The organism is Mesorhizobium sp. WSM4904 (genome assembly GCF_029674545.1).
Taxonomy (GTDB): domain Bacteria; phylum Pseudomonadota; class Alphaproteobacteria; order Rhizobiales; family Rhizobiaceae; genus Mesorhizobium.
On the sequence record NZ_CP121354.1, the window covers coordinates 6,539,695 to 6,651,861 of the forward strand.

97 protein-coding genes, 1 tRNA gene and 1 riboswitch (1 of these 99 only partly in view) are annotated in these 112,167 nt (G+C 64.3%); of the genes, 46 read left to right on the top strand and 52 right to left on the bottom strand.

Annotated features, from left to right (window positions below):
- From QAZ47_RS31580 to QAZ47_RS31590, 3 genes are all read left to right on the top strand, one after another.
- Window positions 1-339, top strand: partial view of an ATP-binding protein gene (locus QAZ47_RS31580; RefSeq protein ID WP_278231997.1) — the 3' portion only. The gene continues 1,527 nt to the left of window position 1, outside the view; only the last 339 of its 1,866 coding nucleotides appear in the window; the start codon falls outside the window, past its left edge; the stop codon is at window positions 337-339.
- Entirely contained in the window at window positions 336-1,685 is a 1,350-nt protein-coding gene (locus QAZ47_RS31585) for a sigma-54 dependent transcriptional regulator (protein WP_278231998.1), read from the top strand. Before QAZ47_RS31580 ends, QAZ47_RS31585 begins: the two co-directional genes overlap by 4 nt.
- 158 nt (window positions 1,686-1,843) lie before the next feature.
- Window positions 1,844-2,191 carry a hypothetical protein gene (locus tag QAZ47_RS31590; RefSeq protein ID WP_278075571.1) on the top strand — a complete coding sequence of 116 codons (348 nt, stop codon included), beginning with the start codon at window positions 1,844-1,846 and terminating at the stop codon, window positions 2,189-2,191.
- Window positions 2,192-2,294: 103 nt separating this feature from the next.
- On the opposite strand, the gene ggt is transcribed toward QAZ47_RS31590, so the two are convergent.
- From ggt to QAZ47_RS31605, 3 genes are all read right to left on the bottom strand, one after another.
- On the bottom strand, window positions 2,295-4,034 hold the full coding sequence (gene ggt, locus QAZ47_RS31595) for a gamma-glutamyltransferase (RefSeq protein ID WP_278231999.1): 1,740 nt from the start codon (window positions 4,032-4,034) through the stop codon (window positions 2,295-2,297).
- 369 nt (window positions 4,035-4,403) lie between these two features.
- Complete coding sequence (gene rhaI / locus QAZ47_RS31600; RefSeq protein ID WP_278232000.1) at window positions 4,404-5,696, bottom strand: L-rhamnose catabolism isomerase; 1,293 nt, start codon at window positions 5,694-5,696, stop codon at window positions 4,404-4,406.
- Window positions 5,697-5,857: 161 nt separating this feature from the next.
- Window positions 5,858-7,960: a bifunctional rhamnulose-1-phosphate aldolase/short-chain dehydrogenase gene (locus QAZ47_RS31605; protein WP_278232001.1), complete on the bottom strand. Its 2,103-nt coding sequence runs from the start codon at window positions 7,958-7,960 to the stop codon at window positions 5,858-5,860.
- Between the two features lie 187 nt (window positions 7,961-8,147).
- On the opposite strand from QAZ47_RS31605, the gene QAZ47_RS31610 reads away from it, so the two are divergent.
- The 7 genes from QAZ47_RS31610 (at window position 8,148) to QAZ47_RS31640 (ending at window position 15,305) form a co-directional block, all read left to right on the top strand.
- Window positions 8,148-8,957: a DeoR/GlpR family DNA-binding transcription regulator gene (locus QAZ47_RS31610; protein ID WP_278075575.1), complete on the top strand. Its 810-nt coding sequence runs from the start codon at window positions 8,148-8,150 to the stop codon at window positions 8,955-8,957.
- 55 nt (window positions 8,958-9,012) lie between these two features.
- On the top strand, window positions 9,013-10,008 hold the full coding sequence (rhaS, locus tag QAZ47_RS31615; RefSeq protein ID WP_278232002.1) for a rhamnose ABC transporter substrate-binding protein: 996 nt from the start codon (window positions 9,013-9,015) through the stop codon (window positions 10,006-10,008).
- A gap of 84 nt (window positions 10,009-10,092) precedes the next feature.
- Entirely contained in the window at window positions 10,093-11,652 is a 1,560-nt protein-coding gene (locus QAZ47_RS31620) for a sugar ABC transporter ATP-binding protein (protein ID WP_278232003.1), read from the top strand.
- On the top strand, window positions 11,649-12,626 hold the full coding sequence (locus QAZ47_RS31625) for an ABC transporter permease (protein ID WP_278232004.1): 978 nt from the start codon (window positions 11,649-11,651) through the stop codon (window positions 12,624-12,626). Before QAZ47_RS31620 ends, QAZ47_RS31625 begins: the two co-directional genes overlap by 4 nt.
- On the top strand, window positions 12,623-13,624 hold the full coding sequence (locus tag QAZ47_RS31630) for an ABC transporter permease (RefSeq protein ID WP_278232005.1): 1,002 nt from the start codon (window positions 12,623-12,625) through the stop codon (window positions 13,622-13,624). Before QAZ47_RS31625 ends, QAZ47_RS31630 begins: the two co-directional genes overlap by 4 nt.
- Window positions 13,624-13,938, top strand: a complete 315-nt coding sequence (gene rhaM / locus QAZ47_RS31635) for an L-rhamnose mutarotase (protein WP_278232006.1) — start codon at window positions 13,624-13,626, stop codon at window positions 13,936-13,938. The genes QAZ47_RS31630 and rhaM overlap by 1 nt, the downstream gene beginning before the upstream one ends.
- The gene (locus tag QAZ47_RS31640; protein WP_278232007.1) at window positions 13,935-15,305 is read left to right on the top strand and encodes an FGGY-family carbohydrate kinase; all 1,371 of its coding nucleotides are present in this window, start codon (window positions 13,935-13,937) and stop codon (window positions 15,303-15,305) included. Before rhaM ends, QAZ47_RS31640 begins: the two co-directional genes overlap by 4 nt.
- A gap of 235 nt (window positions 15,306-15,540) precedes the next feature.
- Here the strand turns inward: QAZ47_RS31640 and QAZ47_RS31645 are convergent, their stop codons facing one another.
- The gene (locus QAZ47_RS31645; RefSeq protein ID WP_278232008.1) at window positions 15,541-16,797 is read right to left on the bottom strand and encodes a D-amino acid dehydrogenase; all 1,257 of its coding nucleotides are present in this window, start codon (window positions 16,795-16,797) and stop codon (window positions 15,541-15,543) included.
- A gap of 209 nt (window positions 16,798-17,006) precedes the next feature.
- Window positions 17,007-18,002 carry a UDP-glucose 4-epimerase GalE gene (galE, locus tag QAZ47_RS31650; RefSeq protein ID WP_278204842.1) on the bottom strand — a complete coding sequence of 332 codons (996 nt, stop codon included), beginning with the start codon at window positions 18,000-18,002 and terminating at the stop codon, window positions 17,007-17,009.
- Window positions 18,003-18,378: 376 nt separating this feature from the next.
- Between galE and hemA the strand changes: the two genes are divergently transcribed.
- Entirely contained in the window at window positions 18,379-19,656 is a 1,278-nt protein-coding gene (hemA, locus tag QAZ47_RS31655) for a 5-aminolevulinate synthase (protein WP_278232009.1), read from the top strand.
- Between the two features lie 332 nt (window positions 19,657-19,988).
- Here hemA and QAZ47_RS31660 read toward each other — a convergent pair whose 3' ends face one another.
- Together QAZ47_RS31660 and mscL are read right to left on the bottom strand one after the other, a co-directional pair.
- The gene (locus tag QAZ47_RS31660; RefSeq protein ID WP_278232010.1) at window positions 19,989-21,155 is read right to left on the bottom strand and encodes a pyridoxal phosphate-dependent aminotransferase; all 1,167 of its coding nucleotides are present in this window, start codon (window positions 21,153-21,155) and stop codon (window positions 19,989-19,991) included.
- 113 nt (window positions 21,156-21,268) lie between these two features.
- Entirely contained in the window at window positions 21,269-21,688 is a 420-nt protein-coding gene (gene mscL / locus QAZ47_RS31665) for a large conductance mechanosensitive channel protein MscL (protein ID WP_278232011.1), read from the bottom strand.
- 248 nt (window positions 21,689-21,936) lie between these two features.
- On the opposite strand from mscL, the gene QAZ47_RS31670 reads away from it, so the two are divergent.
- Entirely contained in the window at window positions 21,937-25,422 is a 3,486-nt protein-coding gene (locus QAZ47_RS31670) for a PAS domain-containing hybrid sensor histidine kinase/response regulator (protein ID WP_278232012.1), read from the top strand.
- A gap of 20 nt (window positions 25,423-25,442) precedes the next feature.
- On the opposite strand, the gene QAZ47_RS31675 is transcribed toward QAZ47_RS31670, so the two are convergent.
- Window positions 25,443-26,078, bottom strand: coding sequence for a TetR family transcriptional regulator (locus QAZ47_RS31675; protein ID WP_278208008.1), 636 nt, complete (start codon window positions 26,076-26,078; stop codon window positions 25,443-25,445).
- 88 nt (window positions 26,079-26,166) lie between these two features.
- Between QAZ47_RS31675 and QAZ47_RS31680 the strand changes: the two genes are divergently transcribed.
- Both QAZ47_RS31680 and QAZ47_RS31685 read left to right on the top strand, forming a co-directional pair.
- Window positions 26,167-26,823, top strand: coding sequence for an O-methyltransferase (locus tag QAZ47_RS31680; RefSeq protein ID WP_278204847.1), 657 nt, complete (start codon window positions 26,167-26,169; stop codon window positions 26,821-26,823).
- A gap of 130 nt (window positions 26,824-26,953) precedes the next feature.
- Window positions 26,954-28,255, top strand: a complete 1,302-nt coding sequence (locus QAZ47_RS31685) for an MFS transporter (protein ID WP_278204848.1) — start codon at window positions 26,954-26,956, stop codon at window positions 28,253-28,255.
- 16 nt (window positions 28,256-28,271) lie between these two features.
- Here QAZ47_RS31685 and QAZ47_RS31690 read toward each other — a convergent pair whose 3' ends face one another.
- Entirely contained in the window at window positions 28,272-28,931 is a 660-nt protein-coding gene (locus QAZ47_RS31690; RefSeq protein WP_278204849.1) for a response regulator transcription factor, read from the bottom strand.
- A gap of 119 nt (window positions 28,932-29,050) precedes the next feature.
- The gene (locus QAZ47_RS31695) at window positions 29,051-29,488 is read right to left on the bottom strand and encodes a hypothetical protein (RefSeq protein ID WP_278204850.1); all 438 of its coding nucleotides are present in this window, start codon (window positions 29,486-29,488) and stop codon (window positions 29,051-29,053) included.
- Between the two features lie 126 nt (window positions 29,489-29,614).
- Between QAZ47_RS31695 and QAZ47_RS31700 the strand changes: the two genes are divergently transcribed.
- From QAZ47_RS31700 to QAZ47_RS31710, 3 genes are read left to right on the top strand one after another with little or no spacing between them, the layout of a single operon-like run.
- A complete protein-coding gene (locus tag QAZ47_RS31700; RefSeq protein WP_278204851.1) occupies window positions 29,615-29,965 on the top strand; it encodes a DUF952 domain-containing protein in 351 nt (116 codons plus the stop codon).
- Window positions 29,962-31,035, top strand: a complete 1,074-nt coding sequence (locus QAZ47_RS31705) for a quinone-dependent dihydroorotate dehydrogenase (protein ID WP_278204852.1) — start codon at window positions 29,962-29,964, stop codon at window positions 31,033-31,035. Before QAZ47_RS31700 ends, QAZ47_RS31705 begins: the two co-directional genes overlap by 4 nt.
- 28 nt (window positions 31,036-31,063) lie before the next feature.
- The gene (locus tag QAZ47_RS31710) at window positions 31,064-32,026 is read left to right on the top strand and encodes a cysteine synthase family protein (RefSeq protein ID WP_278232013.1); all 963 of its coding nucleotides are present in this window, start codon (window positions 31,064-31,066) and stop codon (window positions 32,024-32,026) included.
- Between the two features lie 60 nt (window positions 32,027-32,086).
- Here the strand turns inward: QAZ47_RS31710 and QAZ47_RS31715 are convergent, their stop codons facing one another.
- On the bottom strand, window positions 32,087-33,424 hold the full coding sequence (locus QAZ47_RS31715; protein WP_278232014.1) for an MATE family efflux transporter: 1,338 nt from the start codon (window positions 33,422-33,424) through the stop codon (window positions 32,087-32,089).
- A 122-nt stretch (window positions 33,425-33,546) separates the two neighbouring features.
- Between QAZ47_RS31715 and QAZ47_RS31720 the strand changes: the two genes are divergently transcribed.
- Complete coding sequence (locus QAZ47_RS31720; RefSeq protein ID WP_278232015.1) at window positions 33,547-34,449, top strand: histone deacetylase; 903 nt, start codon at window positions 33,547-33,549, stop codon at window positions 34,447-34,449.
- A gap of 1 nt (window position 34,450) precedes the next feature.
- Here the strand turns inward: QAZ47_RS31720 and QAZ47_RS31725 are convergent, their stop codons facing one another.
- A complete protein-coding gene (locus tag QAZ47_RS31725) occupies window positions 34,451-34,714 on the bottom strand; it encodes a DUF6460 domain-containing protein (RefSeq protein WP_127857647.1) in 264 nt (87 codons plus the stop codon).
- A 194-nt stretch (window positions 34,715-34,908) separates the two neighbouring features.
- Between QAZ47_RS31725 and QAZ47_RS31730 the strand changes: the two genes are divergently transcribed.
- Window positions 34,909-34,982: transfer RNA gene (locus QAZ47_RS31730), tRNA-Gly, on the top strand.
- A gap of 259 nt (window positions 34,983-35,241) precedes the next feature.
- On the opposite strand, the gene QAZ47_RS31735 is transcribed toward QAZ47_RS31730, so the two are convergent.
- Together QAZ47_RS31735 and QAZ47_RS31740 are read right to left on the bottom strand one after the other, a co-directional pair.
- On the bottom strand, window positions 35,242-35,580 hold the full coding sequence (locus QAZ47_RS31735) for a protamine-2 (modular protein) (protein ID WP_278232016.1): 339 nt from the start codon (window positions 35,578-35,580) through the stop codon (window positions 35,242-35,244).
- A 102-nt stretch (window positions 35,581-35,682) separates the two neighbouring features.
- Window positions 35,683-36,672, bottom strand: a complete 990-nt coding sequence (locus tag QAZ47_RS31740) for a LysR family transcriptional regulator (RefSeq protein WP_278232018.1) — start codon at window positions 36,670-36,672, stop codon at window positions 35,683-35,685.
- 291 nt (window positions 36,673-36,963) lie between these two features.
- Here QAZ47_RS31740 and chvE point away from each other — a divergent pair, with 291 nt between their 5' ends.
- From chvE to QAZ47_RS31765, 5 genes are all read left to right on the top strand, one after another.
- Window positions 36,964-38,034 carry a multiple monosaccharide ABC transporter substrate-binding protein gene (gene chvE, locus QAZ47_RS31745; RefSeq protein WP_278076177.1) on the top strand — a complete coding sequence of 357 codons (1,071 nt, stop codon included), beginning with the start codon at window positions 36,964-36,966 and terminating at the stop codon, window positions 38,032-38,034.
- A 187-nt stretch (window positions 38,035-38,221) separates the two neighbouring features.
- Window positions 38,222-39,754: a multiple monosaccharide ABC transporter ATP-binding protein gene (mmsA, locus tag QAZ47_RS31750; protein ID WP_278233922.1), complete on the top strand. Its 1,533-nt coding sequence runs from the start codon at window positions 38,222-38,224 to the stop codon at window positions 39,752-39,754.
- Window positions 39,751-41,043: a multiple monosaccharide ABC transporter permease gene (gene mmsB, locus QAZ47_RS31755; RefSeq protein ID WP_278232019.1), complete on the top strand. Its 1,293-nt coding sequence runs from the start codon at window positions 39,751-39,753 to the stop codon at window positions 41,041-41,043. The genes mmsA and mmsB overlap by 4 nt, the downstream gene beginning before the upstream one ends.
- A gap of 294 nt (window positions 41,044-41,337) precedes the next feature.
- Window positions 41,338-42,327 (top strand): AraD1 family protein, encoded by a 990-nt coding sequence (araD1, locus tag QAZ47_RS31760; protein ID WP_278232020.1) that lies wholly within the window; start codon window positions 41,338-41,340, stop codon window positions 42,325-42,327.
- 27 nt (window positions 42,328-42,354) lie between these two features.
- The gene (locus QAZ47_RS31765) at window positions 42,355-42,801 is read left to right on the top strand and encodes a hypothetical protein (RefSeq protein WP_278232021.1); all 447 of its coding nucleotides are present in this window, start codon (window positions 42,355-42,357) and stop codon (window positions 42,799-42,801) included.
- Between the two features lie 18 nt (window positions 42,802-42,819).
- On the opposite strand, the gene QAZ47_RS31770 is transcribed toward QAZ47_RS31765, so the two are convergent.
- Window positions 42,820-43,545, bottom strand: coding sequence for an ABC transporter substrate-binding protein (locus QAZ47_RS31770; RefSeq protein WP_347567212.1), 726 nt, complete (start codon window positions 43,543-43,545; stop codon window positions 42,820-42,822).
- A 133-nt stretch (window positions 43,546-43,678) separates the two neighbouring features.
- Complete coding sequence (locus tag QAZ47_RS31775) at window positions 43,679-44,773, bottom strand: 2'-deoxycytidine 5'-triphosphate deaminase (RefSeq protein ID WP_278232023.1); 1,095 nt, start codon at window positions 44,771-44,773, stop codon at window positions 43,679-43,681.
- A 146-nt stretch (window positions 44,774-44,919) separates the two neighbouring features.
- Window positions 44,920-44,997, top strand: a riboswitch (SAM riboswitch).
- A gap of 73 nt (window positions 44,998-45,070) precedes the next feature.
- Here QAZ47_RS31775 and QAZ47_RS31780 point away from each other — a divergent pair.
- Window positions 45,071-46,258, top strand: a complete 1,188-nt coding sequence (locus QAZ47_RS31780) for an O-succinylhomoserine sulfhydrylase (RefSeq protein ID WP_278204865.1) — start codon at window positions 45,071-45,073, stop codon at window positions 46,256-46,258.
- A gap of 37 nt (window positions 46,259-46,295) precedes the next feature.
- On the opposite strand, the gene QAZ47_RS31785 is transcribed toward QAZ47_RS31780, so the two are convergent.
- Window positions 46,296-47,441, bottom strand: a complete 1,146-nt coding sequence (locus tag QAZ47_RS31785) for a ceramide glucosyltransferase (protein WP_278232024.1) — start codon at window positions 47,439-47,441, stop codon at window positions 46,296-46,298.
- A gap of 218 nt (window positions 47,442-47,659) precedes the next feature.
- On the opposite strand from QAZ47_RS31785, the gene apaG reads away from it, so the two are divergent.
- Window positions 47,660-48,052, top strand: coding sequence for a Co2+/Mg2+ efflux protein ApaG (gene apaG / locus QAZ47_RS31790; protein ID WP_278076170.1), 393 nt, complete (start codon window positions 47,660-47,662; stop codon window positions 48,050-48,052).
- 539 nt (window positions 48,053-48,591) lie between these two features.
- Here the strand turns inward: apaG and QAZ47_RS31795 are convergent.
- The 3 genes from QAZ47_RS31795 to QAZ47_RS31805 all read right to left on the bottom strand — a co-directional run bounded on the left by QAZ47_RS31795 (window position 48,592) and on the right by QAZ47_RS31805 (window position 51,873).
- Window positions 48,592-49,623, bottom strand: a complete 1,032-nt coding sequence (locus QAZ47_RS31795; RefSeq protein WP_278232025.1) for an Hsp33 family molecular chaperone — start codon at window positions 49,621-49,623, stop codon at window positions 48,592-48,594.
- Between the two features lie 123 nt (window positions 49,624-49,746).
- Complete coding sequence (gene argF / locus QAZ47_RS31800; protein ID WP_278204869.1) at window positions 49,747-50,658, bottom strand: ornithine carbamoyltransferase; 912 nt, start codon at window positions 50,656-50,658, stop codon at window positions 49,747-49,749.
- A gap of 15 nt (window positions 50,659-50,673) precedes the next feature.
- Window positions 50,674-51,873, bottom strand: coding sequence for an aspartate aminotransferase family protein (locus QAZ47_RS31805; protein ID WP_278232026.1), 1,200 nt, complete (start codon window positions 51,871-51,873; stop codon window positions 50,674-50,676).
- 356 nt (window positions 51,874-52,229) lie between these two features.
- On the opposite strand from QAZ47_RS31805, the gene QAZ47_RS31810 reads away from it, so the two are divergent.
- Window positions 52,230-52,748, top strand: coding sequence for a GcrA family cell cycle regulator (locus QAZ47_RS31810; RefSeq protein WP_278232027.1), 519 nt, complete (start codon window positions 52,230-52,232; stop codon window positions 52,746-52,748).
- 104 nt (window positions 52,749-52,852) lie between these two features.
- On the opposite strand, the gene QAZ47_RS31815 is transcribed toward QAZ47_RS31810, so the two are convergent.
- The 3 genes from QAZ47_RS31815 to QAZ47_RS31825 all read right to left on the bottom strand — a co-directional run bounded on the left by QAZ47_RS31815 (window position 52,853) and on the right by QAZ47_RS31825 (window position 56,047).
- Window positions 52,853-53,863 carry a magnesium and cobalt transport protein CorA gene (locus tag QAZ47_RS31815; RefSeq protein ID WP_278204872.1) on the bottom strand — a complete coding sequence of 337 codons (1,011 nt, stop codon included), beginning with the start codon at window positions 53,861-53,863 and terminating at the stop codon, window positions 52,853-52,855.
- 87 nt (window positions 53,864-53,950) lie between these two features.
- Window positions 53,951-54,676, bottom strand: a complete 726-nt coding sequence (gene phoU, locus QAZ47_RS31820; protein ID WP_278204873.1) for a phosphate signaling complex protein PhoU — start codon at window positions 54,674-54,676, stop codon at window positions 53,951-53,953.
- A 105-nt stretch (window positions 54,677-54,781) separates the two neighbouring features.
- A complete protein-coding gene (locus QAZ47_RS31825; protein WP_278204874.1) occupies window positions 54,782-56,047 on the bottom strand; it encodes an ATP-binding protein in 1,266 nt (421 codons plus the stop codon).
- Window positions 56,048-56,234: 187 nt separating this feature from the next.
- Between QAZ47_RS31825 and ppk2 the strand changes: the two genes are divergently transcribed.
- Window positions 56,235-57,140 carry a polyphosphate kinase 2 gene (gene ppk2 / locus QAZ47_RS31830; RefSeq protein WP_278204875.1) on the top strand — a complete coding sequence of 302 codons (906 nt, stop codon included), beginning with the start codon at window positions 56,235-56,237 and terminating at the stop codon, window positions 57,138-57,140.
- A 100-nt stretch (window positions 57,141-57,240) separates the two neighbouring features.
- On the opposite strand, the gene QAZ47_RS31835 is transcribed toward ppk2, so the two are convergent.
- The 3 genes from QAZ47_RS31835 to QAZ47_RS31845 all read right to left on the bottom strand — a co-directional run bounded on the left by QAZ47_RS31835 (window position 57,241) and on the right by QAZ47_RS31845 (window position 59,646).
- Window positions 57,241-57,987, bottom strand: coding sequence for an enoyl-CoA hydratase-related protein (locus QAZ47_RS31835; protein ID WP_278076161.1), 747 nt, complete (start codon window positions 57,985-57,987; stop codon window positions 57,241-57,243).
- A gap of 11 nt (window positions 57,988-57,998) precedes the next feature.
- On the bottom strand, window positions 57,999-58,637 hold the full coding sequence (locus QAZ47_RS31840; protein ID WP_278204876.1) for an acyl-homoserine-lactone synthase: 639 nt from the start codon (window positions 58,635-58,637) through the stop codon (window positions 57,999-58,001).
- A 277-nt stretch (window positions 58,638-58,914) separates the two neighbouring features.
- Window positions 58,915-59,646 (bottom strand): LuxR family transcriptional regulator, encoded by a 732-nt coding sequence (locus tag QAZ47_RS31845; RefSeq protein ID WP_278204877.1) that lies wholly within the window; start codon window positions 59,644-59,646, stop codon window positions 58,915-58,917.
- Between the two features lie 248 nt (window positions 59,647-59,894).
- Between QAZ47_RS31845 and QAZ47_RS31850 the strand changes: the two genes are divergently transcribed.
- The gene (locus QAZ47_RS31850) at window positions 59,895-60,746 is read left to right on the top strand and encodes a transporter substrate-binding domain-containing protein (RefSeq protein WP_278232028.1); all 852 of its coding nucleotides are present in this window, start codon (window positions 59,895-59,897) and stop codon (window positions 60,744-60,746) included.
- A 13-nt stretch (window positions 60,747-60,759) separates the two neighbouring features.
- On the opposite strand, the gene QAZ47_RS31855 is transcribed toward QAZ47_RS31850, so the two are convergent.
- Window positions 60,760-61,173, bottom strand: coding sequence for a tellurite resistance TerB family protein (locus QAZ47_RS31855; RefSeq protein ID WP_278232029.1), 414 nt, complete (start codon window positions 61,171-61,173; stop codon window positions 60,760-60,762).
- Window positions 61,174-61,402: 229 nt separating this feature from the next.
- On the opposite strand from QAZ47_RS31855, the gene QAZ47_RS31860 reads away from it, so the two are divergent.
- Window positions 61,403-63,052: a lysine--tRNA ligase gene (locus QAZ47_RS31860; protein ID WP_278204880.1), complete on the top strand. Its 1,650-nt coding sequence runs from the start codon at window positions 61,403-61,405 to the stop codon at window positions 63,050-63,052.
- Here the strand turns inward: QAZ47_RS31860 and QAZ47_RS31865 are convergent.
- From QAZ47_RS31865 to QAZ47_RS31905, 9 genes are all read right to left on the bottom strand, one after another.
- On the bottom strand, window positions 63,015-63,872 hold the full coding sequence (locus QAZ47_RS31865; protein ID WP_278232030.1) for a thermonuclease family protein: 858 nt from the start codon (window positions 63,870-63,872) through the stop codon (window positions 63,015-63,017). The genes QAZ47_RS31860 and QAZ47_RS31865 overlap by 38 nt on opposite strands.
- Window positions 63,873-63,897: 25 nt before the next feature.
- Entirely contained in the window at window positions 63,898-64,536 is a 639-nt protein-coding gene (locus tag QAZ47_RS31870; RefSeq protein ID WP_278204882.1) for a helix-turn-helix transcriptional regulator, read from the bottom strand.
- A 95-nt stretch (window positions 64,537-64,631) separates the two neighbouring features.
- Window positions 64,632-65,174 carry a thioesterase family protein gene (locus QAZ47_RS31875; protein ID WP_278232031.1) on the bottom strand — a complete coding sequence of 181 codons (543 nt, stop codon included), beginning with the start codon at window positions 65,172-65,174 and terminating at the stop codon, window positions 64,632-64,634.
- A gap of 9 nt (window positions 65,175-65,183) precedes the next feature.
- Complete coding sequence (locus QAZ47_RS31880) at window positions 65,184-67,403, bottom strand: 3-hydroxyacyl-CoA dehydrogenase NAD-binding domain-containing protein (RefSeq protein WP_278232032.1); 2,220 nt, start codon at window positions 67,401-67,403, stop codon at window positions 65,184-65,186.
- Between the two features lie 14 nt (window positions 67,404-67,417).
- On the bottom strand, window positions 67,418-68,626 hold the full coding sequence (locus QAZ47_RS31885) for an acetyl-CoA C-acetyltransferase (protein ID WP_278204885.1): 1,209 nt from the start codon (window positions 68,624-68,626) through the stop codon (window positions 67,418-67,420).
- Between the two features lie 33 nt (window positions 68,627-68,659).
- Window positions 68,660-69,829 carry an acyl-CoA dehydrogenase family protein gene (locus tag QAZ47_RS31890; protein WP_278232033.1) on the bottom strand — a complete coding sequence of 390 codons (1,170 nt, stop codon included), beginning with the start codon at window positions 69,827-69,829 and terminating at the stop codon, window positions 68,660-68,662.
- Window positions 69,830-69,924: 95 nt separating this feature from the next.
- Window positions 69,925-71,721: an acyl-CoA dehydrogenase gene (locus tag QAZ47_RS31895; protein WP_278232034.1), complete on the bottom strand. Its 1,797-nt coding sequence runs from the start codon at window positions 71,719-71,721 to the stop codon at window positions 69,925-69,927.
- Window positions 71,718-71,927, bottom strand: coding sequence for a hypothetical protein (locus tag QAZ47_RS31900; RefSeq protein ID WP_278232035.1), 210 nt, complete (start codon window positions 71,925-71,927; stop codon window positions 71,718-71,720). The genes QAZ47_RS31895 and QAZ47_RS31900 overlap by 4 nt, the downstream gene beginning before the upstream one ends.
- 29 nt (window positions 71,928-71,956) lie before the next feature.
- Window positions 71,957-72,418, bottom strand: a complete 462-nt coding sequence (locus QAZ47_RS31905) for a MerR family DNA-binding transcriptional regulator (RefSeq protein WP_278233923.1) — start codon at window positions 72,416-72,418, stop codon at window positions 71,957-71,959.
- Window positions 72,419-72,881: 463 nt separating this feature from the next.
- Between QAZ47_RS31905 and QAZ47_RS31910 the strand changes: the two genes are divergently transcribed.
- From QAZ47_RS31910 to QAZ47_RS31930, 5 genes are all read left to right on the top strand, one after another.
- The gene (locus tag QAZ47_RS31910) at window positions 72,882-77,003 is read left to right on the top strand and encodes a peptidoglycan-binding protein (RefSeq protein WP_278232036.1); all 4,122 of its coding nucleotides are present in this window, start codon (window positions 72,882-72,884) and stop codon (window positions 77,001-77,003) included.
- 192 nt (window positions 77,004-77,195) lie between these two features.
- A complete protein-coding gene (locus QAZ47_RS31915; RefSeq protein WP_278232037.1) occupies window positions 77,196-78,119 on the top strand; it encodes a sulfite exporter TauE/SafE family protein in 924 nt (307 codons plus the stop codon).
- Window positions 78,119-78,913, top strand: coding sequence for a TIGR02186 family protein (locus QAZ47_RS31920; RefSeq protein ID WP_278204890.1), 795 nt, complete (start codon window positions 78,119-78,121; stop codon window positions 78,911-78,913). The genes QAZ47_RS31915 and QAZ47_RS31920 overlap by 1 nt, the downstream gene beginning before the upstream one ends.
- Before the next feature lie 216 nt (window positions 78,914-79,129).
- Window positions 79,130-80,326: an IS256 family transposase gene (locus tag QAZ47_RS31925; protein ID WP_278203348.1), complete on the top strand. Its 1,197-nt coding sequence runs from the start codon at window positions 79,130-79,132 to the stop codon at window positions 80,324-80,326.
- A 128-nt stretch (window positions 80,327-80,454) separates the two neighbouring features.
- Complete coding sequence (locus QAZ47_RS31930; RefSeq protein ID WP_278232038.1) at window positions 80,455-81,711, top strand: Hsp70 family protein; 1,257 nt, start codon at window positions 80,455-80,457, stop codon at window positions 81,709-81,711.
- 334 nt (window positions 81,712-82,045) lie between these two features.
- On the opposite strand, the gene QAZ47_RS31935 is transcribed toward QAZ47_RS31930, so the two are convergent.
- Complete coding sequence (locus tag QAZ47_RS31935; protein WP_278204892.1) at window positions 82,046-82,933, bottom strand: LysR family transcriptional regulator; 888 nt, start codon at window positions 82,931-82,933, stop codon at window positions 82,046-82,048.
- Between the two features lie 279 nt (window positions 82,934-83,212).
- Between QAZ47_RS31935 and QAZ47_RS31940 the strand changes: the two genes are divergently transcribed.
- From QAZ47_RS31940 to QAZ47_RS31950, 3 genes are read left to right on the top strand one after another with little or no spacing between them, the layout of a single operon-like run.
- Window positions 83,213-86,143, top strand: a complete 2,931-nt coding sequence (locus QAZ47_RS31940; RefSeq protein WP_278204893.1) for a molybdopterin oxidoreductase family protein — start codon at window positions 83,213-83,215, stop codon at window positions 86,141-86,143.
- Window positions 86,140-86,874 carry a 4Fe-4S dicluster domain-containing protein gene (locus QAZ47_RS31945; RefSeq protein ID WP_278204894.1) on the top strand — a complete coding sequence of 245 codons (735 nt, stop codon included), beginning with the start codon at window positions 86,140-86,142 and terminating at the stop codon, window positions 86,872-86,874. Before QAZ47_RS31940 ends, QAZ47_RS31945 begins: the two co-directional genes overlap by 4 nt.
- A 12-nt stretch (window positions 86,875-86,886) precedes the next feature.
- Complete coding sequence (locus QAZ47_RS31950; RefSeq protein ID WP_278232039.1) at window positions 86,887-87,822, top strand: DmsC/YnfH family molybdoenzyme membrane anchor subunit; 936 nt, start codon at window positions 86,887-86,889, stop codon at window positions 87,820-87,822.
- Between the two features lie 9 nt (window positions 87,823-87,831).
- Here the strand turns inward: QAZ47_RS31950 and pdeM are convergent, their stop codons facing one another.
- From pdeM to QAZ47_RS31975, 5 genes are all read right to left on the bottom strand, one after another.
- Window positions 87,832-88,548 carry a ligase-associated DNA damage response endonuclease PdeM gene (pdeM, locus tag QAZ47_RS31955; RefSeq protein WP_278232040.1) on the bottom strand — a complete coding sequence of 239 codons (717 nt, stop codon included), beginning with the start codon at window positions 88,546-88,548 and terminating at the stop codon, window positions 87,832-87,834.
- Window positions 88,549-88,573: 25 nt separating this feature from the next.
- A complete protein-coding gene (locus QAZ47_RS31960) occupies window positions 88,574-91,096 on the bottom strand; it encodes a ligase-associated DNA damage response DEXH box helicase (protein ID WP_278232041.1) in 2,523 nt (840 codons plus the stop codon).
- 229 nt (window positions 91,097-91,325) lie between these two features.
- Window positions 91,326-92,186, bottom strand: coding sequence for an NlpC/P60 family protein (locus QAZ47_RS31965; protein ID WP_278232042.1), 861 nt, complete (start codon window positions 92,184-92,186; stop codon window positions 91,326-91,328).
- A gap of 30 nt (window positions 92,187-92,216) precedes the next feature.
- Window positions 92,217-92,567: a MarR family winged helix-turn-helix transcriptional regulator gene (locus tag QAZ47_RS31970; protein WP_278232043.1), complete on the bottom strand. Its 351-nt coding sequence runs from the start codon at window positions 92,565-92,567 to the stop codon at window positions 92,217-92,219.
- Between the two features lie 73 nt (window positions 92,568-92,640).
- Window positions 92,641-94,005 (bottom strand): leucyl aminopeptidase family protein, encoded by a 1,365-nt coding sequence (locus QAZ47_RS31975; protein WP_278232044.1) that lies wholly within the window; start codon window positions 94,003-94,005, stop codon window positions 92,641-92,643.
- A gap of 226 nt (window positions 94,006-94,231) precedes the next feature.
- Here QAZ47_RS31975 and QAZ47_RS31980 point away from each other — a divergent pair, with 226 nt between their 5' ends.
- The gene (locus QAZ47_RS31980; protein ID WP_278204901.1) at window positions 94,232-95,059 is read left to right on the top strand and encodes a tetratricopeptide repeat protein; all 828 of its coding nucleotides are present in this window, start codon (window positions 94,232-94,234) and stop codon (window positions 95,057-95,059) included.
- Window positions 95,060-95,255: 196 nt separating this feature from the next.
- Here the strand turns inward: QAZ47_RS31980 and QAZ47_RS31985 are convergent, their stop codons facing one another.
- From QAZ47_RS31985 to QAZ47_RS32025, 9 genes are all read right to left on the bottom strand, one after another.
- Entirely contained in the window at window positions 95,256-96,272 is a 1,017-nt protein-coding gene (locus QAZ47_RS31985; protein ID WP_278204902.1) for a type II secretion system F family protein, read from the bottom strand.
- A gap of 13 nt (window positions 96,273-96,285) precedes the next feature.
- Window positions 96,286-97,299 carry a type II secretion system F family protein gene (locus QAZ47_RS31990; RefSeq protein WP_278232045.1) on the bottom strand — a complete coding sequence of 338 codons (1,014 nt, stop codon included), beginning with the start codon at window positions 97,297-97,299 and terminating at the stop codon, window positions 96,286-96,288.
- Between the two features lie 130 nt (window positions 97,300-97,429).
- A complete protein-coding gene (locus QAZ47_RS31995; protein ID WP_278232046.1) occupies window positions 97,430-98,929 on the bottom strand; it encodes a CpaF family protein in 1,500 nt (499 codons plus the stop codon).
- A gap of 30 nt (window positions 98,930-98,959) precedes the next feature.
- A complete protein-coding gene (locus tag QAZ47_RS32000) occupies window positions 98,960-100,243 on the bottom strand; it encodes a CpaE family protein (protein ID WP_278233924.1) in 1,284 nt (427 codons plus the stop codon).
- A 30-nt stretch (window positions 100,244-100,273) separates the two neighbouring features.
- A complete protein-coding gene (locus QAZ47_RS32005; protein ID WP_278232047.1) occupies window positions 100,274-101,011 on the bottom strand; it encodes a CpaD family pilus assembly protein in 738 nt (245 codons plus the stop codon).
- 14 nt (window positions 101,012-101,025) lie between these two features.
- Complete coding sequence (locus tag QAZ47_RS32010) at window positions 101,026-102,555, bottom strand: type II and III secretion system protein family protein (protein ID WP_278232048.1); 1,530 nt, start codon at window positions 102,553-102,555, stop codon at window positions 101,026-101,028.
- On the bottom strand, window positions 102,552-103,364 hold the full coding sequence (cpaB, locus tag QAZ47_RS32015; protein WP_278076129.1) for a Flp pilus assembly protein CpaB: 813 nt from the start codon (window positions 103,362-103,364) through the stop codon (window positions 102,552-102,554). The genes QAZ47_RS32010 and cpaB overlap by 4 nt, the downstream gene beginning before the upstream one ends.
- A gap of 293 nt (window positions 103,365-103,657) precedes the next feature.
- The gene (locus QAZ47_RS32020; protein ID WP_278204909.1) at window positions 103,658-104,176 is read right to left on the bottom strand and encodes a prepilin peptidase; all 519 of its coding nucleotides are present in this window, start codon (window positions 104,174-104,176) and stop codon (window positions 103,658-103,660) included.
- 167 nt (window positions 104,177-104,343) lie between these two features.
- On the bottom strand, window positions 104,344-104,520 hold the full coding sequence (locus QAZ47_RS32025) for a Flp family type IVb pilin (RefSeq protein ID WP_278076127.1): 177 nt from the start codon (window positions 104,518-104,520) through the stop codon (window positions 104,344-104,346).
- A gap of 356 nt (window positions 104,521-104,876) precedes the next feature.
- Here QAZ47_RS32025 and QAZ47_RS32030 point away from each other — a divergent pair, with 356 nt between their 5' ends.
- The 3 genes from QAZ47_RS32030 to QAZ47_RS32040 all read left to right on the top strand — a co-directional run bounded on the left by QAZ47_RS32030 (window position 104,877) and on the right by QAZ47_RS32040 (window position 106,680).
- Window positions 104,877-105,299, top strand: coding sequence for a pilus assembly protein N-terminal domain-containing protein (locus QAZ47_RS32030; protein WP_278204911.1), 423 nt, complete (start codon window positions 104,877-104,879; stop codon window positions 105,297-105,299).
- 169 nt (window positions 105,300-105,468) lie between these two features.
- Window positions 105,469-106,029: a TadE/TadG family type IV pilus assembly protein gene (locus QAZ47_RS32035; protein WP_278233925.1), complete on the top strand. Its 561-nt coding sequence runs from the start codon at window positions 105,469-105,471 to the stop codon at window positions 106,027-106,029.
- A 39-nt stretch (window positions 106,030-106,068) separates the two neighbouring features.
- A complete protein-coding gene (locus QAZ47_RS32040; RefSeq protein WP_278232049.1) occupies window positions 106,069-106,680 on the top strand; it encodes a TadE/TadG family type IV pilus assembly protein in 612 nt (203 codons plus the stop codon).
- 4 nt (window positions 106,681-106,684) lie between these two features.
- Here the strand turns inward: QAZ47_RS32040 and QAZ47_RS32045 are convergent, their stop codons facing one another.
- Window positions 106,685-107,620: a PhnD/SsuA/transferrin family substrate-binding protein gene (locus tag QAZ47_RS32045; RefSeq protein ID WP_278232050.1), complete on the bottom strand. Its 936-nt coding sequence runs from the start codon at window positions 107,618-107,620 to the stop codon at window positions 106,685-106,687.
- 195 nt (window positions 107,621-107,815) lie between these two features.
- Between QAZ47_RS32045 and QAZ47_RS32050 the strand changes: the two genes are divergently transcribed.
- The 4 genes from QAZ47_RS32050 (at window position 107,816) to rpsT (ending at window position 111,259) form a co-directional block, all read left to right on the top strand.
- Entirely contained in the window at window positions 107,816-109,063 is a 1,248-nt protein-coding gene (locus QAZ47_RS32050) for a phosphopentomutase (protein WP_278232051.1), read from the top strand.
- Complete coding sequence (mutM, locus tag QAZ47_RS32055) at window positions 109,047-109,937, top strand: bifunctional DNA-formamidopyrimidine glycosylase/DNA-(apurinic or apyrimidinic site) lyase (protein ID WP_278232052.1); 891 nt, start codon at window positions 109,047-109,049, stop codon at window positions 109,935-109,937. The genes QAZ47_RS32050 and mutM overlap by 17 nt, the downstream gene beginning before the upstream one ends.
- A gap of 40 nt (window positions 109,938-109,977) precedes the next feature.
- On the top strand, window positions 109,978-110,751 hold the full coding sequence (locus QAZ47_RS32060; RefSeq protein ID WP_278232053.1) for an enoyl-CoA hydratase: 774 nt from the start codon (window positions 109,978-109,980) through the stop codon (window positions 110,749-110,751).
- Between the two features lie 241 nt (window positions 110,752-110,992).
- On the top strand, window positions 110,993-111,259 hold the full coding sequence (gene rpsT / locus QAZ47_RS32065) for a 30S ribosomal protein S20 (RefSeq protein WP_124996039.1): 267 nt from the start codon (window positions 110,993-110,995) through the stop codon (window positions 111,257-111,259).
- The last annotated feature ends 908 nt before the right edge of the window (window positions 111,260-112,167 follow it).

Sequence of the window (112,167 nt, forward strand, 5' to 3'; positions counted from 1 at the left end):
GTAATGGGCAATCGGCTGCGGCTGGAGCAAGTGTTGATCAACCTGTTCCAGAACGCTCTGGAAGCGCTCGAAGGCCGCGACGACGCGCGGGTTGAAGTGTCCGCTTCGGAAACGTCCGGCGAGGTGGCGCTGGTGGTGTCGGACAACGGGCCGGGCATCCCGACGGCGATCCTGAAGTCGCTGTTCACGCCCTTCAACACCTCGAAGGAAAAGGGGATTGGCCTCGGCCTTGTCATCTCCAAGGATATCGTCGCCGACTATGGCGGACGCATCGAGGTGGCGAGCAGCGGCAGCGGCACCCGCTTCACAATCCATCTCTCGAAGGCTGGCCCGACATGACAGACGGCAATCCGGTCATCCTGATCGATGACGACGGCGATCTCCTGAAGGCGACGAAGCAGACGCTGGAACTCGCCGGTTTTGCCGTCTCGGCCTTCTCCTCGGCAAGCGAGGCACTTGCCGGCCTCGATACCGGCTTTGCCGGCGTCGTGGTGTCCGACATCCGCATGCCCGAAATGGATGGCCTGCAGCTCTTCGACCGTGTGGTCGACCTCGATCCGGATATCCCCGTCATCCTCGTCACCGGCCATGGCGACATCGCCATGGCGGTCAAGGCGATCAAGGATGGCGCCTATGATTTCATCACCAAGCCCTTCGCCGCCGACCGGCTGGCGCAAAGTGTATGGCGCGCGGCGGAGAAGCGCCGCCTGGTGATGGAAAACCGCGCCTTGCGCGAGGCGGCCGAGCAGGCGCAGGACGGATTGCCGCTGATCGGCCAGACGCCGGCGATGGAGCGGCTGCGCCGCACTCTGAGGCAGATCGCCGACACCGATGTCGACGTGCTGGTGACCGGCGAGACCGGCTCCGGCAAGGAGGTGGTGGCGAACCTGCTGCATCGCTGGAGCCGCCGCGCCAAGGGCAATTTCGTCGCGCTCAATTGCGGCACGCTGCCGGAGACCGTGATCGAAAGCGAATTGTTCGGCCATGAGGCCGGCGCCTTTACCGGCGCGCAGAAGAAGCGTGTCGGCCGCATCGAGCATTCGAGCGGCGGCACGCTGTTTCTCGACGAGATCGAGAGCATGCCGCCTTCGACGCAGGTGCAGATGCTGCGCGTGCTGGAAATGCGCGAGGTGACGCCGCTCGGCACCAACGAGGTCCGGCCGGTCGACCTGCGCGTCGTTGCCGCTGCCAAGGTCGATCTCGGCGATCCAGGCCAGCGCAGCGCCTTCCGCGAGGACCTCTACTATCGGCTCAATGTCGTGACGCTCTCGATCCCGCCACTGCGCGAGCGCCGGGACGACGTGCCGCTTTTGTTCGGCTATTTCGCGGAGCGCGCCGCGGCCCGCTTTCACCGCCCGGTGCCCGCGGCGCCGGCTGCCGTCCAGCATCATCTTAGGGAACATGATTGGCCGGGCAATGTCCGTGAGCTCGCCCATTTCGCCGAGCGCTTCGTGCTCGGATTGGAGGAGATCGACGGCAGCCCTTCCCCTCAGCCGAGCGATTCGGACGCCGCCATGCCCTTGCCGGAACGGCTCGAACGCTACGAGGCCGAGATCATCCGCGAGACACTTGGTCGCAACGACGGCGACGTCCGGCGCACGATCGAGGCACTCGGCATCCCGCGCAAGACCTTCTACGACAAGCTGCAGCGGCACGGCATCGTGCGCAGCGATTTTTCCAGATAGATCAAGCTTGTGGAACCCGATCGAACCCCAGACCGTTGAGCCTGTCCAGGAAACCGTGGCACGTTGGCACCAGCCGTACGGCGAACGCATGACCGCGATGGCGTTGCCGGTTGCCATTGGCAAGCGTTGATGGTTTGTTGCCGCTCAGCGGAGAACGAATGATGCGCGAATCCCTCGGTCAAGACGAATACGGCTCGGCCAGCCCCTTCGATCCGGACGATCTGCCGAATCTCAACGCCATGGGGCCGGCGATGGGCAGCGGCAACGATTTCGAGAAATACGCCGTTGCCGTCATCATCGTGTTCGGCGCGCTGATCATCGGCGGGCTGATGGCCGCCTCCATGACCTTCGGCCACCGCAACGGCTTCCTGTTCGCGCTCGGCGGCGCCACTTCGGCCTGGATTTCGGGCAATGCGCTGCTGCTCGACCGGCCGCGCATCTATGCGCTGTTCGTCGGCATCGCCGCCGTGCTGCTGATCGCCTCGACCATCACGCTCGTGGCTTAAGACATCAGCCTAGTGCGTTTCACGGAAACGGCGAACCGCTCTATCTCTTTGTTCTGACGCAATTCCGAACGGAAAACCGTTACGCACTTTTCCTGGAATTGCTCTAATAGCCCAGCGCCTCGCCGGAAGCGGCGCGGCTGTCGATGGCGCCGTTGTAGCGGGCGCCGCCGCCCTTCTCGATTTCGCCCAAGCTCTTGCCGCCAACCAATATGCCGGCCGCCTGCCCCCATGTCTGGTCGCTGAGATCGAGATGGTAACCCATGCCGGCAAGCAGCCTTTCGGTGTCGGGCGAAAGCCCGAAAGGCTCGACATAGACGGTGTCGGGCAGCCATTGATGGTGGATGCGCGGCGCGTCGATCGCCTCCTGGATGTTCATGCCGTGATCGATGACGTTGACGATCGCCTCCAGCGTGATGGTGATGATGCGCGAGCCGCCCGGGCTGCCGATGACCATGAACGGCTTGCCGTCCTTGGTCACGATCGTCGGGCTCATCGAGGATAAAGGCGTCTTCTTCGGCTGGATGGCGTTGGCCTCGCCCTGGACCAGGCCGTAGAGGTTGGGTACGCCGGGCTTCTGGGTGAAATCGTCCATCTCGTTGTTGAGCAGGATGCCGGTGCCGTCGGCGACGACGCCGGCGCCGAAGGAGCCGTTGAGCGTATAGGTGACCGCGACCGCGTTGCCGTCCTTGTCGATGATCGAATAATGCGTCGTTTCCTTGCTCTCGCCGAATCCCTTCGGCATCAGGTCCTTCGACACGCCGGCGCGGAAGGGATCGATCTTGCCGCGGATCTCCTTGGCGTAGCCCTTGTCGAGCAGCTTCGAGACCGGATTGTCGACGAAATCCGGATCGCCCAGCGCCGAGTTGCGGTCGACATAGGCATGGCGCATGGCCTCCACCATGACATGGACGGTCTCGGCCGACCCTGCCCCAAGATAGGAGAGCGGGTAACCTTCCAGGATGTTGAGTATCTCGCAGATGATGAGACCGCCGGAGCTCGGCGGCGGCGAGGAAATGATCTCGTAGCCGCGGTAGGAACAGGTCACGGGTTTCAGCTCGCGCACCGCATATTGCTCGAAATCGCCCTTGGCGAGGACGCCGCCCTTGGCGCCGCTCGCCTTGACGATCGCATCGGCAATGGCGCCCTTGTAGAAGGCGTCTGGCCCTTTTTCCGAGATCGCCGAAAGCGAGGCGGCGAGGTCCGGCTGGGTGAGCCGCTCGCCGATCCCGTAGGGCTTGCCGTCGGGCTTGAGGAAGATTGCGGCCGCCGCCGGATCCTTGGCCAGCCGGGCGGCGCTGCCGGCGAAGGAAGCCGCGTCGCCCTGGTCGAGGACGAAGCCGTCCTTGGCGTAGGCAATCGCCGGCGCCATCAGATCCTGCCTGGGCAAGGTTCCGTATTTCCCGCGCGCCATCTCGAAGCCGGCGACCGAGCCCGGCACGCCGACAGCCAGATAGCCGTCGAGGCTGGCGCCTTTTATCGGCTTGCCGTCCTTGTCGAGATACATGGTCCTGGTTGCGGCAAGCGGGGCGCGCTCGCGGAAGTCGATGAAGGTCGAGCGGCCGTCCTTCAACCGGATGGTCATGAAACCGCCGCCGCCGATATTGCCGGCGCTGGGATAGACGACGGCCAAAGCATAGCCGACCGCGACAGCGGCATCGACGGCGTTGCCGCCCTTCTTCAGCACCTCGACACCGACTTCGGTGGCGAGGTGCTGGGCGGTCACCACCATGCCGTGCTCGCCCTTGGCCGGGGCGGGCGAGGCAGCGAAGAGGGTCGTTGTCGCGGTTAAGGTGAGAGTGAACGAGAGGCTGACGGCGATCAGCGTCCGGCGGGTGAGATGCATGGCGGGGCTCCGGAGGCGTGGGGACGTCTAGGAAAGACTTTCGGAGCGCGTTAGTCCAATAACAATTGAAGTAGTCTGAGAGGGACCCTCATTCGGCCCCTGCTTCGGTCGCTGTCCGAAGGATCGGAAAGTATCCGAGGTCGGCGCCGCCCCTCATCGCCCTGCCGGGCACTTCTCCCCGTATAGTGACGGGGAGAAGGGGCGCTCTCATCGGTGATTTCGCTAATCGTCGGCGCAGCAGAACAGGCGCCGAGGTCGCGGGCAGCCCCCTTCTCCCCGTGCACGGGGAGAAGGTGCCGGCAGGCGGATGAGGGGCAGCGCCGACGCCGACAGTTATCGAGGTCTAGTGAAGCGATCCTCGATTCGGTTTCACACAATCCCGCCGCCACCACTGGCAACCGCCGGTCGCTCCGCCGCCACCTTGGCCCGGTAGCCGGCCTCGCGATAGGCCGCGACCGGATCGACGGCGCCGCCGGTTCTGAGCCGCGCCATGGCAAGGATCGGCTCGACATCGGTGCGGTAGGCGGCTTTCAGAGTCTGTGTCGCCATCAGCGCGTCGTTCGCCTCCTGGAAGCCTTCGAGCGCGTTGCGGTCGACCAGCAGCGCCTGCGCATAGGCACGCTGCACCTCGACCGCAGACAGCATCAGGCTTTCGATCGGGTCGGTGACGTTGTGGCTCTGGTCGAGCATATGCGCGGGGTTGAACCCTTTGGCGCCGGACAGCTCGGCATCGACCAGCTCGTTGAAGACCAGGAACAGCCGGTAGGGATCGATCGAGCCGGCATCGAGATCGTCATCGCCATATTTGGAATCGTTGAAGTGGAAGCCGCCCAGTTTGCCGAACTGGATCAGCCGCGACACGATCATCTCGATGTTGACGTTGGGCGCGTGGTGGCCGAGGTCGACCAAGCAGAAGGCCTTGTCGCCGAGCTCCTTGGCGATGATGTAGTTGGTGCCCCAGTCCTGCACGACCGTCGAATAGAAGGCCGGCTCGTACATCTTGTGCTCGGTGAACAGCCGCCAGTCGTCCGGCAGACCGGCATAGATCTCGCGCATGGCGTCGAGATAACGCTCGAAGGCTTTCGCGAAATTGACCTGACCGGGGAAGTTCGAGCCGTCGCCGATCCACACCGTCAGCGCCTTCGAGCCAAGCGTCCTGCCGATCTCGATGCATTCAAAATTGTGTTCCACCGCCTGGCGGCGCGTGCCGGCATCGGCATGGGAGAGCGAGCCGAACTTGTAGGAGAGCTTCTGGTCCTTGGCGTCGGAGAAGGTGTTGGAGTTCATGGCGTCGAAGCCGAGGCCGAAGCGGGAGGCGGCCTGCTTCAGCCGGTTCGGATCGGCCTTGTCCCACGGAATGTGCAGCGAGACCGTCGGCGTCGCCTGCGTAAGCTGGCGGATGACGGCGCAGTCCTCGATCTTGTCGAAGATATCGCGCGGCTCGCCGGCGCCGGGAAAGCGGGCAAAGCGCGTGCCGCCGGTGCCGACGCCCCAGGACGGGATCGCGACGCCGAATTTCTCGACCTTGTCGCGGATGGCGTCGATGGCGATGCCGCGACGGTCCAGGCGCTCGCCGAGCGAGGCGTAGTCGCGCTCGAGGTCGGATTTGCGGGCGGCGTTGTGCTTGGCGACAAGGTCGGCGGAAATGATCTGTTCGGGCATTTTATCCTCCCAATATTCGTCCGCGCCGCCCCTCATCCGCCTGCCGGCACCTTCTCCCCGTATAGTGACGGGGAGAAGGGACGCGCTCCAACGCCGGCGCCCCCTCTCCCCGTCCTTACGGGGAGAGGGTAAGGGTGAGGGGCGGCGCCAGCTTTGACAAGTTAGCGCGTAAAGCTCTGCGCGTTGCCGGCGTCGACATTGATGATGTTGCCGGTCGATTTGGCCGACATGTCGGAGGCGAAGAAATAGATCGCTTCGGCAATGTCTTCCGGGAACACCGAGCGCTTCAGCATCGAGCGCGAGCGGTAATGCTCCTCGAGGTCGTCGGTCGACATCTTGTAGGCGGCGGCACGCTGCTCCTTCCACTCGCCGCTCCAGATCTTTGAGCCGCGCAGCACGGCGTCCGGATTGACGACGTTGACCCTGATCTGCGCTTCCGCCCCTTCCAGCGCCAGGCAGCGCGCGAGATGAATCTCGGCCGCCTTGGCGGTGCAATAAGCGGCGGCGTTGGGCGACGCGGCCAAGCCGTTCTTGGATGCGACGAAGACGACATTGCCGCCGATCTTCTGGGCGCGGAACAGCCGGAAAGCCTCGCGGGAAACCAGGAAATAGCCGGTCGACAGGATGTCCATATTCCTGTTCCACAGCGCCAGCGTCGTCTCCTCGATCGGCGCCGACGAGGCGAGACCCGCATTGGAGACCAGGATGTCGACGCCGCCGAATTCGACCGCGGTCTCGGCGAAGCCGGATGCAACCTGTTCCTCGGAGGTCACGTCGATCCGCACCGGACGGACGAAGTCTTTTCCGTAGGCCTTCGACAGCTCTTCGTGGGCGCCGGCGAGCGCGGCCTCATCGATATCGGCCAGCACCACGCAGGCGCCTTCGCGCAGCAGCCGGTTGGCGGTGGCGCGGCCGATGCCGCCGGCGCCGCCGGTGACCAGCGCGATCTGTCCCGCCAGCGCCTTCGACTTCGGCAGGCGCTGCAACTTGGCTTCCTCCAGCTGCCAGTATTCGATGTCGAAGGCTTCCTGCGCCGGCAGGCCGACATAGGACGAGACTGTCGAAGCGCCGCGCATGACGTTGATGGCGTTGACGTAGAACTCGCCCGAGATGCGGGCCGTCGCCTTGTCGCCGGCGAAGGTGAACATGCCGACGCCGGGCATGAGGTAGACGACGGCATTGGGATCGCGAATGGCGGGCGAGTCCGCATGCTTGCAGCTGTCATAGTAAGCCTGGTAGCCGATGCGATATTCGGCAATGTCGTCGGCAAGGCGCGCTATGACGGCATCGACATCCGGCTTTGCCGGATCGAACTCGATCACCAGCGGGCGGATCTTGGTGCGCAGGAAATGGTCCGGGCAGGAGGTGCCGAGGGCCGCCAGCGGCCGCAGGTCCTTCGAATTGACGAATTCGAGCACCGCCGGCTGGTCGTCGAAATGACCGAGCTTGTGGCTCTTTTCCGAGATCAGGCCGCGGATCCGCGGCATCAGCTTCGCGGCGATGGCCCTGCGCGCCGGTGCGTCGAGCGACTTCACCGCCTCGCCGCCGAAGACGGCCACCCCTTCCGACCGACGCTCGAACCACTCGATCGCCTGGTTGATCACCGAGATCGTCGTCTCGTAGCACTCCTTCGGAGTGTCACCCCAGGTGAACAGTCCGTGGCTTTCCAGAACCACGCCTTTGGCATCCGGGTTTTCAAGGCAAAATTTCTCCAGCCAGAGGCCGAGCTCGAAGCCCGGCCGCTTCCACGGCAGCCAGCCGATGACATCGCCGAAGATTTCTTGCGTGATCGCCTTGGAATCCTTCGCCGCGGCAATGGCGATGATGGCGTCGGGATGCATGTGGTCGACATGAGGCTTTGGCACGAAGGCGTGCAGCGGCGTGTCGATCGAGGCCGCGCGCGGATTGAGGTTGAAGGTGCAGTGGGGCAGATAGCCCACCATCTCGTCCTCGTGCTCGACGCCGCGGTAGAGCCCCTTAATGGCGCGCAGCTTGTCCATGTAGAGCGTGGCGAAACCGTCCAGCTTGATCGAGGCGCTGTCGCCGCCCGAGCCCTTGACCCACAGAACCTCGACGTCCTCGCCAGTGAGCGGATCCTTCTGCCAGACCTTGGACGAGGTGTTGCCGCCGCCGTAATTGGTGACGCGCTTGTCCGAGCCCAGCGTGTTCGAGCGATAGACCAGAAGCTCGGGACCGCTCATCCCTTCGGCTTTTGCATCGTCCCACAGATTGGCGAGGCGCGAGCCGGAGCGCTTGTCGAGCATAGGTAACCTCCCTTTGGAGCACGAACGGCGCGCTCCTCTTTTCGTCGGGAATGTCTACGCAAGCGGGCTGCTTGTCAATCATAAACGATCAATATCGATCATATTGCACTGCACAATGAAAATACATGATCGGAAATGATTGACACTGCGCGTTTTGAGTGCCTAGATGCACATGCAGGGAGGAACCATGCACGAAAAAGAACGCCACAGGATCATTCTGTCCGCCGTCCAGGAAAAGCCCGTGGTGACGGTGCAGGAAATGGTCGAGCTGACGGACTCCTCCGAGGCGACGATCCGCCGCGACATCGCGGCCCTGCATGTGCAAAAGCGGCTGCGCCGGGTGCGCGGCGGCGCCGAGGCGATCTCGCCGCCGCAGTTCATCGGCCTGGCCGGCCGACCCTTCTCGGTCAACGAGACGCTGAACGCCGCGCAGAAGCGGGCGATCGCGCGGGAAGCGGTGAACCTGTGCAAGGACGGCGAGCCGATCATCATCAATGGCGGCACCACCACCTTCCAGATGGTGCATTTCCTGACCGGGCGCCGCATGCCGATCTTCACCAACTCCTTCCCGATCGCCGAGCACCTGCTTAAGCACTCGAAGAACACGGTGATGCTGTCGGGCGGTACGATCTACCGCGAGCAGAACATCATCCTGTCGCCCTTCGACAACGACGTGACGCGCAATTTCTACGCGCGCCGCATGTTCATGGGCGCTCAAGGCTTAGGACCGCTCGGGCTGATGGAAGGCGACCCGCTGCTGATCCAAGCCGAGCAGAAGCTGATCGACCAGGCCGACGAGCTGGTGGTGCTGGTCGACTCCTCGAAGTTCCGCAAGCGCTCCAGCCTGATCCTGTGCGGGCTGTCGCGCATCGCGACCGTAATCACCGACGACGGCATCGAGGACCGCGAAGCCAAGATGCTGGAGACAGCAGGCGTGGCGCTGATCGTCGCCAGCAAACAGTCAAGCGACAAGGAAGAATCTTCACTGCAGGCCTGAGGGAAACTTGCGCCCGCAGCGGCGATGGAATGCAACGCTCAAGGGAGGATATTCGATGAGCTTTTTGAAGAAACTGCTGGTAACGGCGGCCTTTTCCGCCGCCATGTTCGTGAATGCCGCCTATGCCGAGAACGTCAAGATCGCGCTGGTGGTGAAGTCGCTCGGCAACGGCTTTTTCGACGCCGCCAACAAGGGCGCCGAGGAAGCGGCCAAGGAACTGGGCGACGTTACCGTCATCTACACCGGCCCGACCAAGGCGACGGCGGAAGCGCAGATCGAGGTGATCAACTCGCTGATCGCGCAGAAGGTCAACGCGATCGCGGTTTCGGCCAATGACGCCGACGCGCTGGTGCCGGTGCTGAAGAAGGCGATGGACCGCGGCATCACCGTGATCTCGTGGGACTCCGGCGTCGCCAAGGAAGGCCGCCAGCTTCACCTCAACCCGTCCGACACCAACCTGATCGGCGAGACCATCATCAAGCTCGCCGCCGACTACCTGCCGGAAGGCGGCGACGTCGCCATCCTGTCGGCCTCCTCGACCGCGACCAACCAGAACTCCTGGATCGAAGCGGCCAAGAAGGTGCTGCCGGAGAAGTTCCCGAAGATCAAGCTGGTCGCCACCGTCTACGGCGATGACGACTCGGCCAAGAGCACCGACGAGGCCAAGGGCCTGCTCAAGTCCTATCCGAACCTCAAGGCGATCATCGCGCCGACCACCGTCGGTGTCGTTGCCGCCGCGCAGGTCGTCACCGACGAGAACCTGATCGGCAAGGTCAATGTCACCGGTCTCGCCCTGCCGTCGGAGTTCAAGAAGTTCATCGACAACGGCGCATCCCAGGCGGTCGCGCTGTGGAACCCGATCGATCTCGGCTACTCGGCGATCTATCTCGCGCATGACCTGGCGGTGAAGAAGGAAGAGGCCAAGCCCGGCGCCACGCTGTCGATCGGCCGCGTCGGCAAGGTGACGCTCGACGACACCAACTCGGCTGCGATGGCTCCGCCCTTCCAGTTCGACAAGACCAACATCGAGAAGTTCTCCAAGATCTATTGATCCTGGTCGACTTCAGGGCCATGCGGCGGGACAATTGTCCCGCCGCAACGTCAAACGGACCTTTTCTCAGGGCCTGATACGGATATGGACACGACCGCCCAGCGCAAAGTGGAGACGCAGCAGCCTCAGGCTTCAGGTCCGTCCCAAACCGCCTCTCCCCGCCTGACGCTCTCCGGCATCTCAAAGAGCTTCCCGGGCGTGCGGGCGCTGCACAATGTCAGCCTGTCGCTCTATCCGGGCCAAGTGACCGCGCTGATCGGCGAGAACGGCGCCGGCAAGTCGACGCTGGTCAAGATCATGACCGGCATCTACCAGCCCGATTCAGGCGAAATCAGCATAGACGGCCAAGCCACGACGCTGCCCAGCGCACATGCCGCCTTCGGTCACGGCATCACCGCCATCCATCAGGAGACGGTGCTGTTCGACGACCTGTCGGTCGCCGAGAACATCTTTCTCGGCCACGCGCCGCGCACCCGCTTCGGCACCATCGACTGGCGCACCATGCGCAAAGATGCGCGCGAGGTGCTGGAGACAATGCGCGCCGGCCATATCGACGCCGACGCGCGCCTGAAGGACCTCGGCATCGCCAACAAGCACCTCGTAGCCGTTGCTCGCGCGATGTCGATCGACGCGCGCATCGTCATCATGGACGAGCCGACCGCGGCGCTCTCGATGAAGGAAATCGAGGAGCTTTTTCTCTTGATCGAATTCCTGAAGAGCGAAGGCAAGGCCGTGCTCTTCATCAGTCACAAGTTCGACGAGATCTACCGCATCGCCGACCGCTACACCGTCTTCCGCGACGGCGAGATGGTCGGCGAAGGCCTGCTCAAGGACACCGGCCAGAACGCGATCGTGCGCATGATGGTCGGCCGCAACGTCGACCATATTTTCCCGCAGCGCGAACCGAAGATCAGCGGGCCGGTGCTTGCCGTCTCCGGTCTGTCGCACCCGACCGAGTTCGACGACATCGGCTTCGAATTGCGCAAAGGCGAGATTCTCGGCTTCTACGGCCTGGTCGGCGCCGGGCGCAGCGAGGTGATGCAGGCGATTGCCGGCATTACCCGCACCAGCAAAGGCACCATTTCGCTCGACGGCCAGACGATCGCGCCGAAATCGGCGGCGGATTCGATCGAGGCCGGCATCGTCTATGTGCCCGAAGAACGCGGCAAGCAGGGCGTGGTGATCGGCCTGCCGATCTTCCAAAACGTTTCGCTGCCTTCGCTTGCGCGCACCTCGAAATCCGGCGTGCTCAGGCTCGCGGAAGAGTTTTCGCTCGCCCGCTCCTACACCGAGCGGCTGGACCTTCGCGCCTCCTCGCTCAGCCAGGATGTCGGCACGCTTTCCGGCGGCAACCAGCAGAAAGTCGTCATCGCCAAGTGGCTGGCGACGACGCCGAAGGTCATCATCCTCGACGAGCCGACCAAGGGCATCGACATCGGCTCGAAGGCCGCCGTGCACGGCTTCATGGCCGAGCTCGTCGCGCAGGGACTATCGGTGATCATGGTGTCGTCCGAACTGCCGGAAATTCTCGGCATGTCGGACCGGGTGGTGGTGATGCGCGAGGGCCGCATCGCGGCGACCTACGACAATAAGGGGCTCGACGCCGAAACGCTGGTTCGGACGGCGGCGGGGATCGGGGCATGAAGAATTTCCTCAAATATCGCGAGATCTGGCTGCTCGCCGGCATCGTCCTGCTGATCGGACTGATCTCGACCCGCTTCCCGAGCTTCGCCGATCCGGCCAATCTGCGCCAGGTGTTCAACGACACCTCAATCCTGATGATCCTGGCGCTCGGCCAGATGGTGGTGATCCTGACGCGCTCGATCGATCTGTCGATGGCGTCCAACCTCTGCTTCACCGGCATGGTGGTGGCGATGCTGAACGCCGCCCATCCGGCGATCCCGATCCCGGCACTGATCGTCATTGCACTTCTGGTCGGGCTGGCGCTCGGCGCCATCAACGGCTTCCTGGTGTGGCGGCTGAACATTCCCTCGATCGTGGTGACGCTCGGCACGCTCACCATCTATCGGGGCGCCACCTTCGTCGTTTCCGGGGGCGCCTGGGTGAATGCGGACCAGATGAGCCCCGACTTCATCAATTTCCAGCGCGCCGCCTTCCTCGGCCTGCCGGCGCTGTCCTGGATCGCGCTTCTGGTCATCGCGCTGTTCTTCCTGGTGATGACGCGTACGGCGCTCGGCCGCTCGATCCATGCCGTCGGCGTCAACCCGACCGCGTCGGTCTATGCCGGCATCGATGTCGGCCGCACCAAATTCATCGTGTTCTGCATTTCCGGCATGATCGGCGGGCTCGCCGGCTATCTCTGGATCTCGCGCTACGTGATCGCCTCGGTCGAGGTCGCCAACGGCTATGAGCTCAACATCATCGCCGCCTGCGTCATCGGCGGCATCTCGATCGCCGGCGGCATCGGCTCGGTCGGCGGCGCGGTGCTCGGCGCACTGTTCCTCGGCATCATCTCCAACGCGCTGCCGGTCATCAACATCTCGCCCTTCTGGCAGATGGCGATCTCGGGCAGCGCCATCATCCTGGCCGTGGTGCTCAACGCGCGCGGCGAGCGCCGGCAGGGCCGCATAATCCTCAGAAAGGCGGAAGCGGCATGACCGACACCCCTGCCCCGCGCCATATTCCCGACCGGCTCGACAAGCCGCTCTCTTCCGCGATCTTTTCCTGGGAGGCGCTGCTTGTCGTCATCGCGGTTCTCATCTTCGCGGTGAACAGCTTTGCCTCGCCCTATTTCCTCGATCCGTGGTCGCTGTCGGACCTCACCTTCAACTTCACCGAAAAGGGCCTGATCGCGCTCGCCATGGCGCTGCTGATCATCTCGGGCGAGATCGACCTGTCGGTCGCGGCGATCGTGGCGCTCGCCTCGACGATGATGGGCATGGCCGTGCAGGCCGGCGCCGGCACGCCGGTACTGGTCGTGATCGGCATCGCCGTCGGGCTCGGCTGCGGCGCCTTCAACGGGCTGCTCGTCACCCGGCTCGGCCTGCCCTCGATCGTCGTCACCATCGGCACGATGAGCCTGTTTCGCGGCATCGCCTTCATCATCCTCGGCGACCAGGCCTACAAGGGCTATCCTGCAAGCTTCGCCTTCTTCGGCCAGGGCTATGTCTGGTGGGTCTTCTCGTTCGAGCTGGCGCTGTTCCTCTTGGCGGCGCTGATCTATTGGTTCGTGCTGCATCGCACGAGTTTTGGGCGGAAGGTCTTCGCCGTCGGCAACAATCCGGTCGCCTGCCAGTTCTCAGGCGTGCGCGTCGGCCGCATCAAGTTCATCCTGTTCTGCTTGACCGGGCTGATGTCGGGCATCGCCGCGGTGCTGATCACCTCGCGGCTGGGCTCGACGCGGCCGTCGATCGCGCAGGGCTATGAGCTGGAAGCGATCACCATGGTGGTGCTGGGCGGCGTGTCGATCCTCGGCGGCGCCGGCAGCATCCTCGGCGTCGTGCTCGCCGCCTTCATCATGGGGCTGGTGACCTTCGGCCTCGGCCTGCTCAACGTGCCTGGCATCGTCATGTCGATCTTCATCGGCCTGCTGCTGATTATCGTCATCGCGCTGCCGATCGTCTGGCGCCGGCTGCGCGAAGGACGCTTCGCCTGATGGAAAAATATGCCTTCAAGATGAAGCTCAATCCCGGCATGAAGGCAGAGTACAAGCGCCGCCATGACGAGATCTGGCCGTCGCTGGTGGCGCTGCTGAAAGACGCCGGCATTTCCGACTATTCGATCCATCTCGACGAGGAGACCAACATCCTGTTCGGAGTGCTGTGGCGGCGGGATGACCACGGCATGGCCGAGCTGCCCAAGCATCCGGTGATGCAGCGCTGGTGGGAGCATATGGCCGACGTCATGGAGACAAAGGCCGACAACGAGCCGGTGGCGGTGCCGCTGGAAACGTTGTTCCATATGGCATGAGCGCGCCTCGTACCATTGCCGTCATCGATATCGGCAAGACCAACGCCAAGGTGGCGCTGGTCGACCTTGAAAGCATGACCGAGACGGCGCTGCGCCGCACGGCCAATGCCGTCATCGCGGACGGCCTATACCCGCATTACGACGTCGAGCGCCTCTGGACTTTCATCCTGGACAGCCTGGCGGACATCAGCCGCGAGCAGCGCATCGATGCCGTCTCGATCACCACCCATGGCGCGACGGCGGTGCTGGTCGATGCCGAAGGCGGGCTTGCGCTGCCGGTGATCGACTATGAATTTGCCGACATCGACGAACTGGCGCAGGACTATGACGCGATCCGCCCGCTCTTCGCCGAGACGGGTACGCCGCGCCTGCCGGCCGGACTGAACATCGGCGCCCAGCTATTCTTTCAGCAGAAGCGCTTTCCGGCCGAATTCGCCAAGGTCACCGCTATCCTGATGTACCCGCAATATTGGGCGCTGCGACTGACCGGCGTCTCGGCCAATGAAGTGACCTCGCTCGGCTGCCATACCGACCTGTGGAACCCGTGGCGAGCCGACTACTCGTCGATGGTCGACAGAATGGACTGGCGCCGGCTGATGGCGCCGGTGCGGCCGGCGAAGGATCGATTGGGGCCGATCCTGCCGCTGATGGCGCAACGGACCGGGCTCGACCCGCAAACGCCGGTGTTCTGCGGCGTGCATGATTCCAACGCATCGCTGCTGCCGCATCTGTTATCCGATCGGCCGCCCTTCTCCGTCGTCTCGACCGGAACCTGGGTGGTGTCGATGGCGGTCAGCGGCCGCAAGGTCGAGCTCGACCCGGTGCGCGACACGCTGGTCAACGTCAACGCGCTCGGCGACCCCGTGCCGTCGGCGCGGTTCATGGGCGGGCGCGAATTCTCGCTGCTCACCGATGGCCAGCCGGTCGACTGGACAGAGGACGACGTCGGCGCCGTGCTGACGCGACAGGTCTTGCTGCTGCCTTCCACCCAGCAGGGTTCCGGACCGTTCCCGCATCGGATCGCGCAGTGGCGCAATGGAGAGAATTCGAGCTCCGGCCAGCGCTTCGCCGCCATCTCGTTCTATCTGGCGCTGATGACCGCGACCTGCCTCGAGCTGATCGGCGGCGACGGGCCGACGACGGTCGAAGGACCGTTCGCGCAGAACCGGCTTTTCATCCGCATGCTGGCGGCGGCGACAGGCAGGCCGGTCACTGCGTCGGAAACATCGACCGGGACCAGCATCGGCGCGGCGCTGCTGGCGTCGGATGACGCTATCGTGATGAGCAACGGCGAACGCACCGAACCGCCGGCCGAGGGCGCCTGGGGCGACTACGCGCGGACGTGGCGGCAGGCCATCGGGACTTGATAGGAGCCGTGATGCTCGCGACTGCCTGAGAGGGCGGCGCTGCCCCTCACCTGCCTGCCGGCATCCTCTCCCCGTAGAACGGGGAGAGGGACGCTGTCGCCGTCGATTTCGACAATCGCCGGCGTTGCAAGAAATGCGCCGAGGGTTGCGGTCAGCCACCTTCTCCCCGTTCTACGGGGAGAAGGTGCCGGCAGGCGGATGAGGGGCAGCGCCGGCATAAGCGACTAGACGCATTTCAGCCCGCCGTCCCGTAAAGCAGTCCGCTCGGGTCGATCTCCGGCTTGCGGCCGGCGACAAGGTCGGACAGGAATTTTCCCGAGCCGCAGGCCATGGTCCAGCCGAGATGGCCGTGGCCGGTATCGAGATAGAGGTTGCGGTATTTCGCCTGGCCGAAGATAGGAACCGAATTCGGCATCATCGGCCTTAAGCCGGCCCACAACAAAGCCTTCTTCTCGTCGAAGGCGCCCGGGAACAGGTCCTTGCCGGTGTCCAGGATGGTTCTGAAATCGCGCGGCTTGAACGAACGGTCGAAGCCGGTGAATTCCGCCGTCGAGGACATCCGCAAGCGATTGCCCAGCCTCGAATAGCCGATCAGCCGGTCCTCGTCCGCGCCGCCCATGGTCGGCCCTTTGCTCGCATCGTCCAGCGGAATGGTCGCGGTATAGCCTTTCACCGGATAGACCGGCAGGTCGATACCGTAGCGGCGGCCGATGAGGCCGCTTTCCGGCCCCATGGAGATGACTATGGCGTCGCCCGTGACCGGACCGGCGGAGGTCATGACAGCGCGCACCCGGTCGCCCTCGATATCGAGACCTTCGACCGTCGTGCCGAACATGAATTTGACGCCGAGTTTCTCGGCCGCATAGGCGGCGAGCTTGTCAACGAACTGCTTGGAATCGCCGGTCTGGTCGATCGGGGAATAGACCCCGCCGGCGATCTTGTCCTTCACGCCGGCGAGGCCAGGCTCCAGCTCGACCAGCCGGTCGCGGCCGACAATCTCGATCGGCAGGCCATGCTCGCCGAGGTATCGGTAGTTGTCGGTGCCGGTGTCCAGGCTTTTCTGCGAACGAAAGAAGTAGAGGATGCCTTTCTTGCGCTCGTCGTAACGGATGCCGGTCGCGTCCGAGAGGGCATTGATGCACTGGCGCGAATAGAGCGCGAGCCGGAGCTTGACGTTGGTATTGGCGCGCAGCCGCTCAACCGTGCATTCGCGCAGGAAGCGCAGGCTCCAGGCATAGAAATAAGGATCGAGGCGCAGCCTGACCTTGATGCCGAGATCGTGGTTCCACAGCCCGCGCAGAAAGGTCTTCAGCGCCGCCGGCGAGGCCCAGGCGGTGGCGTCGCCCGGCGAGACAAGGCCGGCGTTCGACTGGCTGGTGCCGCGCGCCGCCGCTTCATGGCGCTCGATGACCGTCACCTCATGACCGTCTTCAGCCAGATAATAGGCAGCCGCCGTGCCCACGACGCCGGCTCCGAGCACCAGGACCTTCATACCGCCCCTCGAGGATCATGCCAGCGGTGCATATCGGCCCACCGCCCTGAACGAGCCTCAATACCGCGTATGAAGGCGCTCTGCGAGCCCTTGGCCCAACAGCTTGCCGTGGCTAGAGCATTTCACCGTTTCACGGAAACGGCGAACCGCTCTATCTCTTTGTTTTGACGCAATTCCGGAAACCGCTACGCATTTTTCCTGGAATTGCTCTAGCTCCGCGCCGAGTTCTTGCCGGTCAAAATACGCTCCCAGGCCAGCGCATCCCTGACGATCTGGTCGAGATCGTCGCGCTGCGGCGTCCAGCCGAATTCCTTGCGGGCAAGGTCGGAATTGGCGACCACCGCGGCGGCGTCACCCGGGCGTCGATCACCCATGCGGACATCGAAATCATGGCCGAAGGCGCGGCGCACGCTGTCGATCACCTCCAGCACCGAATAGCCATGGCTGTAGCCGCAATTGGCGACGAGGCTCTCTCCGCCCTCGCGCAGCCGCTGCAGCGCCAGCCGGTGCGCCGCCGCCAGATCGCTGACATGGATGTAGTCGCGGATGCAGGTGCCGTCCGGCGTCGGGTAGTCCTTGCCGAAGACCTGCATGAAGGGCCGCTTGCCGAGCGCGGTTTCGCAGGCAACCTTGATCAGATGCGTGGCGCCGGGCGTCGACTGTCCAGTGCGGCCCTTGGGATCGGCGCCGGCGACATTGAAATAGCGCAGCGCCGTGTAGCGGATGTCATGCGCGAGCCCCGCGTCGCGCAGCATCCATTCGCTCATCAGCTTGGAGAGGCCGTAGGGCGATTCCGGCGCCAGCCGCGCATCCTCGCGCACCGGCTCCAGCCCGGCGCCGCCATAGACGGCGGCGGTGGAGGAAAAGATGAAATGCGGCACGCCCTCATGCACTGCGGTTTCGATCAGGGTGCGGGTCTTGCAGGTGTTGTTCTCGTAATAGCCGAGCGGATCGGCGACCGATTCCGGCACCACGATCGAGCCGGCGAAGTGGATGATGGCGTCGACCTTGTTTTCGCGGATGATCTGCCCGACCAGTTCGCGATCGGCGACGTCGCCGACGACGAGCTTCGCCTCGGGCGCCACCGCCCATTCGAAGCCGGTGGAAAGCCGGTCGAGCACGACGACGCTTTCGCCGGCGTCGAGAAGCTCCCAGACCATGTGGCTGCCGATATAGCCGGCACCGCCCGTCACCAAAACCGTCATCTTATACCTCGCTGATCAAGATTTATCGGAAACTGTCTCAACAGCCACCGTGCTGGAAACCCCGCCGCAAGCCCATTAAAGCGCGTCGAAATGGATACAGTCGACGCGCTTTACGTTTTGTTTCGATGCATGTCGTTCCCCAAAGCCGCTGTGCACTTTTGGGCGATATGCATTAGCCTCCCTGAATGTTAAGTCCGTAACAGTTCCTCCCGTCCGAGGCATCGTACTGAAACAAAACTGCATCAAACAGTCGGGAATAGGCCACTATCCGACATCGTTAGGAACAGGCCCGGGGCGTGGCATTTTGACCGGTTGGGGTCCGGTGGACGCGGCATGGGGCAGTGACTATGATCCGCCGCAAAATTGGGAAGCCGACATGAATTACCAGCGGTTCTTCGAAGATGCGATCGAGCAGCTCCATGCGGAGCGGCGCTACCGCGTCTTCGCCGACCTCGAGCGCATGGTGGGCAAGTTTCCGCGCGCCATCTGGCGTTCCAACGGCCGCGCCCAGGAAATCACCGTCTGGTGCTCCAACGACTATCTCGGCATGGGCCAGAACCCGGATGTGATCGCCGCCTTCCAGACCGCGGCGGGCAAGATGGGCTCGGGCGCCGGCGGCACCCGCAACATTTCCGGCACCTCCAACCCGCTGGTCGAGCTCGAGCATGAGCTGGCCGACCTGCACGACAAGGAGGCGGCGCTGGTCTTCACCTCCGGCTTCGTCTCCAACGAGGCCTCAATCTCGACCATTGCCAGGCTCTTGCCCAACTGCCTGATCATCTCCGACGAATTGAACCACGCCTCGATGATCGAGGGCGTGCGACGCTCCGGCGCCGAAAAGAAGATCTTCCGCCACAACGACGTCGCGCATCTGGAAAGCCTGCTGCAGGCGGCAGGGCGCGAGCGCGCCAAGCTGATCGTGTTCGAAAGCGTCTATTCGATGGACGGCGACATCGCTCCGATCCGGCAGATCGTCGAGCTCGCCGAGCGCTACAACGCCATGACCTATATCGACGAGGTGCATGCGGTGGGCATGTACGGGCCGCGCGGCGGCGGCATCACCGAGCGCGAGGGGCTTGCCGACCGCATCGACATCATCGAGGGCACCTTGGCCAAGGCCTTCGGCACGCTCGGCGGCTACATCACCGGCGCGAGCGCGGTGATCGACGCGGTGCGCTCCTATGCGCCGGGCTTCATCTTCACCACCGCGCTGCCGCCGGCGATCGCGGCGGCGGCCACCACCTCGATCAGGCATCTGAAGCGCTCGCAGGCCGAGCGCGACGCGCAGCAGCGCCAGGCGGCCAGAACCAAGCAGGTGCTTGCCGCGGCCGGGCTGCCGGTGATGGAATCGGCCACCCACATCGTGCCGGTGCTGGTCGGCGATCCCGAGCTGTGCAAGATGGCGAGCGACCGCCTGCTCGGCGTCCACGGCATCTACATCCAGCCGATCAACTACCCGACGGTGCCGCGCGGCACCGAGCGGCTGCGCATCACGCCCACACCCTTCCATTCGGACGCGCTGATCGCCGAATTGCAGGACGCGCTGGTCGAGACCTGGGACGCGCTCGGCATCCCCTACGGCGCCGCCGGCCGCCCCGCCGTCGCCGAGAGCGACCGCATCATTCCGCTCCTGGTGCCGAAGTCAGGCGGCTGACTTGCAGCTGTCGGGGCGCTGGCCGCCCTCCGCTTTTCGCTGTTCCTCGTTCTCCAACGTTGCGACGCTCCTAAGTCACGGCATGGATCCTAGGGTCTCCGCGACGTCGCTTCGCTCCTTGCTCCGCCCTAGGATGACGACGTCCATTTCGTCAGCCGATAATCGCAAACGTTGGAGATTGTCCGAGGCCGTCCTTCGGTCGTCATTCTAGGGCGTAGCAAGGAGCGAAGCGACGCGCGCAGACCCTAGAATCCATGCCGTTACGTCTGCCTAGGAACGAAGCGGTGCAGAAAATGGGTCCGCAAACAAACACTTCCCGCCCGATTGCGACCTCACATCGTCTTCATCCATTTCGCCAGGCGATGCGCCGCTTCCTCGAGCTGATCGAGGCGGCGGTGGAAGCATAGCCTGAGGAAGGCCTCGCCGCCCGGGCCGAAGGCAGTTCCGGGCGCCAGACCGACATTGGCGTTGTCGACGATGTCGAAGGCGGCGGTACGGGAATCGGTGATGCCGTCGACGGTGAAGAACAGGTAGAACGCACCTTCCGGCACGGTGAAGCGCGCCTTGCCGGTGGCACCCAATATATCGCAGACGAGGTCGCGCGCGGCGCGTGCACGCTCGACCTGCTCGACGATAAATGCGTCGCCCTCGTCGAGGGCCGCCACCGCGCCGCGTTGCATGAACTGCGCGACGCCCGAGGTCGAATACTGGATCAGGTTCTCGAACACCTGTTGCAGCGCCGGATGGGTCTTGATCCAGCCGACGCGCCAGCCGGTCATCGCCCAGTTCTTGGAGAAGCTGTTGACGAACAGGATACGGTCTTCGCTCGTGGCGACGTCGAGGAAGGACGGCGCGCGGCCGTGCCCATAGTGAAACAGCGAATAGATCTCGTCGGCGATGATCCAAAGGCCCTTTTGACGGGCGAGATCGAGGATCGCCTTCAGCGTTTCCTTGTCTGCGGTCCAGCCGGTCGGGTTCGATGGCGTGTTGATGAACAGAGCCTTCGTCCGCGGCGTGACGGCGGACGCGATCCGGTCGACGTCGCAGGACCAGCCATTGCCGGACTGGTCGAGCGTGACCGCAACCGGGACGGCGCCGGCAACGCCGGCGGCGGCGGCGAAATTCGGCCAGGCCGGCGACAGGTAGACGACCTCGTCGCCGCTGCCCGCAATCGCGTCGATGGCGAGTTGAATGGCATGCATGCCGGAAGCGGTGACAATGAACTCTTCCTCGGCGAAGCGCTTGCCGAAATGCCTGGCGTAATAGCGGGCGAGCGCCTGCCTGAGCTCGGGAATGCCCTTCTGCCAGGTGTAGAAGGTCTCGCCATTGGCCAGCCCGCGGGCGGCGGCATCGCTGATGAAGGAAGGCGTCGGCAGGTCGCCCTCGCCGGCCCACAGCGGGATCAGGCCTTCACGCAAACGGCCGTGGTTGACGACGGCGACAATGCCGCTTTCGGGCGCGGCGCGGGCCTCGGTGCGCAAGGTCTGGATCAGGGTCATGCAAGAATCCGTCCGGTTTTCCACGACTGCTAACGTCTTTTACGACAGCCGCAAACAGAAAACCCCGGCCGCGAGCGGCCGGGGTTTTGGTCCAGCGTGTTCTGTCTTCGAGACTACTTCTTGGCGAGCAGGTCGCGGATTTCGGTCAGAAGCTGGACATCCGCCGGCGGGGCCGCGGCAGCCGCGGGTTTTTGGCCTTCAAGGCGCTTGCGCAGATTGTTCACCATCTTGACCATCAGGAAGATGATGAAGGCAAGTATCAGGAAGTTCAGCACCACGGTGATGAAACTGCCATAGGCAAAGACCGCACCCTCTTTCTTGGCGTCGGCCAGCGCGGTCGAGTGGACGTTCGAGGACAGTCCAAAGAAATAGTTGTTGAAGTCCAACCCGCCGAAGATCGCGCCGACGATCGGCATGATGATGTCGTTGACCAGCGAATCGACGATCTTGGAGAAGGCCGCGCCGATGATGACGCCGACGGCCAGGTCCATCACATTTCCCCTGGAGATGAATTCCTGGAATTCTTTCAGCATTCGACCCTCCTTGCCATGACCGGCCGTGCTGCCGCCCCGGCTCTCCGGCGCCGACCCAAATCACAATAACAAAAACTCCCAGTTGCAAAACCGGAAAAAGGGCGAAGCCACCGGTTTGTATTTATCCGGTTCGTGTTTCTGCAGACGTCACCAACCACATATGCGTCGAAAGCCGCGATGGACTTGGGCTCCAAGCTGTGGTTGCGTCTAGAACGGGCGAGGAGCCCGTCAGGGAGGAAGTTCGAACCATGCAAGGCTGGTTCGTCGTCATCATCGCTATCGCCTATGTGACGTTGCTCTTTGCGATCGCCAGCGTCGGCGACAGGCGCTCGGTGGCAGCCGGGCTCGGCCGTGCGCGACCCTTCATCTATGCGCTCAGCCTCGCCATCTACTGCACCTCCTGGACCTTCTTCGGCTCGGTCGGCCTCTCCTCCGAGCGCGGCCTCGAATTCCTCGGCATCTATACCGGCCCGGTGCTGGTCTTCGTATTCGGCTTCCCGCTGCTGAACCGCATCGTCCGGCTGGCTAAAAGCGAGAAGATCACCTCGATCGCCGACTTCCTCGGCGCCCGCTACGGCAAGAGTTTTGCCGTCGCGGCGATCGCGACGCTGATCGCCACGATCGGAGCGGTGCCCTATATCGCGCTGCAGCTGAAGGCGATCTCGGGCTCGGTCAGCCTGATGATCGAGCACTATACGGGATCGCCGCCTTCCTTCGATCCATTCGTCAGCGACATCTCGCTGGTGGTCGCGATGCTGCTCGCGCTGTTTGCGGTGCTGTTCGGCACGCGCCACGCCGATGCCACCGAGCACCAGGACGGGCTGGTGCTGGCGGTGGCGGTCGAAACCGTGGTCAAGCTCGCCGCTTTCCTCGCCATCGGCCTGATGGTGACTTTCCTGATCTTCGGCGGCCCCGGCGACATGCTGGCGACGCTCGCCACGAATGCCGCGGTGCGCCAGGCCATGGGCTACAACACCTCCCTGGCCACCTGGCTGGTGCTGACGACCTTGAGCGGCTTCGCCATCCTGATGCTGCCGCGCCAGTTCTACGTCACCATCGTCGAGAATCGCAGCGAGGCCGAGCTGCGCACCGCGACCTGGGTGTTCCCGCTCTATCTCGTGGCGATCAACCTGTTCGTGTTGCCGATCGCCTTTGCCGGCCTGTCGCTGGTCGGCACCAGGACCAGCAGCGACCTCTATGTGCTGTCATTGCCGCTGTTCAGCGGCCATGACGTGCTCGCCATGGCCGCCTTCATCGGCGGTCTGTCGGCGGCGACCGCCATGGTCATCGTCGAGAGCGTGGCGCTGTCGATCATGATCTCCAACGACCTCGTCATCCCGCTGTTCGTGCGCCGGCTGCTCAAGACCGCATCTTCGCAGAACGAGGACTGGTCGACACTGATCCTGAACGTCAGGCGGGCGTCGATCTTCATCATGCTGTTCATCGCCTTCCTCTACTACCGCGAGAGCACCAACAGCGCGCGGCTGTCTTCGATCGGGCTGATGTCGTTTGCCGCGATCGCCCAATTCGCGCCGGCGCTGATCGGCGGGCTGATCTGGCGCCGCGCCAACGGCCGGGGCGCCGCGCTCGGCATGGTCGCCGGCATTCTGGCGTGGAGCTACACGCTGCTGCTCCCTTCGCTCGTCGGTCCCGGCTCCGAGATCGTCGTCCATGGTCTGTTCGGCTTCGAGGCGCTGAGGCCCCAGGCGCTGTTCGGCACCGTTGGCGAGCCGCTGAACCACGGCGTTCTGTGGAGCCTGTCGATCAACACGCTGTTCTTCGTGCTCGGATCGCTATCTCGAGCATCCGTGCCGCTGGAGCGCATCCAGGCGGCGATCTTCGTGCCGCGCGAGGCGGGCCCGATGCCAAGCCTGCGCCGCTTCCGCACCGCCGTCACCGTCAACGACCTCAAAGACACGATTTCCCGCTATCTCGGCGTCGAGCGCACCGAGCGTTCCTTCCAGTCCTTCGAGAAGAACGCCAACGTCTCCCTGCACGGCAAGGAACAGGCCAGCATGGATGTCATTCGCTTCTCGGAGCAATTGCTGGCGAGCGCGGTCGGTTCGTCCTCGGCGCGGCTGATCCTGTCGCTGCTCTTTCGCCGCAACGACCGCGATTCCAAGGATGCCTTCCGGCTGCTCGACGACGCCACCGAGGCGCTGCAGCACAATCGCGACCTGCTGCAGATCGCGCTCGACCAGATGGAGCAAGGCATCACCGTCTTCGACCGCGATTTCCGGCTAATCTGCTGGAACCGGCAATACCGGGCGTTGTTCGACCTGCCGGACGAGATGGGCCAGGTCGGCGTGTCGCTCGACCAGATCCTGCGCCACCTCGCCGAGCGCGGCGACATCCCCGCCGACCTGCGGGTGACGATGCTCAACCGGCTGACCAGCTTCGTCAGCCCCTGGCAGATGGAGCTCAGGACCAGCGGCCGTATCCTGGAGCTGCGCTCCAACCCGATGCCGGACGGCGGCATCGTCGCCACCTATGCCGACATTTCCGGCCGCGTCGAACAGGACCTGGCGCTGAAGCGGGCAAACGAGTCGCTCGAGCAGCGGGTCCGGAGCCGCACCGCCGAGCTCACCCGCGTCAACGAGGAGCTGGCGCAGGCGCAGATGCTGGCCGAGGAAGCCAACCTCAGCAAGACGCGCTTCCTCGCCGCCGCCGGCCACGACATCCTGCAGCCGCTCAACGCCGCCAGGCTCTATTGCTCTTCACTGATCGAGAAGGCCGGCAAGGGTCCGGCCGGCAAGGCCGCCATCAACATCGAATCCTCGCTGGAGTCGGTCGAGACCATTCTCGGCGCGGTGCTCGACATCTCGCGGCTCGATGCGGGGGCCTTGAAGCCCGAAGACACTGCCTTCAGCCTCGGCGGGCTGCTTGGCCAGATCGGCAATGATTTTCGCCCGCTCGCCGCCGAAAAGAAGCTCGGCCTGAAAATCATGCCGTCTTCCCTCGGTGTCATGACCGACCGCAACCTGCTTCGCCGGCTGATCCAGAACCTGGTCTCCAACGCCATCAAATACACGCGAGACGGCCGCATCCTCGTCGGTGTCAGACGGCGTGGGGAACTGGCCGAGATCCAAGTGATCGACACCGGCATCGGCATCGCCGGCGACAAGCTCAACACCGTCTTCCACGAATTCACCCGGCTGGACGAAGGCGCGCGCGAGGCCGAAGGCCTCGGCCTCGGCCTTTCCATCGTCGACCGCATCGCCAGGGTGCTGAGGCTCGAAATCCGTATCTTCTCCAATCCGGGCAAGGGCACGCGCTTCTCCGTCATCCTGCCGGTGGCAGCGGTCGTGACGCCGCCGCGCGAGATATCCAAGACGCCCGCGCGCGCGGCATCCTCGCTTGCCGGGCTCAACGTGCTGTGCATCGACAATGACGCGCGCATCCTCGATGGCATGCGGCTGCTGCTCGAAGGCTGGGGCTGCAGCGTCGATACGGCTTCGGGATCGGGAGACCTCGTACGGCCGGGCGCGCGAAGGCCCGATATCGTGCTTGCCGACTACCATCTCGACGGCAGCACCGGACTCGACGCCATCCACAGGCTGCGCGCCGCTTACGGCCAGGACCTGCCTTGCGTATTGGTCACCGCCGACCGTTCCAGCGAGGTGCGCACCGCCGCAGGCAAGCTCGACATTGCAGTGGTCAACAAGCCGCTGAAGCCGGCCGTGCTGCGCTCGATGATGGCGCGTGTCAGGGCGCTGGCGCCAGCGGCGGAGTGACGTCGCTGGTGGGACTTATCTCAGTCTTGATGTCCGAGGCTTTTGAGATAGGCGCAGAACATGTCGGCGAGTGCGTCCGAATACGCTTCGATCTCAGCTGACGTTCGCCGGCTTGCCGAGAAATCCGGTCCTACTGCCGCCAGTGTCGTGATGATGAGCTCGCCAGCCCTGGTGCGAACAGCGTCCGAGGCGGCGGGCAATGCCGCGCGCATGAAGTCCTCGACCGTGCGATCCGCCGAAGCTTTTGCCTCCTGCACTTCCGGCGCGTCCCGATAGAGCGGCGCGGCGTCGTTCAGCGCCACGCGCAGCGGAGCCTCCTCGCATTCCGAGCGGATGAAGGCGTGCACCAGAACGCGTATCCGTTCGAGCGGCGGCTTTTCGACATCCTCGAGAATGCCGCACAGAAGGTCGGTCGTCTGCCGCCATTCGTCGCTCTGCAGGCGGAACAGCAGCGCGGCCTTGTTGGGGAAGTACTGGTAGAGCGAGCCGACGCTGACGCCGGCTTTCTCGGCGACGCGCGTGGTGGTGAAACGCTGCGCGCCCTCGCTCGCCAAAACCTGAGCGGCTGCCTGCAAAATCGCCGCGACGAGCTCCGTCGCCCGGGCCTGTTTGGGCTGTTTTCGAGTGGAAATTGAAGGATTTGGGCGTTGGACCACGGCAGCGCTCGGGAATGCGAATTGGAAACCTGAAGGATTATTCGTATTTTCCAGGCAACACAAGAACGCATTCGACTGGAGCCCGACCATGACCACCCTGACCGCAACCCCGCTCGCGCCGTTGCTCGCCCGCCTGTTCAAGGAAGCCGCCTCGGCGACCAGCCCCGCCATGGCCCGGTACTCGCAGGAGGAACGGGCGCGCCTGCTCGGCAGCAAGACCGAATATCTCGATTTCTACGGCAGCCTGAAGGACCTTTGGCTCGCGGTTTCGCCGGAGACCGGCACGCTGCTCTACATGCTGGCGCGCAGCACCGGCGCGCGCATCATCGTCGAGTTCGGCACCTCGTTCGGCATCTCGACGCTCTACCTTGCCGCGGCGCTGCGCGACAATGGCGGCGGCCGCCTGATCACGACGGAGTTCGAGCCGTCCAAGGTGACGCGCGCCAAGGCCAATCTGGCGGAAGGCGGCCTTCTCGACCTGGTCGAGATCCGCGAAGGCGACGCGCTGGAGACGCTGAGCAGGGACTTGCCGGACCGAATAGACCTTCTGCTGCTCGACGGCGCCAAGGCGCTCTATCCGGAGATCCTCAGCCTTGTCGAGAGCCGGCTCAGGCCCGGCGCGCTGGTCATCGCCGACAATGCCGACTTCTTGCCCGAATATCTGCAGCGGGTGCGCTCGCCGGCAGGCGGGTACATGTCGACCCCGTTCGGTGACGACGTCGAACTGTCGATGCGGCTCGGCTGAACCAGCTCCGCCACAAGCAGACCAACCAACTCACGCTGCTCGTTGAGTGGCCGTAGGCGTTCACGTCAGCCAACGCGCCATCCCGGCCTTCGGGCCCCGTGCCCCGGGTCCTTGACGCATAGGTGACATCATGACCACATTTTCGTCCTCCTGGCGCGGGCTGCCGCGCCCGGCGCTGCTCGGCTTGTTCCTGTTCTTCTGCGCCGGCTTCGCCGACGGCGCGCTGGTGCCCTTCTTTCCGCTTTGGGCCAGCAGCGAAGCTGACATCCCTCTCGGCGCGATCGGCCTGCTGTTCGGCTGCTATGCCGGCGGAGAGCTCATCGCAGCGCCGCTGATTGGTGGCGTTGCCGATCGGATTGGCCGGCGGCCGGTTCTGATCCTCTCGTCGTTCGGCGTGGGGTGCGGCTTCGTCGCCCTGTTCCTCGTCCACGGCGCTGCGGCCACCGCGGTCGTGCTCATTTTGACCGGCATGTGCGAGTCGGTGCTGCATCCGACCATCCTCGCCGCGATCGCCGATGTCACCGAGCCGTCGGCGCATCCGCGCTGGTTCGGCATGGCGCGTGTCAGCTCGAGCGCAGGGCAGATCCTCGGACCGGCCTGCGGCGCCCTGCTGGCGCTCATGTCGCTCAGCACCGTGTTCCTCGCGGCCGGCGGCATGCTCGTTCTGGGCGGGGTCGTGATGCTGGCGGCGCTTGGCGAGACGGTCGGCAGCGGATCTTGCACAGCCGGCGATCAGGACGACGAAGAGGAAGGCCTGTCGGCGCTGCTGCCGGCCTTCCGCGACGGCCGCCTGGCAAAGCTGCTCCTCTGGGTCGTGCTGTTCGAGATCTCCGGCAACTGGATCGAGGCCGTCATCCCACTCTATGCGCAGGACGCCGGCACGCTTTCCCCATCCGGCGTCGGTGCGCTGTTTGCCTATGCGGCCGCGCTGACGGTCGGCTTGCAGATGCTGGTGAGCCGCTTTGCCGAGGCGCGATCCGCGCTCTGGCTGACCATCGGCGCGGGGCTCTCGACGATCGCCGCCTTTATCCTGCTCATTGCCTCGCCGGCGATGCTCTCGCTGCTTGCCGCGGTGAGCCTCTGCTCGGTGGCGCAGATGCTGGTCGGGCCGCTCGTCCCGACTGCAGTCAACGCGCTTGCACCGGCGTCAAGGCGAGCCTCCTATATGGCGGCATCGTCTGTGGCGGTCGACCTCAAGGACTCGCTCGGGCCCTCGATCGGCACCGCGCTCTATGCACTCGCGCCACGCCTGCCATGGGCAACCGGCATTCCGTTGGTGGCGATTGCGTCGCTCGGCCTCGGCGTGGCGATCGGACGGGCGCGGCATGTCCGTGGCGGGGCGACGTCGGGGGCAGGTTTCGACGCAGAGACCGCCAGGCCGGAGAATGGCGCGGCCTGGTCAACAGACCCGGCGATGGAGGAATATACTTGAAGCAAGAGGGGAGGCTTTAGCCCACCGGCTGCAGCGGGTCGCCGCCGATCTTGGAAAGCTGGATGACCGCCTGGGTGCGGCTGTCGACGCCGAGCTTTTGCAATATGGCGGAGACATGCGCCTTGATGGTGGCTTCGGAGACGCCGAGCTCATAGGCGATCTGCTTGTTCAGCAAGCCTTCCGCCAGCATGCCGAGCACGCGCGTCTGCTGCGGCGTCAGCGCCTGCAGGCGCTTGATCAGATCGGAGATCTCGGGATCGCGCTCGATGCCGAGCTCGACGCCGGCGGGCGCGGCGATGTCGCCGGCAAGCACGGCCTGCACGGCGGCGCGGATTTCCTCCATGCTCGCCGACTTGGAGATGAAGCCGGATGCGCCGAGATCGAGCGCGCGGCGGATGGTGACGGGATCGTCATGGGCCGACACCACCACCAGCGGCACCGAGGAATGGATGCCGCGCAACGAGATGAGGCCGGACAGGCCGCTGGCGCCAGGCATCGAAAGGTCGAGCAGCACCATGTCGATGTCTTCATTGGCAAGGACCAGCGCCTTGGCGCTTTCGAAATCGCCGGCCTCGTGGATGGCGGCGACATCGCCGACGCCGGAAAGCGCCTCCTTCAGCGCACCGCGAAACAACGGATGGTCGTCGGCAATGACGAAGGTGTGGCCCGGCGGCAAATATTCCTCCCCGGATCCCATCGTTGGTTATGTGCTTCTTGCGGGATCGCAATAATTATGCGGCGGCGCGGCGCGTTTTCAAGCAGCAAAGGCCGCGCGCAGGCTTTTCCCCAGCCAGATCAGGTCTTTTGCGGAGCCGGCTTCGCGCCACCGTCGCCGTTTTCCTTGTCCATGTCCTTGACGATGTCCATGAAGCTGCGGAAGAAGCGCTCCATGTAGCTCATCGTCTTGTTGAAGTCCTCTTCGCTGGGCAGGTTGGATTCGAGCCGGGCGGAGGGCGTATTCTCGAGCTTGGCGACGCGCTCGTCCAGCGCCTTGACCGAACTCTGCAGCCGGTCGATCTCCTCCTGGAAGGCGGCGCGCTCGTCGGCCGCCATCTTGCAGACGAGCTGGCCGGAGCGCTCCTCGCAGATCGACATCGCGCCGGTCTGGGTGTCCATGCGGACATAGCCGTTGGCCGACTTTTCGAGCCGATAGCGGTCGGTCTCCTCGGAATAGGCCGACGCGGCAACCAGCGAGCAAAGCGCCGCCGGGATCAGGATGTGCTGCAGACGCATGTTGTTCGTCCTCTTGTTCGTCCTCCATGAGCCGTTGAGCAAAGAATATCACAGGTTTGCGCCTGAAATGGGGAAGAGTGCGCAAGTACCCTTTCCCCCATGGTTGGTTCGGACTATAGCGCGACAATGTCTCAGATTATCTACAAGATCGCGCCCGAGGCGCTATGGCGCGAAGCGGAGCGCAACGGACGCTTTGCCGGAGCGCCGATCGATATCGCCGACGGCTTCATCCACTTCTCGACGGCGGCGCAGGTCAGCGAGACGGCAGCCAAGCATTTCGCCGGCCAGACGGACCTGCTTCTGATCGCAGTCGACGGTGCGCGGCTGGGCGAGGCGCTGAAATACGAAGTCTCGCGCGGCGGCGCCTTGTTCCCGCATCTCTACGCTCCACTCGACCTCGACGCCGTTCTTTGGGTCAAGCCGCTGCCGCTCGGCGCGGACGGCTCGCATCGGTTTCCGACGCTGGAGGACGAATGAGCGTGCTCGACCGGATCGGCCAAAGACTGCTTTTCTCTTTCGATCCGGAAACCGCGCACGGCATGTCGATCGCGGCGCTGAGATGCGGCCTGCCGGTTGCCTCGCCTCCCAGCCAAGACGCACGACTCAAGGCCAGGCTTTGCGGGCTCGATTTCCCGAACCCGCTCGGCATGGCGGCCGGCTATGACAAGAATGCCGAGGTGCCGGACGCGCTGCTCAAGCTCGGCTTCGGCTTCGCCGAGGTCGGCACGATCACGCCGCTGCCGCAGCCGGGAAACCCGAAGCCGCGCATCTTCCGGCTGACGGCCGACGAGGCGGTGATCAACCGGCTGGGCTTCAACAATGAGGGCCAGGCTGTCGCCGAAAAGCGGCTCGCGGCGCGCAAGGGCCGCGGCGGCATCGTCGGCGTCAACATCGGCGCCAACAAGGACAGCGCCGACCGCATCGGCGACTATGAGCGCGGCGTGACCCGCTTCGCGCCCTACGCCTCCTATCTCACCGTCAACATCTCCTCGCCCAACACGCCCGGCCTGCGCAACATGCAGGCGCGCGAGCAGCTCGGCGAGCTGCTGTCGCGCGTGACTGCGGCGCGCGCGACAGCGTCGGCGCAGCCGCCGATCTTCCTCAAGATCGCGCCGGACCTCGTCGAAGCGGAATTGGAAGACATCGCCGCCGAGGTCGTCGAGAAAACTATCGACGGGGTCATCGTTTCCAATACGACGCTCTCGCGGACGGGGTTGCGGAGCGCAAGCCTCGCGAGCGAAGCCGGCGGGCTGTCGGGCAAGCCGCTTTTCGAGCGCTCGACCGCGGTGCTCGCCCGGATGCGCGAGCTGCTCGGTCCGCAGATGGCCATCATCGGCGTCGGCGGCGTCGACTCGGCGGAAACCGCGCTTGAGAAGATCCGCGCCGGCGCCGACCTGGTCCAACTCTACACCGGCATGATCTATGCCGGCCCGGCGCTGCCAGGCCGCATCGTCGCCGGCATGGCGCGCTTCGCGGATCGCGAGCGGCTCAAATCGATCCGAGAGCTGCGCGATACAGGCTGCGCAAACTGGTCCAGACGACTCTGACGAATTCCCACGAACCAGGAGACAGGTGATGGCCGAGGTTCTGAACTCCGTCGTAGACTCGATCGGTCGAACCCCATTGGTCCGGCTCGACAGGCTGACGGCGCAGGCGGGCGTCAAGGGCGGAATCCTCGCCAAGCTGGAATACCTCAACCCGGGCTTTTCAAAAAAGGATCGCGCGGCGCTTGGAATAATCGAGGAAGCCGAAAGATCCGGTGCCATCAAACCGGGACAAACGGTGGTCGAGCTGACCTCCGGAAACATGGGCACTGGCCTCGCGATCATCTGTGCGGTCAGGGGCTACCCTTTCGTCGCAGTGATGTCGAAGGGCAACTCCGAAGAGCGCGCGCGGATGATGACGGCGCTTGGCGCGGAAGTGATTCTGGTGGACCAACTGCCAGGGTCGATGCCGGGGCAGGTATCAGGTGGCGATCTGGCGCTTGTCGAGCAGACCGCCAGGGCGGTGACGGCTGAACGGGGCGCGTATCGCGCCGATCAGTTCCATCGCGACGGGAACTGGCTTGCGCACTATCACGGGACCGGGCCGGAAATCTGGGACGCCAGTGATGGCGCCGTCGATGCATTCGTCGACTTCGTCGGCTCGGGCGGAACATATGCGGGGGTAGCGAGGGCACTCAAGGAACGCAATCCCCTGATCAAGTGCTTCATCGTCGAGCCTGAGGGCGCCGCAGCCGCCGCGGGAGAGACGGTCACCCAACCTGAACACCCCATTCAAGGCGGCGGCTATGCGATGCCGGACCTGGCATTCCTGAAGAATGTGCCTGTCGATGGCTATCTTCAGGTTTCCGGTGACGAGGCACGTCAGGCCACGCGCTTGCTCGCGCGCAGCGAAGGCATCTTCGGCGGTTTCTCTTCCGGAGCGAATGTGGCCGCTGCGCTGCGTCTTCTAAACGGCGATCAATCAGGCAAGACGATAGCCATCGTCGTTTGCGACTCCGGGCTGAAATACCTATCGACCGACCTCTGGAGCTAAAAAGCAACACTGCCCCCCGCTGCCCTCGGCGACATAGGCGATGCCAAGACATGGCCGACGCTAAAATGCCGTGCGTACCCTGAGCCGCAGCACCGCCAGCAGGCTCAATCCGCGCACCAAAAGGAAGACGTGAAGTGCTGCCCACAGGCCGCTGTTGCCGAAGGCCGGCGCCAGCGTGATGAGGGCGGCGCTGAAGGCGAGGAACGACAGCAGCATCATGTTGCGCATGTCGCGCGACCAGGTGGCGCCAATGAAGACGCCATCCATCTGGAAGGCCAGCACGCCGCTCAGCGCGGTGAAGGCGGCCCAGGGCAGATAGGCGTCGGCCGCAGCGCGCACATCCGCCGAGGTCGTCACCAGCGCCACCAGATTGGCGCCGGCCGTCAGCAGAACAAGACTGGCGACGGCCGCCAGGCCAAAACCCCAGATCAGTGTCAGCCGCACGGCCTGCCGGAAAGGGGTGGCCGCCTGCGCGCCGATGGCGCGGCCGGCCAACTGCTCCGCGGCGGTGGCAAAACCGTCGAGGAAATAGCCGGCGACGAGGAAGAAGTTCATCAGCACGGCGTTGGCGGCGAGCGTCACCGTGCCGAACTGCGCGCCCTGCCTGGTGAACAGCGCGAAGGCGGCGAGCAGCGAGAAGGAGCGGATCATGATGTCGCGGTTGAGCGACAGCATGCGCCTGTAGGCCGGCAGGTCGAGGATGCGCCGGCGCGACGGCCGCTCCAGCCTGCGGAAGCGGCTGAGCACGATGGCTAGGCCGAGCAGCATCGCCAGGAACTCGCCGGTGACCGTCGCCCAGGCAACGCCGGCAACGCCCCAGCCGAGCTCGAGGCCGAGCAGGAAACAGAGCAGGATGTTGATGCCGTTGAGCACGGCCTGCAGCATAAGGCCAAGCCCACCCTCGCCGCGCCCCAGCACGTAGCCCAATATGGCGTAGTTGACGAGCGAGAAGGGAGCGGCGAGCAACCTGATGCGGATATAGACCGACATCGCCGCGCTGACGCGCGGCTCGGCGCCCATGAACCACTGTCCGGCCACCGCAAAGAGCGGCGCAAGGGCGGCAAGCGCGACGCCGGCGACGACCGCAATCAGCACGGCGCGCCAGAGAACGGCCTGTTCCTCCAATTGATCGCCGCGCCCGAACGCCTGTGCGACGAGGCCGGTGGTGCCGGAGCGCAGGAAGTTGAATGTGGTGAAGACGACGTCGAACACCAGCGCGCCCGCGGCCAGGCCGCCGAGCAGGGCGGCGTCGCCGAACTGGCCGACCACGCCGGTATCGACGATACCGAGCAGCGGCGTCGTCAGATAGGCAAGCGTCATCGGCACCGCAATCGCCAGCACCGAGCGATTGGTGACGTTGAAGGATCTGGCGTTGATCTCGGTCGCACCCTTGTCCAAGGACTGCTGCCTTAATTGTTGCGGCTTGATCGAAGAGCCGATGTGCCCCAGTTTGCCGCTGCCGCGCAATCGCTAACCGGTGACGGCCAACCGAATTCCAGCTCTGGCGCAGGCTGCCCATCATGGCTTTGCAGATCGTCCACCACCCCGACTACGACGCCGGCTTTGCCGTCAACCATCGCTTTCCGATGAGCAAGTATCCGTTGCTGATGGCGGCCTTGCGCGCCCGCGGCCTGGCCGTTCCGGAAGCGCTTTCGATGCCGGAGCCGGCGCCGGCGGCGTGGCTGAAGCTCGCGCATGCGGCCGACTATGTCGACCAGGTGCTGGCCTGCGAGGTGCCGGCGAGGATCGAGCGCGAGATCGGCTTTCCGGTCGGCCAGCGCGTATCGCTCAGGGCTCAACTTGCCACCGCCGGCACGGTGTTGGCGGCGCGGCTGGCGCTGAAACACGGCATTGCCTGCAACGCCGCCGGCGGCAGCCATCATGCCAGGCGCGCGCAAGGCGCGGGCTTCTGCACCTTCAACGACGTGGCCGTCGCATCGCTGGCACTGCTTCTCGAGCGTGCAGTCGAAAACATCCTGATCGTCGATCTCGACGTGCATCAGGGCGACGGCACGGCGGACATCCTGAAGGATGAACCCCGCGCCTTCACCTTCTCCATGCATGGCGAACGCAATTATCCGGCGCGCAAGATCGCCTCCGATCTCGATGTCGCCTTGCCCGACGGCACCGGCGATGCCGCCTATCTCGACCGGCTCGGCGCCATCCTGCCGGAACTATCGGCAAGCGGGCGATGGGATATCGCCTTCTACAATGCCGGCGTCGATGTCCATGCCGAGGACCGGCTTGGCCGGCTGTCGTTGACGGATGACGGCCTGCGCGCCCGCGATAAGGCGGTGATCGGCCATTTCCGCGCTCGCGGCATCCCGCTGTGCGGCGTCATCGGCGGCGGCTATTCGACGGACGTGCCGGCGCTTGCCCAGCGCCATGCCATCCTGTTCGAGGTCGCGGCCGGCTTCGCCTAGGTCACTTCCTGTAGCTGGCGATCCTGAGCAGGATGAAGGCCGGCACGACGATCGCGGCGCCGAGCAGGATATAGCCCAGGAAGCGGTCGATGGCGTGGAAGCCGAGATTCCACAAATCGACGAAGAACTGGCGGATGCCATAGAACACATCCATCGGGCTCCAGCCGAAGGCGTGCATGACGAGGCCGACGAGGAAGGAAACCACCAGCAGCTTCACGAGCACCCTGAGTGGCGTATCGCCGAGGAAGCGTGTCAGTGCGGACAAGGCCGTTCTCCGGTTCGAGCTGCTCCGATTCGGAAGCGCGACTTCAGAAATACGCACTTGGTTGTCCGGCATCAAGCAGGGCCGCGCCATTGTCGGCCCGCATATGACCCTGACGGGCGTCGAAAACATATCCAAGGTCTCGCGACGAGAGCCGATTGCTTGAGGCCCCGCCATCATGGTAACGAGGCTGCTGCGCGGGTATGATGTAATGGTAGCCTGTCAGCTTCCCAAGCTGAACGCGCGGGTTCGATTCCCGCTACCCGCTCCAGCCTGAACCGCAAGGGTTTGAGCCAGACTCCACGAGCGGCCAAATTGCGCAGTTTTACGCCGGTTTTTACACGACCGAATCCCCGGGGCTGCAGAGACCGCGGCGCGGAATTGCATTGGATCGACCTCAGACCGACCAGCATGCGCAAGCGTGGAGTCGGCGGCGGTCTGCAAGCGAGCCATTGGACCTTGCACACACCGGCGCAAGACCCAATCAGCAATTCACCCGGCAGGCGCAGGGGTACGCGGTTGCTGTTGCCTCAGAGGTAGAAGCCGATCCAGACGCGGCGGCGCCAGCAGCGGACGTGACGCCGGCCATAGCGCCAGTAGCGGCGGCAGACCCGTCTCCAAACGCGCCGCCGGCGGCGGCGGTAGTACCGATCGCGGTAGTATCGACGGCGGTAGTAATACTGAGCCGGCTGCAGCAAATCGGCCTGGTCATCCTCCTCGTAGATGGCCGGATCCGGCTTGTCCAATTCATCGAGAATTCCGTTGCCCTTGGGGATGCCGGCAACCGCCTTGGCTGGTCCGGCCAGGCTTGCAAGCGCTGCCGCCCCCGCAACGCCAAGCATTCCAGTCAGAAACAACCGACGTTCCATCGAAACCTCCCGAGCTGTTGAGCATCGGCGGCTCGTCCCTCACCGCATCAGGCTCCAGCGAGCGCCGATCGGTCTGAACGTGCAAGTAGCATTCTCGTTCCATTACCCCACTTCACGCAAAATGAAGTCGTGCAGCATCTTGGCGGCGGGCGAGAGCACGCGGTTCTTGACCGTGATCAGGCTGTAGGGCCTGACCTCGATGTCGAATTCGGTCTGCACGACGTCGATCGCCCCCGACAGCCCGTCGGCGCTCTGGATGAACTTGGCCACCTGGACCGAAACGGGGGCGATAGCGTCGGATTGCGCCACCATCACCAGCGTCAAGAGCAGCGAAGAGGTGTTGAGGATGCGGTCGGGAAGCGGGATGTTGCGATTCAGGAAATTGCTTTCCATCGCCTGGCGCAGCGGCGACCCGCCGGACTGGAAGACCCAGTCATAGGCGGCCGTCTCCTCCAGACCGACCATCTTGCCGCTGGCGAGCGGATGGCCGCGGCGCACGATCAGGCAAGCCTTCTCGATGCCGATGACGCGCGATTCGAACAGCCGCGGGTTGAGGTCGTCGGGAATGCGGGCGATGATGAAATCGTGGCGCGACGCGATAAGCTCGCGGGCGAGCACGTTCGAGGTCTCGACCTGCATGGTGATCTCGATGCGCGGGTAGATGCGGCGGATCTCGCGAATCGCCGGCACGGCCAATTCGATCGCCGGCGCGGTCACGGCGCCGAGGAACACCGAGCCACCCTTGCCGGCCTTGAGCTCCGAAATCTCGCGGTCGGCCTCGCGCATCTCGAGCAGAATCGAGCGGGCGCGCCTGGCGAGCGCCTGGCCGTAAGGGGTCAGCGTCACGCCGCGCGGCAGGCGCTCGCACAACATAACGTCGAGCACCGCCTCCATCTCGGCGATCATGCGCGAGGCGGCCGGCTGGGAGATGTTCATGACCTGGGCGGCGGCGCTCACCCGTCCGTGATCGTCGAGCGCGGCGATCATGCGCATATGGCGCAGGCTCAAGCCGCTGCGCAGAAGCGTCTCCCCGTCTCCCGGGAGCTTCTCGTAACTTACTGAAATCGCATCAGGATCGCGCAGCGCCGCCATTATTTCCCAGCCTCTCCGCCAGTTCTTACCGCATGCTAAATCATACCAGTTTCGGTATAGCAACCACCAAAGATCGCATTTGACAGTTATGTCAAAGGAACCCACCCTTCGCGCGTTCCGAGGCGCAACGATCGGCAACGAGCAAAATCGTATCGATTGAAACTGCGCCGCGGGGCCGATTGGGAGGATACCGGAGATCGATAAAGCCGACAGTGGCGCGCCAGCGCTCCTGTTCGACTGCGCGGCCCGCGAAGCCCCGAGGTGTCGCGTCCATCAACCAGGGAGAGTAATGTGAAGATCATCAAGACGCTGGCCGCCATCGCGGCCCTTGGCATTGCCGCCACGACCTATTCGGCGCATGCAGCCGACAAGGGTCTCGTCGGCGTGCTGATGCCGACCAAGACCTCGCAGCGCTGGATCAACGACGGCGACGCCGTCAAGTCCCAGCTCGAAGCGCTCGGCTACACGGTCGACCTGCAGTATGCGCAGGACGATATCCCGAACCAGCTCAGTCAGCTGGAAAACGAAATCACCAAGGGTCCGAAGGCGCTGATCATCGCTTCGATCGACGGCACCACGATGGCCGATGCGCTGCAGAAGGCCAACGATGCGGGCGTGGTCACCATCGCCTATGACCGCCTGATCAAGAAGACCCCGAATGTCGACTACTACACCACCTTCGACAATTTCGGCGTCGGCGTCATCCAGGCGAATTCCCTGGTCAAGGGCCTCAAGGAGCGCTTCCCGAACACCAAGCCGTGGAACGTCGAGCTGTTCGGCGGCTCGCCCGACGACAACAACGCCTTCTTCTTCTACAACGGCGCGATGTCGGTCCTGCAGCCGCTGATCGACGACGGCTCGATCAAAATCAAGTCCGGCCAGATGGGCATGGACAAGGTCGGTACGCTGCGCTGGCTCGCCGCCACCGCGCAGGCTCGCATGGACAACCTGCTCTCGGCCAACTACTCGGACGGCAGCCGCGTCGATGGTGTTCTGTCGCCCTATGACGGCCTGTCGCGCGGCATCACAGCCTCGCTGCGCGCCGTCGGTTACGGCACCGACGCGCAGCCCTGGCCGATCGTGACCGGCCAGGATGCCGAGACCGCCTCGGTCAAGCTGATCATCTCGGGCGAGCAGTATTCGACGGTGTTCAAGGACACCCGCGAGCTGGCCAAGTCAACCGTGGAGCTGGTCGACAAGGTGCTCTCGGGCGGCAAGCCTGAGGGCCTCGACACCAAGACTTACAACAACGATGTCAAGGTCGTTCCCTCGATCCTCCTGACGCCGGTTGAGGTCGACAAGTCGAACTACGAGAAGCTGGTCGTCGACTCCGGCTACATCAAGGCCGAAGAGCTGAAGTAATCCGGCTTGAAAACGAGGGGTCCTGCGCGACGCAGGGCCCCTTTTCGTTCAACGGCGAGCCCGGTATTGTTTTTGCCGGCTCTGCAGCGCCATGCGCCGTCGCGGCGCGGACCAGACTGCAGTATGTTGATTTCGCGCATGACCCATTCCGGAAACGGAAAGCATGCGCCAGGGAGTGGAATTCCTGATGACCTCGACGATTTTGGAGATGCGCGACATCACCAAGACGTTCCCCGGCGTCAAGGCGCTGTCGAACGTCAACCTCAGCGTCGAGGAAGGAGAAATCCATGCCATCGTCGGCGAGAACGGCGCCGGCAAGTCGACGCTGATGAAGGTGCTTTCGGGTGTCTATCCGTCCGGCACCTATGAAGGCGAGATCGTCTTCCGCGGCCAGGAGTGCCACTTCAAGGGCATCCACGACAGCGAGCATATCGGCATCGTCATCATCCACCAGGAGCTTGCCCTGGTGCCGATGCTGTCGATCGCGGAAAACATCTTCCTCGGCAACGAGCACGCCACCTACGGCGTCATCGACTGGAACGCCAACGAGAAGCGCACCGGCGCGCTGCTCAAAAAGGTCGGCCTCAAGGAAGATCCCAAGACGCTGATCACCAATATCGGCGTCGGCAAGCAGCAATTGGTCGAGATCGCCAAGGCGCTTAGCAAGGAAGTGAAGCTCCTGATCCTCGACGAGCCGACCGCTTCGCTCAGCGAGAAGGACAGCCAGGCGCTGCTCGATCTGCTGCTCGAGTTCAAGCGCCAGGGCATGACGTCGATCCTGATCTCGCACAAGCTCAACGAGGTGAACCGCGTCGCCGACAAGGTGACGGTGATCCGCGACGGACGCACGATCGAAACCCTGCCCAGGAAGGAGATCAGCGAGGACCGCATCATCACCTCGATGGTCGGCCGTTCGCTCGACGACCGCTATCCGCCACGCGAGCCGCAGATCGGCGACGTCATTTTCGAAGTGAAGAACTGGTCGGTCTACCATCCGATCCACGCCGAACGGCAGGTCATCAAGAACATCAACCTCAATGTGCGCAAGGGCGAGGTGGTCGGCATCGCCGGGCTGATGGGCGCCGGCCGCACCGAATTCGCGATGAGCCTGTTCGGCCGCTCCTATGGCCGGCACATCACCGGGGAGGTGTCGCTCCACGGCAAGCCGATCGACCTCTCGTCGGTGAGCAAGGCGGTGGAGAACCGCATCGCCTATGTCACCGAGGACCGCAAGACCTACGGCCTCAACCTCATCGACCACATCAAGCACAACGTGACTTTGGCCAACCTGGGCGGCGTCTCCAGCCGCGGCGCCATCGACGACATGCGCGAGATGAGCGTCGCCAACGACTACCGCAAGAAGACCAACATCCGCGCCTCCAGCGTCTATCAGCTGACCGGCAACCTTTCGGGCGGCAACCAGCAGAAGGTGGTGCTGTCGAAATGGCTGTTCGCCGACCCGGAAGTGCTGATCCTCGACGAACCGACGCGCGGCATCGACGTCGGTGCCAAGTACGAAATCTATACGATCATCGCACGTCTCGCCGCCGAGGGTAAGGCAATCATCGTCATCTCGTCGGAAATGCCGGAGCTGCTCGGCATCAGCGACCGTATCTATGTCATGAACGAAGGGCGTATCGTCGGCGAAATGGCGGCTAGCGACGCCAGCCAGGAAAAAATCATGCGCGCCATCGTTCGCGGAGAAGGAAAAGCATCATGAGCACAGACAGCGCTCCCTCGCCGCAGAGCGGCGTCGCCGAGGACGTCAAGCAGGGTCCGCGCATCGCCGTCTCGGCGCTGACGACGAATTTGCGCGAATACGGTCTGATCATCGCGCTGATCGTCATCATGCTGTTCTTCCAGTACACGACGTCGGGAACGCTGTTCAAACCGGTCAACCTCAGCAACCTGGTGCAGCAGAACTCGTTCATCATCGTGATGGCGCTCGGCATGCTGCTGGTGATCGTCGCCGGCTATATCGATCTCAGCGTCGGATCCGTCGCCGGCTTCATCGGCGCGCTCGCCGCGATGATGATGGTCATCTGGCCGCTCGGCATATTCAGCAATCCGCTGGTGGTCTCGATCGTCTGCCTGATCGTGGGCGCGCTTATCGGCGCGGCGCAAGGCTATTGGATCGCCTATCACAGGATCCCGAGCTTCATCGTGACGCTGGCGGGCATGCTGATCTTCCGCGGCATCTGCCAGGCGCTGCTCGGCGGCGGCTCCTCTGTCGGCCCGCTTCCGCCTGACTTCAAGGCGCTGAGCTCAGGCTTCATCCCGGACGTCATCGGCCCGCTGACGCTGATCCCACCGACGGTGAATGCTGCCGGCAAGACCATCGTCGGCAGCGGCCTTACGCTGCATATGACGACGGTTGTGCTGGGCGTGGTCGCGGTGCTCGCCTATGCCTATTTCGGGCTGAGGGCCCGCCGCAAGCGCGAGCGCCACGGCTACGAGGCCGAGCCCTTCCCGCTGTTCGTCATCAAGACGCTGGTGGGCAGCGCGCTGGCGCTCTTCCTGGTCTTCCAGTTCGCGAGCTACAAAGGCCTGCCGGTCGTGCTTATGGTGATGGGCGTGCTCATCTCGCTGTTCGTCTTCGTCACCAAGCGCATGACCATCGGCCGCCGCATCTATGCCATGGGCGGCAACGCCAAGGCGGCGCAGCTGTCGGGCATCAATACCGAAAGGCTGACGCTGCTCGTCTTCATCAACATGGGCGTGCTGTCGGCGCTCGGCGGCCTGATCATCGCGGCGCGCCTCGGCCAGGCCGTGCCGGCCGCGGGTCTCGGCAGCGAGCTCGACGTGATCGCGGCCGTCTTCATCGGCGGCGCCTCGGCGATGGGCGGCGTCGGACAGGTCATCGGCGCCGTGGTCGGCGGCTTCATCATGGGTGTGATGAACAACGGCATGTCGATCATGGGCGTCAATGTCGACTGGCAGCAGGTGGTCAAGGGCCTGGTGCTGCTCGGCGCCGTCATCTTCGACGTCTACAACAAGAACAAGGCCTGACAGGGCGAGGGCAATTCCGGAATGGCGGTTTTCCATCCGGAATTGCGCAAAAACAAATATTTGGAGCGGGCCAGCTACTAGGCTGAACCGCTCCGGCGAGGAAGCAGGAGGCATACGGGTCCAGATCGCGGAGCTGCCGGCAACCCGTCGGCGCCAAGAAGTCCCCCGAAGGACCGGGCTCGCGAGCGCAATCCGGACGAAGAGTTTCAACCGTGGCACGGATCGGTCCGGGCCGCGCTGGTCGGGGTTTTTGCTGTCGGCAGCCCGGCCAAGGCAAAAGAGAGAGGGTTCATCATGCTGATTTCCCAGATCCTCGACGACGCCGAGACGATCCGCGTCGTTGCCCGCAGCGGCGGCAAGACCCGGATCATCAACGGCGCGCGCAGCGTCTATTCGCTGGCGATGGAGGCGGCGCGCACCGGCACCGGTCTCGAAGCGCTGATCGAGCGCAAGGGCTATGGCGAGACGGTCGACCTCGACGCCGCCTACAAGAAGGGGCGGCTGGTGTCGCCAATCAACCATCCGGACCCCGCGCATCTGCACCTCACCGGCACCGGACTGACGCATCTCGGCTCCGCCGCGACGCGCGATTCCATGCACAAGAAGCTCAGCGACGGCGAAGAGCAACTCACCGATTCCATGAAGATGTTCCGCATGGGGCTGGAAGGCGGCAAGCCGGCCAAGGGCCAGATCGGCGTGCAGCCGGAGTGGTTCTACAAGGGCAACGGCACCATGGCGGTGGCGCCGGGCGCGGCGCTGATGTCGCCGGCCTTCGCGCAGGACGCCGGCGAGGAGCCGGAGATCGCCGGCATTTATGTCATCGGCGATGACGGCGCGCCGTTCCGGGTCGGCTTCACGCTGTCGAACGAATTCTCCGACCATGTGACCGAGCGGGTGAACTACCTTTTCCTCGCCCACTCCAAGCTGCGCAACGCCTCGTTCGGACCGGAAATCCTGATCGGCGACCTGCCCGCCGACATCAGAGGCTCATCGCGCATCTGGCGCGACGGCAAGGTGCTTTGGGAAAAGCCGTTCCTGTCGGGCGAAGCGAACATGTCGCACACCATCGCCAATCTCGAGCATCATCACTTCAAATATTCAGCCTTCCGCCAGCCAGGCGACGTGCATGTGCACATGTTCGGCACCGCGACGCTCTCCTTCGCCGACGGCATCAGGACCGAGGCCGGCGACGTGTTCGAGATCGAGGCCAAGGATTTCGGCCTGCCGCTGCGCAACCCGCTGGAGATCGAAAAGCCGGTGAAGGTGGCGGTGAAGGCGCTGTGATCTCGCGAACAACTTGGAACCGGATCAATGGGCCATATTCCGCCAAGCGCCAGAAATCTGGGCATCGCTCTGTTGATCGCTTGCTGGTCATCCGCGGCCTATGGCGCCGCACAATGCAGCAAGACCTCCTATAGCGAGGCGCGCGCCCTGATGACCAACCGACTGCTGGGCACCGGATATTCACGAAATCAAACCAGCTTCCTGATGCGAAATGCCGATCTACGGATTTCACAACTTCGTGGCGCCACATTGAACGACAGAGCCAAGCCTTGCCGCATTGACTCCGCTCGTGCCTATGTTCTTGGGTGCGTGAACGATCAGCTATTCCCGTTGAAGGGATCAAAGGCATCGCTTGATGCCACGCGACAGGCTTCATTCTGGGGTAAAACGCATCTAGCTGGACGCGAGCTGCTTTTTGTCGGCAGCTTCAACGCGTGCCTCGGCGCCGCGAAACAGGCGCTGTTTCGCGGCTGACCGAAGGCAGCTCCGGCTTCAATAGATATCGAAGTCGAAATATTTCGCCTGGATCTTCTTGTAGGTGCCGTCGGCGACGATGGCGTCAATGGCGGCGTTCAGCCTGTCGCGTAGCGCGGTGTCCTCCAGGCGCACGGCGATACCGGCCTCGGTCTCAGTGCCCTTGACGTCGCCGACCAGCTTGCAGCAGCCGTCGCTCGCCTTCTTCATCCAGTCGACCAGCACGAACTTGTCCGAGATGACGGCGTCGAGCCGGCCGTTGAGGAGATCGGTGACCGCCTCTTCCTGGGTCGGATAGAGCTTCGCCTCGGCGCCGGCCTTGCCGTAGACGTCCTGGGCGTAGTTGGCCTGGGTGGTCGAGGCCTGGGCGCCGACCGTCTTGCCGGCGAGAGCGGCAGGCTCGGTCGAGGCGATGTCGCTATCTTTCAAGGCGACCAGCGAAAGCGGCGTGGTGTAGTATTTGTGGGTGAAGGCGACCTGCTTCTTGCGTTCCTCGGTGATGCTCATCGAGGCGATGATGGCGTCGAATTTCTTGGCCTGCAGCGCCGGAATGATGCCGTCCCAGTCCTGGGTGACGATCTCGCATTCGACCTTCATCTGCGCGCAGAGCGCATTGGCGATGTCGATGTCGAAGCCCTCGACCTTGCCGTCCGGCGTGATGGTGTTGAAGGGCGGATAGGCGCCCTCGGTGCCGATCTTGATCTTTTCCGCTGCGCCTGCCGAACCGGCGCCGAGCGCCAGCATGGCTGCGGCCGCTGCCGATATGATCCATCTGGATATCCGCATTTTCGTCTCCCTCGATCAGGTTCTATGCCAGTTACGCGCAGCCAAGCATGGTGCGGTTGGCCAGGCAAGCACAGTCTGGCTGCCGCGGAGCTCAGCGCGCGGCGCGGAAATGCTTGGAGAGCTTGAGCCCTTGCGCCTGATAGTTGGAGCCGAGATCGGTGCCGTAAAGCGCCCGTGGGCGCTTGAGCATATGCTCGTAGACCAGGCGACCGACGATCTGGCCGTGGTCGAGGATGAACGGCACCTCGTGGCTGCGCACTTCGAGCACGGCGCGGCTGCCGCTGCCGCCGGCGGCGGAATGGCCGAAGCCCGGGTCGAAGAAGCCGGCATAGTGGACGCGAAACTCGCCGACTAGCGGATCGAAGGGCGTCATCTCGGCGGCATAGAGCGGCGGCACGTGCACGGCTTCGCGAGAGACCAGGATGTAGAACTCGTCCGGGTCGAGGACCAGCTCGCCGGCGCCGCTCTTGTAGAGCGGCTCCCAGAAGTCGACGACGTCCTGCGCGGCGCGCTTGTCGACGTCGACGAGGCCGGTGTGGTGCTTGCCGCGATAGCCGACAAGGCCGTCCTTGTCGCCGTCGAGATCGATGGAGAGCGCGATGCCGCCGCCGGAGATGTTGGGCGGCTCGGTGGCGACCAACATCTCAGCGCGGTGGAGGTCGCGCAGTTCGCTCTCCGAGAGCACCGCGTTGCCGATGCGGAAGCGGATCTGCGACAGCCGCGAGCCGGCGCGCACGACGATCGGGAAGGTGCGCGGGCTGACCTCGAGGTAGAGCGGGCCATGGTAGCCGGCCGCGATCTTGTCGAACTCGTGGCCGCGGTCGGTCATGACACGCGTGAAGATGTCCAGCCGCCCGGTCGAGCTCTTCGGGTTGGCGGAAGCCGACACTTCCGCCGGCAGCGCCAGGCTCTCGAGCAGCGGCACGATGTAGACGCAGCCCGTCTCCAGCACCGCACCTTCGGCAAGGCTGATCTCGTGCAGCTTCAGCCGGTCGAGCTTGTCGGCCACCAGATGATCGGGACCGGGCAGGAAGGAGGCGCGCACACGAAAGGCGGTGTCGCCGAGCCTGAGATCGAGGCTGGCCGGCTGGATCTGGTCGCTGTCGAGCGCGCGCGGCGACTTCAGCGCATTCGCCTCAAACAGCGCCGCGATGTCCTGATCCGGAAGAATGCCTGTCTGCCGCAAGGTCTGGCTCCGATCGAAGGCCGGGCAAGCGCGTGGTTCTTTTGCAGGCTCCTGCCGAAAACCGTAAACGGGCTTGCGCTACCTGCCTGGTACAAACCTCTTAATCAAGCCGGCAATTGACGCAAGCGTGGCGCGGGTCTAAAGGGTCGTTATCCCGTGGTGATTTGGCCGGTCGGCTTGCAGCCACGTTAAACAAGTCGCTAAAGGACCGCTGGCCGCGAGGCCATATGGACCGGTTGCGACATCGCGGCCGGTTTTTTTGTGTTTGGACTGTTCTTTGCGAGTGGAATTAGGGCGATGACCAAGACGCGTAACTGGAAGCCTCAGACGGCACTCGTGCATGGCGGCACACTGCGTTCCGGCTTCGGCGAGACCGCCGAGGCGATGTACCTCACCCAGGGCTATGTCTACGAAACGGCGCAAGCCGCGGAAGCCCGCTTCAAAGGCGAGGAGCCGGGCTTCATCTATTCGCGCTACGCCAACCCGACCGTCGACATGTTCGAGAAGCGCATGTGCGCGCTGGAAGGCGCGGAGGATGCCCGCGCCACTGCTTCCGGCATGGCAGCCGTGTCCGCCGCCCTGCTCTGCAGCGTGAAGGCGGGCGACCACATCGTTGCGGCGCGGGCGCTGTTCGGCTCCTGCCGCTGGGTGGTCGAGACGCTGGCGCCGCGCTACGGCATCGAGGCGACGCTGGTCGACGGCACCGACATCGCCAACTGGGAAAAAGCGGTCAGGCCGAACACCAAGCTGTTCTTCCTGGAAAGCCCGACCAACCCGACGCTGGAAGTGGTCGACATCGCCGCCGTCGCCGCTTTAGCCAATTCGATCGGCGCGAGGCTGATCGTCGACAACGTATTCGCCACGCCGCTGCAGCAGAAGCCATTGCAGCTCGGCGCCCATGTCGTGGTCTATTCGGCGACCAAGCATATCGACGGACAGGGCCGCTGCCTCGGCGGCGTCATCCTGTCGGACAAGAAATGGATCGATGAGAACCTGCACGACTATTTCCGGCACACTGGCCCGAGCCTGTCGCCCTTCAACGCCTGGACGCTGCTGAAAGGTCTGGAGACTCTGCCGCTGCGCGTGCGCCAGCAGACGGAAAGCGCCGGCAGGATCGCGGACTTCCTGGCCGGCCGGCCGGAGATCGCCCGCGTCATCTATCCGGGGCGGGCCGACCATCCGCAGGCGGACGTCGTCAGGAAGCAGATGTCTGGCGGCTCGACGCTGATCTGTATCGACGTCAAGGGCGGCAAGCAGGCGGCCTTCGCCCTCCAGAACGCGCTCGACATCGTGCTGATCTCCAACAATCTCGGTGACGCCAAGAGCCTGATCACCCATCCGGCCACGACGACGCACAAGAACCTGAGCGACGAGGCGCGCGCCGAACTCGGCATCGGGCCCGGCACGCTCAGGCTCTCCGTCGGTCTGGAGGATACAGACGATCTGCTCAACGACGTCGAACAGGCGCTGAGGGCAGCGCGGTAACGGTGGCCGCAAAGAGATTGCTTGAGCCGCAGCCGGCTCAGGCAATCTCTTCGAGTTCGGTCATCTCCCCGGTGCGGATCGTCATGGCGTTGCCGCGCCATTCGACGACGCCGCCCAGCCAGCCGCGCGACCAGACGATGGGAAGCATGGCGTCGCGCACGATCATCGCGGTGACGCTGCGCGGCGACAGGTACCAGCCCTTGGACCATGCAAGCAGGCACTCCGGCACATAGGCGACCGCCAGCACGCAAAGCGCCGTGGTGGGGAGGCTGACGCCGGCGCTTGCCGCCGCAATCAGCGCGAAAATCAGCGGCACAACCACGCCGGTCAGGATCTCGGGCGCGAAGAACTGCGGGAAGGTGACGCGGCGCAGCCGCGCCCAGCGCGCCTGGCGCGACCAGACTTCGGCGAGCGTGCGCTGGCCGAGCGGCTGTTCGAAGGGCGAGGCCACGAGGTTGACCCGGAGGCCCAGGCTGTTGATCAGCTTGGTGGCCGCCGCATCCTCGGCGGCCTCGGCGGCCAGCGCCTGTATGCCGCCGTTTGCGTCGAGCATCGACTTGTTCCACAACATGCTCTTGCCCTGAGCGAAGCCAAGGCCGACCGCCTCGCCGGCATATTGCCAGCGCGCCTGCAGCGTGTTGAGGAAAGCGCATTCGACCTCGGCCCAGAAGCCGTCCGGCCGCGAGCCGACCGGCGTCGAGCAGACGAGGCCGGTATTCCGTCGCCAGGCCGCCATCAGGTGCTGGACATAGTCCTTGGGCATCAGCACGTTGGAATCGGCGAGAATCACCCAGTCGTGCCGGGCCGCCAGCCAGCCCTTGACGCAGTTGTTGAGCTTGGGATTGGCGCTGATCCTGTCCTCGCCGATCAAGAGCCGCGCCGGCACGTTCGGGAAGCGCGCGATCGCGGCATTGATCAACTTGACCACAGGGTCTTCCGGTTGGGTGACGCAGAAGATCAGCTCATAACGCGGCCAGTCGAGCGAGAAGGCGCGCTTGAGCGTCTCCTCGGCGAATGGCTCGACGCCGCGCGACGGCACGATGATGGAGACCGGCGGCTGCTTGCCGGCGAACGGGGGAATGAGGCGCCTGGGCTTCAATCGCGACGAGGCGAGCAGGATGCTGGCAAAATTGGAAAGAAGAAGGGCTGACGAAGCAAAGGCGGCTGCAAAGGTCAGTTCCATCGAGTTCTGGTCACTCCGGAAGGGCCGCCCGCGGCCGTTTCATCAGTCGACAGAGCGCCCGAGTCGCCCGCATAGTTTCTGCACACCAACATTGTCATGTGTCACTTAAATGACATTGTTTTTAGGCAACTGCGCTAGAATCTGGCAGGATGGACGGCGCTTCGTGTAACAACCGCGGAGCGCGGTAAATGTTCCTAGCCGGCAAACCGGAGTGGCCCATGTATCGCGCCGTGACGCGCAACATCGAAGTGCAGGTCAGGCCGTTCTATCTGGAGGATCGTTCCGATCCGTCGGAGGACCGCTACGTGTGGGGCTATCAGGTGACGATAGACAACCGGTCGGACGAGTTCGTGCAGCTTCTGTCGCGCTATTGGCACATCACCGACGGACGCGGCCGCGTCGAGGAGGTGCGTGGCGCCGGCGTCGTCGGCGACCAGCCGGAGCTCAACCCGGGCGACAGCTACCAGTACACGTCGGGATGCCCGCTCTCGACGCCGTCCGGCATCATGGTCGGCCACTACACGATGCGCAACGGACGCGGCGAGACGTTCGATGTCGCCATCCCGGCCTTCTCCCTCGATATGCCGGGGACGAGGCGCACGGTGAATTAGCGAGTTTGGCGATTGGCGAAAATGCCCGCGACAGCCTCTTTCTCCTGTTTTACGCTACGCTATGCACACATCTTCTTCTGTGACTGGCGTGACTGATCGGGCTGAGGCTTGATTGCCACGTGGTTCCCCCAATCCGTCGCTGCTTCGCAGCGCCACCTTTCCCCCTCCGGAGGGAAAGGAAGGGAACGTTGCTGGACGAGCGCTGACGGCAAAGAGCTTGGCGCCTTTCCTCTACCCCGTCGATCGGGGGAGAGGTGGCTCGGCGAAGCCGAGACGGAGTGGGGGTCGACCAGCGCTACTTAGACAATGCATGCGCCAAGCTGCCATGCACGCTATCGCCAAAGACCAGCCGCTTGGAAATGTGTGCACGCCGTAGCCGTTTTACGGGGAGAAATGCCCGGCAGTGCAATGTGGGGCGGCGCCAAGGTTTCGATTTCTTTCGGACGGAGCGAGGGGTTCCGACATCGCCGACGTTGGCACTGCCCCTCATCCGCCCTTCGGGCGCCTTCTCCCCGTGGAACGGGGAGAAGGAAAGAATTTCACTCGCCCGCGAATTCCGCCGGATCGAAGTCGTACTGCGTCGAGCAGAACTCGCAAGCGACATGGATGCCGCCGTCCTCGGTGCTGTGCTCGATCTCCTCGGCCGAAAAGCCTTCGAGGATGCCGCGGATCTTCTCGCGCGAGCAGGAGCACTGGTCGGCGACGGGAACGCTGCGGAAGACGCGCACGCCGTGCTCGTGGAACAGCCGGTAGAGCAGCCGCTCGGCGCCCACCATGGGGTCGATCAGCTCAGTCGGCTCGATGGTGCCGAGCAGCGCCAGCAATTCCCGCCATGAATTGTCGGCCGGTTCGTGCGCCACGTCTCGCGGATCGCCGTCGCCACCCGAAATATCGGGCACGCGCATGCGCTCCGGCGCCTGCGGCAGGAACTGCGCCAGGATGCCGCCCGCGCGCCATTGCTCGCGGGCGCCGCCCGGACCCGGCGTCACCAGCTTGGCAACCGACATCCTCAGATCGGTCGGGATCTGCTCGGACTGGCGGAAGTAGGTGCGCGCGGCGTCCTCCAGCGACGTGCCGTCGAGTTGGACGATGCCCTGATAACGCTGCGTGTGGGCGCCCTGATCGATGGTCAGCGCCAGAACGCCGGTGCCGAGCAGCTTCTCCTGCGAAGTCTCGCCCGAGGCCACCAGCGCCTGCAGCCGGTCGGCGTCGAAGCGCGCATAGGCGCGCAGCGCATGCGGTGTGGTGAAATCGGCCACCAGCATGTCGACCGGCCCGTCGGTGCGGGTCTGCAGGATGAACTTGCCCTCGAACTTCAGCGACGTGCCGAGCAGCACGGTGAGCACGCAGGCTTCCGCCAGCAGCCGCGCGACCGGTTCGGGATAGTCGTGACGGCTGAGAATGGCGTCGAGCATCGGCCCGAGCTGCACGGTGCGACCGCGCACGTCGAGGGGCGCCACTTCGTAAGGCACGACATGGTCGTCGCCGGCGAAGCCGAATTCACCGAGTTTGGGTTGATGATCAGCCAATGGACGGGTTTCCAACATGACAAAGCTCCGGGGCGCGTCCATCCCGCTTTGCAGGCGGCATGGGTCGAAGCGCGTTCGATTTGCGTGATGGCCCGCAAATAGGCATCACACATCGCCAGATCAAGTTGGTCCGGATCAAGACAATCCGGTTCAAGTCGGGCCTTCTCAAGCGCCCAGGCACCAGGCCAGCACCGCTTTCTGGGCGTGCAGCCGGTTTTCGGCCTCGTCGAACACCACCGAATGCGGCCCGTCGATCACCTCGTCGGTGACCTCCTCGCCTCGGTGCGCCGGCAGGCAGTGCATGAAGAGCGCGTCGGACTTCGCCTTGGCCATCAGCGCGGCGTTGACCTGGTAAGGCAGGAAGACGTTGTGGCCGCGGGCGCGATGCTCCTGGCCCATCGACACCCAGCTGTCGGTGACGACGCAATCCGCCTGGTCGACTGCCTCCTCGGCCGAGTGGGCAAACCTGACCTTGCCGCCATTGGCCTTCGCCCAGTCGACGTATTTCTCGAACGGCTCGCTGCCTTCCGGCACCGCGACGTTAAGGTTGAAGCGGAACCGCGCCGAGGCTTCGAGCAGCGAGTGCAGCACGTTGTTGCCGTCGCCGGTCCAGGCGAAGGTCCTGCCGGCGACCGGACCGCGATGCTCCTCGTAGGTCATGATGTCGGCCATCAGCTGGCACGGGTGGGTGTCGTCGGTGAGCCCGTTGATGACCGGAACGGTGGCGTTTTCGGTGAGCTCCAGCAGCCGTTCATGCGAGGTGGTGCGGATCATGATGGCGTCGACGTAGCGCGACAGCACCTTGGCGGTGTCGGCGATGGTTTCGGAACGGCCGAGCTGCATTTCGGTGCCTGTCAGCATGATGGTCTCGCCGCCAAGCTGGCGCATGCCGACATCAAAGGAAACGCGCGTGCGCGTCGACGGCTTGTCGAAGATCATGGCCAACACCTTGCCTTCGAGCGGCTTCGAACGCTCGCCGGCCTTGAGCCTGGTCTTTCGCGCCACCGCATCGTCCAGCATCGAGCGCAGGTCGCCGGCGGAAACGGCTGACAGGTCGGTGAAGTGGCGAACACTCATCGGCAAATTCCAGAATTACTTCGCGGCTTCGGCCGCAATGGCGTCGGTCAAGCGCTTGGCGCCGGCGCGAATACGCTTCAGCGCCTCGCCGATCTCTTCGTCGGTGACGGTGAGCGGCGGCAAGAGACGAATGACGTTGTCGCCGGCCGGCACGGCGAGCAAGTGCTGGTCGCGCAGCGCCATGTTCACCTTGGTGTTGGGCATGGCGCATTTCAGCCCAAGCATCAGGCCGGTTCCCCTGATGCCTTCGATGACGTCGGGATATTCGTCGACGACCGCGGCAAGGCCCTGCTTGAGCAGCAGCGCCTTGCGCTGGACATCCTCGAGGAAGCCGTCGGCCAGCACGACGTCGAGCACGGCATTGCCCACCGCCATCGCCAGCGGATTGCCGCCGAAGGTGGTGCCGTGCACACCGGCCGTCATGCCGGTCGCGGCCTCGTCGGTGGCGAGGCAGGCGCCCATCGGGAAGCCGCCGCCGATACCCTTGGCAATCGCCATCAAGTCGGGGGTCACGCCGCTCCATTCATGTGCGAACAGCTTGCCGGTGCGGCCGATGCCGCACTGGACCTCGTCGAAAATCAGAAGCAGGCCGTGCTGGTCGCAGAGCTGGCGCAGGCGCTTCAGCGACTGCGTCGGCACCGGGCGGATGCCGCCCTCGCCCTGCACCGGTTCGATCAGGATCGCCGCGGTCTCCGGCGTGATCGCCTTTTCGGCGGCGTCGATGTCGTCGAACGCTACCTGGTCGAAACCCTCGACCTTCGGTCCGAAGCCTTCGAGATATTTGTACTGGCCGCCGGCGGCGATGGTCGCCAGGGTGCGGCCGTGGAAGGCGCCCTCGAAGGTGATGATGCGGAAACGCTCCGGATGGCCCTTGACGAAATGGTAACGCCGCGCCGTCTTGATGGCGCATTCCAGCGCCTCGGCGCCGGAATTGGTGAAGAACACCTTGTCGGCAAAGGTCGCCTTGACCAGCCGTTCGCCCAGGCGGCGCTGCTCCGGGATCTCGTAGAGGTTCGAGACGTGCCACAGCTTGGCGGCCTGCTCGGTGAGCGCCGCGACCAGGTGCGGATGGCTGTGGCCCAGCGAGTTCACGGCGATACCGCCGGCGAAATCGAGATATCGCTCGCCCTTATCGGTGACCAGCCAGGTCCCCTCCCCGCGGTCGAAAGCCAGGGGTGCGCGAGCAAAAGTCTCGTAAAGCGCCGAACCGCTCATTATATGCGTCTCCGGAACCGGAAATCAAAAAAGCCGCCAATGCGGCGGCCTTTGCGGCTTATCATGTTTTTCGGCCATGAAGTCAACGAAAACGTCGCGCAGAAGCGCGCGGCAAGCCCCCGACGGCACGCCGGCTCATCAGCGGTCAGGCAAGTTGGGGAAAACCGAAAAAACCGAATCGTGTTGCCCTGGGGACTCTTGTCACCGAGTCAGCGCATAAGGTATTTGTAGTTGAGAAATAGCTAGATTTCGTGCGGCGGATCTAATCACCCGGTATATGTGGTGTTGTTTGCCCGGCGGGAGCCGGGGCGGGAAGGGATTCTGACTGCCGTACGCCTCAGCAGGAGCGCGGTCTCATGAACTGGACTGACGAGCGGGTCGAACTTCTCAGGAAATTGTGGTCGGAGGGTCTGAGCGCCAGCCAGATCGCCGCACAGCTCGGCGGCGTGAGCCGCAACGCCGTCATCGGCAAGGTGCATCGCCTGAAACTGTCGGGCCGCGGCCGCGCGACCGCCGCGCCGGCGCGCCAGAAGAAGGCGACGCAAGGGGCCTCGATGCAGAAATCGGTGGCTCGAGCCGCAAGTGCTTCACGTCACGTGACGGCCTCCATCGGCGCGACCGCGCTGCAGGTGCAGTTCGACGCGGAGCCGGTGGCGCGCCACTACATCCGCCCGGTCGAAAACGTCGTGGTGCCGATCTCGCGCAACCTGCAGCTCGTCGAGCTGACCGAGCGCACCTGCAAGTGGCCGAACGGCGATCCGCTGTCGGAAGACTTCAGCTTCTGCGGCAACGACGCCGCAGAAACCGGCCCGTACTGCAAATATCACGCCCGGGTCGCCTTCCAGCCGGCGGCGGAGCGGCGCAGAAGCCGCTGAGCGAATAGCGAATAGCGAATAGCGAATAAAACGGCTTAGCTTCTGACAGGGAGCAAGCCGTTTTATTCGCTATTCGCTATTCGCTATTCGCTATTCGCTCTCTCTCACAGCCATCCATTCTTCCTGAACCGCCAGTACAGAAACGCGCAGATCAGCGCGATCGCCACCAGCACGCTCGGGTAGCCATATTCCATCTTGAGTTCCGGCATGTCCGTAAAGTTCATGCCGTAGATGCCGGCGAAGGCCGTCGGCACTGCCAGGATGGCTGCCCATGAGGCAAGCTTCTTGGAGATCGCCGTTTCCTGGCTCTGTCCGACCAGAAGGCTGGCTTCGAAGGCGAAGGCCAGAACCTCTCGCAGGCTGTCTACCTTCTCCTGCACGGTACGTATGTGGTCGGTCACGTCGCGGAACAGCGGATGCATGGCGGCGTGGATCTGCGGCAGCTCGGCGCTGGTGAGCCGCCGGCAGACCTCGACCAGCGGCAGCGCCGCATTGCGCAGCCTGAGCAGGTCGCGGCGCAACATGTAGAGCCGTTCGATATCGGTGCCGCTCATCGGCTTCAGCAGCACCTTGTCCTCGATCGCCTCGACCTCGTCCTCGATCTGCTCGAGCACCGGCATGTAGTTGTCGACGATGAAATCGAGGATGGCGTAGAGGACGAAATCCTCGCCCTTGGCCAACGAGGACGGGCAGCTTTCCCAGTGCTGGCGCACCGGGGCGTAGGAGGTCGACGGACCGTGCCTGACGCTGACGATATAGCCGGTGCCGACGAAGAGATGGGTCTCGCCGAAGGTGACGCGGCCTTCGATCAGCTGGGCGGTGCGGGCAACGATGAACAAGGCGTCGCCATATTGCTCGAGCTTCGGCCGCTGATGCGGGTGCTCGGCGTCCTCGATCGCCAGATCGTGCAGATGGAACTGCGCCTGCACCCTGAGCAACAGGTTGCGGTCCGGCTCGAGCAGGCCGATCCAGACGACATGGCCGGGCCTTGCCGCCCATACACCAGCCTCTTCGATCGGAATGTCGGCAATGCGCTTGCCGGCGGAATACACGCTGGACGCAATGATGCCGGATGGCGGCTGGCGGGCCGGGGTCAGGTTTCGAACTTGTTCCATCGCAACCTCCCGAGACAGCGACTGACAAAATCGCTGTACCTGGAGGAGCTTAGCCTAAATTAGAAAGCCGTTCGAGAGGCCGCCTGTTCACTTAGCCGATACCGTCCCCGGGGACACCACCTGGTCGGTCTTGTCGCCCTTCGGTCGATCGGCCGGCATCTGGTCGCCGGTGACGATGTAGTAGATGGTTTCGGCGATGTTGGTGGCGTGATCGCCGATGCGCTCGATGTTCTTGGCGCAGAAGAGCAGATGCGTGCAGGGCGTGATATTGCGCGGATCCTCCATCATGTAGGTCAGGAGCTCGCGAAACAACGAGGTGTACATGGCGTCGATCTGGTCGTCGCGGTCGCGCACGAAGCCGATCTTGTCGACCGAGCGCGACGCATAGACGTCGAGCACTTCCTTGAGCTGCGTCAGGGCGAGGTCGGCCAGCGCTTCGAGGCCGCGGAACAGGCTGTTCGGCTGGCGGCCGTCGATGACGGCCGCGACGCGCTTGGCGACGTTCTTGCCCAGATCGCCGACGCGCTCGATGTCGGCCGAGATGCGGATGGCGCCGACGATCTCGCGCAGATCGGTCGCCATCGGCTGGCGCTTGGCGATGATGATGATCGCCTTGTCGTCGATCTCGCGCTGGCCCTCGTCGAGGACGAGATCGTCCTGAATGACCTTCTGGGCAAGGCCCGGATCGGCGTTGACCAGGGCCGCGATCGCCTGCTCGACCATGCGCTCGGCATGCCCGCCCATGGCGGCGATGCGCTTCGACAGGAATTTCAGCTCTTCGTCATAGGCACTGACAATGTGAACGGATTGCATGGATATGCCTTCCCGGTGTCTGCCGGCTGCGTTCCCTCAATCTGTCGCTGATACGCGAACCGGATGACAGAAAGACGAAATTGCCGGTTAGCAACCAATACACAATCAGCGAGCCGGCAAATGAACAGTGAACGCCGCGCCCTTGCCGACTTCCGACTTGATCGACAGTCTAGCATTATGACGTGTCAATATATGCTTGACGATGGAAAGGCCAAGGCCGGTGCCTTTCTGGGTCCGGCTGTTTTCGACATCGACGCGGTAGAAGCGCTCCGTGATGCGGGGAATATGTTCCTCGGCAATGCCGGGACCGTAGTCTCTTATGGTGACGTCGATGCCGGCATCCGGGCCATCCTCGCTGGCGGCGATGGATACGGTAACGCGCCCGCCCGACTGGCCGTATTTACAGGCATTTTCCAGGAGGTTCTCGAAAACCTGGAAGAGCTCGTCGCGGTCGCCGGGCACGGAAATCGGGCCAGCGATGAAATCCCGTTCGATGACGAGACCGTTCTCGCTGGCCAGCGGACCGAGAGAATCGATGACGCTGTCGATGGTCTGGCGGAGATCGACCTCCGTTCCCGGCCTCAGATAGGGTTTCATCTCCAGCCGCGATAGCGACAACAGGTCGTCGATCAGGCGCGCCATGCGGCCCGTCTGGTTCTGCATGATCTGCAGGAACTGGTCGCGCGCCGCCGGATCGCTGCGCGCCGGGCCGCGCAAGGTCTCGATGAAGCCGGCGATCGAAGCGAGCGGAGTGCGTAGCTCATGGCTGGCATTGGCGATGAAGTCGGCGCGCATCCGATCGATGCGGCGCGTCTCGCTCTGGTCCTTGAACACCAGCACGTAGAGATCGGTGGCATGGCCGACCGAGGACGCGCTCACCCGATATGTCCGCTCGACCGGCAGCTTTTCAGTGTAGTCGACGACATCGGACGCCACGGCTCCCGAGACGATACCGTCCAGCAAGGCCTGCATTTCCGGCGCACGGAATTTGAGCGACAGCGACATGCCGGGCGCCAGTCCGCCGAAGGCGGCGAAGGCGGCCGCGTTGGCGTGGACGATGGTGGCGGCATGGTCGAAGATGATCAGCGGATCGGCGACGGCCGCCGCAAGATATTCGCCGGAGAGCCGCTGCAGGCCGCCGGCCTCGATCGCCGCCGCGTCGTCTGCGGCTTGCCGCTCCACGTGGGCGGGCAGCACCGCGGCTGCGACCAGCAGCGCCATGGCCAGCAGCGGCACATAGATCGAAACGCCGCCGAAGCCGTAGACCATGAGAACAGCGACGACGGCCGCGGCCAGCAACCAGCGGCTGCGCCGCAGCCGGGCGACGATGGCTTGCGTCGCGCCTTTCCGCTCTGCGCCTGTATCGACCATGCGCTGCCCCGTATCCCTCCGCCGGTGAGACCTCACCGGACCGGCGCATGACCCCGGAAAAATCGGAATCGATTTTCTGGAATGTTCATGCGCAAAATCAAAGTGCTACGAGGCGCTGCGCCCGGACGGACGCAACGCCGTGGAGGCTCCCATAGCATGAGTCCGCAAGCTGGAAAGGTTCGTCTCGATGAAAAAAGCCAAGGAAGAAACCGAAGCGGCGCCTGCCACGGGGCCGATCAAGATCAAGATCGGCGGCAAGGAACGCGAGTTCGACATCGACAATCCCGTGCTTCCGGACTGGATCGAGGACAACAAGCTCACCGCCGGCGGCTATCCTTACGACAAGAAGATGAACAGCGAGGACTACGAGAAGGAGCTCGAGCGCCTGCAGATCGAGCTGGTCAAGGCGCAGGCCTGGCTGCAGGCGACCGGCAAGCGGGTGATGGCACTGTTCGAGGGACGCGACGCGGCCGGCAAGGGCGGCACGATCTTCGTGCTGCGGCAGTACATGAACCCGCGCACGGCGCGCAACGTGGCGCTGACCAAGCCAACGTCGCCGGAGCTTGGGCAATGGTATTATCAGCGCTATGTCGACCATTTCCCGACCTCGGGCGAGTTCGTCACCTTCGACCGCTCCTGGTACAACCGCGCCGGCGTCGAGCCGGTCATGGGATTCTGCACACCGGAACAGCACGAGAAATTCCTCGACGAGACGCCGCATTTCGAGCGCATGATCTCAAACGAGGGCATCCACTTCTTCAAATTCTGGCTGAATATCGGCCGGGAAACGCAGCTCGAACGGTTCCACGACCGGCGTTGGTCGCCGCTGAAGAACTGGAAGTTCTCGCCCATCGACATCGCCGGCATCAACAAATGGGACGACTACACCAAGGCGCGCGATCTCATGGTCGAGCGCACCCACAAGGAGTTCGCGCCGTGGATCATCGTGCGCGCCAACGACAAGCGCCGCGCACGGCTCGCCGTCATCCAGCGGATCCTGTTGTCGCTGCCTTATGCTGGGCGCGATCTCGACGTCATCTGGAAGGAAGACAAGAAAATCGTCGGCGAAGGGCCGTCGTTCCTGGATAAATAGCTTTCCGAGACGTGACATTCGGGGGCGCCCGCCGACTTTCGTCCGACTTACAGCGCCGCGCATCTTTCGGATGCGCGGCGCTGAGGTTTTACGAGAGTGCTCAGGCGGCCAGGCGGGCGATCCGCTGCAGCCGCTTCAGCGTGGCGTCGTCCTGGAGCGCCTGCTGGAACAGCGATATCTCATGATCGATGCGGTCGCACAGAACGTCCGTATCGCCCTTGAGCAGACCGCGTGTCTGCAACAGCGCGGCAACCGGCTTCTTGGCGAGCTGCCTTGCCCGCGCCAAGGCCGTCTCCTCGGCGCTGCCTTCAACGACCTCCCCGACCAGGCCGAGCGCCTTGGCGTCGTCGACGCCCAGCGTGTCGCCGAGGCAGAAGAAGCGGAAGGCGCCGGCGTAGCCGAGCTTCTGGGGCGCCAGGATGCTGGTCGCTGCGTCCGGCACGAGGCCGAAATCGACGAACGGCACCCTGAAAGTGCTCCCCTTGGAAGCAATGACCATGTCGCAGTGGAACAGGATGGTGCAGCCGACACCGACGGCATCCCCGTCCACGCAGGCAAGGACCGGCTTGGGGAAGGTCGCAAGCATGCGGAACATGTCGGTGACGGCGGCGATCAACTGCTGGTGCTTGGTGGCGTCGAGGAACTCCGAGAAGTCGCCGCCGAGGCAGAAGCAGCCGGCAAGGCCGCGCAGCACGACCACGCGAACGTCGTCATTGACGGCGGCTTCGTGGAAAGTCCTGGCGAGGCTCGCATAAGCGTGCCGGTCCAGCACCGGCCGACCGTCATGCGAGGAGACCGTGACGACCAGCGTGTGGCCGCGCAGTTCAGGTTCGGGATGGAAGCTCATGACCGCCTCCATCACGAAGCCTGCCTCAGGCCGAGCTGGCCGGGATAGCCCCTGGTCAGCACCGGCAGGAAGTGGTTGCGGCGAGCACGGACCACCTCCAGCGTATGGTCAGTAAAGGTGAGCAGCGTCGCCACGACCTGCTGGTTGCCGTAAGTGCGCTGGTAGCCAAGCGGCGTCGCCAGGAAGTGCAGCTGCAGCGCCCGCAGCACCCACATCGGTTCGAACTCGATGATGACCTGGTTGACGTTGCGCTTGAGGCCCCATTCGACGAAGCCGGCGATCAATTCGGTGCCGACCGTCGAGACGCCGCGCTTGCCGTCACGAAAGCCCGGCGCCACCGCGTAGCGGGTGAGCTCCCAGACATTCGGCCCCGAGGGGGACGTCCCCTCGCAGAGGTCCGACAGCACGTCCGTCAGGAGATGCGGCCGGGTCGTCGGCAGCATGCGCTGGTAGCCGGCGAGCTCGCCGTTGCGGATGACGAGGTGGTGTTCGGCCTCGTCATGGTCGAACTGATCGATCTCGAGCTGGTCCGGACGATCGAGATCGGTCCATCCCATCTCCTCGACGAAGATCCTGTAGCGCAGACGATGGACCGCTTCCCAAAGGTCGGGGCGTTCCATCAATTCCTGGGTGGTGAGGGAAAAAAGCATTAGCCGTCTCCTAGGCTTAAGAGGAAGATACGGCCGGGCTTTCCCGAAAATATTACGCGATCGCGTAGGCAAGAATTTCTAGGTCGGCACCGACCGACTTCGCTAATATAGCCGTGCCTAATCGCGTCCGCGACTGGCTGCGCGCGGTTGGCGGCACCGAGTTTGCTTTGGCGTTAAGAAAGTATTAGCCGTCTCTTAAGAGGAAGACACGACCAGCTTTTCGCGAAAATATTACGCGAATGCGTAGGCGACAATTTCCAGGCCGGCACCGGCCGACCTAGCTAATATAGCCGCGCCTAATCGCTTCGGCGACTGCCTGGACACGGTTGGCGGCGCCCAGTTTGCTCTTGGCGTTGAGAAGGTGTTTCTCGGAGGTGTGCTCCGAGATGCCGAGAATCTGCGAAATCTCCCACTCGGACTTGCCGACGGCCGCCCATTGCAGGCATTCGCGCTCACGCGGCGTCAACTCAATGTGATCGATGACCTTGCCGGCCATCGTGTGAAGCTGCATGGCGCGGCCGATGGCGTAGGTGGATACCAGCGAGACCATTCCGAATTCGACGTCCGACAGTTCGACGGACTCGCCGCCCAGCGAAACCATGACGATCTGGCCGTCGAGCGTGACCAGCGGGAAGGCGAGGCCGTCGCGCAGCTTGAACTCACGGGCGTCGCCCATGACCTCGTCGCTGCTCTTGTCGATGACGATGGCCCGCGAGGCCTCCCGCCACTGGAACGGGGCCTGCAATTGCTTCATGTGGGTGACGACCGGATCGTGGTCGACATAGTTGCGCGCCACATAGCGCTCCAGCCACTCGCCCGGCCAGTCGCAGAGCAGCACATGGTCCTTCTGCTGGCCGCGCGGCGTGCCGGGCTGCGGCACGGTTCCGGCCATCAGCGCCGTCAGCCCGAAATTCGAGGTGACGCCGAGCAAGCGCTCGCACACCGCCGCGACCGTGTTGGCATGCTGCAGCTGATCTATGTATTCCAGAGTTCTATCGAATAGACCCATCGCAACATCTACCCCATGTTGCTTCTGTTTTCGTTTACCCACGGTAGATGCCCGAACTGCCCTTTTCCATCAACCCCGGGGCCGCAAGCTTCTTCGCGTCGCCGGTCATCTCCCCCAAGCTCGGCGTGCGGCCACTTGCAACAATGCTAAACCATACGCCTAATTTGAACGGTTGAAATCAAAAACAATTGTGCCTGCGTCATTTTCGTACGAAAAGCCAAGGAAACATGACCGGGCGGAGCCTCATCGTGACATTCCGGTGGATATTTCTGGCCCTGACGGCGGCACTGACCGGGGCGCCGGCGCTCGCCGGCACGACTCAGGCTGCGGAGCCGCAGGTCCCGGTGCTATGGGACGCCAAGGAGCGGCTGCCCAAGCCCGATCTTTCCGCGGTGCCGCGGTTGAGGTTCCTCACCACCACCGATTTTCCGCCCTTCAATTTCCTCGACGGCTCAGGCCGGCTGTCGGGTTTCCATATCGACCTAGCGCGGGCGATATGCGCGGAACTCGGCATCGTCGAGAAGTGCCAAATCCAGGCGCTGCCCTGGAACGAGCTCGACGGCGCGTTGCAGAAAGGCGAAGGCGAGGCGATCATCGCCGGCATCGCTGCGACGCCGGAAACCCGCGAGAAATACGCCTTCTCGCGTTCCTACCTGCAGTTCCCGGCGCGCTTCATCATGCCGAAGACCAAGGCTTTCATCGAACCGATCCTCGACAAGCTGCGCAGCAAGCGGGTGGGCGTCATCGCCGGCTCGGCGCATGAGAAAATGCTGCGCGACTATTTCAGCACCGTGCAGGTCGTGCCTTTCGGCAAGCCCGAAGACCTCTACGCCGATCTCAAGGCCGGGAAGATCGACGCCGCTTTCGGCGACGGCATGCGCTTTGCCTTCTGGCTCGGCGGCTCGGACGCCGCCGGCTGCTGCCGCTTCGCCGGCGGCCCGTATCTGGCGCCCGAATATCTGGGTTCGGGCATGGCGATCGCCACCAGGGCGGGCGATCCGGCGCTGGCCGCCGCCTTCGACTATGCGCTGCAGGAAATTTCGATCAAGGGAACCTTCGCCGAGTTCTACCTGCGCTATTTCCCGGTGAGTTTTTTCTGAGGGCCGCTGAGATTCACGTCAGCGTGCGCAGGCGGGCCTTGGCCGCGCGGGCGATCGCGGCGACGGTCAGCGTGTCAAGGTCGAGCTTGAGGCGGATGAGTTGCAGGACCCGCACCTCCTCCATGCGCATTTCGAGGTCGACGGCCGCGACCTCGAAAGCAGCCGCGTAAGCCGTGTCGCGCAATCGCTCCGGCAACGCACCAGCGACGCGAGTGAGCACGCCCTCCAGCCCGTCCTTGCCGTGCAGCGCCTTCTGGCACTCCTGAGCGACCGCAACCAGCCTGTCCTGGTTGAAATCGACGAACACCGGCCATGAGCGGACGACGTCGCCGATCCGCGCCAACTCGACATCGGTCATGTCGCGGTCGGAAGCCGAAGTGATGACCATCAGGTAGATCAAGGCTTCGTGCGGCGTCAGTGAAGGCATTCAAAAACTCCTTAAAGAGCGGGCAGGTCGTCGTGCCAAAACCGCGGCATACTTTGGGCTAGTGCAGCGGAAATGGCGCTCCAACGTAGGAACACCTTTGCGGCACCGCAAGGAAAACCGCCGCAAATCGTTGACGCTCCGGCCAGTCGCGCCTAGAGACCGATTGAAAAATCTTACCCTACCGCCAAGCCGGCACATGAGTTGGCCGGCACATGACCTGGAAAGTGACATGACGGGATCAAACATCATCGATCTCAATCCCGAGGTGCTTGCGGCCGCCGCCGAAAGCAAGGCATGGCCGTTCGAGGAAGCCAAGAAGATCATCGCCCGCTACAAGAACAAGGATTTTCCCGAGACCGTCCTGTTCGAGACCGGTTATGGCCCGTCCGGCCTGCCGCATATCGGCACCTTCGGCGAGGTGGCGCGCACCACGATGGTGCGGCACGCTTTCCGGGTGCTGACCGGAGACAAGGTCAAGACCAAGCTCTTATGCTTCTCCGACGACATGGACGGCATGCGCAAGATCCCGGACAACGTGCCGGATCGCGCGGCGCTCGAGCCCTATCTGCACAAGCCGCTGACGGCGGTGCCCAATCCGTTCGGCGGCGACTATGCGAGCTTCGCCGACCACAACAACGCGATGCTCTGCCGCTTCCTCGACACGTTCGGCTTCGACTATGAGTTCGCCAGCGCGACACAGTACTACAAGTCCGGCCGCTTCGACGAGGTGCTGCTGCGCGCGGCCGAGCGCTACGACGAGATCATGGCGGTGATGCTGCCGACACTCGGCGAGGAGCGCCAGGCGACCTACAGCCCGTTTCTGCCGATCTCGCCGAAGAGCGGCCGCGTGCTCTACGTGCCGATGAAGCATGTCGACGCCAAGGCCGGCACCATCACCTTCGACGACGAAGGCACCGAGACCACGCTGCCGGTCACCGGCGGCAAGGTGAAGCTGCAGTGGAAGCCGGATTTCGGCATGCGCTGGGCAGCGCTCGGCGTCGATTTCGAGATGTTCGGCAAGGACCACCAGACCAACGCGGCAATCTACGACCGCATCTGCAACATCCTCGGCGGCCGCGCGCCGGAGCATTTCGTCTACGAATTGTTCCTCGACGAGAACGGCCAGAAGATCTCCAAGTCCAAGGGCAACGGCCTCACCATCGACGAGTGGCTGACCTATGCGCCGACCGAGAGCCTCGGCCTCTATATGTACCAGCGGCCGCGGCAGGCCAAGAAGCTCTATTTCGACGTCATCCCGAAGGCGGTCGACGAATATTATGCTTTCCTCTCCGCCTATCCCCGGCAGGACTGGAAGGAGCGGCTCGGCAACCCCGTCTGGCACATGCATGACGGCAATCCGCCGGCGATCGACCTGCCGGTGCCGTTCGCGCTGCTGCTCAATCTGGTCAGCGCCTCCAACGCGCATGACAAGGCGGTGCTGTGGGGCTTCATCTCGCGGCACGCGCCGGGCGTGACACCGAAGACGCATCCCGAGCTCGACCGACTGACCGGCTATGCCATCCGCTATTTCGACGACTTCGTGAAGCCGACCAAGGTTTACCGCGCCGCCGACGACGTGGAACGCGAGGCGCTGGCGAAGCTTTCGGAAGCGCTCGGCGCCTTGCCGCAAGGCGCGGACGGGGAAGCGATCCAGAACGCCGCGCTCAACGTGGCGCGGCGGATCGAGCGCTATCAGGACCATTCCAAGCAGAGCCCCGAAGGCGGGCCTGGCGTGTCGGTCGCCTTCTTCCAGATGATCTACCAGGTGCTGATCGGGCAGGAACGCGGGCCGCGCTTCGGCTCCTTCGCGGCGCTCTACGGCGTCACGGAAACGCGCACGCTCATTGAGCGGGCGCTGGCTGGTCAGTTGGCGGCGTAACGGCGCTGTCTTCCGCCGGCAGGATCGAAGCCGGCGCGGCAGGCGCGGGCGCACTGGCGGCTGGCAATGTCGGCAAGCCGCCAAGGTTCGGCGCCGCGCCGAAGATGCCTTTCTTCGCCGCGCGCGCTTTGTTGCCCGCCTCGACATAGGGGCCGCCTTGCGCGGCGCGCGCCCAGCCATTTTCGACCAGCCACTCGCCGACATCCTTGTTGCCGACCCAGCATTCGGTGGAATTGGTGGCCCGCCCACTTTGCGGGGGCACCGCGCAGACAGCCGTCCGGCCGCGCAGGAAGGCACGAAACGCGGTCCGGGCCCGCGCCCCGCAGGCCCAGGACTTCCCGTCGTCGCTACAGGTTTCATCTGCTCTCACGATGTCGATGCCCGAGATGGTGACAGAATAGTCCTTAGCCTGGATAACACCTGCGGCGGGCGCGACAGCCTGGAACAGTTTGGTGCCGTCGCGGCCATCCGGCATCTTCGATTTTGGGGGCTTGGGCGGACCTGCAAGCGCCAGATCGCTCAGCGGCGCACGCGGCTCGACCCGTTCCAGTTCCCCGGTGGGCAGCTCAGGCAGCGCCACGATATCTGGATCTATTGCCCTTGAGTGCACAACCGGTTTGGGCGGCGGCGGCGCGGCCGGCGCCATAATGGCGGAGGTTGCGGGCTCCTGCGGCGCCGGGCCGGTGTCTTGGCCCGGAATCATGTCGGCGGCCGGATCGATCTGGTCGACCGTGAGGGTGCTTTCGCTGCCTTTCAGCGAGCGGCCTCCGGCAACGACCAGCGCCGCCATTGCCGGAACCGCCGCGAGCGCGAGCGCCATATGGAGGATCCGCACCAGCCCGGACCTATTGGCTGGCCCACACGATCCGCGCCACCCATTCGACATCGCGCATCGGAATGTCGCGGTCCGGGTGAGCGGGATTGAGCGAGACCAGCACGATCGACGCCGCGGTCTGCCGGTCGAGCACCTTGGCCATGACCTCGCCGGCAGTGGTCTTGACGACGACGCGGTCGCCCTTGCGCGTCGGCGCGCCCGGCTCGACGATCAGCACGTCGCCGTTGCGGTAGAGCGGCAGCATGGAATCGCCCTGGACCTTCAGCGCGTAGGAGCTTTCCGCCGCGCGCGTCGGAAGCTCCACCAGGTCCCAGCCCTGCCCCGACGGATAGCCGGCGTCGTCGAAGAAGCCGCCGGCGCCGGCCTGGGCAAAGCCGAGCAGCGGCACGGCCGTGCGCTGCGGCTCGACGGGGCCGCTGCGACCCTCGACCAGCACGGTGAATTCTTCGAGCGAAGCGCCGGTGGCCTCGATGATCTTGGCCAGGGATTCGGTCGAGGGCCAGCGCGGGCGGCCGTCGGAAGAGAGACGTTTCGATTTATTGAAAGCGGTCGAATCGAGGCCAGCGCGCCTGGCGAGGCCGGAGGCCGAGAGCGAATAGCGCTCGGCGAGAGCATCGATTGCGGCCCAGACGCGATCGTGTGAGAGCAAGTCCGCTCTCCTTCGAAAACAGGAAAAAATGCCTCAGAATTGTCTAGCGCGCGACCATCCGATTGTCCACTGGCGAAGCGTCGGATCGCCGACAATCAGACCTGCTTGGCCTGCTCGCGCAGGTTCTTGTGCGAAATCATGAACGCCCGTTCAGTTTCGGTCAGCGGGCGCGGCCGGGTGGAATGGCCGAGCGCCGCGACGACCTCGTCGATCTCGAGAAAACGGCGGCCGCGACGGTCATAGACGCCGCCCGTGGTCAGGATCAGCGCGGCCGTCTCGCCATTGTCGAGGACGAAGCGGTGCTTGCCGACGACCGAGGTGCCTTCCCAGGTCTCGATCGACGACACCACCTCGAAGCGCCGCCACAGCCTGATCTCGCGCACATAGGCCGACTGCAGCCCGCCGATCATCGGCGCCCAGCCGTTGCGGCGGGCCAGCGCGACGAGACCGACGCGAAGAAAAAGATCGATGCGGCCGAGGTCGGCCAGCATCATGTAGCGCGCATTGTTGAGATGGCTGTTGAAATCGATGTCGGTCGGGAGGCAGCGGAAGGCCAGCCGACTCTGATCGCCGACCATGTAAGGGCCACGGCTTCCCGCCGTGGCCATCATGCGCGCGAGGCGCCCCCAGACATACATGATCGAGCGTCAGGCGGCCTTCCTGACTTCGCCCTTCTGGTAGGGGTCGAAGCGCTGGTAGAAGGTCTCGCCCTTTTCGGCCATGTCGAGCAAAAGCTTCGGCGCCTTGAATTCGGCCCCGTATTTCTTCTGCAGGCCCTTGGCGATCTTGACGAAACGCTTGGCGCCGATACCGTCGATGTAGGAGAGCGCGCCGCCGGTGAAGGGGGCGAAGCCGAAGGCCAGGATCGAGCCGACATCCGCCTCGCGCGGGTCGGTGACGATGCCCTCCTCCATCACGCGCACGGCTTCGAGCGCGATGGTGACCAGCAGGCGCTCTTTCAGCTCCTCATAGTCGACCTTCTCCGGCTTCAACTGCGCATAGAGATCCTTGAGGCCCGGCCACAGCTTCTTCTTCGCGGGCTTCGCCGGATAGTCGTAAAAACCCTTGCCGTTCTTGCGACCGAAGCGGCCGTGCGTATCGACCATGGTGTTGATCAGCGCCATCTGCTTCGGATCGACGGCCTTCTCGCCGAGATCCTTGATGGTCTGCTTCATGATCTTCTGGGCAAGATCGATCGCCGTCTCATCGGTGAGTGCCAACGGGCCAACGGGCATTCCAGCGGCCTTGGCGGCGTTCTCGATCATCGCGGCCGGCACGCCTTCGATCAGCATCTTGTAGGCTTCCGACATGTAACGGAGAACGCAGCGGTTGACGTAGAAGCCGCGCGTATCGTTGACGACGATCGGCGTCTTCTTGATGGCGCGCACGAAATCGATGGCGACGGCGAGCGCCTTGTCGCCGGTCTTCTTGCCGAGGATGATCTCGACCAGCATCATCTTGTCGACCGGCGAGAAGAAGTGGATGCCGACAAAATTCTTCGGCCGTGCCGAATTCTTCGCCAGCGAGGTGATCGGGATGGTCGAGGTGTTGGAGGCGAAGATCGCAGAGGACTTCAGCACCGCTTCCGCCTTCTCGGTGGCCAGCTTCTTGACGGCCGAATCCTCGAAGACGGCCTCGACGACGAGGTCGCAGCCGGCAAGATCGGCGTAGTCGGCCGTCGGCGTGATCAGCGAGAGCAGCTTGTCTTTCTCCTCGGGTTTGGCGCGGCCCCTCTTCACCTGATCGGCCATCAGGCTGTCGGAATGCGCCTTGCCCTTCTCGGCCGACTCCATGTCGCGGTCGAGGAGCACGACCGGAATGCCGGCCTTGGCGGTGACATAGGCGATGCCCGCGCCCATGAAGCCGGCGCCAAGGATGCCGATCTTCTTGAACTTGGTGTCCGGCACGCCGGCGGGGCGGCGGGCGCCCTTGTTCAATTCCTGCAGCGACACGAACAGCGAGCGGATCATCGCCGCCGCTTCCTTGGTCCGCATGATCTCGGTGAAATAGCGCTGCTCGATCCTGAGCGCCGTGTCGAAGGGAACGAGCAGGCCTTCGTAGACGCATTTCAGGATCGCGGCCGCGGCCGGATAGTTGCCGTAGGTTTCGCGGCGCAGGATGGCGATGGCCGGCGGCCAGAGATTGGCGCCGGCCGCCGAATAGATCGGGCCGCCGGGCAGCTTGAAGCCCTTCTCGTCCCAGGGCGCGACCGGCTTCAGGCCGTTTTTGATCATCGCCTTGGCGGTCTCGACGAGCTTCTGGGGCGGGGCGATCTCGTGGATCAGGCCCATCGACTTCGCCTTTTGCGGGGTGAGAGTCTGGCCGGTGGTCAGCATCTGCAGCGCCTGCTGCTGGTCGGTCAGCCGCGGCACGCGCTGGGTGCCGCCGGCGCCGGGGAAGATACCGATCTTCACCTCGGGAAGCGCCATCTTCACCTTGTCGGAATCGGCGGCGACGCGGCCGTGGCAAGCGAGCGACATCTCGAAGGCGCCGCCCATGCAGGTGCCGTTGATGGCGGAAACCCACGGCTTGCCGCAGGTCTCGATCTTGCGGAACAGGCCGGTCATGTAGCCGGCATTGTCGAACAGCGCCTTGGTCGCCTTTTCGAGATCCTTCTCCTTTTCCACGGCGAAGGTGGCGAGCATCTTCTGCAGCATGGTGATGTCGGCGCCGCCGGAGAAGCTGTCCTTGCCGGAGGTGATGACCACGCCTTTGATGGCCGCATCGCTGGCCACGTGATCGACGATGGAGTTGAGCTCGCGCATCGCCTCTTCGGTAAAGACGTTCATCGAGCGTCCGGGCATGTCCCAGGTGACCAGCGCGATGCCGTCGGCGTCGATGTCGAGGGTGAAATTGGTGTAGCTCATCTCTTCTCTCCCCGTCAGACGCGTTCGATGATGGTGGCGGTGCCCATGCCGGCGCCGATGCAGAGCGTGACCAGCGCGGTGTTCAAGTCGCGGCGCTCCAGCTCATCCAGCACCGTACCCAGGATCATGGCGCCGGTGGCGCCGAGCGGATGGCCCATGGCGATCGCGCCGCCGTTCACGTTGATCTGGTCGTGCGGGATGTCGAAGGCCTGCATGTAGCGCAGCACAACGGAGGCGAAGGCCTCGTTGAGCTCGAACAGGTCGATGTCCGACAGTTTCATTTTGGCGCGCTTCAAGAGCTTCTCGGTGACGTCGACCGGGCCGGTCAGCATCAGCACCGGCTCCGAGCCGATATTGGCGAAAGCGCGGATGCGCGCGCGGGGTTTGATGCCCATGGTTTTCCCGGCCTTCTTCGAGCCGAGCAGCACGGCGGCCGCGCCATCGACGATGCCGGACGAATTGCCGGCGTGATGGACGTGGCTCACTTCCTCGACTTCCGGATGCTTCTGCACGGCGACCGCATCGAAGCCGCCCATCTCGCCCGGCATGACGAAGGACGGATTGAGCGAGGCGAGCGACTGCATGTCGGTCGACGGCCGCATGTGCTCGTCACGGTCGAGGATGGTGAGGCCGTTCTGGTCCTTGATCGGGATCACCGAGTTCTTGAAGCGGCCCTCTTCCCAGGCCTTGGCGGCGCGCTTCTGGCTCTCGACCGCATAGGCGTCGACGTCGTCGCGGCTGAAGCCGTATTTGGTGGCGATCAGGTCGGCCGAAATGCCCTGCGGCACGAACCAGCCAGGCAGGCCGACGGACGGATCCATGAACCAGGAACCGCCAGACATCCCCATGCCGACGCGCGACATGGATTCGACGCCGCCGGCAATGACGATCTCGTCCGCGCCTTGCGCGATCTTGGCGGCGCCGAAATTGATGGCGTCGAGGCCCGAGGCGCAAAAGCGCGAGATCTGCATGCCCGGCGCCTTGGTGTCGTAGCCGGCCTCGAAGGCGGCCGCACGCGGAATGACCGAGCCCGCCTCGCCGACAGGATCGACGCAGCCGAAGATGATGTCGTCGACATTGCCGGTGTCGAGCTCGTTGCGGTCGCGCAACGCTTCAAGCGTCTTTGCCGCCAGCCGCACCGCCGGCACCTCGTGCAGCGAGCCATCCTTCTTGCCCCTGCCGCGCGGCGTGCGCACGGCGTCATAGACGTAAGCTTCGGCCATTTTCATGCTCCTTGGATTTGCCGGCCGCCGCGCTCAGAGAGAGCGCCCGATCAGCAATTTCATGATCTCGTTGGTGCCGCCGTAGATGCGCTGGACGCGGGCGTCGCGGTACATGCGGGCGATCGGATATTCGTTCATGTAGCCATAGCCCCCATGCAGTTGAAGGCATTCGTCGACGACTTTGCCCTGCAGGTCGGACAGCCAGTATTTGGCCATCGAGGCGGTGACCGGGTCGAGGCCGCCGTCGATGTGGCGGGCGACGCAATCATTGTAGAAGACGCGGCCGATGGTCGCCTCGGTCTTGAGCTCGGCCAGCTTGAACTGGGTGTTCTGGAAATCGATGATCGCCTTGCCGAAGGCCTTGCGCTCCTTGACATAGTCGATGGTGATCGCCAGCGCCCGCTCGACCATGGCGATCGCGCCGGTGCCGATCTGCAGCCGCTCCTGCGGCAATTGCTCCATGAGATGGACGAAGCCCTTGCCCTCCTCGTGGCCGAGCAGATTGGAGGTCGGCACGCGCACGTCGTTGAAGAACAGCTCGGATGTGTCGTTGGCCTTCAGCCCGATCTTGTCGAGGTTGCGGCCGCGCTCAAAACCTTCGACCTCGTCGGTCTCCACGACGATCAGCGAGGTGCCCTTGGCGCCCTTGTCCGGATCGGTCTTGGTGACGACGATGATCAGGTTGGCGAGCTGGCCATTGGTGATGAAGGTCTTGGAACCGTTGATCTTGTAGTGGTTGCCGTCCTTCTCGGCGCGGGTCTTGACGCCCTGCAGGTCCGAACCCGCGCCCGGCTCGGTCATGGCGATGGCGCCGATCAGCTCGCCAGTCGCCAGTTTCGGCAGCCATTTCTCTTTCTGCTCCTCGGAGCCGTAATGCAGGATGTATGGCGCGACGATCGAATTGTGCAGGCCGATGCCGAAGCCGTCGACGCCGACATGGCCGATCGCCTCGATGATGGCGCTCTCATGCGCGAAGGTGCCGCCGGAGCCGCCGTATTTCTCCGGCATCGAAGCGCAGAGCAGGCCGGCAGCGCCCGCCTTCAGCCAACTCTCGCGGTCGACCATCTCGTTCTTCTCGAACTCGTCGTAGCGCGGCGCAATCTCTTCCGCCATGAAGCGGGTCGCCATGTCGTAGAGCATGCCGACCTCGTCCGCCGCCCAGGCGGGCTTCGGCAGGCCAAGAACTTCGGCTGGGTTTGTCATGCTATTTCCTCCGCTGCGCCGGAGTTCGTCGCGGGCGACCCCTCCCGGCCCTTCGGGCCACCCTCCCCTCAAGGGGGAGGGGACGCCGAGCATTTCTAGAACGCTTCCACCGGCAGCGCCATTAGCGTATCCGCGCCACTGGAAATGCGCGCGAGACGCGTCGCGGTCTCCGGCATGATCCGCTCCATGAAGAAGCTCGCCGTCACCAGCTTGCTGTCGTAGAAGGACGTAGCGCCGTTGGCGCCTTCCGCCAGCTTGGCCTGAGCGGACTTGGCCATCTGCCCCCACATATAGCCCAGCGCGACCAGGCCGAAGAGATGCATGTAGTCGGTCGAGGCCGCACCCGCATTGTCGGGCTTGGCCATGGCGTTCTGCACCAGCCACATGGTCGCCGCCTGCAGGTCGTTCAGGCCCTTCTTCAGCGCCTTGGTGAAGGGCGCCATCTTCTCGTCGGCGCGGTTTTCCTCGCAGAACTCGCCGACTTCCTTGAAGAAGGCCTGCACGGCGCGGCCGCCATTCTGCGCCAGCTTGCGACCGACGAGGTCGAGCGCCTGGATGCCGTTGGCGCCCTCGTAGATCATGGCGATGCGGGCATCGCGCACGAACTGGCTCATGCCATGCTCCTCGATGTAGCCATGACCGCCGAAGACCTGCTGCGCCATCACGGCGTGGTCGAAGCCCTTGTCGGTCAGCACGCCCTTGACCACCGGCGTCATCAGGCCGGTGTAGTCATCGGCCGCCTGGCGGTCCTTGTCGTCGCCGGAGCGGTGCGCGACGTCCGACTTGATCGCCGTCCACAGCGCCAGCGCGCGGCCGCCCTCGTTGAACGCCTTCATGGTCATCAGCGAGCGGCGGATGTCGGGATGGACGATGATCGGATCGGCCTTCTTGTCCGGCGCCTTGACGCCGGAGAGCGACCGGCCCTGGAGGCGATCCTTGGCGTAGGCGGCGGCGTTCTGATAGGCGATCTCGGAGACCGAAAGCCCTTGCAGGCCGACGCCCAGGCGGGCCTCGTTCATCATCGTGAACATGGCCTTCAGGCCGCCGTTCAGCTCGCCGAGCAGAGTGCCCTCCGCCTCGTCATAGTTCATGACGCAGGTCGAATTGCCGTGGATGCCCATCTTCTCCTCGATCGAGCCGCAGGAGAGCGCATTGCGCTCGCCGATATTGCCGGAACCATCGAGCTTGAACTTCGGCACGATGAACAGCGAGATGCCCTTGACGCCTTCCGGTGCGCCCTCGACGCGGGCCAGCACCAGATGCACGATGTTGTCCGCCATGTCGTGTTCGCCGGCGGAGATGAAGATCTTCTGGCCGGAAATCCTGTAGCTGCCGTCGCCGTTGGGCACCGCCTTGGTGCGCAGCAGGCCAAGGTCGGTGCCGCAATGCGGCTCGGTAAGGTTCATGGTGCCGGTCCAGGCGCCTTCGATCAACCTGGGCAGCCAGGTGGCCTTCTGCTCGTCCGTGCCATGGGTGACGATGGCCGCGATCGCGCCCTGCGTCAGGCCGGGATACATCATCAGCGCCATATTGGCCGAGACCATGTATTCGGAGACCGCGGTGTGGACGGTGTAAGGCAGGCCTTGGCCGCCGAACTCGGCGGGAGCCGCGAGCCCCATCCAGCCGCCCTCGCGATACTGGTCGAAGGCCTCCTTGAAGCCCTTGGGCGTGGTCACCGAGCCGTCGTCACGGCGCTCGCAGCCTTCCATGTCGCCGACCCGGTTCAGCGGATGCATGACGTTTTCGGCAAGCTTCGCGCCTTCGGCGAGGATCGCCTCGACGACGTCGGGCGTGGCGTCCGAAAAGCCCGGAAGATTGGAATAGCGCTGATAGCCGAGCACGTCGTTGAGCACGAACAGCGTGTCCTGGACGGGCGCCCTGTAGATCGTCATGCCTTCCTCCACCCTTGCGGTCCTGACCAGCCAGCAAGCTCCCGATCCAGCTCCGGATGGGAGGCTGAGCCAATGTCGTGGTCCCGATACCAAATATTGACGTTTGCGTAAACGTCAACTTCGTCGCAGCCGAAAAATTTTTTGGTGAACGCAGGACCGAAGACAGCAAAAAAGCCGCGCAGCCAGAGGCCATGCGGCTTTTCCATCTTGGACTTGCCGTTGAGCGCGAGGACGATCAGCCGGCGGCGCTTGCCTGCGGCGCGGCGCGCTCGGTCAGCATCTGGCGAACGATCGCCATCGAATTGCTGAGCTCGCCGATGGCGTCCTCGATCAGCGCCCGCTGCTTCTGCAGGCGGGCAAGCTGCTTCTCCGACTTGTCGAGCGCCAGCCGCAACTGCTTGGTGTTGGAGCCGGTCGGATCGTAGAGATCCATCATCTGCTTGACGTCGCGCAGCGAGAACCCGACCTTGCGGCCGAGCAGGATCAGCTTCAGCCGAGCCTTGTCGCGACGCGTGTAGAGACGGGTCGAGCCGTCGCGCTTCGGATTGAGGAGACCCTTGTCCTCATAGAAACGCAGCGTGCGCAAGGTCACGCCGTATTTCTTGGCCATCTCGCCGATGCGGACGAATTCCTCACCGGCCTCGGCCGGAATGTCATTGCTATTGGCCGCGGCTTCGCCGGGCGAAACAAGTTTCATGGTCACTGGCTTTCCCCTGATGGCGTCGCGGTCGCGGACCGAGCGTCGCCTGAGTGGAAGCGGGGGCGTGCTTCCAATCGTGGTTTCGACAAATCAATCGCAAGAGGCACGGCTTCGCACCTTTTACGTTTACGTCAATTCTATACCGACAGCCGGCAGGTGACGCAAGGGCGTTGTCGGTACGGAACTTTATGCCGCACCCGGAGGCCGATTGAGCAGGGCGGCTCAGGATTTATGCGCAACTTCTTAAGCTTGGTTAACGCCTTGTTTACCACGTTGGGCGAAATCTGCGCATGTCGGTCACCCGTGTTTATCCTGTAGCGAATTTTTCACGGTCTTCGAAGCGTGGGTGAAAACCCGGGAAGCCCGTCTTCCTCCGCGGCAGAGCCGCGCGGCCGCCTTCGTTCCCGGCAGAACTTTAGGAAACCGGCCCTGGCCGGTCATTCTGAACACGGGCGCATCGATGAACAGCAAGCGGTCCTATCTCGATACACTCAATGCCGGCAGGCAACGCCGGCCGCACACCTCGCTGGAGGAGCTGAACCGCTCGCTCGAAACGCTGGAACAGCGGCTGGAGCGGACCCGCACCGACATGCCCGAGCGCCCCGATCCGCGTCGGCCGGCCGCCGAGCCGCGCTATGCCGCCGCGCAACCTTATGACCAGCCGCGCTGGTACGAGGACCCCTACTCGTCGCAAAGACCGCAAAGCCAGGGATCGCAGGGTTTGGCATCGCAAAATCGGGGACCGCAAAATCCGGCGCCCGCCGCCTCTGGCTTCGGCCCCAACTATCAGGCCATCGCCCGCGACATCGACCGGGTACGCGGCCAGGAGGACAGTGTCGCGATGGTCGGCAAGATCGCGGTCGAATTGCGCGGCCTGCGCGAGGAACTGCGCCACCAGATGACCGCAGGCTTGCAGCGCGAATTCGATGCGCTGCGCCAGGACATCGATCGCGCCTTGCAGGCGGCGAGCCAGCATGGCGCCCCCGCGGACAAGAGCAGCGCCGAACTCGGCCTCGAGTTCGAACGGCTTTCCGGCGCCATCCACACGCTTGCCGAAAAGAGCGACGACCGCAGCGTCAACCTGCTGCGGCTGGAGTTGGAGCAGGTCAAGGCGGCGCTCGACACGCTGGCGCGCGAGGAAAGCGTGCGGGCCGTCGATCGCCGCTGGGACGATTTCGACCGCCGCTGGAGTGCCTTCGAGGATCGCGTCGACGCCGACCAGCGCCAGCGCGCCGAAGGTCCCAATCTTTCGAGCCTCACCGACCGGCTCGAACAGATCAGCAGCGCCGTCAACAACCTGCCGCAGTCGCTGTCGCTCGCCTCGCTGGAGGAAAAGGTCCGCACTCTTGCCGGCGCGGTCGACCGTTTCGCCAGCCAGCAGACGATGCGCGGCGGCGAAACGCTTGCGATGATCGACGAGCGGTTGGACGAGATCTCCCGCGCCATCGTCGCCTCGACAGTGGCGGCGCAGGCCAATGCCTTCGATCCGGAAACCTTTGGCCGCATCGAGAAGCGGATCGCCTCGCTGGCGCAGCAGATCGAGGAAGTCGCGCAGTCGCGCCCAGGCGCCGAGGTCATCGACCGCCTCAATTTTCTGTCCAGTCGGGTGGACGAGATCGCCGGACGCGCCAACCTGCCGGAGCAGGCGATGGAACGTCTGGGCAAGCAGATCGCGCTCATTACCGACAAGATCGACCGCACGCCGGCAATGCCCGACGCCGACCATATCTTCCAGGGCCTGGAGCAGCGCTTCGACGCGCTGTCCTCGCTGCTCGAGCGCCGCCAGGGCGACGCGATCGAGCAGAGCAACATGCTGTTCCGCGACCTCGAGCGGCGGCTGGACGAAGTCGCCGACAGGCTCGACCAGCGCATGCAGCAGGACGACAGCGCCGGTATCATGGAGGCGATCGACGCCCGCTTCACCGCGCTTGCCAAGCGCATAGAGACGCGCACGCCAGATCCCGCCAACGACTTGGCGATCCGCGGCCTGGAAAGCCGGCTCGAGGACATTTCCAGCCGGCTGGAATCGTCCGCCGCGCAGGTCGCCGGCATCGATCCGGCACTGATCCGCAGCCTGGAGTCGCAGGTGACCGCCCTTTCGGCGCATCTGTCGCAGCCGAGCATGCCGCTGCCCGACTTCGAGGACATCAGCCCGCGCCTCAACGAGATCGAGAGGTCGCTGGCCGGCACCCGCGATTCCATCCTCAGCGTCGCGCGCGAAGCGGCGGAGAACGCCGTCCGCTCGCTGGCCGAATCGGGCTCCAGCAGCGCTGCTGCCAACGCGGCCGCCGTGGGCGGGCTCGCGCAGGACCTGAAGACGCTGGAAGCGCTCACCCGCCGTTCCGACGAGCGCAATTCACGGACTTTCGAGGCAATCCACGACACGCTGCTCAAGATCGTCGACCGGCTGGGCTCCCTGGAGGCCGGAGAGCCAAGCGAAGCGGTCAGCGAACTCGTCGACCCGCAGCCCGGCGCCAAGCGGACCGCTCGCGCCGGCAAGATCGCCGTCCAGGACGCGCCGTCGATGGATATCGACCAGCCGCTGCCGCTGGCCGGAGACATTGACGATCTCGACACGCACGCCGCCTCGATCCTGCGCAACGAGCCGGTTATGCGAAACGAAACTGTTGCGCGCGGCGAACCTGGCCCGCGCACGCCCGCCGAGGCCGCGGCGGCGGCCGCCATGGCCGCGCTCGGATCGGACGCGATTGGCGAGAAGGCCGAGAAGACCGGCCGCAAGAAGTCGATGTTCAGCGGGCTGGCGCGTGCCTTCAGGGGCAAGAAGGACGAGGGCACGCCACCGCTTGCCGGCTCGGCGTCGGCCGGCGACGTTCCGACCGTCGATATCGACGAACCGCTCGATCCCAAAGCGGCCAACCGGCCGCTGGAGCCGGGCTCCGGCGCGCCGGACCTCAACGCCATCATGAAGCGTGTGCGCGACGAGCGCGGCGGCCAGCCGGCCAAGCGCAGCGAAACCGACGCCGCCAAATCCGATTTCATCGCCGCCGCCCGCCGCGCGGCGCAGGCCGCCGCCGCGGAGGCCGACGCGCTGAAGCGACAGTCGACGATGACCGGTCCGGTGAAGGCGCTCAGAATCGGCGACCTGCTAAAGGCGCGGCGCAAGCCGATCCTGATGGCGGCCGCCGCGATCATGATGGCGCTGGCCGGACTGCAGCTCGGCAAGGCCTTCTTCGCCGATCCGGCGCCAGTCGCCAGCAACAACGCCGCGCCGACCGTCTCCACACAGACGGTCGATACCGCGTCGCTCAATACCGCAAGCGCGCCGAAGGCCGACGCGGACGCCGCAAAGCCTCAGAGCGCACCGGAGCGTGTCGTCAGGCAGGCCGAGCCCGCGAAGGACGATCCAACGCCACAGGCCGCCGCCCAGCCGTCCGGACCCGAGATGCCCGCGGCCGCGGCGCCAGCCGAACCGGCTCCTGGCCCGGCGGCGCTCTCTGCGCCGACACCGTCGGCGTCCGCGACGCCGTCCGAGCCGGTCGTCCCGGCCGTGAACGCACCGGCCATGGACACGGACGCGGATGCACAGCCGATGACCAGCGCGCCAACGACCGGTATCCCGGCGGCCGGCACGCCGGCGGCAGGCACGTCAGTGCCCGGTGCTCCGGCTGCCGGCGCTTCTTCGGCCAGCGCGCCGGCTGGCACGGCCGCGGAGACGACGGGCACGGTCCCGCCGGCCGACAGCCAGACGGCAATTTCGGCCGCCAAGGTCGACATCCCGACCGAGATCGGCCCGGCGGCGCTGCGCGACGCGGCCGCAGGCGGCGACGCCAAGGCGCTGTTCGAGATCGGCTCGCGCTACGCGGAATCGCGCGGCGTGAAGGAAGACATGGCGGCGGCCGCCAAATGGTACGAGAAAGCCGCCGAACTGGGCTTCGCGCCGGCCGAATACCGCATCGGCAATTTCTACGAGAAGGGCATCGGCGTCGCACGCGACATCAAGAAGGCCAAGACCTACTACCAGCTCGCGGCGGAACAGGGCAACGCCAGCGCCATGCACAATCTGGCGGTGCTGTTCGCCATGGCGGCGGACGGCGTGACCGACAATGAATCGGCGGCGCACTGGTTCCAGGAGGCGGCCGACCTCGGCGTCAAGGACAGCCAGTTCAACCTCGGCATCCTTTCGGCCAAAGGCGTCGGCATGAAGCAGAACCTGGAGGAATCCTACAAATGGTTCGCCCTCGTCGCCAAGACCGGCGACAAGGACGCCGCGTCCAAGCGCGACGAGATCGCCAATGCGTTGAGACCCGAGCAGCTCGAACGGGCCCGCGCCGCGACGGAACTGTGGAAGGCAAAGCCGCTCAACGCGGCCACCAACTCGGCCGACATTCCGGAATCCTGGCAGGACAGCACGCCGCAGACCACCGCCGGCATCGACATGAAGAAGGCGGTGAAGAACATCCAGCTTATCCTCAACAAGAACGGTTATGATGCCGGCGGCGCCGACGGCGTGATGGGCGGCAAGACCAAGAACGCCATCATGGCCTTCCAGACCGACAACAAGATGAAACCGACCGGTGAGATCGACGCGCCGCTCGTCAAGGCACTGCTGGCGCGCAAATAGCGGCAGGCGCGTCGCTTCCGCGACGGCTTGCCACAGATTTGCCTGTTAACTGATTGAGATGGTTTTTGTTTCGACGCGATGGCGGGGTCAACCCCCCGCCATCGCGTCGGCGCAAGAAAAAATTGGCTTTTCGGTGCGAAACTGCTGGGGACGGCGGCATGCGCCGATTGGCAAACTGATCGAGACAGACGGGTGGGCATCTATCTCCCGATCGCGGAAATTTCCGTCAACGTCTTCGTGCTGCTGGCGATGGGCGCGGCGGTGGGTTTCCTGTCGGGCATGTTCGGGGTGGGCGGTGGCTTCCTCATCACGCCGCTGTTGATCTTCTACAACATCCCGCCGGCGATCGCGGTGGCCACCGGCGCCAACCAGGTCATCGCCTCCTCCTTCTCCGGCGCGCTTTCGCACATGAAGCGCGGCACGCTCGACTTCAAGCTCGGCGGCGTGCTACTTGCCGGCGGCATCGTCGGCTCGACCGCCGGCATCTTTGTCTTTGCGCTGCTGCGCCGGCTCGGCCAGTTGGACCTGTTCATCTCGCTGCTCTATGTCGCGCTGCTCGGCACCGTCGGCGGACTGATGCTGGTCGAGAGCGTCAACGCGCTGCGCGCCACCCGCAGCGGCGCGGCACCGGTGCTGAAGAAATCAGGCCAGCACAACTGGATCCACCGGCTGCCGTTCAAGATGCGCTTCCGCGCCTCGAAGCTGTTCGTCAGCGTCATCCCGGTGCTTGGGCTCGGCGCGGCGATCGGCTTCCTGTCCTCGATCATGGGCGTCGGCGGCGGCTTCATCATGGTGCCGGCGCTGATCTACCTGCTCAAGGTGCCTACCAACGTCGTCATCGGCACCTCGCTGTTCCAGATCATCTTCACCTCGGCCTATACCACGCTGGTGCATTCCACCACCAACCAGACAGTCGACGTGATCCTCGCCTTCCTCTTGATGGCCGGCGGCGTCGCCGGCGCGCAATATGGCGCCAAGGCGGGCCAGAGGCTGCGCGGCGAGCAGCTGCGGGCCCTGCTTGCGCTGCTGGTGCTGGCGGTTGCCATCCGCCTGGCCATAGACCTCTTCGCGACGCCGCCCAATCCCTACTCGCTCTCCGCCGCGGGCCTGAGCTGATGGCGGGGTCGAGAGCGTTCGCAGCAACCGTTTCGCTTCTGCTGTTCCTCGCCCTGTCGCCGGCGACGGCGCAAACGCCGCCGCCCGCCGAGGGCATCCAGATCGGCCTGTCGACCGACGCGATCTCCATCACCGCCGGCTTCTCGGGCGCCGATCTCACCATCTTCGGGTCGCTGGAAAATCCCGACCCGCTGGTGTCGCGGCAGGGGCGCTACGATGTCATCGTCGTGCTCGAAGGGCCGCCACGGCCGGTGGTCGTGCGCCGCAAGGACAGGGTGCTCGGCGTCTGGATCAATCTGGAATCGGAAACGTTCGAAAACGTGCCGGTGTCCTATTCGGTCGCCACGACGCGACCCTTGCAGGACATCGCCGACCCGACCAAGTACAGGCAGCTCTCGCTGGGCTCCCAGAACCTCTATATGAAGCCCGCCGACGAGACCGAGAGCCCGGCGACGATCGAGGAATTCACCGCAGCGTTGCGCGAGCGCAAGACTGCGACCGGCCTCTACAGCGAGAATGTCGGGGGCGTGCAGTTCTTGTCGCAAAGCCTGTTCCGCGCCACGGTGCGTCTGGCGCCCAACATTCCGGTCGGCACGCACAAGGCGCGCGCCTTCCTGTTCAAGAGCGGCATGTTCGTGAAGGAAAGCTCCGCCCAACTCGAAATCCGCAAATCCGGTTTCGAACAGTCGGTCTTCCGCGTCGCGCATGACTATTCCTTCCTCTATGGCGTGTTTGCCGTGTCGCTCGCCATGCTCACCGGCTGGCTCGGACGCATCGTCTTCCGCAAAGATTGACATCACGGGAAATGGGAAGACCCATTTTCCCGTGAAAAGAGGGGTTCCCCTTTTCCTTGTCATGCGATAAACCGCCGCCTCCCAGCCCAGGGGGTAACCACACAATTCGGCAGAGCGGGGTAGTGTGCTGAGAGTTCTGCAAATTCGCTGAGAGAGGGCGGTCATGGCAGGCTGGTGATTGTTCACGTCACCTGATTCCCGCGAAGGAACGCCACCATGACCAAGATCGAAGATAAATCCGCCATAGCTGCCGTCAAAGACATTCTGCTTTCGAACCCGGATGGGCTGCACGAAGTGATCCGCGCAGTGATGCAGGAGGTCCTCGAGGCCGAGATGGACGAGGCGCTGGGCGCTTCGAAGAGCGAACGGACACCGGAGCGGCTCGGCTATCGCTCTGGGTATTACGGCCGCACGCTTGTCACCCGTGTCGGCAAGCTGGAGCTGCGGGTTCCGCAGGACCGGCAGGGGCGCTTCTCCACCGAGCTGTTCGAGCGCTACCAGCGCTCCGAGCGGGCCTTGGTGGCGACGCTTGCCGAGATGTACGTGCAAGGCGTGTCGACCCGCAAGGTCAAGGCGATCACCGAGGAGCTGTGCGGGCATGCCTTCTCGGCCTCGTCGATCTCGGCCATCAACAAACGGCTGGACGAAAGCCTGAAGGCCTTTGCCGAGCGCCCGCTTCAAGAGCCCTTTGCTTACCTCGTGCTCGATGCCCGCTACGAGAAGGTGCGCGAGGCCGGCATCGTCATGAGCCAGGCGGTGCTGATCGCGGTCGGCATCGACTGGGACGGGCGGCGCCAGATCCTGGCCGTGGAGATGGCCAATCGCGAGAGCCGCTCGGCCTGGAAGGACTTCCTCGTGGCGCTCAAGGCGCGCGGTCTCAGGGGCGTCGAACTGGTCGTGTCCGACGACCATGCCGGCCTGGTCGCGGCGATCGGCGAGGTGATTCCGGAAGCGGCCTGGCAACGCTGCTACGTGCACTTCCTCAGGAACGCGCTCGATCACCTGCCGCGCAAGCACGGCGACGACTGCCTGCAGGAGCTCAGATGGCTCTACGACCGGCGCGACCTCGCCGAGGCCAAGGCCGATCTCGCCGCGTGGCTTGCCAAATGGTCGGGCCGCTATCCGCGGCTGACGACGTGGGTGGAGGAGACCATCGAGCGCACGCTGACCTTCTTTCGCCTGCCGCGCCAGCACCACAAGCACCTGAAGTCGACCAACATGCTGGAACGCCTCAACGAAGAGATCAGGCGCCGCACCTATGTCGTGCGCATCTTTCCCAACGCCGAAAGCTGCCTGCGCCTGGTCAGGGCGCTGGCCGTCGAAACCAACGAAAACTGGATGGAGGCCAACCGCTACATCAACATGGACGACCTGCGCGAGCACAAGAAGCTCGCTCTGCGCCAAGCCGCATGACCAGCCTCATGGCCGCCCCTTTTTGCAGAACTTGACGCACACAACCCAGAGCGGTCCGGCCATCCGGATGACGGCGCGTCTTTTGACGCCGGCAATGCGCTGCGATGAACCAATGACAGGAGGCTGCGATGCAATCAGCATTCGGCGGCATCGATTTCGGCACGTCCAATTCCACGGTGGGCGTGATCCGAAACGGCCGGGCACGACTGGTGGCGCTCGAGGGCGAACAGCCCACCCTGCCGAGCGCCGTCTTCTTCAACTTCGAGGACGGCCATACCTATTTCGGCCGCCGCGCGATCGCCGACTACACCGACAGTGTCGAGGGCCGGCTGATGCGCTCGCTGAAAAGCGTTCTCGGCAGCTCGCTCGCCAACGAGAAGACGCGCATCAAGGCGCGGCTGATCGGCTTCACCGACATCATCGGCTTCTTCATCAGCCATTTGAAGACGCGGCTTGAGGAGGATGCCGGCGGCCCGGTCGAACGCGTCGTGCTCGGCCGCCCCGTGCAATTCGTCGACGACGATGCCGAGGCCGATGCGAAGGCGCAAAGCGAGCTCGAGAAGGCGGCGCGCGCGCAAGGCTTCAAGCACATCGCCTTCCAGTTCGAGCCGATCGCGGCCGCGCTGGACTACGAGCAGAACGTCGCCCGCGAAGAGCTGGCGCTGATCGTCGACATGGGCGGCGGCACCTCCGACTTCTCGGTCGTGCGCGTCTCGCCGGAGCGCGCCCGCTCGGACGACCGCAAGGGCGACATCCTCGCCAATCGCGGCATCCATATCGGCGGCACGGATTTCGACCGGCTGCTCAGCATCGCCCATGTCATGCCCGAGCTCGGCTATCTGACGCCGACCAAGGACGGCAAGCGCAATCTGCCGGCGAGCTATTTCATCGACCTCGCGACCTGGCAGCGCATCAACCTGGTCTATACCGCCAAGGCGATGTCCGACCTGAAGCAGATTCGCTTCGAGGCGGAGCGCGCCGATCTGGTCGGCCGCTTCATCCACATCGTCGAGCATCGTTACGGGCATGCGATGGCCGGCCTGGTCGAACGGGCCAAGATCGCGCTGACCGACCAGTCCTCGGCGGAGGTGAAGGTGTCGCTGCCCGGCGCGCGCTTCGCGGCCGAGATCACACGCGCCGGCCTGGAGGAGACGATCGGCGGCGACATCGATCGGGTGACCGCGACGGTCAGGCAGACAATCGCCGACGCCGGCGTTCCCGCTTCCGCCATCACCGCTGTGTTCCTCACCGGCGGCTCGACGGCAATCCCGCTGGCAAAACGGCGGATCCTTTCGCTGGTGCCGCAGGCCTCCGTCATCGAAGGCGACATGTTCGGCTCGGTCGGGCTCGGCCTGGCGCTGGATGCGCGGCGGAAGTTTGCCTGAGCGGCAGTATTGCCGCAAGTTAGCTGGGTGCATCCGGTAGCGGCGGCATACCCAGGAGATTGGCCAAAACGCCCGTCTCTTCGTCATCCACGGGCGGAGCAAGGAGCGAAGCGACGCGGCGCAGACCCGAGGATCCATGCCGTGACTTCAGAGCGCTGCCACGGTGCAGAATTCTGCTCCGCCGCGCCCCTCGCCCGGGGTAACGGCATGGATCCTCGGGTCTGCGCTCCGCTTCGCGTCGCTCCGCCCGTGGAAGACGACGTTCGGAGGCTTCAGCCAATCTCGAACGTTTGTGATGAGCATCCCAACAATGCAGCCCTGATGCTGCCCGGGCTCAGCCAACCTTCCCGCCCAAATGCGCCTTCAGCGCCATCTGGGCGAGGCTCGCCTGCCGGTCGCGGTGGGTGATCATGGCGAAGTCGCGCTTCGGCAATTCTACCGGCACAGACCTCAGGCTGCCCTCCGTCAGGGAGCGTGCGACGACGAGCTCCGAGATGATAGTGGCGCCGGCGCCGGCCTCCACGGCCTGACGCACCGCCTCGTTGCTGGGTAGGACGAGGAATATCTGCAGCTCCGCCGGCGAAACGCCTTCGCCGCGCGCGAAATCCTCCAGCGCCTCGCGCGTGCCCGACCCGCCTTCCCTGATGATCCAGCGCAATGCCCTGATGTCGAGGTTTCCCGCCGGGGTCGTCGGAATTTCGGGGTGCGAGCGCGCCACGACCAGCATCATGCGGTCCTCGTCGACCGTGGCGCGCCGCAGGATGTCGGATTCGGTGCGGCCTTCGACCAGGCCGAAATCGGCCCTGCCGTCCAGCACATTGGCCTCCACCTGCCTCGTGTTGCCGATGGTGACGCTGAGGCGCACCGCCGGATAGGCTTCGTGGAACGCGGCCAGGCGCCTCGGCAGCCAATAGCTGGCGATGGTCTGGCTGGCCGATATCGACAGGCTGCCGGTGATGGTTTGCGAGACGTGTTCCAGCACATTGTGGGCGGCGGCCGCGCGCTCAAGGACGGCCTTGGCCTCGGGCAGAAAGCGGTGGCCGGTCTGCGCAAGCTCGATGTTGCGCCCAACCCGGTTGAACAGGCGCACGCCATGCTGGCTTTCGAGCGCGCGGATGGCGGCAGAGGCGGCGGACTGCGAGATGCCGAGCAACTCGGCCGCCTTGGTCATGTGGCCATGCTCGGCGACGGCGACGAATATGCGCAGCTGATCGAGTGTCATGGGCCAACTAAGAAGCAAAATCGATCGGAATTACAAGAGCTGCTTGTTAGACAGATCAATTGCTTTGTTCTAACTTTTCGCCCAGGCTTGGAAAAAATTGGCCGTTCTGACGCCAAGGTTGGAAATGATCGGGCGCTTCAAATCCCTTTTCGCGCATTGGAGCCGTCGGCTGAGGCGGCAGTTGGCCGGCGAGCGCTATCATCCCGAGCTGCACTATATGCGCGGACCGGGGCCAAAGACGAAGGCCAAGTTGGCGAGTAACGAGAGCATCCGCGGATCATGAGCAGCGGTGCGCCACGCGGCGCCAACTCCGCACCCTCCCAGCAGCCGCTGTCCGACACGCGCGCACCGAAGGAGGGCGACGGCGTCGACACCTCGCCGAACGTCTCCGACCGCATCGCCAAGACCACCTGCTACATGTGCGCCTGCCGCTGCGGCATCGACGTCCACATCAAGGACGGCAAGGTGCGCTACATCAACGGCAACAAGGACCACCCGGTGAACCGCGGCGTGATCTGCGGCAAGGGCAGCGCCGGCATCATGCAGCATTACAGCCCGGCGCGGCTGAGGAAACCCTTGCTGCGCGCCGGCCCGCGCGGCTACGGTGAGTTCCGCGAGATCGAGTGGGAGGAGGCGCTCACCATAGCCTCCGAGCGGCTGTCGGCGATCCGCCGCGCCGATCCGAAAAAGCTCGCCTTCTTCACCGGGCGCGACCAGTCGCAATCGCTGACGGGCTGGTGGGCGAGCCAATTCGGCACGCCGAATTTCGCCGCCCATGGCGGCTTCTGCTCGGTCAATATGGCGGCCGGCGGCCTCTACACAATCGGCGGCTCGTTCTGGGAGTTCGGCGAGCCCGACTGGGACAATACGAAATACTTCATGCTGTTCGGCGTCGCCGAGGACCATGATTCCAACCCGATCAAGATCGGCCTCGGCAAGCTCAAGGCTCGCGGCGCCAAGGTCGTCTCGATCAATCCGTGCCGCACTGGCTACAACGCCATCGCCGACGATTGGATCGGCATCAGGCCGGGCACGGACGGCTTATTCGTGCTCGCCCTCGTCCACGAACTGCTCAAGGCCGGCCGCATCGATCTCGACTATCTGCTGCGCTACACCAACGCTGCCGTACTCGTGATCCAGGATCCAGGTGCAGCAGATGACGGCTTGTTCGTTCGCGACGACGCCGGCGATCTACTCGCCCTGGACAGGGTGACCAAGCAACCGGTCAAGGCTACCGACCCCGAAACAAAACCGGCGTTGACTGGAGACTATACGGTCAACGGACGCCGCTGCACGCCGGTGTTCCAGCTCATCGCCGACCGCTACCTGCACGAAAACTATTCGCCGGATGTCGTTGCGGGGCGCTGCGGGGTCGGCGCCGATACGATCCGCCGGATCGCGGCGGAACTGGCGCATGTCGCCTTCGAGCAAACGATCGAGCTGCCGGTCGCCTGGACCGACTGGGCGGGCCGGCGCCACGAGACGATCAAGGGACGGCCTGTATCGATGCATGCCATGCGCGGCATCTCGGCCCATTCCAACGGTTTTCATAGCTGCCGCGCCATCCACCTGCTGCAGGTTCTGCTCGGCACCGTGGATGTGCCCGGCGGCTTCCGCTTCAAGCCGCCCTATCCCCGTTGCGCGCCTCCGGGGCCCAAGCCCGCCGGCAAAAACGTCCGACCGATGACGCCGCTCGAGGGCATGCCGCTCGGCTTCGTTTGCGGCCCCGACGATCTGCTCGTCGATGGGGCCGGCCGGCCTACCCGCATCGACAAGGCCTATTCCTGGGAGGCGCCTTTGGCGGCGCACGGCCTGATGCATAGCGTCATCCGCAACGCCTGGGCCGGCGATCCCTATCCGATCGACACTCTGATGATGTACATGTCGAACATGGCGTGGAACTCCTCGATGAACACCGTCGAGACGATTCGTATGCTGACCGACAGGGACGAGGACGGCGCCTACAAAATCCCCTTCATCATCTATTCCGACGCCTATTACTCCGAGACCGTGCCGTTCGCCGATCTGGTTCTGCCCGACACCACCTATCTCGAGCGGCATGACTGCATCAGCCTGCTCGATCGGCCGATCAGCCATGCCGACGGGCCGGGCGACGCCATCCGCCATCCGGTGGTGCAGCCGGACCGCGACGTGCGGCCGTTCCAGTCGGTGCTGATCGAGCTCGGCGCGCGGCTCGGACTGCCCGGCTTCGTCACCGACGACGGCTCGGCGAGATACCGCGACTATGCCGATTACATCGTCAACCACGAGCGCGCGCCCGGCATCGGCCCGCTCGCCGGGTGGCGCGGCAAAAACGGCGGCGCGATCGGCAAGGGCGAGGTCAATCCGGACCAGTTGCAGCGCTACATCGACAATGGCGGCTTCTGGCACCACGATTTTTCCAACGACCAGCGCTACTACAAGATGGGCAATCGCGCCTATCTCGACTTCGCGGTGCAGATGGGATTCATCCCTAAGGCCGAACGAACCGTCTTCCAGCTTTACTCCGAGCCGATGCAGCGCTTTCGCCTCGCCGCACGCGGCCATGGACAGCTGCAGCCGCCGGAGGCCGAGCGCGGCCGCATCGAAGCCTACATGGATCCGCTGCCCTTCTGGTACGCGCCCTTCGAGGACGAGGCCGTCGATCTGCAAAGATATCCATTGCATGCACTGACGCAGCGGCCGATGCACATGTACCATTCCTGGGGTTCGCAGAATGCGTGGCTGCGGCAGATCACCAGCCAGAACCGGCTGTTCGTGCATCGGGAAACGGCCGGCAGACTTGGCCTTGCCGACGACGACTGGGTGTGGATCGAGAGCATCAACGGCCGGGTGAAAGGCCAGATCAAGCTCATCGACGGCGTGAACCCGGACACGGTTTGGACCTGGAACGCGATCGGCAAGCGGCGCGGCAGCTGGGGCCTGCAGGACGATGCCGCCGAGAGCAATCGCGGCTTCCTGCTCAACCACATCATCGGCGACCAGACCGCGGCCGACGCCAACGGCAAGCGCTACTCGAACTCCGATCCCGTCACCGGACAGGCGGCATGGTTCGACGTGCGTGTGCGCCTCGTCAAATGCATGCCCGAGGAAGCCGGCTTCACCGAGCCGCAGTTCGAGCGTTTTGCCCAACTGCCAAACGTCGAGCCGTCACCGGATGTGCTTCGCTACGGCGCCGCATTCCGCATGAAAAGGGAGGCCGCCGAATGACCTGCCTACCCGCCCGGACCGACAAAAAGCTTGGCCTGGTCATCGACCTCGACACCTGCGTCGGCTGCCAGGCCTGCGTCACCGCCTGCAAGGAATGGAACACTGGCGGCCACATGGCGCCGCTGACCGACACCGATCCTTATGGCGGGCATGCCGACGGCGTATGGTTCAATCGCGTTCACGCCTACGAGCACACGACCGAGACGGGCGGCCGCACGGTGAATTTTCCGCGCTCTTGTCTCCACTGCGAGCAGCCGGCCTGCGTCACCGTCTGCCCGACGGGCGCCTCCTACAAGCGCACCTCGGACGGCATCGTGCTGGTCGACGAGGACAAATGCATCGGCTGCAAGCTGTGCAGTTGGGCCTGCCCTTATGGCGCGCGCGAGTTCGATACGGATGTCGGCGTGATGAAGAAATGCACGCTCTGCGTCGACCGCATCTACAACGACAATCTGGCGACCGAAGATCGCGTGCCGGCATGTGTCGCCGCCTGCCCGACCAGCGCCCGGCATTTCGGCGATCTCGGCGATCCGGCCTCGGCGATCTCGCGGCTTGTGGAGGAGCGGGGCGGCGTCGACCTGATGCCGGAACTTGGCTACAAGCCGACCAACAAATATCTGCCGCCGCGCGCCCTCAGCGAACACGCGGCGAAGGTCGATGCGCCGGCGCTGGAGCCGATCCGGGCGGAGGGCGGCTTCCTCGGCTGGATCGACCGCATGCTTTCGAATTAGCTTCGCCCCATCATGCATCCCGCTTTCTCGGTCGTCTTCTTCACCACCGCTACCGGGGCCGGCTACGGCCTGCTGGCGCTGCTCGGCGGGCTCGGCGGGCTGGGTTTCATCCAGCCCGAGTTGTGGCTTGGCTTTGTCGGCATGGCGCTTGCGCTTGGCCTGATCATAGCCGGCCTGCTCTCCTCCACCGGACATCTCGGCCGGCCCGAACGCGCCTGGCGCGCCTTCTCGCAATGGCGCAGCTCCTGGCTGTCGCGCGAAGGCGTGGCGTCGGTCGCGACCTTCATCCCTGCCGGGTTGTTCGGCATCGGCTGGGTGTTCTTCGGCCGAAGCGGCGGCTGGGTTGCGGTTGCTGGCCTGCTGACTTCAGCCGGCGCGATCACCACGGTCGGTACGACGGGCATGATCTACGCCTCGCTGAAGCCGGTCGCGCAGTGGCACAGTCCCTTTACGCTGCCGGCCTATTTCATCTTCGCGGGCATGACAGGCGGCGTGCTGCTCAACGCCCTTCTCCAGGGTTTCGCCATGGATTCGACGGCGGTGCTGACCGGCGCGCTGCTTGCCTCGCTTGCCGGCTGGGCCTGGAAGCTCGCGACCTGGCGGCATAACGACCGGCTGGAAATCCCGACCACCGCCAACACGGCGACGGGGCTGGCGGGCGGCACGGTGCGGTCGATCGAATGGCCGCACACCGAAGAAAACTACTTGCTCAAGGAGATGGGTTTCCGCATCGCGCGCAAGCACAGCGCCAAGCTGAGGCGGATCACGCAGGCGCTGGCCTTCGCGGTGCCGGCCATCTTGCTCGTTATCGCCCTTGTGTCTCCGCGGCCAGTCGCGGCCATAGCGTCGGTCCTCGCCGCCATTTGCCAACTCGCCGGTATGCTGGTCGAGCGCTGGCTGTTCTTCGCCGAGGCGAAGCACACGGTCACGCTTTACTATGGCAGATAGAGGCGGCTTTCAGCCGGGCCGCAGCATAGAGCCGGAGATCGCAAAGATGCGCTCGGTGCCGAGCATATAGGCAACAAGCGTTTCCAGGCGGAACAGGCCGGCATAGGCGCGGTCGAGCACGTTGAGCGAGCCGGTGTAGGCGCCGAAGGCCGGCATGATCATGCGGCCGCCATCGCCGGCAAAGCAGCGCCGTCTGACCGAGCGGCCGCGCTGTACGATGCGGGCGCAAGGATGAAGATGGCCGGCGATCTCGCCTTCCACCCGCAGCTTCGAGGGCTCGTGGCGAAAGAGCAGCGAGCCGATGGCGAGTTCCTTCACCGTTTCGCCCGGCAGGTCGGCGGGCGCCTCGGGATCGTGGTTGCCGGCAACCCAGAACCAGTCGCGGCCGGCCATCATTGCCTCCAGCCGCTCACGGAAGCTCAGATGCATGCGCTCGGCACCGCCGCCGTCGTGGAAGGAGTCGCCAAGGCTGACGACGATCCGCGGCTGATAGTCGGCGATCACCGCCTGCAGCTTGAGCAAGGTGGCGCCGGTGTCGTAGGGCGGGATGAGCGCGCCGCGCCTGGCGAAGGACGAGCCCTTTTCGAGATGCAGGTCGGAGACCGCGAGCAGCCGCAGATCGGGGAAATAGAGCACGCCGCGCCGGTCGCAAACCGCGCGCTCGCCGGCGATGCCGACAAGGTCGGCCTCGGCGATCAGCGTTGCGCGCGACAGCGAAAAATTCATCCCCTCTTGGCCCTCTCTCAGCCCGTCACGCTCGGCCGCCCATGGCTTCCTCGACCAGATCGGCGGCTTCCATCAACAGCGTGTCGTTGGCGCCGCCATTAACCGATTCCTTGCCGATCTCCAGCATCACCGGCACCGCCAGCGGCGAGATCTGATCGAGATGCTTATGCATGATTCGACCGCGCACGCGCGAGAGCATCTCCCCAAGTCTGCTGACATCGAGCAATCCGGCCGAAGCGTCGGTGCGCGTCGCCTGCAGCAAGATATGGTCCGGCTCGTGGCTGCGCAGCACATCGTAGATGAGGTCCGCCGAGACCGTCACCTGGCGCCCGCTCTTTTCCTGGCCGGGATAGCGCTTCTCGATCAAGCCAGCGATGACCGCGCAGGTGCGGAAAGTGCGCTTCAGCATCCAGCTGTCGTTCAGCCAGGCCTCCAGATCGTCGCCCAACATGTCCTCGTCGAAAAGCGCGGCCAGCGACGGCTTCTTCGCCTTGAACAGCGCCGCCATGTCGTCCAGCGCCCAGACGGCCAGTGAATAATCGGTGGCGACGAAGCCGAGCGGCCTGGCATGCGCGCGCTCCAGCCGGCGCGTCAAAAGCATGCCGAGCGTCTGGTGCGCCAGCCGGCCCTCGAAAGGATAGGCGACCATGTAGTGCCGGTTGCCGCGCGGAAAGGTCTCGACCAGAAGGTCGCCGCGCTTCGGCAGCACGGACTTTTCCTTCTGCAGCCGCAGCCAGTCCGCGACCTGCTCCGGCAAAGCCCGCCAGCGGTCGCTGTCCGCCAGCATGCCGCGCACCTGCTCGGCGAGATAGGTCGACAGCGGGAATTTGCCGCCGGCGTAGGACGGCACGATGATGTTGGCGCCGGCGCCATTGGAGACGACGCATTCGTTCTCGCGGATGCCCTCGAAGCGCAGCACCTTGCCGGCGAACAGGAAATTGTCGCCGGGCCGCAGCGTCTCGGCGAAATATTCCTCGATCTTGCCGAGCACCGGCCCGCCGCGACCGGCCATGCCGCGGCCCTGCCGGACATAGCGGATATTGAGCTCCGGCATCTCGACGATGGTGCCGACGTTCAGCCGGTATTGCTGGGCGACGCTCGGGTGCGAGATGCGCCAGAGCCCGTCCTTGTTCCGGCGGATGCGGGCGTAGCGCTCATAGTTCTTCAGCGCGTAGCCGCCGGTGGCGACGAAGTCGATGACGCGGTCGAAGGTCTCGCGCTCAAGCGCCGCGTAAGGAGCGGCACCGCGCACTTCCTCGAACAGAAGATCGGCATCGAACGGCCCGCCGCAGGCGACGCCCAACACATGCTGAGACAGCACGTCGAGCGCGCCCTTGACCAGCGGCGGCGTGTCCTGCGCGCCGAGATAATTGGCGTCGAGCGCGGCGCGGCATTCCAGCACCTCGAAGCGATTGGCCGGGATCAGGATCGCCTTCGACGGCTCGTCCATGCGGTGGTTGGCGCGGCCGATGCGCTGCGCCAGCCGGCTGGCGCCTTTCGGCGCGCCGACATGCACGACCAGATCGACATCGCCCCAGTCGATGCCGAGGTCGAGCGTCGAGGTGGCGACGATGGCGCGCAGCGCATTGTCGGCCATCGCCTTCTCGACGCGGCGGCGCTGGCCGACATCGAGCGAACCGTGATGCAACGCTATCGGAAGAGAATCCTCGTTCGCCCGCCAAAGCTCCTGGAACAAAAGCTCAGCCTGGCTGCGCGTGTTGACGAAGAGCAGCGTCGTGCGATGCTCTTTGATCGCCTCGTAGATTTCGGGGATGGCATAGCGGGCCGAGTGCCCCGACCACGGCACGCGCTCGCGCGAGTCGAGGATGGAGATGTCGGGCTTGGCGCCGCCAGCGACAGTGATGAGCCCGGCCATGTCGCCTGCAGGATTTTGGCCAACCAGCCAGCGCCGCAATTCGTCCGGCTCGGCGACCGTCGCCGACAGGCCGATGGTCTGCAGCTTGGGAACGAAGCTGCGCAATCGGGCCAGGCCCAGCGCCAAAAGGTGCCCGCGCTTCGAGGTGACGAGCGAATGCAGCTCGTCGAGAACGACATAGCGCAAGTCTTCGAAGAAGCGCTTGGCGTCGTTCGAGGCGATCAGCAAGGCGAGCTGCTCGGGCGTGGTGAGCAGGATGTCGGGCGGTACGAGCTTCTGCCGCTGGCGCTTGTGCGAGGGCGTGTCGCCGGTGCGCGTCTCGATCGTGACGGGCAGCCCGATCTCCTCCACCGGCTTGCCGAGATTGCGCTCGATGTCGACCGCCAGCGCCTTGAGCGGCGAGATGTAGAGCGTGTGGATGCCGCGATGCGCTTCGCCGGGCTTGCGGCGCGGACGCTTCGCGAGTTCGGTGAGCGAAGGCAGGAAGCCGGCCAGCGTCTTGCCGGCGCCGGTCGGCGCGATCAGCAGCACCGATTGCCCGCTTTCGGCCTTGGCCAGCAGCTCGAGCTGATGGACGCGCGGCGACCAGCCCTTTGCGGCGAACCATCTGACGAATGGCTCGGGCAGCAGGACGGCGGCATTCTGTTCGGCGAGGCGCGGCTGCTCTGTCACGTGCCAGAGGTAGCGCGACGCAGCGCGCTCGCCAAGAAAAATCGGAACAAAAGGGGATCGCGTGATTCTTCCTTCCCCCCTTGTGGGGGAAGGTGGATTGCCGCGCAGCGGCAAGACGGATGAGGGGTGTTCCAGCGAAATGAGACGCTGGCTTTCCCTGGAGCACCCCTCATCCGACCTCGCTTCGCGAGGCCACCTTCTCCCACAAGGGGAGAAGGAGAAGCTGGCGCTACGGCCTCCTGAACCCCGTGGGGCCGCCATAAAGATAGCCGATGCGCTCGACCGCTTCCTTCAGCCCCTCGCGCGAGACCAGCATGGTGTGGCCGTTGGCGTGGATCATGTCCTTCGCGTCCGTCATGATCGCGACGTGACCTTTCCAGAAGACGAGGTCGCCGCGCTGGAGCCCGGAGAAGTCGACGCCCGGTTCGAGCGGCGTGCCGATCGATGCCGCCTGCATGTCGGAATCGCGCAGCACATCCTTGCCGGTCATGCGCATCGCCAGTTGCACGAGACCGGAACAGTCGATGCCGAAGCCGGAAACACCGCCCCAGAGATAGGGCGTGCCGAGGAAGCTTTCCGCCACCGTGACATAGTCGTCTGCCAGCTCCGCGATCGGTCTGAGATGGCGAGCGATGATCGCCTGGCCGGAAGGCAGCAGCGCGTAGTGCGTGCCGCGCGTCTCAGTGGAGCCCGCCACCGTCACCGTAGAGCCCATCGACAGTTGCCCGCCGATCGGAAAGCGCAGGTCGGGGCCTGGATAGAGAAAGGTGCGGGGTACGCAGACGATATGGGTCGGGGCTTGCTCACGCGTACCAACCACGTTGTCGGCGACATAGCCGACATAGCCGTCACGCTCGGCCTGCACCCAGGCCCAGCCTTCCGCGTCCTCGAAGACAAGCACATCGTCTCCGAACAGCGCCTGCGTGTTGACGCCGGCACCGGGGCGCGGCGCCTTGCGCAGGTCGGCGACGGAAGCCGTGATCCGCGCCGGGCGGCCGGCGACGAAGCGGTCGGCGGCGACCTCGCCTTTCAGCCTGGCATCGGCAAGGTCGGAACGGAAAGCGTGAAGGCGGGCATCCCTGGCAGTCAAATCGGCAATCCAGTCAACTTTGGTGATCGGTCAGATGGGCAGTTCTTGCGCTTTGGCGACGATACCATCGCCGAAGCGCTCGACAAAGAGCGCGCCTTCGACCGTGCGCCGGATCAGCACGTTGCGCCTGTCGGCCTCGTCGCGGTGGCGCGAGACCAGCTTCAGCGCGCCCATCGTGTCGAGCGCCCTGGTGATGACCGGCTTGGTGACGTTGAGCCTGGCGGCAAGGCCGCGCACCGTGTGCGGCGGTGGATCGAGGTAGATGGTGAGCAGGATCGCCGTTTGGCGCATGGTGAGATCGGGCGCGCCGTCGCGCACCTGCGACAGCAACACCTGCTGCCACAGTCGCAAGGCCTGGCTCGGGCGCATCGAGATCGACATCCGCCCAGCATGACGGTAAATTGTTTCGCGTCCGTTTCAGTCCAGGCGTTTTGCCGGCTTTTTTGCCAGGCGCTCACCCGAACCGTGTCGCGATGATGCGCTCCAGCGCGCGAATACCTTGCGCTTCGCCGCCCGTCAGTCCGTGCGGACGATCGGCGGGGTTCCAGGCAAAAATGTCGAAATGCGCCCAGACGGGCGTTTTTTCCACGAAGCGCTTGAGGAAGAGAGCCGCGGTGATCGATCCGGCAAAGCCGTCCGTGGTGACGTTGTTGATGTCGGCGACCTTCGAGGAAAGCTTCGCGTCGTAGGGACGCCACAGGGGCATGCGCCACAGCGGATCCTCGGCTGCAAGCGAAGCCGCCGCCAGATCGGACGCCAGCGCCTCGTCGCCGGTGTAGAAGGGCGGCAGGTCAGGGCCAAGCGCGACGCGCGCCGCTCCGGTCAGCGTCGCCATGTCGATCAGCAGGGACGGCTTCTCCTCGTCGGCGAGCGCCAGCGCGTCGGCCAGGACCAGCCGGCCTTCCGCATCGGTGTTGCCGATCTCGACCGTGATGCCCTTGCGGCTCCTCAGAACGTCGCCCGGCCGGAAGGCGTTGCCGGCGATCGAATTCTCGACCGCGGGGATCAGCACGCGCAGCCGGACATTCAGTTTCGCCGCCATGACCATCGACGCGAGACCCAGCACGTTTGCGGCACCGCCCATATCCTTCTTCATCAACAGCATGCCCGACGACGGCTTGATGTCGAGGCCGCCGGTATCGAAGCAGACACCCTTGCCGACCAGTGTCACCTTCGGCGCATCGCCCGGTCCCCAGCTCATGTCGATCAGCCGCGGCGCGCCGGCCGAGGCGCGGCCGACGGCATGGATCATCGGGAAATTCCGCGCCAGGAGATCGTCGCCCTTGACGACGGAGACGTCGGCGCCATGCGCGGCGGCCAAGGTCTGGACGGCCTCCTCCAGCTCACCCGGCCCCATGTCGCTGGTCGGCGTGTTGACGAGGTCGCGCGTCAGGAACACGCCGTCGGCGATGCGACGGATGTGCGCGGCGTCGGCGCCCGGCGGCAGCGCGAAGCGCAATGCCTTGCCGGGCTTCTTGCCGTAGCGGGTGAAGACGTAGCCGCCGAGGACGAGCGCAAGCGCCGCAAGATCGGGCGCAGGCAGGTCCTGGGCAAAATACCATTCGCCCTCGGGCAGCGACCGCGCCAAGGCGCCGACGGCAAGCTGGCTCTCGCCGTCGCCGGTGCCGAACAGCGCACCGGCGAGAGCGCCACCCTCACCGGGCAGGATCAGCGTCCGGCCCGCCTCGCCGGAAAAGCCATTGGCTCGCGCCCAAGCGATGACGGACGGCGGAAGGCCCGCGCCGTCGAGACCGTCCTTTCCCAGCAGATAGACTGGCAGGGCGGCTTCCGGCTTCTGGTCAACGAGTTCGACAGGCATTCGATGGTCTCCGAATAGGTAAAGCGCGTCGCGCAGAAACGGATTTCAGGCGACGCGCTTTAAGTCTTTGTTTTGATGCATGTCGTTGTCCCAGAACCGCTGCACACTTGTGGGCGACATGCAATGGCGAGTCAGCTTCTTAACGGTCCGTTAGGGTTAACAGAATATTTCTGCGGGAGGGAAGACCGGCCAGCCAACGGCCGCACAGGATGGAGACCAGGTGCAAATGCCGATCAATGCGCCGAACGTGAAAGACAAGCGTCTGGTGACCACGGCATTGGTGGTGGCGCTGGCGGCCGGCATCGCGGGCTGCAGCAGCACCAGCAAGTTCACCACCGGCTCCATTTCCCGCTCCGACGGCAGGCCGCTGGAAACGATGTCGGCCGGCGAATTGCACAGTGCCACGACCAGGCTTGGCGAATCCTACGCCAGGAACCCGAACGACAAACGCATCGCCACGAATTACGCGGCGGCGCTGCAGATGGATGGCGACGCCGACCAGTCGCTGGCGGTGATGCGCAAGCTCGCAATCGCCTACCCCAAGGACCGGGACGTGCTCGCCGCCTACGGCAAGGCGCTTGCCGCCAACGGGCAGTTCGAGCCGGCGCTCGATGCTGTACGCCGCGCGCAGACGCCGGAATATCCGGACTGGCGCCTGGTGTCGGCGGAAGCCGCCATCCTCGACCAGATGGGACAGCGGGACGAGGCGCGTCAGGATTACCGAAAAGCGCTCGACCTCAAGCCCAACGAACCTTCCATCCTCTCCAATCTCGGCATGTCCTACGTGCTCGAGGGCGATCTGCGCACAGCCGAAACCTATATGCGCTCGGCCGCGCAGCAGCCGAACGCCGACAGCCGCGTGCGGCAGAACCTGGCGCTGGTCGTCGGCCTGCAAGGCCGCTTCGACGAAGCCGAGAAGATTGCCTCGCAGGAGCTTTCGCCGGAACAGGCGCAGGCCAATATCGCTTATCTGCGCCAGATGCTCGCCCAGCAGAATGCCTGGAGCCAGCTCAAGGATCAGGACAAGGACAAGGCGAAGGTCGCGACCAACTGACCGCGGCTGCGCCGCGTCAAGCCCCGCACCAGACAAGGGAAAGCCGCGCGGCTCCCGCCACGCGGCTTTTGTCATGACCTAAAGCGCGTCGCGATCTTTCAGATTCGCCCCATGCACTTTAGGTTTTTGATTTTACGCATGTCTTGGTCGCGAAACCGGTTCCCGCTTCGGGGAGACATGCTTTAGACAGCTTCGCCTATTGACTGCTGGAGCTGTGCTGGTCGCCGAAGATGCCGCGCTGGCTGACCTGGATGCCGGCGGGACCCAGGATGATGGCGAACAGAACCGGCAGGAAGAACAGGATCATCGGCACGGTGAGCTTCGGCGGCAGCGCTGCGGCCTTCTTCTCTGCCGCGTTCATGCGCATGTCGCGGCTTTCCGAGGCCAGCACGCGCAGCGCATGCGCCACGGGCGTGCCGTAGCGTTCCGCCTGAACCAGGGCCTGGGACACCGACTTCACCGATTCCAGGCCGGTGCGGCTCGCCAGGTTCTCGTAGGCTACCTTGCGGTCCTGCAGATAGGAGAGTTCGGCATTGGTAAGCACGAACTCCTCCGCGAGCGCCACGGACTGGGCGCCGATCTCGTCGGCGACCTTGCGAAGCGCCGCCTCCACCGACATGCCGGACTCCACGCAGATCAGCAACAGGTCGAGCGCGTCCGGCCATGCCAGCTGGATCGACTGCTTGCGCTTGGTCGCGCGGTTGTTGACGTAGAGGATCGGCGCATAGAAGCCGCCATAGGCAACAAGAACGCAGACGAACAGCTTGATGAAAGCCGGCTGCTGCGCCAGACCGCCGAGCAGGAACAGGTAGATCGCCGCGAGCGCAAATCCGATGAAGGGCAGGATCAGGCGGAAGAACAGGAAGCGCGTCAGCGGATTCTGGCCGCGGAAGCCCGCCACCTTGAGCTTCTGCAGCGTGCCTTCGTCGGCAAGCGCGCGCTTGAGATCCAGTCGCTCGACGATGTTGCGCATGCCGATCGACTGCTCCTCGCGCAACCCCTTGCGGCGGCGGTCAGCCTCGTTGGCAAGGCGCGCACGCTGCTTGGAGCGCAGCTCGTCGCGTTCGAGCGCCACGGTTTTCATGCGCGCCTTGAGCTGATCGCCGCCGAGCGCGGGCATGAGCGTGAAGACGGTCGCAAAAACCGCGATGCCGACCAGGAGCGCGATAAGGAAGGAAGGATCGGTTAGCGTCTTGACGACCTGGTCTGTCATTGTATCCGCGTCCCTAAACTTCGAAATTCATCATCTTGCGCATCACCACGATGCCGATCGACATCCAGACGCCGGAACAGCCGAGGATCAGATTGCCGACACTGGTCGTGAACAGCGGCATGATGTAGTTCGGGCTCGAAAGATAGACGAGAAAGGCGACGACGAACGGCAAGGCGCCGATGATGACGGCCGACGCTTTCGCTTCCATCGACAGCGCCTGCACCTTGGCCTTCATCTTCTTGCGGTCGCGCAGCACGCGCGAGAGGTTGCCAAGCGCCTCGGAGAGATTGCCGCCGGCCTGCGACTGGATCTGGATGACGATGCCGAAGAAGCCGGCCTCGGTGCATGGCATGGTCTCGGACATGCGCAGCGTGGCATCCGGGATCGACAGACCCATCTGCTGGGAATCGACGATGCGGCGGAACTCGGAGCGGACCGGCTCCGGAGATTCGTTGGCGATCAGGCGGATCGCATCGTTCAGCGGCAGACCGGATTTCACCGCGCGCACGATGATGTCGAGTGCGTTCGGGAACTCCTCCAGGAAAGCCTTCACCCGGCGCGTGCGGCGAAACGAGACGAACCAGCGCGGCAGGCCGAGGGCCCCGGCCAAGAGCGCGCCAGGCAGGATGAGCAACGGCGCTCCGGCGAGATAGGCAAGGAAGGTCAGCGCGATGCCGCAGATCACCGAGTACATGTAGAAGCGCTCGATGGGAACCGTCATGCCGGCCTGGCGGATCTGGGCCTTCAGCGGCGGCTTCTTGATGTTGCGGTCGCTGGTTTTCTGCTTCTCGTCGAGCTGCTTGAGCGAATCCTGAAGGGTCTTGCGCCGCCTGACCGCTTCCGCGGCCCGGTCGCGCGTAGCCTTCACCACCGACCGGTCGGTCTCTGCCGTCTTGATTGTTTCAAGCCGCTTGCCGGCCTGCTTTTCGTTGTCGATGCGCGTGAACAGGAAAGCATAGGCCATCGCGCCGGCGCTGAGGCCGGCAAGCACGACGAAAGCCAGAACCGTGGTGTCAATTCCGAACATCAACCTTGGCCTCTACGCCTCCAGATGCACTAGAGCGGTTCAGCTTTCGTAGAATCGCTGACCTGCTCTAAATATTTGTTTTCAGGCAATTCCGGACGGAAAACCGCTATGCACTTTTCCGGGAATTGCTCTAGTCAGCACGTTTCTCCATGGCCTCGAGCGCACTGGCGAGACGCTGCTCCTCGCCGTAGTAGCGGGCACGGTCCCAGAAATGCGGCCGGCCGATGCCGGTGGAGACATGTTCGCCGATCAGGCGGCCGTTCGCGTCTTCACCCTTGATGTTATAGAGGACGAGATCCTGGGTGATGATGACGTCGCCTTCCATGCCGATCACCTCGGTGATGTGGGTGATGCGGCGCGAGCCGTCGCGCAGGCGAGCCGCCTGGATGATGACGTCGACCGAGCCGACGACGATCTCGCGCACCGTTCTCTGCGGCAGCGAATAGCCGCCCATGGCGATCATCGATTCAATACGGTTCAGGCATTCGCGCGGACTGTTGGAGTGGATGGTTCCCATCGAACCGTCATGGCCAGTGTTCATCGCCTGCAGCAGGTCGAACACTTCCGGCCCGCGCACCTCGCCGACGATGATCCGTTCGGGCCGCATGCGCAGGCAGTTCTTGACGAGGTCGCGCATGGTCACCTCGCCCTCGCCTTCGAGATTGGGCGGCCTGGTTTCGAGACGAACCACGTGCGGCTGCTGCAGCTGCAGCTCGGCCGAGTCCTCGCAGGTGATGACCCGCTCCTCGCGATCGATGTAGTTGGTCAGGCAGTTGAGCAGCGTCGTCTTGCCCGAGCCTGTGCCGCCCGAGATGACGACATTGCAACGGACGCGGCCGATGATCTTGAGGATCTCGGCGCCTTGCGGCGAGATGGCGCCGAACTTGACCAACTGGTCGAGCGTCAGCTTGTCCTTCTTGAACTTGCGGATGGTGAGCGCGGTGCCGTCGAGGGAGAGCGGCGGCGCGATCACGTTGACGCGCGAGCCGTCGGGAAGGCGCGCGTCGCAGATCGGGCTCGATTCGTCGACGCGGCGGCCGACCTGACTGACGATGCGCTGGCAGATGTTGAGCAGCTGCTGGTTGTCGCGGAAGCGGATGCTGGTCGGTTCGACCTTGCCGTTGACCTCGATGTAGACGTTCTTGGAGCCGTTGACCATGATGTCGGCGATGTCGTCGCGGGCGAGCAGCGGCTCCAGCGGTCCATAGCCGAGCACGTCGTTGCAGATGTCCTCGAGCAGCTCTTCCTGCTCGGAGATCGACATCACGAAATTCTTGATCGCGATGATGTCGTTGACGATGTCGCGGATTTCCTCGCGCGCGCTTTCCGGATCGAGCTTGGCGAGCTGCGACAGGTCGATCGTGTCGATGAGCGCGGAAAACACCTGGCTCTTGGTGTCGTAGTAGGTTTCGCTGCGCTCGCGCTGGACCCTTCTCGGCGGCTCTGGCGCCATCGGCGGCGCCTCCACCGGACGGCGGGCGGGCGTCGGGGCAGGCATGCCGGGCACCGACGCGGCCGACCGATCGAGAGCCATCGTCCCGGTCGGACCGGGAGCGGCGGGAGGAGGTGCTGGCGGACGGAATTCGGGAGCTGCCCGGCTGCCGTCGTCTGTGCCTCGTTTACCAAACATGATCGACTACCCGATGCCGCTCTGCCAGCGTCACTTCTTGTTGCGCGAGAGCTTGCCGAGGATGGAGCTCAGGCCTGCCCTCTTCTTCGCCTTGATCTCGCTGCGCCCGGTCAGCACATGCGCGATTTCATTGATCGTGCCCACGACCGGACTCTTGGCGTCCATCTCGCCAAGCATGCGGCCGTTGTTGGCCGCGTTGCCGAACAGCAGCGGCTCGAAATTGATCACCGCCATCGGTGTGATGCCGAGCGGTTCGGAAAAATCCGATGCGGCGATCTCCGGCCGTTTCGGAACGCCTGCCTGGTTGATGATCAGCTTCGGCGGCGGGTCGTTCGGACGCAGCCGCTTCAGCATGTCCACCATATTCTTGGTGTTGCGAAGATTTGCCAGCTCGGGCGTGGCCGTGATGACGATCTCGTCGGCCTTGATCAGCGTGCTCTTCGTCCAACCGCTCCAGATATGAGGAACGTCGAGCACGAGCAAAGGCGCGCTGCGCTGCGCCGTTTCGATGACCTGGGAGAAGGCGTCCGGATCGAAATCGTAGACGCGCTCGAGCGTGGACGGTGCCGCCAGCAGCGACAAATGCTCGGCGCACTGCGCGAGCAGGCGGTCGAGATAGACTTCGTCGACGCGCTCGGGCGAAAACACCGCCTCGGCGATACCCTGCGCGGGGTCCTGGTCGAAATTGATGTTGGCGGTGCCGAAGGCGAGGTCGAGATCGGCGACCACGACCTCCGATTTGAACAATGACGATATCGCCCAGGCGACATTGTGGGCGATCGTCGAGGAGCCGACGCCGCCCTTGGCGCCGATGAAGGCGATGGAGCGGCCGATCGGATCGGACTCGGGATCGACGAAGATCGACGACACGACGCTGACGATGTCGGTCATCGATACAGGCGCGATGACATATTCGGAAATGCCGGAGCGGATAAGCTCACGGTAGAGGCCGACATCGTTGTAATGGCCGATGACCACGACCTTCGAGGAAGGATCGCAATACTCCGCGAGTTGAGTGAGCTGCTCGAGCAGCTGTTTCGGCTCGCTGCGCGATTCCAGCATGATCAGGTTGGGTGTCGGCGCCGACTGGTAGAATTCGATCGCGGTGGCGATACCGCCCATATGGACCTTGAGATGGGCCTTGGCCATGCGGCGATCCTCGCCGGCACGCTCGATGGGATTGGCGACACCGTCGGTCTCGCAGAAGGCCTGGATCGAAATGCGCGGCACCGGGCGCAGCGCCTGCATTGCGGCGATGTCCTGTTGCGAGAGATCGCCGGTATCCGAGGGCGTGTCGTAGGCAAGATTGCTCATCGTCATGCTCTTTCCGCCATCCGGCGCGGCTCAGTACGTCACTTCCGAATTGCCGAGGAACTCGTCCGAAATGCCTCTGGCGCGATAGACATCGATCACGTTGCTGCGATTTTCGGCGTCGATGTCGGACTGCTTGCGCGGCCCCAGCAGATCGTTGGGATTGGCCATCTGGGCGGCAAGGTTGTTCTGATAGGAGCAGCCGAAATCGGCGTAATGCTTGTTCTCCGACGTTTCCGTAAGGTCGTTCGGCCAACGCCCGCATTTGTCGGTCTGAGCTTGCACGGCGACGAAGGCGACGCGGACAGGCGCCGAGGCTTCAGGCACGGCGGACTGGTAAGACGTCATGACGATCCGGTTACGCTTCACACCGGCAGCCATGGCAAGCCGGGCAAAGTCGCGGCTGGCCGCCTGGGCGGCAAGCTGGTTGGCGGATCCGACGGGAGCCGCAATCGTCAGTGCCGGGGCGGCGCTCCTGTCGTAACCGTCGAGGAAGCCGAGCAGCGCGTCGCGTTGCGAACCGGTCATGCCGCGATCGCCGGCGCCGACCGGAAGGTCGATCTTCTGGTTCTTCTCGGCGATGACGATCGGATGATTGGTGCGGTAGTCGTCGGGAATGGAGCCCACCGTAATGCTGTCGCGATGGAAGTTGGCGCATCCGGCGAGCGATGCCGCAAGGGCGATCGCCAGGACAGGGACCGTCCGACGGAAACGTCCGCGGCCACATGTTGCCGCCGCGATCGTCATGGCCTTCGATGCTGACTGAGACATGTCCGCTTTCCCGCTCATTTGTAGATGAAACCGACGACGCCGTGGTAACGGCCGGCCGGCCTGTCGGTCTGCATGGTGCCGTAGACGCGATTGACGCGGCCGAGGAACATGCCGGCGCCGTCGCTCGGCGGGTTGAAATTGTCATCCGGCTTGGCAAGGTCGTTGCGCGCCACCGGTCGCGCCAGGTAAGGCGTGATGATGATGACGAGCTCGCTCTCGTTGCGCACGAAGTCGCGGCTGCGGAAGAGCGCGCCGAGCACCGGGATCTTGGTCAACCCAGGCAATCCGTTGACAGCCTGCCTGACGTCGTCGCGCACGAGACCTGCAATCATCATCGAGCCACCGGAAGGCAATTCGACCGTCGTATCGGCCAGACGCTTGCGCAGCGACAAAGCGTTCATGCCGGGGCTCGTGACGCCAGAAGAGAAGGACGCTGAGCCTTCGGTCGTCGGCTCCGAAACGGCCGTCCTAACCTTCAGGCTGATGCGGCCCGGTGACAGCACTACTGGCTGGAACTCCAACCCGATGCCGTATTCGATCTTCTCGATCGAATAGGTCTTCAGGCCGGTCTGGTTATCGTTGGAGACATTGGCGGAGACGCCAGTCACCATGTTGTATTCGCCGCCGACCTTGAAGGTAGCCTTCTCGCCGGAGACAGCGGTGAGCGTCGGCTCGGCAAGCGTCTTCATGACGCCGGCCGATTCCATAGCATTGATATAGGCCTGGATCGAAGACGTTCCGACATTGAAGCCTGAATTGGACAGTTGCTTGCCGAGGCCGGTGAAATTGTCGCTGACCGCGCCCCAGGTTATGCCGTTACTGCCGCCGCTGCCGATCATGTTGACGCCAAGCTGCTTCATCACAGAGCGGCTGACTTCGGCCACCGTCACCTTCAGCGTGACCTGATCGTCGCCGATGATCTGCAGCAGATTGACGATCTTGGAGACCCGGCGCTCCTGGTCGGGGTTGTTGATGTCGACGCCGCCATTGGCCGATCCGCCGGCGGCCGTCTGCGAATATTGGCCGGTCGTGGCTTCACCGCCCGAGACGAAGATGGTCGCCAGGTCGACGGCGCGCTTGGCATCGAGCGGCGTGTCCACCGTACCGGTGAGGATCACGTTGTCGTTCAGCAGCTCGACCTTGATCTCCGATGTCGGCAGGAAGCGCTTGAGATAGTCTTCCAGTCCGGCGACGTCGCGCTCGACCGCCAGGTCGAGGCTGGCGATCTGCTCGCCATTGGGGCCGAAGACGAAGATGTTGGTCTCGCCGACCGCCTTGCCGAACAGATATATGCGGCGCGCCGTGCGCGTCACCGCGTCGGCGACCGCCGGATTGGCGACGAGGATGTCGTAGGCGTCGTTCGGCAGATCGATGACCACCGACTTGTTGAGACCGAGCTTGACGCGCTGCGTGGCGACCGAGGCCGTCACGCCCGCCGACCTGTTCGCGGCCTTGGCCTCGACGAGGCCTGGCGCATTGGTGCCGAGCAGGAACAGGCCGATTGCCGCTGCCGCCATGACGGGCAGTTTGCCGTTTAGCCTCATTTCCTTGCTCCCACTTCGGAAACTTCGCCCGACTTGATCAGCCGTACCGTGCCGCGCCGGCCGTTGCCGTTCACCAGGTAGTCGGCCTCGCCCAGGTTCTTCTCATTCGTGTCCACGATCGGACGCAGCGCCAATGTCAGGCGGTCCGCCATCTGCTGCGCCACCGTGATGATCTCCGCCTGCTGCGGCGTCAGTTCCAGCGTCGCGGTCTGGCCGACCCTGGTCTTCTTGCCTTCTTCGTCTTCCTGGATGGTCTGGTCGATGGCCAGGACGCGGATGTTCTTGAGGATGGTCTCGGTGTTGAAGCCGCTGCCGCCGTTACCGGTGTCGGCGCGCCGGGTCATGATGACGTCGACGAAATCATTGGGCAGGATGAAGCCGCCGGCCGACGTGTCGGCCGATATGGCGGTCGCGACGGCGCGCATGCCGGACGGCAGGATCGACGACATGAAGCTCTGCCCTTCGCCGACCAGCTTGGAGCGCCGCAACGGCTCGCCGGTATACATGGCCACGCGCGCCACCGAGCCCTTGAGCTTTTCGGCCGCGTCAGGTTCGGCGGCACGGGTGATGAAATTGGCGTTGACGCCGCTGGCCGGCCACTGCTCCCAGTTGATGTTGTCGCCGAGCTGGCTGCCCATCGCGACATCGCCGGAAAGCACCAAGACATCCTGCAGCGCGATCGCCGGTTGCTTGGGAGCGTCGACAACGACCCGAGGCGGCGGCGCCACCACCATGTTCTTTGCGACATAACCCGCGCCACCCGCCGCGGCCACTGCCACGCCCAGAATAATCAGTCGGGATGCTGGCATTCGTCCGAACCCTTCGCCTCAAGGCAAACCACCTAGCCAGGCCGGACTTTGCAGCCGCAATCGTCAAAACAAGGTTAATGCAATGCTTACGATCGTGATTAATTTAAGGTTTACTCAAATTAGACGGAACCGCTTGCCGTTAACGAAAAAAGGCGGCCAAGCCGCCCCGAGAAGCCTGCTGCGAACCAGTTAAAGCGCGTCGCGCTGAAACATATCCAGACGACGCGCTTTAAGTCCTTGTTTTGATGCATGTCGTTCTCCCAAAACCGCTGCGCACTTTTGGGCGACATGCATTAGGCGGTGAGCCTATCCAGCGCCCAGACCATCAGCGGAGAATCCGGGAAGGTGAGAAGCCCGCCGAGACCAAGTGCCACGCCATAGGGAATGCCTGCGCGCTCGTCTGCGAAATGGCGCAGGAAACGGTTATGGCCGGTGTAGGCCGCGAGCGGCGATTTCCGGTAAGCCAGAATGGCAATCGTCAGCAGGCCGCCGATCAACGTCGAGGTTACCAGGTAGCCGATGAGATTGATGTTGAGCCCCATCCATACTGCGGTCGCCGCCAGCAGCTTGGCGTCGCCGCCGCCCATGCCGCCGAGCGCGAACAGGCCGAAAGTCACCGCCAGCACCAGGGCACCGGCCGCGAAATGCCCGCCATAGGTTGCCCAGTCCATCCCGGTCAACGGAGCCACCAGAGCGAATGTCGCCAGAAGCAGCACAGGCACGCGGTTGGCGATCGTCATGGACAGTGTGTCGGAGATCGCCGCAAACAGCATGCAGAAAGGAAAGACGACGAAGATCGCGGCTTCAAGCATGGACGACGGACCCGCACGAAAATCGACGCCAGCCTAGACTCGGCGAATTAACGATTGATGCAACCGGACACTCAAATCGTCCGGTTGCATAGAAAAGGGCCGCCCAAGAGCGACCCTTTTTCCTTTCGAAACGCGCGATTTTATCAACCACGCGGCTTGCCGGCGTCTTAGTTGCCGGCGCCTTCAAGCTTGTTTGCAATGGCGATGAACTTGCTGTTCAGGGCACTGCCAAGCTGGCCGGCGCCGACCATGATGGCGAGCGCGATGAGAGCGGCGATCAGACCGTATTCGATGGCGGTCGCGCCGGATTCGTCCTTCGCGAAACGTGCAATGAGGTTAGACATTCGAGAGCTCCTACTCCACGTGTTACAGCACTTCCGTCAACTTCTCTTGCCGGTTGATCGGATGTTGCGAATTTAGGGAGAAGCCCTTTCAATCGGCTTAATAAATACCCTTACCGATTCCTTTCCGGGGGCGAACCCGTTGCTTGGTTAACCGTGACCTAAGCGTCGAAAGGCGGACCGACGGGAAGAAAAAAGCGCGGAGAAGCGGCCACGCGCTGCTTTGCTAAAACAGCGTATGCTGCTGGCTCATGGCTCTCGAGTCGACCAATCCTTATCGCAGCCATGCAGCGTTTAACCGTCGGTTCACCAATTTCGTTCATGTTCCGTTGAACAGTCTGCCGCTCCGGAGCGCCTCAATGACCTTGTCGAGATCGCCATTTCCAGTCGTCGCGCTGCTGGCAGTTGCCGCTTTCGTCGTGCCGGCCAGGGCCGGCGCCGGCATCGAGGTCACCATGAATCAGGCAAAGATCGTCAAGTTGTCGCGTGCCGCCGACACGATCGTCATAGGCAATCCGGCAATCGCCGACGCCGCCGTGCAAGACGCCTCGACGGTCGTCCTCACCGGCAAGGGTTTCGGCGTCACCAATCTGGTCGTGCTCGACTCCGATGGCAGCCCGATCATCGACGAGCAGGTGACGGTCGTGCGGCAAGCCGCGTCATCGGTGCGCATCTACAGGCGTGCCGAAGTCCAGACAATGTCCTGCACTCCCTATTGCGAAAGCTCGTACAAGAGCGAAGCTGAGAAAACGTCCGAGACCGAAATGAACGCCGGCCATTGAGGGCCGACGCCGGCAAGCGCCGCGACGTTAATGGCGGGTTAAAGGTCGTCCGTCGAATTTAACGCTCATCCAAACCGGGCCTCAATGGGTTTTTCGCTATGTTGCCGCCGGCATTGCAAGGGATCGGCAGGAACGGGACATGAGCAAGGATCCGACACCCGAGGGCGGCATGGACGGCAAGGCAAGGGCAAAGTCTCGCCATGGCTTCTTCAGCGACAGGCGCGGCAGCACAGTCATAGAGTTCGCGCTGCTTGCCATGCCGTTTGCCCTGTTAGTCTTCGCCATCCTCGAAAGCTGCATCTCGTTCGCCGGCCAGGAGGTGATGGCCAACATCACCGATGACGTCGCGCGCCAGCTCAGGACCGGGCAGCTCAAGAAGGCGAATGTGACCGAAGCCTCGATCAAGCAGCAGATCTGCGACGGGATGGCCATCATCGTCACCGGCAACTGTCTTGAACGCCTGCAGGTCGACCTGCGTGAGTATCCGACCTTTGCCGACGCCGCCACGGCGAGCTTCAAGATCGTGAACGGCCAGATCGTGCTGACGCAAGGCACGAACTCAATGCCTTTCGGGGTATCACCCGGGCTGGCGGAAACGAAGAACATGCTGCGTGTTTTCTACAAATGGCCGGTCATGACCGATTTCCTGGCCAAGCAGATGGCCAACATAGACGGCGACACGCTGCATTTCGCGTCCGTGACTTGGCAGAACGAACCATTCGACAATTGAGACTGCTCGGCGGCTGAGACTGCGGCGGGTGGAGGTAAAATGTACCGTGCGGGGGCACACTGGGGAATTTCGGCCATTGCGGCGAGGCTTTTCCGCGATCGCCGCGGCGTCGCGGCAATCGAGTTCGCGTTCATCGCGCCGGTGCTGCTCATCATGTATTTCATCACGATGGAAGCCTCGCAGGCGATCGAGACCAGCAAGAAGGTCAGCCGCATCGGCAGCATGGTGGCGGACCTCGTCACGCAGCAGACAACGGTCACGAAAGCGGATCTCGATGCGATCATGAAGATCGGCACCTCGACGCTGCAGCCCTACAACCGCTCGACGCCGACGATCATCATCACCGGCATCCAGATCAGCGACCAGGCGTCGCCCCAGGCAAGGGTGGCCTGGTCGCGCAAGCTCGCAGGCACCACCTATAGCGCCGACGCAAAGAAGGACGATCCCACCACCGTTCCGTCGACGCTGAATATACGCAACACCTTCCTCGTGCGGGTGGAAAGCGACCTCGGCTACGAGGCGATGATCACCTGGTCGGCCGACGAATCGAAGGCGCTTGGATTGACCTCGGTCTTCAACAAGATACCGATGGGCGAGACATACTATCTGAGGCCGCGCCGCGGCCCCACGGTCCCCTGCACCGACTGCTGAGGGATTATTCCCGACCGCCCGCTTCCCGTCGCACGATGGCCAGCGCCGTTGCATAGTCCTTCGACACGGCCAGCTCGAATCCGCCGGAATGCGTCGATTCCAAAAGATCGTAGACGTCCGGCGTCAGCGACTTGAGATTGGTCAGAAACACGGCGAGCCGGCGCTTGGCTTCGGCATCGAGATCGCTGCGCACGGCGTGAGGTCCGTATCGCAGCGGAGCCGAGGTCCATAGCACCCGAAGCGATGTCTTCGGGACGCCGGCGGCCTCGAGCCGTACGATCGTGCCGCCCGTGTTGGTAGGCTGGCCGTCGGCGTCGACAGGCTCCCAGCCGAACAGGCCGTCGGCTTCACCGTCGCCGAGCATCGCCTCGGCCGCGGTTGCCGAAGGAGCGCGCGCCAGGAAGGATGAGTCCTCCGCGATCTTCGCGCCTTCGCCTGAGAGCCCGGTCAGCGGCAGCAGGGAACCGCCGACATTGTCGGCGGGCGCGATCGCGATCCGGTGCGGGGCCATCGCCGCGAGGTCCGGCACTTTGCCGTCGCGCGTCAGCAGCACGGAACGAATGCCGACGGCACCATCGGCGTCGACCGGCGCCACCAGCGGCTCGACACAGCCGCAGCGCTCCGAGGCCGCGGCATAGGCGAGCGCCGAATAGACCGCATATTGCACGCGGCCACTCGCCTGCGCCTGGATCAGCGCCGCATAGTCGCGGGCAACCACGAACTCCACCTTCATGCCGAGAGCGTTCGTATAGGCATCCGTCAAGCGCGCCAGACCGGGAACTGTGTTGCCGCCTCCGGGCTCGGCGACGATGCCGATGCGGAACGTGCCGATGTCGTCGCGCCAGTCGGCGCGCGCCGGCAAGGTCCCCGAGAGCACCGCGAGAGCCGCCGCGCACGTCCTCAACGCCCGGCTTGCCGCGGATTTTCCAGCCTTGCCCATGCTTGCCGCTCTCCCGCCGGCGTTTCGCCCGATTTGCACGACTATGGCGCCAAGCCGTTGCCGTTTGGTTTCCGATTTGCCAACGCCGCCGCGGAAGCTTATGTCTGGCTGCCCGGAGCATGATCCCGAAAAGTTGCAGACTTTTCGGAGACGATCATGCTTCAAAAGCAAAATCCTAGGGCGAGATGGCACTTCATGGCGCGGGCTTTCCTGTTCGTTCTCGATTCCTTCGGCATCGGCGGAGCGGCCGATGCCGAGCGCTATGGCGATGCCGGCGCCGACACGTTCGGGCATATCGCGCAGGCCTGCGCCGACGGCCGCGCGGATCGTGAAGGCTTGCGCAGCGGGCCGCTCGCGGTGCCCAACATGGCCTCGCTTGGGCTCGCCCGCGCAGCGCATACAGCAACCGGACTGGGGCTCGACGCCGACACGCCGCTGCTGGCCTCGTCCTTCCACGGCGCTGCCCAGGAGGTCTCGAGCGGCAAGGACACGCCGTCGGGCCACTGGGAGATCGCCGGCCTGCCCGTGCGTTTCGACTGGGGCTATTTTCCCGACACCGTGCCGGCCTTCCCTGCCGGGCTGACCGACGCGATCATCCGCGAAGGCAAGGTGCCGGGCATCCTCGGCAACTGTCACGCGCCCGGAACCGAGATCATCGAGCGCTTCGGCGAGGAGCATATCCGCACCGGCAAGCCGATCTGCTACACCTCGGTGGATTCCGTGTTGCAGATCGCCGCGCACGAGACGCATTTCGGCCTGGAGCGGCTCTACGAGCTTTGCCTGACGGTGCGCCGTCTGGTCGATCCGCTCAAGATCGGGCGGGTGATCGCGCGGCCCTTCGTCGGCGAGACGAGAGCCATCTTCCAGCGCACCCACAACCGCCGCGACTATGCCGTGCCGCCGCCGGAGCCGACCTTGCTCGACCGGCTGACGGAGCGCGGCAGCAAGGTCATCGCCGTCGGCAAGATCGGCGACATCTTCGCCCATCGCGGCATCTCGGAGGTCCGCAAGGCCGGTGGCAACATTGCGATGTTCGACAAGGCGCTGGGTGCCATGGACGACGCCGGCGAAGGCGACCTGGTCTTTGCCAATTTCGTCGATTTCGACACCGAGTTCGGCCACCGACGCGATGTCGCCGGCTATGCCTGGGCGCTCGAGGCCTTCGACCGCCGGCTGCCGGAAGCGCTGTCCCGCATCCAGCCGGGCGACCTGCTCATCCTCACCGCCGACCACGGCAATGATCCGACCTGGCGCGGCACCGATCACACGCGCGAACGCGTTCCGGTGATTGGCATCGGGCCCGGGTTGAAGGGCGGCGACATCGGGCTCAGGCCGACCTTCGCCGATATAGGCGAAACCGTCGCGGATCACCTCGGCCTTGCGCCTTGCCGCCACGGCACCTCTTTCCTTGCAACGATAGGCGGCCATGCCAGAACTGCCTGAGGTCGAGACGGTCCGGCGCGGCCTGCAACCGGTTCTGGAAGGGGCGCGGCTCGTCAACGTCGAGGCGCGACGGCCAGACCTTCGCTTTCCTTTTCCAGAGCGGTTTTCGGAGAGGCTAGCCGGCAAGACCGTGACGGCGCTTGGCAGGCGCGCCAAATATCTGACGATGCATATCGAGGACGGTCCGGTCCTGATCTGCCATCTCGGCATGTCGGGATCGTTCCGCGTCGAAACCGCCGAGGGCAGCGGCACCCCCGGCACCTTCCATCACGAGCGCTCGAAGAACGGCGCGCACGACCATGTCGTGTTCGATGTCCAGTCGCCGAAGGGCGAGCGGTCGCGCATCATCTTCAACGACCCGCGCCGTTTCGGCTTCATGCTGTTTGCCGAAGGGGCGCCGGACACGCATCCGATGCTGGCGGGGCTGGGCATCGAGCCGGCCGGCAATGCGCTCGACGGCCCCCTGCTCGCCTCGCTGCTCAAGGGCCGCAGGTCGCCGCTCAAGGCGGCACTGCTCGACCAGCGGCTGATCGCCGGGCTCGGCAACATATATGTGTCGGAGGCGCTGTGGCGCGCCGGCCTGTCGCCGTTGCGCGAAGCCGGTACCATCGCCGGCTCCGGCAAGAAAGCGAAAGAGCAATGCGAACGCCTGGCCGAGGCGATCCGCTCGGTCATCGCCGACGCGATCGCCGCCGGCGGATCCTCGCTGCGCGACTATGTCCAGACAGACGGGTCGCTTGGCTATTTTCAGCATTCCTTCGCCGTCTATGACCGAGAAGGCGAGCCATGTCCGAAACCACGCTGCAGCGGCCATATCGAGCGCATCGTGCAAAGCGGCCGCTCGACCTTCTATTGCCGGACCTGTCAGCGGTGAGCTAGACCGGTCTCCGCAACCGAAGCGAGGAGACGATGCCATGGCCTACGAAACCATTCTCGTGGAAACACGCGGCAAGGTCGGGCTGATCACGCTGAACCGGCCGAAGGCCCTCAACGCGCTGAATTCGCAGGTGCTGGCGGAGATCGTGGCCGCGGTGAACGCGTTCGGCGCCGATGCCGGCATCGGCGCGATGGTCCTTACGGGTTCGGAGAAGGCCTTCGCGGCCGGTGCCGACATCAAGGAAATGCAGGCGATCTCCTTCGTCGACGCTTATACGCAGGATTTCTTCGTCGGCTGGGAGGAACTCACGCGTGCGCGCAAACCGATCGTCGCGGCGGTGGCCGGCTATGCGCTTGGCGGCGGCTGCGAGCTGGCGATGATGTGCGACTTCATCATCGCCGCCGACAATGCAAAATTCGGCCAGCCCGAAATCACGCTCGGCGTCATGCCGGGTATGGGCGGATCGCAACGGCTGACCCGTTTCGTCGGCAAGTCGAAGGCGATGGACATGTGCCTGACCGGGCGCATGATGGATGCCGCCGAAGCCGAGCGCTGCGGACTGGTTTCACGGGTGGTGCCGGCCGCCGAGCTCGTCGAGGAAGCGCTAAAGGCGGCGGCGAAGATCGCCGAGTTTTCGCTGCCATCCGTGATGATGACAAAGGAAGCCGTCAATCGGGCCTATGAAACGACGCTCGCCGAAGGACTGCGCTTCGAACGCCGACTGTTCCATTCGCTGTTTGCGCTCGACGACCAGAAGGAAGGCATGGCCGCCTTCGTCGAGAAGCGGAAGCCGAATTTCACCAACCGCTGATGCGTGTCCCCCCAAGATGCGCGGCGGTTGGGAAACGACATGTATGAGACAACGCCCCGGAGAGCGTCGTGCGTTTCGACGCGACGCGCTCCAGGCTGCCAAAAAGACCGCCAAGCGGCGTTGACGCGCCGGAAAAGCTGAACTATAAGCCGCACCAACCGAGGCGGCCCCGTGGCTGCCCGTTTGTTCTTTGCGCCCTGCGGCACCCCGCTGGCGCCCAGCAGATCAGAAGAGAGGCATCATGGCCAACACGTCTTCGGCCAAAAAGGCAACGCGCAAGATCGCCCGCCGCGCGGCGATCAACAAGAACCGCCGGTCGCGCGTCCGCACCTATGTCCGCCAGGTCGAAGAGGCGCTCGCCGCCGGCGACAAGGCCGCGGCGCTGGAGGCATTCAAGGCCGCGGAGCCGGAATTGATGCGCGCCGCAACCAAGGGCGTCATCCACAAGAACACGGCTTCCCGCAAGGTTTCGCGGCTGGCACAGCGGGTCAAGGTGCTGTCGGCCTGACCGACTTCCATTTAGAACCGTTATCCTTGAACCCGGCCGCACAGGCCGGGTTTTTTCGTTTGCCGGCAAGTACTTAAAAAGAACGCGTGCATAACGACGCTCAGGCCGAATTTCGAAGTTGCGAATGTTTTGCCGGCATATACATAATCGCAGATATCGACGCCCGCTGAATGCGGCTATGGCCGTAACTTAGCCTGTCACAAATTCCCGATATTTTTCAATAAGTTACAGACGGTCATCCACAGCTTGTTCAACCTGCGGAGGAGCGGCGGGGGACAAGTAGCTGTCAAGAGAATTATTTCAGAAAATTTCCGAAGGTGTGGCCTTTTTCACATTCGCCGGAAAAGGGTTTGAATCACAATGGCTTTATCAAAATGTGCCGCGACGGCACCTGCTTCGAACACGTCTCCGGTAACCAGATTCGTTAAAAATCAGTTAGACGTGGCCTTGCCCTATCCACAGCGATTTCGGTAATGTCCATTCATCGAAGGGACGGGCACTTGCCCTTGACCCAGCCTGAATCGGCCAGCAAAAAATGGCGGAATTCATGACGCGGAGCAATTCCGCGTGCGGCTTGGTTTGTCTCTTCGGTGGGTAGGGGACTGGCGTAATTGTACATGGCAGTCGACGTTGGGCCGGCGTTTTCGCCGGACGGTGTTGTATTGCCTTGGCATGATCAAGCCGGCTTGCAAGAGCCAGCACAGGTCCCTTGCGCAACGTTGCGACTATATCGCCGGCGGCGGCGATGAAGGCGCGGCGGAAAACGTCGCCGGACCCAGGGTGCAGGAGGCGCACTCCCGGCGGAAAAAGGGTACGAGAAGACAAGGAACTTGATCATGCAAAGCGGCATCGAACGGGAGATAGCGGGCGAACTCCCATTCCCAGCAACTATCGTCGGAGGGGACGGC

What these genes read in the sequence shown, in the direction of transcription:
- QAZ47_RS31585 (WP_278231998.1), top strand. Translation starts at nt 336, where the DNA reads ATGACAGACGGCAATCCGGTCATCCTGATCGATGACGACGGCGATCTC.
- QAZ47_RS31590 (WP_278075571.1), top strand. Translation starts at nt 1,844, where the DNA reads ATGATGCGCGAATCCCTCGGTCAAGACGAATACGGCTCGGCCAGCCCC.
- ggt (WP_278231999.1), bottom strand. Translation starts at nt 4,034, where the DNA reads ATGCATCTCACCCGCCGGACGCTGATCGCCGTCAGCCTCTCGTTCACT.
- rhaI (WP_278232000.1), bottom strand. Translation starts at nt 5,696, where the DNA reads ATGCCCGAACAGATCATTTCCGCCGACCTTGTCGCCAAGCACAACGCC.
- QAZ47_RS31605 (WP_278232001.1), bottom strand. Translation starts at nt 7,960, where the DNA reads ATGCTCGACAAGCGCTCCGGCTCGCGCCTCGCCAATCTGTGGGACGAT.
- QAZ47_RS31610 (WP_278075575.1), top strand. Translation starts at nt 8,148, where the DNA reads ATGCACGAAAAAGAACGCCACAGGATCATTCTGTCCGCCGTCCAGGAA.
- rhaS (WP_278232002.1), top strand. Translation starts at nt 9,013, where the DNA reads ATGAGCTTTTTGAAGAAACTGCTGGTAACGGCGGCCTTTTCCGCCGCC.
- QAZ47_RS31620 (WP_278232003.1), top strand. Translation starts at nt 10,093, where the DNA reads ATGGACACGACCGCCCAGCGCAAAGTGGAGACGCAGCAGCCTCAGGCT.
- QAZ47_RS31625 (WP_278232004.1), top strand. Translation starts at nt 11,649, where the DNA reads ATGAAGAATTTCCTCAAATATCGCGAGATCTGGCTGCTCGCCGGCATC.
- QAZ47_RS31630 (WP_278232005.1), top strand. Translation starts at nt 12,623, where the DNA reads ATGACCGACACCCCTGCCCCGCGCCATATTCCCGACCGGCTCGACAAG.
- rhaM (WP_278232006.1), top strand. Translation starts at nt 13,624, where the DNA reads ATGGAAAAATATGCCTTCAAGATGAAGCTCAATCCCGGCATGAAGGCA.
- QAZ47_RS31640 (WP_278232007.1), top strand. Translation starts at nt 13,935, where the DNA reads ATGAGCGCGCCTCGTACCATTGCCGTCATCGATATCGGCAAGACCAAC.
- QAZ47_RS31645 (WP_278232008.1), bottom strand. Translation starts at nt 16,797, where the DNA reads ATGAAGGTCCTGGTGCTCGGAGCCGGCGTCGTGGGCACGGCGGCTGCC.
- galE (WP_278204842.1), bottom strand. Translation starts at nt 18,002, where the DNA reads ATGACGGTTTTGGTGACGGGCGGTGCCGGCTATATCGGCAGCCACATG.
- hemA (WP_278232009.1), top strand. Translation starts at nt 18,379, where the DNA reads ATGAATTACCAGCGGTTCTTCGAAGATGCGATCGAGCAGCTCCATGCG.
- QAZ47_RS31660 (WP_278232010.1), bottom strand. Translation starts at nt 21,155, where the DNA reads ATGACCCTGATCCAGACCTTGCGCACCGAGGCCCGCGCCGCGCCCGAA.
- mscL (WP_278232011.1), bottom strand. Translation starts at nt 21,688, where the DNA reads ATGCTGAAAGAATTCCAGGAATTCATCTCCAGGGGAAATGTGATGGAC.
- QAZ47_RS31670 (WP_278232012.1), top strand. Translation starts at nt 21,937, where the DNA reads ATGCAAGGCTGGTTCGTCGTCATCATCGCTATCGCCTATGTGACGTTG.
- QAZ47_RS31680 (WP_278204847.1), top strand. Translation starts at nt 26,167, where the DNA reads ATGACCACCCTGACCGCAACCCCGCTCGCGCCGTTGCTCGCCCGCCTG.
- QAZ47_RS31685 (WP_278204848.1), top strand. Translation starts at nt 26,954, where the DNA reads ATGACCACATTTTCGTCCTCCTGGCGCGGGCTGCCGCGCCCGGCGCTG.
- QAZ47_RS31695 (WP_278204850.1), bottom strand. Translation starts at nt 29,488, where the DNA reads ATGCGTCTGCAGCACATCCTGATCCCGGCGGCGCTTTGCTCGCTGGTT.
- QAZ47_RS31700 (WP_278204851.1), top strand. Translation starts at nt 29,615, where the DNA reads ATGTCTCAGATTATCTACAAGATCGCGCCCGAGGCGCTATGGCGCGAA.
- QAZ47_RS31705 (WP_278204852.1), top strand. Translation starts at nt 29,962, where the DNA reads ATGAGCGTGCTCGACCGGATCGGCCAAAGACTGCTTTTCTCTTTCGAT.
- QAZ47_RS31710 (WP_278232013.1), top strand. Translation starts at nt 31,064, where the DNA reads ATGGCCGAGGTTCTGAACTCCGTCGTAGACTCGATCGGTCGAACCCCA.
- QAZ47_RS31720 (WP_278232015.1), top strand. Translation starts at nt 33,547, where the DNA reads ATGGCTTTGCAGATCGTCCACCACCCCGACTACGACGCCGGCTTTGCC.
- QAZ47_RS31735 (WP_278232016.1), bottom strand. Translation starts at nt 35,580, where the DNA reads ATGGAACGTCGGTTGTTTCTGACTGGAATGCTTGGCGTTGCGGGGGCG.
- QAZ47_RS31740 (WP_278232018.1), bottom strand. Translation starts at nt 36,672, where the DNA reads ATGGCGGCGCTGCGCGATCCTGATGCGATTTCAGTAAGTTACGAGAAG.
- mmsA (WP_278233922.1), top strand. Translation starts at nt 38,222, where the DNA reads ATGACCTCGACGATTTTGGAGATGCGCGACATCACCAAGACGTTCCCC.
- mmsB (WP_278232019.1), top strand. Translation starts at nt 39,751, where the DNA reads ATGAGCACAGACAGCGCTCCCTCGCCGCAGAGCGGCGTCGCCGAGGAC.
- araD1 (WP_278232020.1), top strand. Translation starts at nt 41,338, where the DNA reads ATGCTGATTTCCCAGATCCTCGACGACGCCGAGACGATCCGCGTCGTT.
- QAZ47_RS31765 (WP_278232021.1), top strand. Translation starts at nt 42,355, where the DNA reads ATGGGCCATATTCCGCCAAGCGCCAGAAATCTGGGCATCGCTCTGTTG.
- QAZ47_RS31770 (WP_347567212.1), bottom strand. Translation starts at nt 43,545, where the DNA reads ATGCTGGCGCTCGGCGCCGGTTCGGCAGGCGCAGCGGAAAAGATCAAG.
- QAZ47_RS31780 (WP_278204865.1), top strand. Translation starts at nt 45,071, where the DNA reads ATGACCAAGACGCGTAACTGGAAGCCTCAGACGGCACTCGTGCATGGC.
- QAZ47_RS31785 (WP_278232024.1), bottom strand. Translation starts at nt 47,441, where the DNA reads ATGGAACTGACCTTTGCAGCCGCCTTTGCTTCGTCAGCCCTTCTTCTT.
- apaG (WP_278076170.1), top strand. Translation starts at nt 47,660, where the DNA reads ATGTATCGCGCCGTGACGCGCAACATCGAAGTGCAGGTCAGGCCGTTC.
- QAZ47_RS31795 (WP_278232025.1), bottom strand. Translation starts at nt 49,623, where the DNA reads ATGGACGCGCCCCGGAGCTTTGTCATGTTGGAAACCCGTCCATTGGCT.
- argF (WP_278204869.1), bottom strand. Translation starts at nt 50,658, where the DNA reads ATGAGTGTTCGCCACTTCACCGACCTGTCAGCCGTTTCCGCCGGCGAC.
- QAZ47_RS31805 (WP_278232026.1), bottom strand. Translation starts at nt 51,873, where the DNA reads ATGAGCGGTTCGGCGCTTTACGAGACTTTTGCTCGCGCACCCCTGGCT.
- QAZ47_RS31810 (WP_278232027.1), top strand. Translation starts at nt 52,230, where the DNA reads ATGAACTGGACTGACGAGCGGGTCGAACTTCTCAGGAAATTGTGGTCG.
- QAZ47_RS31815 (WP_278204872.1), bottom strand. Translation starts at nt 53,863, where the DNA reads ATGGAACAAGTTCGAAACCTGACCCCGGCCCGCCAGCCGCCATCCGGC.
- phoU (WP_278204873.1), bottom strand. Translation starts at nt 54,676, where the DNA reads ATGCAATCCGTTCACATTGTCAGTGCCTATGACGAAGAGCTGAAATTC.
- QAZ47_RS31825 (WP_278204874.1), bottom strand. Translation starts at nt 56,047, where the DNA reads ATGGTCGATACAGGCGCAGAGCGGAAAGGCGCGACGCAAGCCATCGTC.
- ppk2 (WP_278204875.1), top strand. Translation starts at nt 56,235, where the DNA reads ATGAAAAAAGCCAAGGAAGAAACCGAAGCGGCGCCTGCCACGGGGCCG.
- QAZ47_RS31835 (WP_278076161.1), bottom strand. Translation starts at nt 57,987, where the DNA reads ATGAGCTTCCATCCCGAACCTGAACTGCGCGGCCACACGCTGGTCGTC.
- QAZ47_RS31840 (WP_278204876.1), bottom strand. Translation starts at nt 58,637, where the DNA reads ATGCTTTTTTCCCTCACCACCCAGGAATTGATGGAACGCCCCGACCTT.
- QAZ47_RS31845 (WP_278204877.1), bottom strand. Translation starts at nt 59,646, where the DNA reads ATGGGTCTATTCGATAGAACTCTGGAATACATAGATCAGCTGCAGCAT.
- QAZ47_RS31855 (WP_278232029.1), bottom strand. Translation starts at nt 61,173, where the DNA reads ATGCCTTCACTGACGCCGCACGAAGCCTTGATCTACCTGATGGTCATC.
- QAZ47_RS31860 (WP_278204880.1), top strand. Translation starts at nt 61,403, where the DNA reads ATGACGGGATCAAACATCATCGATCTCAATCCCGAGGTGCTTGCGGCC.
- QAZ47_RS31865 (WP_278232030.1), bottom strand. Translation starts at nt 63,872, where the DNA reads ATGGCGCTCGCGCTCGCGGCGGTTCCGGCAATGGCGGCGCTGGTCGTT.
- QAZ47_RS31875 (WP_278232031.1), bottom strand. Translation starts at nt 65,174, where the DNA reads ATGTATGTCTGGGGGCGCCTCGCGCGCATGATGGCCACGGCGGGAAGC.
- QAZ47_RS31880 (WP_278232032.1), bottom strand. Translation starts at nt 67,403, where the DNA reads ATGAGCTACACCAATTTCACCCTCGACATCGACGCCGACGGCATCGCG.
- QAZ47_RS31885 (WP_278204885.1), bottom strand. Translation starts at nt 68,626, where the DNA reads ATGGCCGAAGCTTACGTCTATGACGCCGTGCGCACGCCGCGCGGCAGG.
- QAZ47_RS31890 (WP_278232033.1), bottom strand. Translation starts at nt 69,829, where the DNA reads ATGACAAACCCAGCCGAAGTTCTTGGCCTGCCGAAGCCCGCCTGGGCG.
- QAZ47_RS31895 (WP_278232034.1), bottom strand. Translation starts at nt 71,721, where the DNA reads ATGACGATCTACAGGGCGCCCGTCCAGGACACGCTGTTCGTGCTCAAC.
- QAZ47_RS31900 (WP_278232035.1), bottom strand. Translation starts at nt 71,927, where the DNA reads ATGGAAAAGCCGCATGGCCTCTGGCTGCGCGGCTTTTTTGCTGTCTTC.
- QAZ47_RS31905 (WP_278233923.1), bottom strand. Translation starts at nt 72,418, where the DNA reads ATGAAACTTGTTTCGCCCGGCGAAGCCGCGGCCAATAGCAATGACATT.
- QAZ47_RS31910 (WP_278232036.1), top strand. Translation starts at nt 72,882, where the DNA reads ATGAACAGCAAGCGGTCCTATCTCGATACACTCAATGCCGGCAGGCAA.
- QAZ47_RS31920 (WP_278204890.1), top strand. Translation starts at nt 78,119, where the DNA reads ATGGCGGGGTCGAGAGCGTTCGCAGCAACCGTTTCGCTTCTGCTGTTC.
- QAZ47_RS31925 (WP_278203348.1), top strand. Translation starts at nt 79,130, where the DNA reads ATGACCAAGATCGAAGATAAATCCGCCATAGCTGCCGTCAAAGACATT.
- QAZ47_RS31930 (WP_278232038.1), top strand. Translation starts at nt 80,455, where the DNA reads ATGCAATCAGCATTCGGCGGCATCGATTTCGGCACGTCCAATTCCACG.
- QAZ47_RS31935 (WP_278204892.1), bottom strand. Translation starts at nt 82,933, where the DNA reads ATGACACTCGATCAGCTGCGCATATTCGTCGCCGTCGCCGAGCATGGC.
- QAZ47_RS31940 (WP_278204893.1), top strand. Translation starts at nt 83,213, where the DNA reads ATGAGCAGCGGTGCGCCACGCGGCGCCAACTCCGCACCCTCCCAGCAG.
- QAZ47_RS31945 (WP_278204894.1), top strand. Translation starts at nt 86,140, where the DNA reads ATGACCTGCCTACCCGCCCGGACCGACAAAAAGCTTGGCCTGGTCATC.
- QAZ47_RS31950 (WP_278232039.1), top strand. Translation starts at nt 86,887, where the DNA reads ATGCATCCCGCTTTCTCGGTCGTCTTCTTCACCACCGCTACCGGGGCC.
- pdeM (WP_278232040.1), bottom strand. Translation starts at nt 88,548, where the DNA reads ATGAATTTTTCGCTGTCGCGCGCAACGCTGATCGCCGAGGCCGACCTT.
- QAZ47_RS31970 (WP_278232043.1), bottom strand. Translation starts at nt 92,567, where the DNA reads ATGTCGATCTCGATGCGCCCGAGCCAGGCCTTGCGACTGTGGCAGCAG.
- QAZ47_RS31975 (WP_278232044.1), bottom strand. Translation starts at nt 94,005, where the DNA reads ATGCCTGTCGAACTCGTTGACCAGAAGCCGGAAGCCGCCCTGCCAGTC.
- QAZ47_RS31980 (WP_278204901.1), top strand. Translation starts at nt 94,232, where the DNA reads ATGCCGATCAATGCGCCGAACGTGAAAGACAAGCGTCTGGTGACCACG.
- QAZ47_RS31985 (WP_278204902.1), bottom strand. Translation starts at nt 96,272, where the DNA reads ATGACAGACCAGGTCGTCAAGACGCTAACCGATCCTTCCTTCCTTATC.
- QAZ47_RS31990 (WP_278232045.1), bottom strand. Translation starts at nt 97,299, where the DNA reads ATGTTCGGAATTGACACCACGGTTCTGGCTTTCGTCGTGCTTGCCGGC.
- QAZ47_RS31995 (WP_278232046.1), bottom strand. Translation starts at nt 98,929, where the DNA reads ATGTTTGGTAAACGAGGCACAGACGACGGCAGCCGGGCAGCTCCCGAA.
- QAZ47_RS32000 (WP_278233924.1), bottom strand. Translation starts at nt 100,243, where the DNA reads ATGAGCAATCTTGCCTACGACACGCCCTCGGATACCGGCGATCTCTCG.
- QAZ47_RS32005 (WP_278232047.1), bottom strand. Translation starts at nt 101,011, where the DNA reads ATGTCTCAGTCAGCATCGAAGGCCATGACGATCGCGGCGGCAACATGT.
- QAZ47_RS32010 (WP_278232048.1), bottom strand. Translation starts at nt 102,555, where the DNA reads ATGAGGCTAAACGGCAAACTGCCCGTCATGGCGGCAGCGGCAATCGGC.
- cpaB (WP_278076129.1), bottom strand. Translation starts at nt 103,364, where the DNA reads ATGCCAGCATCCCGACTGATTATTCTGGGCGTGGCAGTGGCCGCGGCG.
- QAZ47_RS32020 (WP_278204909.1), bottom strand. Translation starts at nt 104,176, where the DNA reads ATGCTTGAAGCCGCGATCTTCGTCGTCTTTCCTTTCTGCATGCTGTTT.
- QAZ47_RS32025 (WP_278076127.1), bottom strand. Translation starts at nt 104,520, where the DNA reads ATGTCTAACCTCATTGCACGTTTCGCGAAGGACGAATCCGGCGCGACC.
- QAZ47_RS32030 (WP_278204911.1), top strand. Translation starts at nt 104,877, where the DNA reads ATGACCTTGTCGAGATCGCCATTTCCAGTCGTCGCGCTGCTGGCAGTT.
- QAZ47_RS32035 (WP_278233925.1), top strand. Translation starts at nt 105,469, where the DNA reads ATGGACGGCAAGGCAAGGGCAAAGTCTCGCCATGGCTTCTTCAGCGAC.
- QAZ47_RS32040 (WP_278232049.1), top strand. Translation starts at nt 106,069, where the DNA reads ATGTACCGTGCGGGGGCACACTGGGGAATTTCGGCCATTGCGGCGAGG.
- QAZ47_RS32045 (WP_278232050.1), bottom strand. Translation starts at nt 107,620, where the DNA reads ATGGGCAAGGCTGGAAAATCCGCGGCAAGCCGGGCGTTGAGGACGTGC.
- QAZ47_RS32050 (WP_278232051.1), top strand. Translation starts at nt 107,816, where the DNA reads ATGGCGCGGGCTTTCCTGTTCGTTCTCGATTCCTTCGGCATCGGCGGA.
- mutM (WP_278232052.1), top strand. Translation starts at nt 109,047, where the DNA reads ATGCCAGAACTGCCTGAGGTCGAGACGGTCCGGCGCGGCCTGCAACCG.
- QAZ47_RS32060 (WP_278232053.1), top strand. Translation starts at nt 109,978, where the DNA reads ATGGCCTACGAAACCATTCTCGTGGAAACACGCGGCAAGGTCGGGCTG.
- rpsT (WP_124996039.1), top strand. Translation starts at nt 110,993, where the DNA reads ATGGCCAACACGTCTTCGGCCAAAAAGGCAACGCGCAAGATCGCCCGC.